The organism is Paenibacillus sp. J22P143 (assembly GCF_059692035.1).
The window spans coordinates 1-94,142 of the sequence record NZ_JCAUAQ010000024.1; the positions used below are offsets into that span (position 1 = coordinate 1).

The window sequence follows — 94,142 nt, forward strand, 5'->3', positions numbered from 1 at the left end:
GTTCGAGTCCCCTACGGGTCACCATTTTCAAATCCCATGGAGGCTTAGCTCAGCTGGGAGAGCATCTGCCTTACAAGCAGAGGGTCGGCGGTTCGATCCCGTCAGCCTCCACCATTAACTTCATATGCCGTTGTAGCTCAACTGGTAGAGCAACTGACTTGTAATCAGTAGGTTGGGGGTTCAAGTCCTCTCGACGGCATGTTATTATTGGGGATTAGCCAAGCGGTAAGGCAACGGACTTTGACTCCGTCATGCCAAGGTTCAAATCCTTGATCCCCAGCCATTTTAATCTTGAGTCATTAGCTCAGTTGGTAGAGCACCTGACTTTTAATCAGGGTGTCGTAGGTTCGAATCCTACATGACTCACCATTTGCCTTTTTTACAATGTGCGCGTATGGCGGAATTGGCAGACGCACTAGACTTAGGATCTAGCGGGTGACCGTGGGGGTTCAAGTCCCTCTACGCGCATTAAATCCTCAAATATATTCATATACTTGAGGTACCCTGCGGAAGTGGCTCAGCGGTAGAGCATCGCCTTGCCAAGGCGAGGGTCGCGGGTTCGATCCCCGTCTTCCGCTCCAAATTAATATGCGCCCTTAGCTCAGCTGGATAGAGTATTTGACTACGAATCAAAAGGTCGGGAGTTCGAATCTCTCAGGGCGCGCCATTCTTCATTATAAGTTATAACGTATCGGGACGTAGCTCAGCTTGGTAGAGCACCTGCTTTGGGAGCAGGGGGTCGCATGTTCAAATCGTGTCGTCCCGATCATTTTTCAAAACTACGCGGGCGTAGTTTAATGGTAGAACTTCAGCCTTCCAAGCTGATCGCGCGGGTTCGATTCCCGCCGCCCGCTTAAAAGAGAGAGCCACCTTCGGGTGGCTTTTTCTTTTGTATAGGGAGAATTAAACCAATGGTTCAACCGAAAGAGAGAGCCATCCAAAGGGTGGTTCTTTCGATATATCCAATTGAAAGTTATCAGGGGACGTAAAGCGGAGCGTTTTAGAAGAATGAGAAGAACGTAGAATCTTACCAATACATTAATTACCACCGGAAAACGTACGGTTTTTTTTATTTAATACTATGTGTAGCGGTCAGATTGTGGTAAAATATTCTGAAATGAGTTTTTATAGCGACTAGCTTTTGCAGAGAGAAGCATTAATGCATCATAGTGAATAGATGGGGTGGAGAGTAATGGTAGAGAGTGAGATCGTCCTACAAAAACAAAGTGCGAATAATCTGCTACGCAGAGATGTTCGGTTTCTTGGACACATACTAGGCGAAGTTCTTGTACATCAGGGCGGAAGTGGTCTGCTGGATGTCGTTGAAAGAATTCGTGAAATGAGCAAGTCGTTAAGAGCACATTATGTCATAGAGATCTATGATGAATTTAAGAAAACGATATCTTCACTAGATCCGGAAATTCGCCATCAAGTGATACGAGCTTTCGCTATATACTTCCAACTAGTTAATATTGCTGAACAAAACCATCGTATTCGTCGTAAGCGTGACTATGAGCGCTCTTCTGGTGAATCTGTACAACCAGGTTCGATTGAGAGCATCGTACAAGAGCTGAAGAATACGCATATTCCTTATTCCGAGGTGCAAGAAATTCTTAAAGCGATCTCTTTGGAGCTCGTTATGACAGCACATCCAACTGAAGCTATGCGTCGTGCAGTGCTCGATATTAACCTGCGCATTTCTGAAGATATGATGAAGCTGGACAACCCTAATCTAACCTACCGTGAACGCGAGCAATTGCGTGAGAAGTTGCTAGGTGAAGTGCTTAATTTGTGGCAAACGGACGAGCTGCGTGACCGTAAACCGACGGTAATCGACGAAGTGCGTAACGGACTGTACTATTTTGACGAGACGCTATTCGATGTACTGCCAGAGGTTTATCATGAGCTTGAGCGTTGTTTAAATAAATATTACCCAGAAGACAAGTGGCATGTGCCATCCTTCTTGAAATTCGGTTCATGGATCGGTGGAGACCGTGACGGAAATCCATCTGTGAGAGCGAATGTGACGTGGGAAACACTTGGTTTGCACCGTCAATTGGCTTTGCAAAAGTATGAGGAAATTCTGAAAGAATCCCTTGCGCATATGAGCTTCAGCAAGAACATTGTGAATGTGAGCGATGCGCTAATCAACTCCATCCAAAGTGATCGTGATGCGATGGGGAATGTTCAGGATGTTTGGCGCAATGAGAAAGAGCCGTACCGAATTAAAACGACGTATATGATCGAAAAGGTTCATAATACGGGCAATACTAATGTATCTGCTGCACAGAAGTACAATACCCCTGAAGAGTTCATTCAAGATTTGCAAATCATGGAGGCTAGTTTGCGTGCGCATTTCGCAGATTATGTCGCTGATAAATATATTAAGAAGCTGATTCGCCAGGTGGAGCTATTCGGCTTCCACTTAGCTGCTCTGGACATTAGACAGCACAGTAAAGACCATGAGAATGCGATGACTGAAATTTTGGCGAAAATGGGTATTACACCGGATTACAGCAAGCTTTCCGAAGATGAGAAGATTTCATTGCTCACGAATGTGCTAAATGATCCGCGTCCAATCACGTCAACGTATTTGGATTATACGGATGGTACGCAGGAATGCTTAGATGTCTATCGTACCGTAGGTAAAGCGCAGAAGGAATTCGGACGCAACTGTATTAACAGTTACCTGATCTCGATGACGCAAGGTGCGAGTGATCTGCTTGAAGTTGTTGTTTTTGCCAAAGAGGCCGGCCTATACCGCAGAGAGAGCGATGGAACTGTAACGAGTACGGTTCAGTCTGTTCCGCTTTTTGAAACGATTGACGACCTTCATGCGGCACCTGGTATTATGAGCACGTTGTTAGCGATCCCTGCTTACCGAGCTAGCCTTGATCCTGAAACACAGCTGCATGAAATTATGTTGGGCTATTCCGACAGTAATAAAGACGGCGGTGTGATTACAGCGAACTGGGAGCTTCGCATGGCGCTTCAGGATATCACAGAGGCAGCGAAGAAATTCGGCGTGAAGTTGAAGTTCTTCCATGGTCGTGGTGGTGCATTGGGTCGCGGCGGCATGCCGTTGAACCGAAGCATTCTGGCACAACCGGTTGAAACGCTGGGTGGCGGTATCAAGATTACGGAGCAAGGTGAAGTTCTATCTTCCCGTTATTCCCTACAAGGGATTGCTTACCGTAGTTTGGAACAGGCGACTTTCGCGTTGATTACAGCATCCAAGCTGTCCCGTTCCCCGCAAAGACACCCACTAGAAGACAAGTGGGAGAACATTATGCGCGGCATTTCGGAGCAAGCACAAACGAAGTATCAAGATCTTATTTTCAGAGACGAAGACTTCTTAACATTCTTCAAAGAATCCACACCGCTTCCGGAGATTGGTGAGCTGAATATCGGTTCCCGTCCATCCAAGCGTAAAAATAGCGATAAGTTCGAAGATTTGCGTGCGATTCCATGGGTATTCTCTTGGACGCAAACGAGATACCTGCTACCGGCATGGTATGCGGCAGGCACAGGCTTGCAAAGCTTCGCTCAAGGTAATGAAAACAACCTATCGGTTCTTAAAGAGATGTATGAGGACTGGTCATTCTTCCGCACCATGATTGATAATCTGCAAATGGCGTTAGCAAAAGCAGATCTTCTGATTGCGAAGGAATACGGCAGCTTGGTGAAGGAATCCGCGATTGCAGAGCGCATTTTCAACCTAATCAAGGACGAGTACGAGTTGACGTCCTCTATTATTTTGCAAATTACAGGTCAGCAAGAGATTCTGGATAATGTTCCTGTGATTCAAGAATCCATCAAATTGCGTAACCCTTACGTGGATCCGCTCAGCTACATGCAAGTTGAACTGCTTACTGAGCTTCGCGCACTAAGAGAAAACAATGAAGATGATGCGATTCTGCTTCGTGAAGTACTACTTACAATCAATGGGATTGCCGCGGGACTTCGGAATACGGGCTGATCCTTTACGACAAAATAAGAAAAGCAACAGGATGATAAAGTCGGGGGCCTTGCAGCAATGCAGGCAGCTCGGCTTTTCCTGTGATTACGGGAATTGCCCAAAGACAGGAGGTGCGCGGCAGCATGGGGCGATGGTTGGCAATAGTCCTTGTTCTAATTGGAGCTGCAAGCTATGGCTTGCTTTCCTCTTTTATAAAAATGGCTTATGATCAGGGCTTCTCAGACGGACAGATTACACCTGCTCAAATGACGTTGGGAACATTATTCGTATGGATATTAATTCTTTTTCATAAAAAATCTTGGGTGAATCCCTTCAAAGGTCCGTGGATCAAGCTTGGGTTGATTGGGATTTTTGGATTGTCATTAACGACGGTCGTTTACAATATTGCGCTGCAGGAGCTTGATGCTTCCCTATGTATTATTCTTCTTTTTCAATTTACGTGGATGACGATCGCAATGGATTGTATCGTAAAACGTAAATGGCCTAAACGAATGGAAGGCATTGCGATTGCACTCATTTTGACAGGGACGACCCTTGCTGTGAATGTGTTTGATACCAACTGGGGCGAACTCAGCATGCTGGGCATAGTATATGGACTGCTATCAGCGTTAACTTATAGTATTTTTCTATTTTTCACGGGACAAGTGGTAAGTACCCTGCCTCCGCTCATGAATTCAGCGATTATGCTGACGGCTGCATTGCCGGTTATGTATATGTTGTATCCACCGACAGTTTTTGTTCATGAAAATGGTGACATGCTTATGCTATGGGGATTACTGTTAGGCTTCTTAGGACAAGCTGTACCGACAGTTGCATTTAACATCGGCATACCTAAGATCGGCAGTACACTTGCTGCTTTATTGGGCTCTGTAGAGCTTCCTGTGGCTATTGTCGCTGCATATCTGCTTATCGGAGAGCCGATTAGCGGATTACAATGGGGTGGAATGGCCCTGATTCTTGGAGGCATTATAATTTCTGAAAACAAATCGTGATTTCTGCGTATATATTAGTTGAGGGAAATTTTTTATACAAATGGTAGTTGAATTGTCGAGAAGCCGGAGGAAAACCAATTGAACTTTGTTGAAGCACGACTGGCTAAGCTGGCCAGAAATGGGGATCGGAATGCTTTTGCGGAGCTCGTGGAGCTCTATAAAGACAAGATCTTTCATTTGGCTTACCGCATGCTGAATAACAAGCAAGAAGCCGAAGATGCCGTGCAAGAAACATTCTTGCGCGTGTATACGAATTTGCATCGCTACGATGAGAATCAGAAGTTTTCTACGTGGATTTTCCGGATAGGGACAAACTTATGCATTGATAAACTGCGACGAAGAAAGCCAACGTACTCGTTGGATGCAGAAATGACTGATGGAGAGGGCAATGATTATTATGCCATGCTGCCAAGTGATGATGACACGCCGGAGAAGCAGTTGATTGTATCGGAGACGCAGGCACAAATTCACCGAGCGATTGAGACGCTACCAGAGAAATATAAATCGGTTGTGGTGCTCAGGTATCTGCATGATATGTCCCTGCAAGAAATAAGCGATGTGCTCGACATGCCTGTGACAACGATCAAGACGCGTGTTCACAGAGGGCGTGAGTACTTACGAAAAAGGTTGGAGCAGGAGGAACAAGTTGTTAGTACAAATCCTGTTCGAATTTGAAACATATTTGAAATCGAAACGTATGGTATATCACAACATGCATAAGTAATTCTAACATTTGAAGAAAGGGGTGGCTGTATCATGCATTGTAAAGAAGCCCTCCCGCTCATACATGAATATCTCGACGGTGATTTACCAAAGACGGAAGCTCTAAGGTTGAAAGAGCACTTGATAGCCTGCCAGGCGTGTCATAATACTTTCAAACAATTGGAGAAAACGGATGCTTTGGTTAGAATGCTGCCCTCCATCAAAGTACCTCATACGTTAACTGCACAGATTATGAGCGGCTTACCACCGACGAAAAAGAAGAACACCTGGACGGAGTGGATTCGCAGACACCCTGCTGTATCGGTTGCTGTTGTTTTCGGAACGGTCATGTTCGGAAGCTTCGTATCGATGTGGGATGACGATCAGAATCTCATGGTGCAGGGAAGTAATCTTCAGGATGTCGTTATTCAAGGGGATACGGTGATTGTACCGCAAGGGCATACCGTGAATGGGGATCTTGTTGTTAAACGCGGGAAACTGAAGGTTGAAGGCGATGTAACGGGGAATGTCGTCGTCATCGATGGTTCGGTCAATCTGGCCTCAACAGCGCATATATCTGGAGAAGTCAAACAAGTCGATGAAGCATTGAGCTGGGTCTGGTATAAATTAGGTGAATTCGCAGGTAAAATCACGCCATAACGGAAAGTCCCCTTATAGCTGAGACTATAGGGGACTTTTTTTGTTTTTCAGATGGGAAAAATGAACCAATTCTCGCGCGAGGAGTCTAGATAAATAGAAGTATACCTAGGTTTATGTTATGATTCTTAAATAGAGAGAACTTTGTTAAGTCGCCTGGGGGAGAATACAATGGATTTGCTCACGAGCATTTCGGCTAAGGATATCGTCGATATACTCATCGTTAGCTATGTGATTTATAAATTGATCCTATTGGTGCGCGGAACAAGGGCCATTCAACTGATGAAAGGTATCCTCGTAGTCGTCATTATCTGGGTTATTAGTATTTGGTTCCAGTTAAGTACACTCCAATGGATGGTGAATCAAGCATTTACGTTTGGGGTGCTTGGGGTCATTATTATTTTCCAACCAGAGCTAAGAAGAGCCTTGGAGCAATTAGGTCGAGGAAAACTATTCGGCGGCAGATCTTCATCAGAAGAGGATCAAGATGTAAACAAACGAATCAGCGAAGTGATTCGAGCTGCGAATTATTTGGCCAAGCGAAAGATTGGGGCTTTAATTGTGTTTGAGAAAGAGACTGGACTTACCGACTATGTCGAATCCGGTATTGCGATAGAGAGCAAGATCAGCGGAGAGCTGTTAATTAATATTTTTATCCCCAATACGCCTCTTCATGATGGTGCAGTCATTATTCGGCAAGGTCAGCTGATGGCGGCGGGTTGTTATTTGCCCCTGTCTGAAAATCCTTTCATTTCGAAGGAGCTTGGGACGCGGCATCGTGCAGCGATCGGTATGAGTGAGGTTTCGGATGCGATGTGTGTGATCGTCTCAGAGGAGACGGGCCAAATTTCATTGACGATGAATGGTCATATCGTGCGGGATATTAAAGAGGAATCGTTGATAGCTAAGCTCTTTGAAGAGCTGAAGCCGAAAACAAAAGCTAAAGAAAAGAACCCTTTCTTGAAATGGAGGGGGCGTTCGAATGGATAAATGGTTACGTAATACGAATGTGGTACGGATTGTCGCGCTTGTTATCGGGATTCTGCTGTGGGTTGTCGTGCATATGGAAGAGACGAATATCGCCGGGAATACACCTCTGCGCGAGCGAGTAGAGACCATTAATAATGTATCGATCACAACGAAATACGATGAAACGCATTATTACATTTCGTCGATGTCTCCTGCGAATGTACAGGTGATTCTGAAAGGCAAGGAATCTTCCGTTAAAAAAGTGACGGCCAGTAATTCGTATCAGATTCAACTCGATTTGACGCAGGTCGGCAAAGGCGACCATCAGGTTACACTTTCACCTTTAGGGATACCTTCGGATGTAGATGTGGAGATCGTTCCTAGAACGGTCCACGTTGTCATAGAGGAGCTACAGATGAAAGAAGTACCTGTGGTTATTAATGTCAAAGGAACGCCAGCAGCAGGCCTCAAAGCGGGACAACCTATTGTGAAGCCAGGCAAGGTGTATATTACGGCACAGACCAGTAAGCTTGATCAGATTGAGAATGTCCGCGGCGAGGTCTCCGTAGATAAAGCACAATCGGCGGTAACGAAACAGGTCAGACTCCAGGCCTTCGACAAAGAAGGTAAAGAAGTCACACTTAACATCAATCCTTCGGTTGTGGATGTTGAGGTGCCAATTACAAGTCCGTTCCAAACGATTCCGTTACAGCTCAAAATAAGCGGAGAACCGCCTAAAGGCTATGCGATCTCGATGGTCACGCAAACCCCTGATAAGGTAACGGTATACGGTGCGCAAGATGTCGTAGATCGTCTGGAATTCTATCAAGGGCCGATCCTTAGTCTGCAAGATCTGAAGGAAACGAAAGATTTTGCACTGGACATTCCTCTGAGGAATAAAGTAACTCAATTGGATCCTGCGAAGGTGACGGTCCATGTTGAGGTTGTGCCTTCGATCACGAAAGCCGTAGAAAATGTACCGATTACGATCATTGGGCAAAATGAGAATTATGTAACCAAAGTTACACAACCAGCGTCGGCTACCTTGAATATTACAGTAGAAGGTGCTCCTACCATTATTGATCAATTGAAAGTTCAAGATATTCAAGCGATACTAGATGTAAGTAATTTACCGCCAGGGAAGCATGAATTGAATGTTACTTTGAATATGCCTACCTTTGTGAAGCTCGGGCTTCCGCAAGAAGTGAAGGCGATCGTTGAAATCAGCGAGAAAAACGTAAAAGCTACAAATCCTTAAATGGGGAATAGAGAAAGAGGAGAATTCAAAAATGGGGAAATATTTCGGTACAGATGGTGTGCGCGGTGTCGCGAATGGCGAGCTCACGCCAGAATTAGCTTATAAAGTAGGACGTTGCGGCGGGTATGTATTAACAAGACAGGCAAAGCATCCGAAAGTCGTGATCGGGAGAGATACACGGATTTCGGGGCCGATGCTGGAAGCATCCCTCGTAGCAGGATTGTTGTCGATTGGTGTTGAGGTGATTCGAATTGGTGTGGTGAGCACGCCAGCGGTTGCTTATTTGACGAAAAAGCTAGGCGCTGACGCGGGCGTTATGATCTCCGCTTCACATAATCCGGTTGAGGATAACGGGATTAAATTCTTTGGGGGCGACGGCTTCAAGCTATTGGATGAGACGGAGCTTGAAATTGAACAGCTGCTGGATGCAGCTGTGGATGAACTGCCTCGCCCAGTCGGCGGCGAGATTGGGACGGTTTCGGATCAGCCAGATGCGAAGCACCTTTATCTGGCGTTCTTGAAGGAGACGGTGTCGAAGTCGTTCGACGGCGTGAAGGTTGTGTTGGATTGTGCTCATGGCTCGGCCTATGAGCTGGCTCCTTTGATTTTCCGCGAGCTAGGAGCGGAAGTGATCACCATCGGCGCAGAGCCGAATGGGCGCAACATCAACGATGATTGCGGCTCCACCCACCCGGAGACGCTTCGCGCCGAGGTGGTTAAGCATGGCGCAGCCATCGGGTTGGCTTTTGACGGCGACGCGGATCGTCTGATCGCGATCGATGAAAAGGGCGATGAAGTCGATGGCGACTTCATCTTGAGCATTCTTGGCGATGCGCTGAATCGCAAAGGGAAGCTGAACCACGGCACCATCGTGACGACGGTGATGGCGAACATTGGCTTTTTCAAAGGGATCGAAAAAGCGGGCTTGAAGGCTCTGCAAACGGCTGTAGGCGATCGCTACGTGATGGAAGAGATGCGTAAAGGCGGCTATAACCTAGGCGGGGAGCAGTCCGGTCATGTTATTTTCCTAGATTACATCTCGACTGGCGATGGCATTCTGACAGCATTGCAATTAGTGAATACCCTTGTTGAATCTGGGCGTAAGCTTAGCGATTTGAAAGGGATTATGCGTAAATTCCCGCAATTGCTCGTCAACATTCGAGTGGCTGATAAGAGCAAGTTGAAGGATAATGCTATTATCGAAGAGGCGATCCGTAAGGTGGAAGATGAGCTTGGCGATAACGGCCGCGTGTTGGTTCGTCCATCGGGAACTGAGTCTTTGATTCGAGTTATGGCCGAAGGTCCAGACAAAGAGCAAGTTGAAGCGTATGTACACGATATTGCGAAGGTCATTCAAGAGCAATTGGTATAATCATAGGTTGCTAGTCCCCCATTTTGCTAGAAAATAGCGGGGTGGGGGATGAGGCATGCCAAAAACAAGTTGCATTGCCAGGATAAAATGCATATGATGAAGTTACTCAAGAAGGAAAGGCAGGGCAGAGGTTATTCGCAACAAATAGCGCCAGAACTTACAAGCGGGACGGAAATGTAGCCGATAGGCTGCTACTACGCGGTGAGTTGACGAGGTGAAGGTGTTCGAAACATTCGGCGGGGACCTTCCGGCACGAGGAGTGCCGTTAAGTTGGAGAGCAAAATCGTTCGGGCGACCGGGCAGACAAGTATCCAACATCTATTATTTTTTGACATGTACACGTAATGAACGCCCTTATAGATGGTTTATTTAGTTATGGTTGGTATTGAATTGAGATCCTTGACAAACAGCCCTTGTAGAAGAGGCTTATAAAAATTTGGAGGTTGTAACTATGTGCGGTATCGTTGGTTATATTGGAAAGCGTAATTCTCAGGAGATTTTATTGGAAGGCCTCAAAAAGCTCGAGTATCGAGGCTATGATTCTGCTGGGGTTGCGGTGTATACGGCGGATGGTTTGCAAATTAAGAAGGCCAAAGGCCGTATTGCGAACTTAGAGTCGAAGCTGGGTGAAACGCCTTTGAACGGAAGCGTTGGCATCGGGCATACACGTTGGGCGACACATGGTAAGCCTTCAGACGTGAACTCACATCCTCACACCGATAATTCACTGAAATTCTCCGTTGTGCATAACGGCATTATTGAGAATTATATTACGCTGAAAGAAGAATTGATCGCGAAGGGCCATGTTTTCGTATCGGAGACGGATACAGAGGTTATTTCGCATTTGATCGCGAGTTTGTACGAGGGTGATATCCTCAAAGCGGTTCAGAAAGCCGTGAAGCACATGACAGGTGCGTTTGCGCTTGGTGTTTTGACAGAGTTCGAACCGGACCGCCTCGTTGCTGTGCGTCAAGCGAGCCCGTTGATTATCGGGATTGGCGAAGGCGAGAATTTCATTGGTTCCGACATTCCAGCGATTCTAGAGTATACACGCAATGTGTTCATTCTAAATGATGGCGAAATGGCGCTATTAACGCGGGATGCTGTCGAACTAATGACTTTAGAGGGGAATTTTATTTCCAGGGAAATGTTCCATGTCGATTGGGATATTGTTACGGCGGAAAAAGCCGGATTCGATCATTTCATGTTGAAAGAAATCTATGACCAACCGAAGGCGTACCGCGATACGATGGGAAGTCGTATTTCACCTGACGGTAAGAGCGTTACGTTGAATGAGCTTTCGATTACGCCAGAGGCGATTCGCAACATTAGCCGTGTGCATATCGTGGCTTGTGGAACGGCGTTCCACGCTGGAATGGTTGGGAAATATGTCATTGAGAAAATGGCGCGTATTCCGGTCGAAACGGATGTAGCGTCTGAATATCGTTATCGTTCCCCGATTATCACAAAGGATACGCTCGTGATTGTCGTGAGCCAATCCGGTGAAACGGCGGATACGTTAGCAGCATTGCGTGAAGCGAAGCGTTGCGGAGCGCACGTTTTGGCGATTACGAATGTTGTAGGAAGTTCGGTTGCTCGTGAAGCGAACGATATCATTACAACATGGGCAGGACCGGAAATTGCGGTAGCTTCGACGAAAGCGTACACGTCGCAATTGATTGCGTTCTACCTGCTTGGTCTGCATTTGGCACAAACACTAGGCACGCAAACGGCTGAGGAAATTGCTGATGTCATTGCAGCAATGAAGGAGCTGCCTGCGCAGGTTAGTGAAATCTTGGAGCAAGCGGAAGCATTGAAGGTTGTTGCTGAAGAGATGGCGAAGCATGATAATCTGTTCTTTATCGGCAGAGGCTTGGATTATGCAGTAGCGCTTGAAGGCTCCTTGAAGCTGAAAGAGATCTCTTACATTCACTCCGAGGCATATGCAGCGGGTGAGTTGAAGCACGGCACACTTGCGCTGATCGAGGATGATATTCCAGTGATCGCGTTAGCGACACAGCACGAGCTGCTCGAGAAAACCGTGAGCAACATTAAAGAAGTGAAGGCGCGCGGCGCGAATGTACTGGGTATTGCCGTGGAAGGTGAAACCGAGCTGCAGAAGTCGGTAGACAGCACGTTCATTATTCCGAAAACGTTGGATGTGTTAACTCCTGCGTTGTCTGTGATTCCTTTGCAGTTGCTGTCTTACTACGCGTCGTTGGCGCGTGGGAATGATGTGGATAAGCCGAGGAATTTGGCGAAGAGTGTGACGGTGGAGTAGGGTTAAAAACTCAGTCCCTCCTGTCCTGTGTTCAGTGAAAATAAAGTATTAGACTGTGAAAATAAAGTTGTAGACTACATGGCGTTTATGCAGATAACTAACACAAGAATTAGACATCATGAACAAAGCTCAAACCCTGCAATTATGTTACATAATTGCAGGGTATTTTTTTATAGTTTGGAGTGGATACCATTGAATCTTGGAGAAAAAGTCAGATATATACAAAGGACAAATGAACTAAACCAGAAGGATTTCCCAATCAGAATTGGCGCCTCACAAGGAACGTTAAGCGATATCGAACGCTGCGTATGCCTTCCTTCGTGTGAGACCATTAGTGCACTTTAGAAGCAGATTCAATTGTGATCTGAATTGGCTTCTTTCAGATACCGCCGCAGATAGCTCGCCCTGTCTCTGCTCACCGCTCCCTTAATATTGATTGGTGATATAAACTATTATAAAGGCTGCATCGTCTAATTAATGATTCCAAATGAACGGAGTGCTGCTATTGTTGAACAAAAGAGATATGCTTATATTCATATCCTTTGCATTCATGCTTGTTTCCTGTCAAGGAAATCCGGCTCAAGGACCGGAGGATGGCGATTCTCTTGTGTCTGCCGTTAAGCCGTTAAAGGCCGATCTGATTCAACCAAATGGGACAAATGTGGCAGAACGCATTGCAGTTCCCAAAGGTTTCGAACGGATAACTGTTGAGACTGGATCATATGAAGAATATATACGTCAAATTCCTCTTAAGCCTCATGGCTCCAAGGTTCATTTATTTAACGGTGAGTTAAAAGCTAAAGAGGTTTACGAAGCGGTATTGGATGTAGATGTGGGGGATCGGGATCTCCAACAATGTGCCGATTCGGTGATGAGATTGCGAGCGGAATATTTGTACGGTAAGGGATTGTATGACAAGATACATTTTAACTTTACCAATGGCTTCAAAGCTGATTATGCAACCTGGACGAAAGGAAATAAAATTGAGGTTTCAGGGAATAAGGTTACCTGGGTGAAACGTGGAGTCAGATCCACTAGCTATGAGGGGTTCCGCAGCTATCTGAATATGGTGTTTGCGTATGCAGGCACTCTATCCTTGGCAAAGGAGATGAAGCATATAACGCTATCGGATATGCGACCCGGAGATGTTTTCCTTGAAGGCGGATCACCAGGACATGCGATTGTAGTAATGGATATGGTCCAGAATCCCAAAAACGGCGAGAAGCTCTTTCTCCTGGCTCAGGGATATACGCCTGCACAAGAGATGCACATTTTGGAGAACCCTGCTAATGGAAAGGGAAATCCCTGGTACAATATCTCCTTTGGAGATAAATTGCAAACACCGGAGTGGAAATTTACGAATGAGCAGCTGTTTCGATTCTATAATTGAGGCCTCAAGGGTGAATAATGTAGTTAAATCCTACTGTTAAGTATGACATTGAACTCCAATGAAAATTAATTCCGCTAAAACCTCAAAAAGACAATAATAAAATAGACCTAGCCGAATGATTTTTAAAGTACGAAAGGCCTTTCAATCCTAAAAATAAAAATGAGGCTGGTGTAACAACCTGAGTAGGATTAATTCCCAAAAGGGAGCGACAATCTGTGATGCAGCGCTTGTGCTGCAGTATGATGGGTAACGTTAGTTCAATCAAACCCACAACAGTCTAAGACTTTATATTTCAATTCCTAGCCCGCCGCGGGCTTGATTTTTTGGCCAGTCTAAAACTTAAATTGAATAGGCTGGCGATTTTCAATGTCAGAAACCGCATTAGATCAAGCAGCCCAGTCTATGACTTTATTTTCAAAGAACATCCTGTCTAGTGATATAAAAGTTGTGAACCAGTAAAAAACTGTGGAACCAGTAAAGAATGTAAATTATCTAGGGCTGTCCTAATACCATAATTAGGATGGCCCTATTTTTTATAAACGGGGTAAATAAATGAATACTATTGGTAGTACTCAAAAAATACGTCTATTTGTATAACCTTCTAAATCTAGTTTCTGGCTAATCAACAGGCGTGATCATATTGTTCTAAGTTGTATTTTTCGATTTAACGAACAACTTTAATGTGATTTGATTGAAGTTGGTTGTAACAAGTGTTATTCTAACAACGGTAAACTCGAACGCTATACTCTTCCATACATCTAATAATAGTCACTATTTTAGTTATAAAGAAAGGTAATACTATGATAAAAGTTGAAAACTTATCCTTTTCATTTCCGCAAAAAGAACTATATACAAACATTTCATTCACGCTTGAAGAGGGACAACATTGCGCTTTTATAGGAACAAGTGGCAGTGGGAAAAGTACACTGATCGAAATACTGATGGATCCAGAAAGATATTTGTTTGATGGCAGGTTAGAGATGGACCCAACTTGCACAATCGGGTATGTAAGTCAGTTCTCACAACCAGAGAAAACGGAAGAAACAACTGTTTTCGAATATATAGGAGAAAGATTTATTAAGATTCAAAATGACATACAAACGATTTGCACGGAAATGGAAACCTCATCGGATATTGACTCGTTACTAGAAAAGTATCAATTCGCTTTAGATGCATTTGATTCAATTGGTGGGGAAGATTTTGAAAGCAACATGAATAAGAAACTAAATCTAGCAAACCTCATGAAGCTAAAAGATCTTAAGGTATCCGACCTGAGTGGTGGGGAATTCAAACTTATTCAAGTGATGAAGGAAATGCTGAGTAGTCCAGACTTGATGATTATGGATGAACCTGATGTATTTTTAGACTTTGAAAACCTAAATGCGCTTAAAAATCTTATTAATTCTCACAAAGGCATGGTGCTAGTTGTAACGCACAACCGATATCTCTTGAATCATTGTTTCAACAAAATTATACACCTTGAAAACACGGAGATCCAAGAGTTTGATGGGCGGTATATTGAGTATAATTTCTCCTTACTTCAGACAAAAATTGAGTTGCAAGAAATCGCAGTCGCTGAACAAGAAGAAATTGAGAGATACGATAACATTATTGATAATCTTAGAGCTATCGCAACGTATAATTCAGAAGCATCTAGAGGTAGAGCGTTAAAAGCTAGAGTTAGGTTTCAAGAGAGATTGGAAGCGCGTAGAATTAAAGCGCCATTTGTTGATATTAAGCAACCGAATATCCGTTTAGATATTGATAATGAAATTGAAGACAGCGTTGTTATAAATGTCAATAATTATCGTGTTGCCTTTGATGAGTTGCTTTTAGAAAATGTTAACTTTGAGATAAAATCTACGGATAAAGTAGCCATTATCGGTCCAAACGGTACCGGGAAAACGACGTTACTCCGAGATATCTTTAAAAATAATCAGGATTCAATTGAAATAAATCCCGATGTTAAAATGGCTTATTTATCTCAGATTCAAGGCGAAGTGCTAAAGGGTTCTAATACCATACTAGAAGAATTCATCGATGCTGGGTTTAAAACGTATGATGAGGTTAGATCGTATATTTCAAACTACGGCTTTGAAGGAGAAATCGTTAATCAAAAGATAGAATCTTTATCTGGTGGAGAAAAAAATATACTTCAATTGGCTAAAGTTTCTGCCAGTAAAGCAAACGTATTGCTTCTTGACGAACCGACAAGTCATTTGGACACTTATACACAAATAGCACTGGAGAAAGCCATTGAAGACTATAAAGGTGCGATTCTCATGATTTCGCATGATTTCTATTCTGTGGTAAATGGGATGGATTATGTTTTAATCATTGACGATAAGACGATTAGAAAAATGAGTATGCGAAAATTTAGACAGATGATTTATGCTAGTCATTTTGATAGAGACTATTTAGAAGCGGAACAAAATAAAAAATCAGTTGAAACGAAAATAGAATTGGCTTTAAAAGAAACTAATTTTGAACTTGCAAAAGTATTGGTTGATGAACTAGAAGAGCTGATTAAGTTGCTTTAAATCAGAACGCACTGATTGAAATGATTACAAGAATCAATTTAATTGTACTGGGATTTACGGCTACTCCGGATCGAATGGATGGTAAGAAGGCTTAAATCTTGGGGTGAATGGCAGCCATCCAATAAGAACGTGAAGTCAGTTACAGCTAACCATACTTTTAATTTTTCGCGTTTATCATATGCCGCGGTAAACCCAATGAAATCAATAAAAGTCGTGAACCAGTAAAAAATCATGAACCTCTAAGTCAGTCCCGGTGAGTATTATTATTCATCGGGACTATTTTTTTTAGGAGTGATACATATCGAAACAATAATCAAGTTGACTTCGCTAATGAAATTGGAATATCGCAGGCAACGCTTAGCGAGTTGAAGGAAGACCTTACTGCACGCTCAGAGTGGCTTGCCCCCTAGCAATAACCAATGGCATAGGATTGGCAATCAAAAATAACCTTTGACAAAACAGGCATTTCTATTTAATAATCAAATTGTGAAGTGTAACATGTTACAGATCACAGAATAAAAAAACAAAAGGAAAATACTCAATGACAACGTTTTCTCAAATCGAAAACATCTTGACGGTTGATAGAGTTTATAAAGAACTTAAAAATGCGATTTTTACGCGTAAGCTTTCACCTGGTCAAAAATTAGATATATTCGAGTTAGCCGAGCAATTTAACGTAAGCAGGACTCCCATTAAAGAGGCTTTTAACCGCCTGCATCTTGAAGGGTTACTTATGATTAAGCCGCGTAAAGGTACATATGTCACAGAAATCGATCTGCTTAAAATTACAGAAGTGTTTGACGCTCGTCTTTTATTTGAGACATGGGCTGCGAGAATTGCTGTTACAAAAGCAACGGAAGATGACTTTGTGGTACTGCGGAAGTTATGCCATGATATGGACGTTTATTACGAAATGAAGCCGTTCAATTCCATGAGTTTCAATGATTTGGATATTCAGTTTCATCTTCATATTATGAAGATGGGACAGAATGAATGCATATTGGAGTTGTATAAAGGACTTAACGCACATAGAATTACGGAACGAGCTTTTTTCGAAAATGCTTACTCGAAAGCGGAGTTAAGTCATCATCAACATCACGAAATCGTCGATGCCTTCGAAAAGAGAGATGAAGCTTTAGTGGTTGAGTTGGTAACGAACCACATTCTTTCTGGCAAAGAAGCATTGCTTCAAACTCGGTAATCATGCTGTTGAAAGACAGCTTGTTTTATACTTATTAACATGTAACATGTTACATGTTAATAACGCATACATATAATTTTGAGAGGATGATAGAGGATGCAAATAAATGAAAAGGTTTATGCGGCCAAATTGATGCTCAGTGATACGATTCCCTTATACACCTATCTCGTCAAGGGCAAGGATTTCTCGATATTAATCGATTCGGGCATATCTGCTATGTTCCCAGATATCGTTGGAATGGTAGAGGAATCCAAAACATCAGAATTACGCTTTCTCTTCAATACGCATCCACACGCAGACCATATTGGGAGCAACAAGCATTTAAAGGAAAAATATGATTTATTGGTTGCTGCGCCAGTTGGCTCCGAGCGATGGATCGAAGATATGGAATACCATTATGAGCAATTTTGCTTACCTTTTCCCGAGATATTACCTCATTCGGAGGAAACGAAACGAGACATTCTCGGATTAATGGACGGGGGCTCGAAAGTAGATCTTTCCGTAACAGAGGGTTTGACGATTAAGTTGGATGAAGAAACACAATTAACGACGTTGTCATTACCTGGCCATATGATGTTTGAAATCGGTTTCATCGAACACAGCACGAATACGCTCATCTTGGGCGATGCCATTACCCTCTATGAAGGCGGCCTTTTCCCAGGTCACTACAGTCCAAAGCAATACAGGGCAACGGTTAAAAAACTATCCGAGCTGAATCGTAAACATCGATTTAATCAAGTGCTTACAGCACATTTTGACCCGACAGATTCGGAAGGGCTGAACAATCACTTGATCGGGGTTCATCATATGATCGACCAGGTGGATTGGACAATTCATCAGATACTGGGGGAAGCAGCTGAACCGCTTTCTCTGGAACCAATTTGGAGAGAGGTGTGCAATCGGATGGGCCGTATCTACGAATTCCGGGGACTTGCCATGGTGCATGGGCATTTGACCGAAGCCGTTCAAGACGGAAAAATTGTTCAAGTCGGCGACACGTATAAAGTTCAACAAGTAACTAATATGAAGAGAGCGAAGGTGGAAGACATGAATAGAGAGGCAAGCTATTTTGACGAGTTGGCAAAAAATTTAAATTCCGCGGTTATTTCAGATATTTTAGATGATTTGGGCTATAGGAATCAATCCATGGATCGTTCGATCCGGCCGCTTGGGCGGAATATGAAAGCAGTAGGCCGTGCGTATCCCGTGCTTGCAAGTGATATTTATGAAATACCTGAGAAGTTCTACGACGGGCTGATTGATTCCTTAGACGCCATTATGCCCGGCGATATTTACATGGTAAGTCTGCCCTCGGGTAGAGCAGCCGTTTGGGGAGAATTAGTTTCCAATGCAGCTATAGCGCGTGGAGGAAGAGGCGCCATCGCAGATGGCAACATTCGGGATACGGAAAAAATCGAGGAGCTTGGCTTCCCCGTATTTTCTTCCGGCTATGCGCCCCGAGACACCAAAGGGCGTAACCTCATCCTGCAGCATAGAGTACCGATCGAGTGTGGCGGTGTTCTGGTACAGCCAAATGATTTCATTTTCGCTGATTTTGACGGTATTGTCGTTGTGCCTCATGCGCTCGAGGAAGAAGTGATTAGGCGCGCTTTGCAAAAAGTGTCCAGCGAAAATAAAGTTCGGGATGCAATCAAAAACGGCATGCTGGTTAGAGAAGCATTCGATACGTTCGGCGTGTTGTAGAAGGGGGAATCATTCGGTGAAATTAGGGCTTGGTTTATACCGCAGTATGCTGACGAAAGAATATTACCGCTTTGCTAAGCAAGCAGGCTGTACGCATATCATTGCACATCTTGTCGACTATTTTCCGAGCATGGCCAAAAACGGAATTCCAGCGACAGATGCCAAGAAAAATTGGGGAGTAACGACCGGAAACCTTGAGGATTGGTCCTTCGAGTCGCTCCAAAAACTGAAAGCCGAGATCAACGAAGAAGGCTTGGAATTGTATGCGATCGAAAACTTCGATCCTGCCCACTGGCATGATGTGCTGCTGGACGGGCCGCGCAGGGATGAACAAATCGAGCTGTTGAAGTCGTTCGTTCGCAATGTCGGCAGAGCTGGTATTCCTGTGATTGGTTACAATTTCAGCTTAGCTGGCGTATGGGGCCATACGAAAGGCGAGTTTGCCAGAGGCGGAGCGGTTTCCGTCGGATTCACGCCAAGCAAAGCAAGCGAGCATGCCCCGTTAACGTTGGGAGAGGTCTGGAATATGACTTACAATCCGAGCGCACTGGAAGGCACACTACCTGAAGTGTCCGCAGAACAACTTTGGGAGCGTCTTGCCGGCTTTCTTAAAGAAATAGTGCCCGTAGCTGAGGCGTCAGGCGTGCGCTTGGCCGCTCATCCCGACGATCCTCCTATGCCATCAATTCGTGAAACGCCTCGGTTGGTTTATCAGCCGCAGTTGTTTCAGAAGTTAGTGGATTTGGTGCCAAGTCATTCGAATGCGATCGATTTGTGTATGGGGACCGTTCAGGAAATGACAGAAGGAAATTTATATGAAGCGATAGATTGTTATACGCAGCAAAATAAAGTGTGTTATGTGCATTTTCGGAATGTGAAAGGCAAAGTGCCGGACTACAAGGAAGTGTTTGTCGACGAAGGCGACATCGATATGATTAAGGCGCTTCGCATTTACAAAAAGAACGGCTTCGACGGCGTGCTTATTCCGGATCATACGCCGCAGATGACCTGCGATGCCCCGTGGCATGCAGGAATGGCTTACGCCCTCGGTTATATGAAGGCAGCTATTAACATCGTAAACAATGAATAAGGTAATCGTTCAAAAGAGGACCGCGTAGCCGTTTTTTTCAGGAGGTACACCCATTGGAACTAAACTCAGAAGAACAAGTGGAACGATACGTAGAGTCTCTTGAAGGAGTAAATCTAGCGAAAGCCGAACGGTTGAGCGGCGGTGTCTCTTGTCTGGTATGGAAAGTGATATCTGGGGAACAGAGATGGGTGCTAAAACAAGCGCTCGGAAAGTTGAATGTAGACGAGGATTGGTTTGCCGACGTCGCCCGTATTGAAAGGGAGCAGCAAGCCATGCAGTTTTTGGAGCCTCTAATGCCCAAAGGAACTGTCCCTCATATTGTGCATTCAGATGCTGTCGATCACTTATATATCATGACATGTGCGCCTGATGAAGCTGTTCCATGGAAAGACAAGTTGATGGAAGGCGAATTTCATACCGAGGCCTCCCGACATGCAGGACTGCTGCTTCGCGCGATGCATGAAAACAGCAGACGGTTTGCAGAAAGCAGTCAGCAAGAGAGCTTCAGCGATATGACCTTTTTTCGCGAGCTGCGAATTGAACCGTTTCATCGGCATTTACTCCTCAAATATCCTGAGCTCAGGACAGAGATGGAAGCTCTTATAGGTGATTTGGAGGAGCATCGTATTTGTCTGGTGCATGGCGATTTTTCACCGAAAAATATGCTCGTCGATCGGGAGCAGCGACTCGTCTTACTGGATTACGAGGTTGCACATTGGGGGAATCCCGTATTCGATCTTGCCTTTATGCTTACGCATCTACTGCTTAAAGGCTGGGCGATGAATCAACAGGAAGATGCCTTGAGATTAATGGAGCAGTTTCTGGAGGCTTACGGATTCCGCGATGACACTTATGCTCGCCTAATTGGTCATACGGGTGTGCTACTACTGGCAAGAATCGACGGGAAATCTACGATCGGTTATGTCAAAGATCAAACACTGAAGGATTTGGTCAGACAGACAGCGATCAGTTGGATACAGCAACCGGATAAAGAGGTTCAAAGCAGCTTGAAAGAAGCAATGGAAGGATGAAGGCAGATTCATGAGTAAAATCGTACATGTTCAAGGACGGGAAATATTGGATTCAAGAGGCAATCCTACGGTAGAGGTTGATGTAGAGCTGTCAAGCGGTCATATTGGACGAATGATGGTGCCTTCAGGCGCATCGACAGGGCGGTTCGAGGCATGGGAGCTTCGAGACGGAGACAAGAGCCGGTACCGGGGCAAAGGAGTAAGCAAGGCTGTTGAACATGTAAATACAGTTCTTGCCGAAGCGATAATTGGACGAAATGTTTTCGAGCAAGAGCAAATCGATCAAGCGATGATCGACCTGGACGGGACAGACAATAAGTCGCGTTTAGGCGCTAATGCCATCCTAGGGATTTCGTTCGCAGCGGCTCATGCAGCGGCGAAGGCCGAGGGGAAACCGTTTTATCGCTATTTGGCGGACCGTTATTTGCCTGGAGGCACACCGTTGTCCATTCCTCTTCCGATGGTGAATATCATTAGCGGTGGGCTACATGCAGGAAAAAAACTTGACGTGCAGGACTTTCTGGCTGTGCCTGTCGGCGCTGGGTCGTATCCGCAAGCGCTAGAAATGCTCTCATCCGTTTATTGGAAAACGCAGGAGATCATCAATGAACGTGGTTATGTCGGATGGCTGCTCGCCGATGAGGGGGGCTTTGGTCCATCCTTGCAATCCAATGAGGAAGCGCTTGAGCTGCTCGTATCCGCCATTGAACGCGCAGGTCTGCGTCCGGGCGAAGATATGGCGATCGCTCTGGATATCGCATCTTCCCACTTTTACAATCAAGATAAGGATAACTACGAATTGCAATCCGAAAGTCGAATTTTGGGCGCGAATGAAATGATTGATGTTCTGGAACGTTGGTGTGATCGATATCCAATTGTATCCATTGAAGATGGCTTGGCCGAGGATGATTGGCAAGGCTGGATCGAGCTGACGAAGCGGCTTGGAAGTAAGATTCAGCTCGTAGGCGACGATCTGTTTACGACAAATCCGAATCGCATTCGGAAAGGTATTGCAGAGAAGGCTGCCAATTCGGTTCTCATCAAGATGAATCAGATTGGAACATTGACAGAAACGGTTGAAGCAGTAAATATCGCCAAGGCGGCAGGCTTCAGCACAGTTATTTCGGCGCGCTCCGGCGAGACAGAGGACGCGACATTGGCTGACTTGGCCGTAGGCCTTGCAGGCGGTCAAATTAAGATAGGCTCATTGGCACGCTCTTCTAGATTGTCGAAATATAACCAGCTCTTACGTATCGGAGAACAACTCGGCGGAGCTTATATCGGCCGTGCGGCGCTCGAACGCTAGAATCATTCATAACGGGGGATTACGTATGCGACTACTCAATAAAGTTGCTCTAATAACTGGATCGGGATCTGGGATCGGACGGGAAACGGCGCTCCGGTTTGCTGCCGAAGGAGCTAAATTGATTGTCAACGATTTGAAAGCATCAGATGGAGAAGAAACGGTTCGTTTGATCCGGGAACAAGGCGGCGAAGCGACGTTCATACAGGCGGATGTGACGAAGGCAGACGACGTGGAACAGATGGTAAACCAGTCGTTGCAAACCTACGGAAATATCGATATCTTGTTTAATAATGCGGGTATTTCCGGAGTCGGTGCGATTCATGAGCTGTCGGAGGAACTGTGGGATCGCGTTGTAAATGTGAATATGAAAGGCGTCTTTTTGCCTTGCAAATACATTGTCCCTCACATGATGGAGCGAGGATCAGGCAACATCATCAACATGTCGTCGGCGATTGCAGAAATTGGGTTGATGAGGCGAGCGGTTTACGCTGCAACCAAAGGCGCCGTGCTGACGCTGACCAAATGTATGCAGGTGGATTACGCCCCGTACAATATTCGGGTTAATGCGCTGCTGCCCGGTACTATATTGACGCCATTCGTGGAGAAATATTTAAAAGATTCGTATGCGGATCCAGAGGAAGGGCTGAATACGATTCGCAAGCGTCAGCTGACCGGAGATCTTGGAAGACCGGAGGATGTTGCGAATGCGGCCGTTTTCCTGGCGTCTGACGAGTCAAAGTTCATGATGGGCTCGCCGCTCTATATTGACGGGGGCTGTACGTTCGGCAAGATGGCTTGAAGAAGCAATAGCAACTATATATCGGTGGAGGAGTTAGACGTATGAAACTGGTTGTCGTTAACCAAGACGGGGCAACACACGTTGGGATTCAACAAGATGAGGGCGTGCGCTTGTTGAATGTTTCGCTGCAGGAGATTCTGGATCTAGGGCTCGAGGGGCTGTCTGGTCTTGAACCAACAGGTGAACTGCTGCATGAGGAGACGCTTGATTTCGCGCCGTGTGTCCCGCTGAACCGCAAAGTTATTTGTGTCGGTTTGAATTACCGCAATCACGCGAAAGAAGCTGGTTTGCCGGTGCCTTCCACTCCCGTGTTGTTCAATAAATTTTCGAACGCGCTGACAGGTCACGGGAAAGAGGTAAAACTGCCTGAAGTGACTTCACAGGTCGATTATGAAGCGGAACTAGGCATCGTCATCGGGAAGCGGGCGAAGGATGTATCCCGCGAAGAGGCGCTCAAGTACGTCTTTGGCTATTGCTGTATTAATGATTTGTCCGCGCGGGATTTGCAAGCCCGTACGAGCCAATGGCTGCTCGGCAAAAGCTTGGACGGTTTCTGTCCGGTCGGTCCTTATATTGTCACTTCTGACGAGGTAGGCAATCCGAATGAGCTCGGCATCCGATGCTTCGTGAATGGGGAACAGCGCCAAAACTCCAATACACGGGATATGATATTCTATGTCGATGAAATAGTCAGCTATATTTCTCACCATATTTCGCTAGAGCCGGGGGATTTGATTTTGACGGGAACGCCAGAAGGCGTCATGTTCGGTTATCCAGATGATCAGAAAGCGTGGCTGAAACCGGGAGACACGGTAACGGTGGAAGTCGATAAATTAGGCCGTTTAAGCAACGTGTTAATATAATAGAAAACAAGGGGCAGGATTTGCTGATAACTTGAGATTATGCTTACGAAGTCAGTTTTCTGACGAAAACTTTTAGGAGGTAGCGGATATGGATTTTCAAGGTAAAGTGGTAATTGTTACTGGTGGATCCAAAGGGATCGGACTAGGAGCTGTGCGAAGGTTTGCCCAAGGCGGGGCATCCGTTGTCCTTATTTCGCGAGGAGCTGCCAAAGAAGCCGCTGAGGCAATTCGCCAGGAGACGGGAAATGCCAACGTAATCGGGATAGAAGCGGACGTTGCCAACAGCGTTCAAGTCCAGTCTGCAGTTCAGCAAACTGTAGAAGCCTTCAATGGCGTTGATATTCTTGTCAACAGCGCCGGGGTACAGCGTTATGGTAATGTCGTTGATACGGAAGAATCTGTTTGGGACGAAGTGTTTGACATCAATGTGAAGGGCATGTACTTGACTGCCAAATACGCCATTCCAGAAATGCGCAAACGCGGGGGTGGCGCCATCGTGAATGTCTCCTCTATGCAAGCGTACGTGGCTCTAACAGGCTCAGCCGCCTACGTCGCATCTAAAGGCGCAATAAACTCGCTTACGCGGGCTTTGGCGCTTGACCATGCTTCTGAAGGAATCAGGGCCAATGTTATCTGTCCGGGTTCGATTGATACACCGATGCTGCGCTGGGCAGCGGATCAGTTCAAGGGAGAGCTGACCCAGGAAGAAATGATTCAAAATTTTGGTAAAATGCACCCGATCGGCCGTGTAGGCACGATGGAGGAAGTAGCGGAGCTTATCGCTTTCTTATGTGGAGACAAAGCAGGTTTCATTACCGGCGGAGATTATAAAATTGACGGCGGCCTGCTCGCATCGGCTGCTATTGCGCTGCCTAAATAGAATCGGAGGATGCCGAATATGAAAATTGTAGACATCCGAGCGACAACTGTCACCGTTCCGCTTGAAGCGACGATTCGCCATGCCATCGGTGCACATTGGGGACGCTTCGTTCGTACAATTGTGGAGGTAGAAACCGACGAGGGCTTAATTGGTTACGGGGAGATGGGAGGCGGCGGGGAGAGCGCCGAGCAGGCGATCACCGGGCTCAAATCGTATCTGGTCGGACATGATCCGTTTCAGTTAGAGGAGCTGCGGTTCAAAATTTGCAATCCGACAGCAAGTCTATATAATAACCGTACGCAGATTCATGCAGCTTTAGAGTTTGCTTGCCTGGATGTGATGGGCAAGAAACTCGGCATCCCGGTCTATCAGCTGCTAGGAGGCAAAGTCCGCGACCAGGTGCCTTTTGCCAGCTACCTTTTCTTCCGTGCACCGAATGATCAGACTGGCAAAGAAGAGGTGCGCACGCCAGAGCAGCTTGTCCAGCATTGCCGCGAGCTGAAAGAAAAGCACGGCTTTACGGTACACAAGCTGAAGGGCGGCGTATTCCATCCCGATGCAGAGCTTGAATGCTATCGCGCTCTGGCCGCAGCCTTTCCGCAGGATCGCTTGCGCTACGATCCGAACGGCGTGCTGAGCGTCGAGGAATCGATCCGTTTCGGTCATGCGATCGAAGGCTTGAACAACGATTATTACGAGGACCCGACATGGGGCTTGAACGGCATGCGTCGGGTTCGGCAGATGGTGCGCATTCCGCTGGCAACGAACCAGGTCGTCGTCAATTTCGAGCAGTTAGCCGCCAATGTGCTGGATCTTGCAGTGGATATGATCCTGCTCGATACCACCTTCTGGGGCGGCATTCGACCTTGCGTGAAGGCGGCTGGTGTCTGCGAGACGTTCCAGCTCGGCATCGCTGTGCATTCTTCCGGCGAGCTTGGCATTCAGCTAGCCACCATGCTTCATATGGGAGCAGCCGTACCTAATCTGTCTTTCTCGGCCGATGCGCATTACCATCACTTGACCGATGATATCTTAGTCGGCGGGAAGATGAAATACGAGAACGGCGCCATTCGCGTTCCTGAAGGACCAGGTCTTGGAATCGAAGTAGACCGAGATAAAATCAAGCAATACGCAGAGCTATACAAGGAGCTTGGCGGCTACACCTATGACCGGGATCCGTTGAGACCGGGCTGGTTTCCAATCGTCCCTAACGAACGATGGGCAAAAATTTGAGATCCTGGAGGTCTTACGAATGAAAATGCGATATAGGCCGCAGCGCAATTACGGTTGCCGAATACATGACCGTTATACCTACTTGGGTCTCGATACCGTCGTATTGGAGAACGACTTGGTTCGAATCTCCATCCTTGCCGGCAAAGGGACTGAAGTTTTTGAATATACGTATAAACCTGCGGGATTGGACTACATGTGGCTCTCTTCCGGAGGCGTTCAAAACCCATCTGAATATTTGCCGACTTCTCCAGATCCCATATCCACGATGGTTGACTATTATCCTGGCGGTTGGCAAGTCGTATTTCCAAATGGCGGGCCGAGCTCTGTGTATAAAGGAGCACAATTCGGCCAACATGGGGAAGTATCCCATATGCCGTGGGATTGGGAGATTGTCGAAGATACGGAAGAACGTATTTCCGTTCGCTTCAGCATTCGAACGAAAAAGGTGCCTTTCAGTCTTACCCGCACGTTCACGTTGGAACGAAACTCTCCGGCGCTAACGATCAACGAGGAAATCGAGAATTTAAGCGCGTTCTCGCAGCAGTACATGTGGGGCCAGCATCTCGCCTATGGTCAGCCATTCGCCGAACCAGGGTGCTTGATACGGCTGCCAGATGAGATCGATGTGATAACAGAGTCGAATAACGCCCCTGATAGCTCATCTGTTCAAATAAACAGCGATGGGGCTCAGCGTTGGCCGCACAACCGGGCGTCGGACGGCTCGTTAAAGGATTTGTCTGTTCTTCCTGAACGAGGAACTCCTTCAGACATTTGCTATTTGACTGGCTTCAAGGGCACGGCTTGGTATGAAATCGAGAATCCGCGACTTGGCATCGGATTCCGCGTCGAATGGGATGCTGCAACACTCCCTTATTTATGGTACTGGCAGGAGTTCGGAGCATCCGACGGGTACCCTTGGTACGGACGAAATTATAATATCGGTTTGGAGCCATTCGCCGGTTATCCGACCAAGGGTTTGTCAGAAGCCATCCGCAATGGCAGCGCAGGCGAAATCGGGCCATACGAGAAAAAGCAACTGCATCTTCGAACACAGCCGGTTATGTATAAAGCTAAGCTCGAGCAGTCGTAGGTTGTTACAAAAGTGAGTATTTGAAACTATGAAATAAAGTGGTGCCCCTCAATTTAATGAGGGGCACCACTTTTTGTTTATTCCAATGCCTTCAACAAGGCTGCAATGGCGAGTGCACATTCTGCGCGCGTCGCCTGCTCTGCAGGAGCGAAGTTGTTGTCTGCCCTCGGGCCCATTAATTTGCGTTCAGATGCTAAGGCAACGGAAGCTGCGGCCCAACTGGTGTGTGATCCAAACGTATCCCAAGATTAAAGTTGCGATCTGGTGGAATAGCATAGATTGGGACGGGGAAAATCCGGCTCGGATATATGAGATTGATAGAAACGAATCCGTAATGAATGCCATGCAAAGTGGATTAAACGCATTGCTGAATGAACATTATTAAAGTCTCACGGCTTTCTGCAAAATGGATGTTGCATCGTAATAATCAACGATTTAATATCGTTTGCATAGGGTAGGGGGCTATGATAAAATGCAATCAGTAAGGAGTGATTGTGATGACAGAAGAGAGCAACACACACGAGATGTGTGCAACTTCAAGTGAACGAAAGAGCCATCATTCCGACAAAGCCAAGGGTAATCTGATTACCCGACTGAACCGCATCGAGGGGCAAATTCGAGGGGTTAAGGGGCTCATTGAGAAGGATACGTATTGTGACGATGTGCTAAATCAGATTTCTTCCATCCAGTCCGCGCTGAATGGGGTCAGCAAGCAATTGCTTGAGCATCATATGAAAAGCTGCGTCATTGATCGCATTCAAGAAGGCGATGAAGAAGTGATTACCGAATTATTGACAACGATTAATAAGCTCATGAAATGAGGATCTGGAGGGCGGTATGAACTCCGGATTCTTTCGCATATTACCCTTGACTTTATATAGGGTAGGGGGGTATTCTAATTTTATCATATCAAACACATAAAGGAGAATGAACGATGCAAAATGTCACGTTAAAAGTAACAGGTATGTCTTGTAACCACTGTGTGAATTCAGTTGAAGGCGCTTTGAAAACGCTGGGTGCTGTAGGGAAAGTTGACTTAGCAAGCGGAACGGTCCAAGTGGAATTCGATGAAAATAGGCTAACGCAAGATGCCATTAAAGAAGCGATTGAAGATCAAGGATACGACGTCAAATAAAAGAGGTGTAGATGATGGAGACTGCTAAATCAGCAGCTGAGACTAAACAAACCTCACTACAGATTCCCGGGATGACGTGCGCCGCCTGTGCGAATCGCATTGAAAAAGGGTTAAACAAGCTTGAAGGGATCACGGAAGCGAATGTAAACTTCGCGCTGGAACGAGCAACGGTCACTTATGATCCTAATCGAATTGATGTTGCCAAGATGGAACAAAGCATTCAAAGGCTTGGCTATGATACAGCGAAGGAAGCCGTTGATTTACAGCTTGAAGGCATGACTTGTGCGGCATGTGCCCAGCGGATTGAGCAGGTCTTGAATAAATTACCTGGCGTAAGCGTAGCAACGGTTAATTTTGCGATAGAAACTGCACATGTGGTGTACAATCCAGCAGAACTCACGGTATCTGAAATGCAGAAGCGGGTGGAGAAGCTCGGCTACAAAGCAGTCTCCAAACAGGAGCAAGGCGACCCATCCGAACATCGCCAACAAGAGGTTAAAAAGCAACAACGTAAGCTGCTGCTATCTGCGATTTTATCACTGCCGTTGCTATGGGCGATGGTGAGCCACTTTTCGTTTACATCATGGATTTGGATACCGGAATTGTTCATGAATCCGTGGTTTCAATTGATCATGGCGACGCCGGTTCAGTTCTACATCGGAAGACAGTTCTATGAAGGTGCTTATAAAGCGCTGCGAAATGGCTCTGCCAACATGGATGTACTGGTATCACTGGGGACCTCGGCGGCTTATTTCTATAGTCTGTATTTGACGATCGATTGGTTGATTGGTGGCGCTAGCGTGCATCATGGGCCGTCTTTGTATTATGAAACAAGTGCTGTACTTATTACTTTAGTCATCATGGGGAAACTGTTTGAATCACTGGCAAAAGGACGGACATCGGAGGCGATTAAGTCTTTGATGGGGCTGCAGGCCAAGACGGCGTTGGTCATCCGTGAAGGCATAGAGCTCAACATACCAATTGATGAAGTGATGGCAGGGGATATCGTCCTTGTCCGTCCTGGAGATAAAGTGCCCGTTGATGGAGATGTGCTAGAAGGATTATCCGCTGTGGATGAATCGATGCTCACGGGAGAGAGTCTTCCTGTAGAGAAGAAGCCAGGTGATGCTGTTATTGGGGCAACGATCAACAAAAACGGAATGCTTCGCATTCAAGCGACGAAAGTCGGGAAAGAAACCGCGCTGGCACAAATTATTAAAGTTGTCGAAGATGCGCAAGGCTCTAAAGCACCGATTCAACGGGTAGCCGACGTCATTTCTGGGATTTTTGTCCCTATTGTTGTGGGTATTTCTCTTGTGGCCTTCCTAGTCTGGTATTTCGTGGTGACACCGGGCGATTTTGCAGGAGCTTTGGAAAAAGCTATCGCCATCTTGGTTATCGCTTGTCCTTGTGCACTGGGTCTGGCGACGCCGACTTCGATTATGGCGGGATCCGGACGCGCAGCCGAACTGGGCATCTTGTTCAAAGGCGGCGATCATCTGGAGCAGACCCATCACATTGATGTGATTATTTTAGATAAAACAGGCACTGTCACCAAAGGGAAGCCGGAGCTTACTGATGTTCATGCAATTGGCGACGAAGCGGAATTCCTAAGACTTGTGGGCGCCGCGGAGAAAAATTCGGAGCATCCCCTTGCTGAAGCGATTGTGGCAGGCATTAGAGCGGAAACCATTGAAATCCCACAGACAGAAATGTTCGAAGCGATCCCTGGATATGGCATTAGAGCTGTCGTAGAAGGGAAAGAGCTATTGATCGGGACGCGACGTCTCATGGAGATCAACAATGTAGATGCGCAGGGTGCTTATGACACGATGTCGAAGCTGGAGGAGTCCGGTAAAACAGCTATGCTCGTCGCCATCGATAAACGGTACGGGGGTATAGTAGCTGTTGCGGATACCATCAAAGAATCTTCACAGGCCGCAGTTAGCCGACTGAAGGAGATGGGGATTCAGGTTATTATGATTACGGGCGATAACGAACGGACGGCAAAGGCAATTGCTGCTCAAGCGGGTATCGATCATGTGCTTGCCGAGGTTTTGCCTGAAGGAAAAGCAGATGAAGTGAAGAAGCTGCAAGCCCAAGGAAAGAAAGTAGCCATGGTTGGGGATGGTATTAACGATGCCCCAGCGCTGGCGACGGCTGATATCGGGATGGCCATCGGAACAGGCACGGATGTGGCGATGGAAGCCGCAGATGTGACGCTGATGCGCGGTGACTTAGCGAGTATCCCGGATGCGATCTACATGAGTCGTAAAACGATGAGCAACATCAAGCAAAACTTAGTCTGGGCGCTTGGTTACAACACGTTAGGCATTCCAATTGCTGCGCTAGGCTTGTTGGCACCTTGGGTAGCAGGTTTGGCAATGGCATTAAGCTCGGTCTCTGTCGTTCTTAATGCACTTCGACTTCAGCGTGTTAGGATTCGTAACTAATTTCCTTAGATATAGGAGAGATTGACGCGTGTATATTCAGAAAATAGGGCTTATAGCAGTCGTGCTCGCGCTTGGACTCTTAAGTGCATGCTCATCTCACAAAGATGCAGCAGGAAAGAGTGAGCATGCCAGTCATATGGCAACTTCTAGCCCAACAAGTGCAGATGAACACAGTGGACACAGTGCAGAACAGCCGAAAGTATCTACCAACATTAAAGCCTTGTTTACGTTCCCATCGACAAGTCTGAAGGCAAATGATAAGTCGGAATTAACGATCCAAATCACGGACAATGCCGGCAAATCCATTACTGATTTTCAAGTTAATCACGAGAAATTAATGCATCTCATTATTATCGATCATCAATTATCGTTCTTTCATCACATCCATCCGGAATATCAAGGGAATGGCAAGTTTACGATCAACACGAGTTTCCCGACTGGCGGGGATTATAAGCTCATTGCTGATTTTGTTCCAAGTGGCGGAACCAGCACAACGCTTAGTCAATGGGTGAAAGTAGAAGGTAAAGAGGCAGAGCATGCCGCGATTACAGCCGACAGTAAACGTATGAAAGAGGTTAGCGGCAAAACAGTTGAGCTTTCCTGGAACAGTATGAAGGCTAAAGAAGAAGTAACGCTAACTTTTACGATTCGTGATGCTCAGACGAACAAGGATATTACGAATCTACAACCATACTTAGGCGCTGTAGGCCATGTTGTGATTCTGTCGGCTGATGCGGAGCAGTATATTCATGTACACCCGCTAGATGAGAAGGCGACTGGCCCTGTTGCAAGGTTCGCGACTTCGTTCCCGGAAGCGGGTACCTATAAGATTTGGGGGCAGTTCCAGCATAACGGAGAAGTGTTTACGGTCCCCTTCGTCGTTGATGTGAAGTAAGCCCATAATAAACCCAAGAGCCCTTGATTCCTCCACCAGGAGGGACCAAGGGCTTCTTCGGTCATTTAAAAGAAATTATGGCTTGGGATTTACCGTAGATCCTGGTTGACGCAGATGGAGCAGTTCTGAAAGCTGTGTAGCCAAGAAAATAGGCGTATAGGGTAAATCATTGCGAAGCCAGTAGACAATCGTACCAATGATGGCCGAGGAGCCGTACCAAATTGCGATATCTTTTTGAACTTTCAGGGTTGAGGATCCCTCTAGCTTGTCTATTCGACTGGTGATAAAATCAGCGATTAGCTTCATAAGTCGCTCCGTAAATATGGGTATACGCTTGGAAGCGAGCAGTACCTTATAGAAATTTGAATTGTCCGCGATATGCTCAAGCATTTGGATTAGGATGTGAATGTTAAAACCTGGCGGGTCAGGAATTTTATTTAAGATGGCTTGGATTTCGTTAACCATTTCTTCGGATAACTTATCTAACATATCTGGAATATCTTTGTAATGAAGATAGAAGGTAACACGATTAATCGTCGCTCGCTCCGCGATGCGATTCACGGTTATTTTCTCAAGCTCAAGCTCCTGAAGTAATTCGATAAAGGCATCTCGAATCAATTGGCGCGTACGAAGTACACGCGGATCTATTCGTTGTGATTTTGTTGACATGAGCAATCACTTCCTTCTCCGCTAATGTGATATGCGACAAATTCTGCAAGATCTGTAGATTATGTAATAGATAGACTACAAATATTGTGAAACTGTAAACTAATAAACATTTATAAGAAAGCTGTTGCTTGTGAACATTAAACTAGATGACTATAATACTATTTACATCAAGTTTATTATACAACACTATGTCAATTAGTTGTGGAATTGAAACTGAAAGGAATATGTGAGTATGAGTAAAATTGCAGCATTTGATCCTAGTTCTATTAAGAAAGGTCCTCTTCTATTTGTTATGATACTGGGGGCGTTCATTGCCGTTCTGAATCAAACGATAATGGGCGTTGCCTTACCGCCACTCATGGTCGAATTCAATATTGCCGCATCAACTGGACAATGGCTGACCACGGGTTATATGCTAGTGAACGGTGTTTTGATTCCAATAACGGCATTCCTGATGCAACGCTTTACGACGCGTGAGCTGTTCCAAGCGTCAATGATTATTTTCCTCATCGGTACGATTGTTTCAGCAACGGCGCCAGGCTTTGAGTTGTTGTTGACTGGTCGTTTGATTCAAGCAGCTGGGGCTGGTATTATCATGCCGCTGCTTATGAATGTTATTTTGACGATCTTTCCACCAGATAAGCGTGGAGCAGCTATGGGAATGGTTGGTTTGGCAATCATTTTTGCTCCTGCCGTCGGTCCTGCTCTAGCTGGTTATATTTTGGAACATTATTCATGGCGTACTCTTTTCTATGGCATCATACCAATTGTTGTTGTTGTAATTGGCGTTGCTTTTATCTATCTGAAAAATGTCTCAGAACGTACGTATCCTAAAGTTGATATCTGGGGTGCTGTTCTCTCGACAATCGGATTCGGTTTCCTTCTTTACGGCTTCAGCAGCGCTGGCGGCAAGGGTTGGTCCAGTGCGGAAGTTATCGTATCTATCATTGTCGGTGTCGTCGCTTTGATTTTGTTTACTTGGCGTCAACTGGTTATTAAAGATCCGCTTCTGGATCTTAGGGCATTCAAACACAACATGTTTACCCTGACCACAATAATCAACATCGCGGTTACAATGGTTATGTATGCGGATATGATGCTGCTTCCATTGTATTTGCAGAATGCTCGCGGTTATACCGCGTTGGAGTCTGGTCTTCTTATGCTCCCTGGAGCGCTGCTTATGGGCCTCATGATGCCAATAGCTGGTAAATTGTTTGATAAGTTCGGAGCGAAGTGGTTGTCCATTATTGGAATGGCCATTACCATCGTAACCACAATCGGATTCATCAATTTGACGGATTCGACAAGTTATACGTATTTAGTTCTTATGTCCACAGGACGACGTTTCGGGATGGCACTATTCTTAATGCCAATCACCACGGCGGGTCTCAATCAATTGCCTTCCAGACTCAATGCGCACGGTACGGCTATTTCCAATACCATCAAGCAAGTGGCGGGTGGCGTAGGTACGGCGCTACTGATCACCGTTATGACGACGAGAACCAAATCTCATCTCATAGAAATAATGACGGCAGGCAAAACAGCGACTGCTACGAAAGAAATGATCAAAGAAGCATCTATTCAAGGGATTAATGATTCCTATCTGGTCATTATTGGCATCGGAGTCGTTGGCTTGCTGCTTTCCTTCTTCATTAAACGTGTAGGTCAAGCGGAGGAAGAAGAAACAGAAGTCACTGTAAAAAGGAAACCTGTTAGTGCAACGTAGTAAGGATGAAGAGCTTTTCCCTTGTAATGAGGGAGAAGCTCTTTTGTGTTTTCACAAATAAGTCCTTGGAAAATACTCACTTATGATCTAGAATTTTCTTATCTGAGATGCAGTTTGGCGGAGAAGCGACACATCCCACATTCCCGATTACTTTTATCGGGTATTTTAGCAGTCATTCTATTGTTCATTAACGTATCGGATCTTTCGGATTTCCCAGGGTTTAACGAATAGCTAGAAGAAGCGAGATCGAGTACAGCATTCTCTTGATGGGAGTGTGCTGTGCTCTTTCTTTTTGAGTCTAGAGGGATGCCTGCGATTTGTGTATAATGAGACAAGTTGACGAATGGACTCGGTTTTTCTGAGAACTGAAAGGTCTGGATGCAAGATGAAGGAGTGGAATTGTTTTGTTGGTTCAAAAGTTTAAAAATGCCTGGTTCTCGAACGTCCGTAAGGATGTACTCGCGGGCATAACGGTAGCCTTAGCGCTAATTCCCGAAGCTATCGCCTTTTCCATCCTAGCGGGTGTAGACCCGATGGTGGGGTTGTATGCTTCTTTTTGTATTGCTGTGACGATATCCATTGTAGGCGGGCGCAGAGGGATGATTTCTGCCGCTACAGGGGCTATGGCCTCGTTGATGGGACCTGTTGTGGCGAAATACGGGATTGAGTATTTATTCGCCGCGACGATACTTACAGGCGTCCTCCAGTATGTGATGGGGGCTTTGAAATTTGGCAGGTTCATTACATTTATCCCTCATTCGGTGATGACGGGGTTCGTGAATGCGCTGGCGATTATTATTTTTATGGCGCAGTTCCCAAGCTTTGAAGGGGCAAACTGGCAGATGCCGTTAATGATTGCGGGAACGCTGGCGATTATTTATGTGCTGCCGAGGTTCACGAAGGCGGTGCCTTCTCCGCTCGTAGCGATTATTGTCATGACCATTATATCCATGAGCTTGCATCTGGATCTTCGGACAGTTGGGGATATGGGCAAAATCACGCAAGATCTGCCATTTTTTCATATTCCACAAATAGATTTGTCTTTCGAGCTGATCTGGCGCATGCTGCCATTCTCGTTGGCACTCGCGGTTGTTGGCATGACGGAATCCCTGATGACGGCAACGATTGTGGATGAGATGACGGAAACGAAAAGCGACAAAAACAAAGAGGTTAAAGGCCAAGGGATCGCGAATGTGGTCTCAGGGTTGTTTGGCGGGATGGCAGGCTGTGCCATGATCGGACAAACGGTTATCAATGTGAAATCCGGTGGCAGAGCACGTTTATCGACTTTCGTTTCTGGTGTATTTCTCCTCTTCCTTATTCTCGTTCTTGGCGATGTGGTGAAACAAATCCCCATGGGTGCGCTGGTTGGCGTGATGTTCATGGTATCCATCGGGACCTTCGATTGGAACTCGTTACGAACATTAGCTAGAATTCCACGGAGCGATGCGCTTGTCATGGTCGTGACGGTTGCCATCGTTTTGGCCACTTCAAATTTGGCGATTGGTGTTGTAGCTGGTGTTATGTTAAGCGCATTGGTATACGGTTGGCGATCAGCAAGGATTAAGGCTCATGGGACGATCGAGAAGAATGGGACTAAGGTTTATCGTATAACGGGACAGCTGTTCTTCGGTACGATGGCGCATTTCGTGGAGCTTTTCGATTATAAAAATGACCCAGAAGCGATCATCATCGATTTCACCGCTTCTCACGTATGGGATCATTCAGCCGTGACGGCGATTGCCAAAACCATGCAAAAATACGAACAAATCCATAAAACCGTAACGATCATCGGCTTGAATACGGAAAGTAAGCATCTGATGGATCGTGTCGGATCGCTGCAACACTAGGCCTTTCAATGAGGGGTGAGGTTTACGTTGAAATTTCGTCCTAAGGCATTCGAACATGCCGCTAAATTCATGCATGTTGCGCTTATAGGTTCATTCATTAAGTGGATTTTTTATGGAAGCATTGTGGGGATCCTGACGGGGTCCGCTTCTGCGCTATTTCTAGCCAGCTTAGACCTTGTTACGGAGAAAAGATTGAACCATCCGTGGTTGTTGTTTCTTTTACCCGTAGGTGGGGCGTTAATGGCTTATGTCTATCTGAAAATCGGCAGAAATTCGGGCAGGGGGAATAACCTGATCCTCGAACAGTTGCATGAAGGTAAGGATACGATTCCTTTGCGTATGGCACCTTTGGTGCTTATAGGGACGCTAGTAACCCATCTATTGGGGGGATCGGCGGGTCGCGAAGGGACTGCTGTTCAAATGGGTGGAAGCTTTGCCGAATGGATCGGGCGAATATTCAAAGTGGGCGAGGCAGATCGGAAAATCCTGCTCATATGCGGTATCAGCAGCGGGTTTGGCTCTGTTTTTGGAACACCGCTTGCGGGAACCATCTTCGGCTTGGAAGTGGTCGCTATTGGGATGATGAGGTACCAGGCGCTGATTCCATGCTTTATCGCCAGCTTGGTAGCGCATCTCGTCACCACAGCGTGGGGGATACAGCATATTCACTATGCCATGGGGGCCGTCCCAATGTTATCCACAGGGGTTGTACTCAAGGTAGTTTTTGCTTCTATCCTTTTTGGGTTAGCCAGTATCTTATTTAGCGAGCTTACCCATGGGATGAAAAAACTGTACACGCGGCTATTTGCGAACCCTGTGTGGAGAGCCTTCGTTGGCGGTTTCGCCATTATCGCGCTAGTTGCGGTTTTCAGAACTAGGGATTACCTCGGGTTGGGCATACCCTTACTGCAGCAATCCTTCGAAGAGCCAGTTGCCCGCTTAGCCTTCTTATGGAAAACCGTCTTTACCGCATTTACGCTCGGAGCGGGTTATCTAGGCGGGGAAGTGACTCCTTTGTTCGTCATTGGTGCCACTATGGGCAATTCACTTGCCGATCTGTTAGGTCTTTCCGCGCCATTCTTGGCTGCTCTTGGGCTTATCGCGGTATTCAGTGGCGCGACGAACACACCCCTTGCGTGCTTCATTATGGGCATTGAGCTGTTCGGTTCAGAGGGGATCATCTACATGTTCATGGCATGTATCGTGAGCTATCTGTTCTCCGGCCACTCAGGGATTTACACGTCACAACGAATCGGTGTGTCCAAATCGAGGGGGCATACTGTTCCTGAGGGCGCGACACTGGGCTCGAGTAAGGTGAAGGAGAAGGAAAGTAAGAGGGAATGAAGGAATAATGGGAAACGGGCTGTCCTATAAAGTAGATATGTCTACTTCAGGACGGCCTGTGCAGAGGAGATAGTCGAAATAATCGACTATCTCAGGTACGTCCGAGGCAAAAGGAGGGGAGATAGTCGAAATAATCGACTATCTCAGGTACGTCCGAGGCAAAAGCAGGGGAGATAGTCGAAATAATCGACTAACTCAGGTACGTCCGAGGCAAAAGCAGAGGAGATAGTCGAAATAATCGACTATCTCAGGTACGTCCGAGGCAAAAGCAGAGGAGATAGTCGAAATAATCGACTATCTCAGGTACGTCCGAGGCAAAAAGAGAGGAGATAGTCGAAATAATCGACTATCTCAGGTACGACCGAGGCAAAAGCAGTGGAGATAGTCGAAATAATTGACTATCTCAGGTACGTCCGAGGCAAAAAGAGAGGAGATAGTCGAAATAATCGACTATCTCCTCTGAATCGGTGCCGATGATGAGTAGTTTTGCTACGACCATTTACTCTGAAACGTCTGCGAAGCCTTCTCCAGCAAAGGCTTGCCATGGCCGAAGCAGGCCACATTGAAATCCGCTTTCCCTAAGCGGATCAAATCTTGCTTCGCTTGCGAGAAGTTCTCGTGGCCGATGCTCCAGCCAAGGCCCATCATATTGGCTGCTGCATCGGCAGCGAACATCACGCCCCCTTGCTTCGGCAGAAGCAAGGCGATTTGGCCTGCGCTATGAGCAGGCGCAGGGATTGATTGTAAACCTTCAGCGAAATCAAGCGTATCATTCGCTTTCAAATAGCCGTCGATAGGAAAGGTCTCTATCGGCGTTTCTTTGATGAATAAACGGAACAGCAGTTTATTCATCAGGCCAGGCGTCGCCGTCAGCGGCCGCTGCGGCAGCCCTTTCTCTACGATCGGCGCATCGACTTCGCTGATGTAGATCTTCACATGCGGCACCGCTCGCTTCAGTGCCGCAGTACCGCCTACATGGTCAGGATGACCATGCGTGAGTAGTATGGTCTTCAGGTCCGATGGCTTGTGGCCGATAGCATGGATCCCTTCCAAGATGGCGGGGGCGCTTTCTGGCGTACCAGTGTCAATCAGAATGAGGCCGTCTTCCGCTTCGATGAGATATGCGTTGACTGTTCCTATGGGCAGCAAATAAACCCCTTTAACAAGCTGTTTAACCTTCATGCTCATGTCCCCACTCCACGAATAAGATTCATTTCATCCTAGTAATCGTACTAATCCTAAGTAAATATTTAGTCTACCTAAATATCGAAACAGTAAAATACCTAGTTAACGAATGAATTACCCTTCGGGAGATGCGAATGGATCTTCTTCATCCAAACAAGCAGGAGGGATGCTTCCTCGGGGGCTAATCCTTGCCGAAGATGTTGCTCAAGCTCGGTGATCATCGCAATACAGATGGCGCGATGCGCATGCCCTGATTCCGTTAGATAAATGCGTTTCACGCGTGCATCCTGGTCATCGAACTTACGCACAACCCAACCGCCAGCAACGAGTGCGTCGATTAAATTGGTTAATGATGCAGGCCGGATATGAAGCTTCTCATGCAGTGCTTTCTGCGTGAGGCCATCCCCGAATGTCCATAACTGCTCTAGGACATTCACCTGTGAAGCTGTCAGCCCATAAACCGCTAACTTCTGATCATATAGAAGGTTGAAATCTCGATATATTTGCTTGATCCAATGGCCTAAGTGGCCTTGTAATGGATGTGTCATTTATTTAGTCACCCTAAATAAATGTACGTAATAAAAGTCGCCGTGTCAAGCGACTTTATTGCGCTTTTTAGCATTAGAAGGTATAGGGCATGAATTTAGAAGCACCTGATTTGAACAAGCCAGCTAGAATAACGCAGTGCAGGGCAACGACCTCATGTACCCAATCGGGCTTAGAGGGGGAATCGGGAGCAAGGGTTTGAACATCTTGGAGGGCGGTTTGCTGCGCAAAGAGAATGAAATCATCCCTTAGGCAATAGAGATCCTGCTCAAGCTCAATTGACGACTGGCGCAGGGCAGATAGCCCAGTTCCGATACAAGCGAAAGTCTGTAAGGTCGGTGGCAAGCGACATGAGAGCCATTTGATACACAGTGAAATCTGTCTTTGGTTTGGAGTTTTCTGCAAGTTGAACTGTTGATTCAGATCGAGGATACCGTTTGGAATGCAATAAGGAGTTTCACTTGTGGAGGTGAAGATATAGATATGACTCTCCCCCACATGAATGACATCGAGATGACTAGGGATTTCCGTTCCTGATATAGCCTGCTTCAGAGCTTCTATCGATTCTTCTTTCCTAGCTCCCGCTTGCTCTGGGGTGTCAGTAAACATACTGGATAATTCGTTTGTTTCATGACTTAACTTCTTCATGTACTTATCATTGTGCATGCGAATACCTCACCCATAAGTTACATAGTATCGTTACCGCGGCAGCGGTGTTCAGAACCCTAATAATAATGGATGGAATATGGAAGGTCAACCCAATTTTGGGATTTTAAATAAAAAATAAGACCCTATCCAATAACGGATCAGGTCAATGTGAAGTTGAATTAGATAACAAATTTATAGCCTACGCCCCATACGGTCTTTATATATTTTGGCTCTTTAGGATTGACCTCAATTTTCCTGCGCAAATTCGTAATATGTACATCAATCGCACGCTCATTTATGTAGGAATCGAATCCGCGTAAAGCATTAATCAGGTCTTCGCGACGGTAAACCCGTTCAGGATGTTCGACTAACAATCGAATGAGCTCAAACTCAGAGAAAGTCATTTCGATAGATTCGCCTCGGACGTGCAAGGTTCGTTTCTCTAAATTAATTTGGAGCTCCATAGCGGGAACGGTAATCCGTTGGCGAATCGAGGTAGGTACAGCAGGCTGCTGCTCAGCGGGCGTTTCCTTCTTGAAGCGACGTAGTAAGACCTGGATACGTGCCTTCATTTCATGCATACTGAACGGTTTGCATAAATAATCATCGGCACCAACGGTAAAGGCTTCGATTTTCTCACTGACTTTGGAATTAGAAGAGATGATAATAATCGGAACAGGTGTTAGTCCTCGCAAGGAATTACATAGCTCTGTACCTTCGAAGTCTGGGAGAATAAGATCAAGTAAAATTAGATCTGGTTGGAATTTGTGCAGGGCCGTTAGACCCTCCTGTCCATTGTGGCACCTGAGAACTAAGAAGTCTTCTTCTTTCAGATACATGCAGATCATCTCACCGATAATATCATCGTCCTCAATTAATAGAACTCTGTCCATTAGAAGTCCCCCCTAACGCATAGTTTTCTAATTTGAAATTCTTAAAAAGTGAAGAGGTGAGTGATGTTGCTAATATTTAGCTAATAATTCTATTATACAATGTCGAATTTTAAGAGTAAACCGTTTTCATTAATGAAATCTAAAAAAATGTTAGTAAAATATTAGCAAAAATAAGGGGTAAAATTCATAGGATTTAAGTAAGTAACCTAATAAGTGGAAAGTATAATGAGGTTATAAGTGAGCATGGCTTGAAGAGGTGGCGGGAAAATGAGTCTGACAGGCAGGTACGGAGTGCTAGTGGTAAGCATATCCGAGCATACGCAGGAGGTCGTTACGACCATATTGAAGCAGGATAAACAGCTCATACTGACAGGGATTGCAGCACATGGCAGTGATGCATTGGCTTCTATGTTACATGATAAGCCAGATCTGGTCCTTATCGATATGGACTTACCTGATTTATTAGGACTTACGGCACTCCAACTCATTATGGACCATAGTCCTATTCCAGTGATTATGCTTAGCACACATACCTCAGAAGGTTCGGTTCAAACGATCCAAGCGATGCGTTTCGGCGCAGTCGATTATTTCCATAAAGAAATGTTAGTAGCGGGTTTGGAAGGTGAGGGGGTTATTACCTATTTCCTGGAGCGATGTAAGGTCGCTATTCAAAATGGGGTCAAAGGTGTGTATCCCGCAGCCGCGCATTCAGACGGATCTGTAGACAACTTGCAGGCTGGCGTTCCTTTGATTAATGGCGTCTTGCTGCAGAGACGGATGGATATCGAGTTTCACCTGGGCAAGGCGCTCACTAAGCAAGAATTTAAGCTCGTCTATCAGCCTGTTGTTGATATCGATACGAACTGTGTTGTCGGATTGGAGTGTCTGCTTCGTTGGGATCATCCCTATTTCGGTTATGTACCTCCATCGGAATTCATTGCCATCGCAGAAGAAAGTGGGCTCATCCACGAGATCGGGGAATGGGTGCTGCGCGAAGCTTGTAGACAGAGTCAGAAATGGCAGTTGGCAGGTCTTCCACCGATGTTTGTGGCCGTAAATTTATCTAGAAAACAGTTCAATGATTGCCGGCTAAGCAGGACGATTGCAGCGATTCTGGAGGAAACTGGCTTGGATCCCAAGTACCTAGAACTCGAAATTACGGAGAGCTTAAGTGTCGATGCCAGACTAGCCGCAGATACGCTTGGGAAGCTTAAGGAGCTAGGTATCCAGATTGCAATGGATGATTTCGGTACAGGGTATAACTCGCTCGGTTATCTACGTGATTTCCCTGTGGATAAAATGAAAATTGATCAATCCTTTATCAAAGGATTAAAGCACGGGCAAGTGAACGCGGTTATCGTGAGTACCATGCTTACAATGGCGAAGCAATTGAATCTTCTCGTTGTGGCGGAAGGCGTTGAGACCGAAGAAGAGCTCCAGGTATTACGCGAGTATGGCTGCCGCTTCGTCCAAGGATATTATTATAGCAAACCAGTTGAAACCCAGCTTATTGAACAAATGTTATATCAACTAGCCTAAACATAATGATAGAATGATGAAGGAAAAGATAAATGGTTTCCTCACGAGAGTCAGAAACGGGTGGTGATTGCTCTGTTACATGATTTGATTATTAATTTTGCGTTAATAACCGTCTTCGTTGTAGTTGTGGAACATTTCTTTATTCTCATGAAGCTTGATCAGAGGCCAACTTGGTTAAATAAAGTCTATATCGGATTGGCGCATGGGGCGCTTGTAGTCGTTCTGATGAATTTCAGTGTTCAAATTGATACACATGTCACTGTTAGTTTTATAGGTGTCGGATTGTTGCTTTCTGTCTATATGGGGGGATTTATTTCGTTATTAATTGCCTTTGCTTGCTTAGGGGGGGCTAGTTTTTTGATGGGTTCCGTGATCCCGTTGCCACAACTGTTTATTGGTCTAGCTGCAATAATAGGAATGGGCATTATTTTTACAAGATCAGGTCCCTATTGGCAGAAATGGTTGTATGGCGCGTCATTCTTTTTTCTTCTGTGTGATATCATAAATGGGCTTGTTTACGGGATTTCATTCGAGGTGATTCGAATAACGTTGACATATCAATTGCTATGTACCTTTGTGATCGCTTGTTTCTTACGATATCTGGTTCGAAATCGGGAATATAAGCATCAGATTCGGCAAGTAGAGGAAGAACTGATTGATATGCTGCGTTCTCAGCCGGGGTTTACATTTAAGCTAATTAAACATCGTGATGAATACGTTTACATCGTGATCGAAGGACAGCTGCTGCAGATGCTTGGCTTACATCCTAGTCAATTTATTGGCAAAAAAATAAGCGAAGTGAATGTGTTTGGCGAATCCTTTCAGGCTCGTATCCAACAATACTACGAGACAGCATGGCAGGGGGAACGCGTCAATTACGAGTATGACTATAATGGCTTTACGATTCTAGTAAGTCTACAGCCAATCTATAAATCCGGTTTTGTGACGGAGTTAATTGGGTCTGCTTGTGATGTCACGGAGCATCGTGCAGCTTTACTTAAAGCAAGGGTTAGGGATGAGCAGTACCGGACCTTGGTCGAAAATTCAGAAGATTTCATTTTCCGGTTTCAACTAGATGGTACGATAGCCTCGTCCAACAGTAAGATGTATCTTACGTACCAGATGGATGCCGACCAAGTGAAAGGTAAGTTGCTAACAGAATTGGTCCAGATGGACGAGCCTGAGACGTGGGAGATGGAGTTCGAACAGACGATTTTGGAGCGAAAAACACAACAGTTCGGTATCCACTTTATGCATCCGGACGGGTCGGAGCATGCCTATAATGTCACGTTATCCCCCCTATTCACAGAGGGGGAAACGGAGATTGATGGCGTAACGGGAACCGTTCACGATATCACGGATCTGAGGAAGCGGGAAGAAGCGGATCAATCCAACAGGGCCAAGAGTCAGTTCTTGGCTAGAATGAGTCATGAAATACGCACTCCGCTGAATGGGATCATCGGTCTGTCACTCCTTTTACAACGAACAGAGCTATCCACGATTCAACAGGATTATTTGAGCAAAATTGATGCGTCCTCTAATGTACTTCTTGCTACAATTAACGATATTCTCGATTTCTCGAAGCTTGAGGCGGGTAAAATGTCACTCGAGTCGATAGAGTTCTCCCTAGAGGCATCGCTTCAAAAGGTAGCCGATTTAGCGAGTGTATCGCTAGGCAAGAAGCGAATCGAGATTATGCTCGACACGTCGGAGAATCTCCCTGATCTTGTCAGCGGCGATCCGTTTCGTTTGGAGCAGGTGCTCATTAATTTAACGAATAATGCGATTAAGTTTACCAAGAGGGGTTATTTGAGGTTGAAAGTGGCTCTGGCGGAAACGTCAGATGAGGGTTACGCCATCTCGTTTATTATGGAGGATACTGGCATCGGAATCTCCAAGGAACAGCTCTCGAAGCTCTTTGTCCCGTTCTCACAAGCAGATACGTCGATGAGTCGGCGATATGGGGGGACCGGTTTAGGGCTCGTCATATGCCAGCATTTAGTACAGTCGATGGGCGGTGTCTTGCAGGTGGATTCCACACTTGGCCAAGGCAGCCGATTCTATTTCAACTTATTGCTAGGGAAATCTCGTACTGATGACGAGGATGCGAAGCCTGAAGGTCATCAGTATGCGCAGCCTAGTTCTATTCAGAATCAGCGAATTCGGATCGCCGAGGATCATCCTCTTGTTGCTGGGCATATCGCTGAACTGCTCGGAGCTATGCACTTACAAACAGATTGCGTAACGACAGCGTCGGAATTAGTAACCGCATTGGAGCAAGATGCTTGGAATGCCGCACCGGTTGATTATATACTTCTTGATATGCAAATGGAGGATCTCCAGCATCAAGATGGATTAGAGCGAGTGATGGCACCCATCGACCGCTCACGTACGAAGATAATCGCCTATACGACACTCGATGGCAGGGAGCTGATGTCGGAGCTGCCAGAGGCCTTACAGGCAGATAGCGTGCTCGTGAAGCCAGTGAGCAGAGCCAATCTGAAGATGGCCGTCGAAGGGTTAGCTCAGCGGGAGACACGATCCGTAGTAACGGAACCTAGTCTGGTGACTCACACGATGGCGAAGCAGGTAACCGCGTCCAAAGGGAATATTCTCGTGGTAGAGGACAATGAAATCAATCAACTTGTCATCTCTGAGCAATTAAGGCAATTAGGCTATCACACGGTGATCGCACAGAATGGCCTTGAAGCATTAGAATTGGCTGACAGTCAGGCGTGGAAGCTGATTCTGATGGACATTCATATGCCGGAGATGGATGGCTATGAGGCGACACAGAAACTGAGACAGCATAAGAGCTTGAATCTTGTACCTATCGTAGCGCTCACCGCGAATATGCTTATGCAGGATCGTATGCAGCTGCTGAAGCTGGGAATGAATGATCTGCTCATCAAGCCTATCTCGGAACAGCAGTTGACAGATATGCTGGGAAAATGGGATCAATTGAGCTATTTAAACCAATATCAAGGTGTCGGTACGGAAAAATTGATGAGGAATATCGATCATAAGCTGCATATTTTCCAATATATGATGGAGAAATTCAGGCAAGATTACAGCAACTTCTATGACCAACTCACCCCGTATATTATCGGCAGGGAACAGGTCGTGGTTAAAAGGAAGATCCATACGCTGAGAGGGATTGCCGTGAATTTCTACGCGGAAGTGTTAGTGGCGGAGGTGCTCGCTATGGAGAAGGAGCTGGAAAATGGCATCCATCCACAGGGAATCTTCCCCATCTTGAAGCGTATACAGCAAGAGATCGACGGGATTTTTGGAAAGCACAGCGACGCAGAGGCGGTAAGTGAGGATCATTTGAGATAGCGATGGATGTTGAAAGCTTGGCAGACCGAGAGGCCTGATGCAACGTGGATACCGAGAGAGTCGGTTGGCGTACATCAGGCCTCTATGATTTCTACGATGAGTAGCGAAGAGCACTAAGCGTTGCCAGCGAGGTACGTTAGTCCATAAGATAACCAGACGAAATGGTATACGTTAACGGCAGCATAAACAATGACGGTAACGGTTATGCAGGGTTGCACCCAGTATTTCTGGCGGATATAGGGATACATCAACATGAAAGCGACAGGGAATATGAGCTTCACGAGATAGTAAGCGATGACATGCCATTCGTATAGTCTGCGGATGAACGGATTTGCTTCTTGGATGAAGGCTAGCTGCAGGCCGATATCGGTAAATAACGCGTCGAAAAAACAGAGAATGAGCAGCAATACCAGCATTTTGCTCTTAAACAAGAATCGAAAAACAAGCATACGGTTCCTCGCTTTCCGTGGCTTCATTCGGATGTGTTCCAGAGATTTGCGTAGGGGTGCAGGGGCAGGAGTGTTACATAAGTTGTTTCGCTTGATACATAATGTATCATTTTATGGCGGAGTTGTCCAGTTCACTGCCGCGAATGAAGAAATCCCCCTGCGATCGAATTGAGATCGAGGGGGATTTCTTAGATAGGCCCGGTGGGGGTCGAACCCACAACCTACCGGTTAAGAGCCGGTTGCTCTGCCATTGAGCTACGGACCTGAGTATTTGTAATTCTAACATGCAGCGTAAGAAAGGGTCAATCTTTTTCCAAAAGCTGGTTCATAAAAGACGAAGAGCCTACCTCATCGCTTAGATGGGTACGCTCCTCAGGACTCGCGTGGCTTAGAATACTTTCGTCGTCCAGGACTCACAGTTCCACGTTTCCGTCACGACATCGCGATAGAAATCAGGTTCATGGGAGATCAGGATGATGCTGCCTTTGTAAGCGCGAAGTGCACGCTTCAGCTCTTCTTTCGCATCGACGTCCAAATGGTTCGTCGGCTCATCGAGTACGAGCAGGTTCGTTTCACGGTTGATCAGCTTGCATAAGCGAACCTTGGCTTTCTCGCCACCGCTGAGCACGACAATCTTGCTCTCGATATGTTTCGTTGTTAGTCCACAGCGGGCAAGCGCCGCGCGCACTTCGAATTGGTTGAGCGAAGGGAACTCGTTCCAAACCTCATCGATACACGTATTGTTATTGGATTCTTTAATTTCTTGTTGGAAGTAGCCGACTTGCTGGTTCTCGCCCTTATGCACGGAACCCGCTAAAGCCGGGATTTCGCCTAAAATACTGCGAAGTAACGTCGTCTTACCAATACCATTGGCACCGACGAGCGCGATTTTCTGTCCACGTTCCATGCGCAGGTTAAGCGGACGGGATAATGGTGTGTCGTAACCGATGACCAGATCTGTCGCTTCAAAAATGAGCTTACCTGCCGTGCGCCCTTCTTTGAAGTTGAACTGTGGCTTCGGCTTTTCTTTGGCAAGCTCAATGACATCCATCTTGTCGAGCTTTTTCTGTCTGGACATCGCCATATTACGTGTTGCCACACTCGCTTTGTTACGTTGAACGAAGTCTTTCAACTCAGAAATTTCCTGCTGTTGGCGTTTATACGCGGATTCCAGCTGGGATTTTCTCATTTCGTGAACTTCTAGGAAATGGTCGTAGTCGCCGACATAGCGGTTCAATGCTTGATTTTCCATGTGGTAGATCAAGTTGATAACGCTGTTCAGGAACGGAATATCATGAGAGATGAGGATGAAGGCATTCTCGTACTCATTCAGATAGCGTTTCAACCACTCGATATGCTGCTCATCCAAATAGTTCGTAGGCTCATCGAGGAGCAGGATGTCTGGCTTCTCCAGCAACAGCTTCGCAAGCAAAACCTTCGTCCGCTGCCCACCGCTCAAGTCATTTACGTCCTTATCTAAGCCGATATCTGTCAGACCCAGACCGCGGGCCGTTTCTTCGATTTTGGCATCGATCATGTAGAAATCTTGATTCGTTAGTGTATCTTGAATCGTTCCTACATCTTCGAGCAAACGCTCCAACTCTTCAGGCGTAACATCGCCCATACGACCGTACATATCATTCATTTCTTGTTCCATATCGAAAAGATATTGGAAAGCGCCCTTGAGGACATCGCGCATCGTCATCCCTTTGCTCAGCACCGCATGCTGATCTAGGTAACCAACGCGCATGCGCTTGGACCATTCGACTTTCCCGTCGTCTGGCTGAAGCTTTCCGGTAATGATGTTCATGAAGGTGGATTTCCCTTCACCGTTTGCGCCAATAAGTCCGATGTGCTCGCCTTTCAACAGGCGGAAGGATACATCGTTGAAGATCGCGCGATCCCCAAAGCCGTGACTAAGTCGTTCTACATTTAATATGCTCATGTAATGACACCTTTTCTATTGAACTTTTTTTGTTGATATGAATTTATATGTAATAGTCACATATAGCTTCGCATCAACCTTGGTAAACGGATACCGTCTTGTGAAAGACGGCGCAGCCGTTTATCCCTGGCTTCTTACATTTTATTATAAACAATAGGAAGCAAACAACTCCCCCAGGTGAATAAAAAAAGGAAATTAGGCTTCATCCATCAGGATATGCCCATAGCCTAGCTCAGTTTCGACGAAGCCAGCCATATGGCGCATATGGCAAGTAATCGGCTTATTTTGACCCATCAGAATGAAATTCTGCAGATCGCGGCGTCCCTCGGACGGAAGTTTATAAGCTTTGACGGAAGTGAACACCTCGCTAAGTGTGGTATGAATCGCTGCGAGGAGCGGGTCATTGTCACCTTTGCCCATGAGGTTCAGGAGGATGGCGCCTTCGGCGTCGAGCTTTTGCGCAGCCATTTGGAAAAAGGTTAATGACGTTAAGGGCAGGGGTGTGCCCTTTTCGGTAAATGCATCGACAAGGATGTAGTCATAGGTGCACGGGGGCTCGCTATGTAGGAGCTGTCTGCCGTCACCGATAAGGACGTTATCTTGGCTGTAGCCAAAGTAGCGCCTGCTTAGATCCACGACAAGCTCGTCCAGCTCGGCAATGGTAAAGTGTTTCTCTTTGAGGTGGGAAGCGATGGTGCCGATACCGTGACCGATTAGGAAAACACGCTGGAAGCTGGGATTGTTAGCTTGCATGAGATGAATCATGGCTCTTGGATATTCGAATAGAATGCGATCCGGATGCTCCAAATCCATCGCGCCTTGCATGGCATGATTGGAAAACTCAAGGATGCGGAAGCGCCCTTTTACACCCGAAAAGGTGTTGGTGTCGTAGATGGAGATGTCATGATGGGCGGTTAGTTCCTTGTATAGCACGTTCAACGATCGTATCTCCTTCGATAATGGGGTATGTGGACAAGTATACCATAGCTTAGCAAGCTGCAATGCCATGTTCAGCGTTAGCTGTAAATCTACCCTATGAGTCTATTAATACACTATTTTCTGGTATATAATACTACGTATTACCTAGTAGTTGTATAGATTTTACAGGAGGCTGAACATGAACATTTTTTTCCGAAAAGGAGTCGCTTCAATTTTGGCTGCGGTATGGATTGCCGTCGTAGTCGTTCCAATCAGCGCACAGGCTAGCAGCGATATTGTCGCCTATCCAGATGTACCAACTACGCACTATGCGAGTCAAGAAATTGCTTTACTGAAGAAGCAAGGCATGATCGAGGCCCAAGCGGACGGTGACTTTCATCCAGATGAGGCCGTTACGCGAGGAGATGCTGCAGTATGGCTCAGTAAATCACTCAAGCTGAACAAACCGAAAGCGTTGAATGCTTTTACAGACGTAACGGAAACGAGCCCCTATGCGGAAGCTGTTAATGCTTTGAAAGAGCTGAACATCGTGCAGGGCAATGAGGGGATGTACCAACCGGATGCTTTTCTTACGCGCGAACAGATGGCGAGCTTGCTTGTGCGTGCTTTTCAGCTCAAAGATAATGGCATCCAGGCATGGCTTAAGGATGAATCTACGATCGGTAAGGCGCATCACGATGATGTGATGAAGCTGAAGCAGCATTTTATTACCGAGCAAGTGGCTTTTATGCCACAGGATCAGGTGACGCGTGCGCAGCTTGTCTTATTTTTATATCGGACAATAGCTCAAAAAGAAGAAACCACCCAAGGGCCCGTTTCACTAGAGGACTTAGTGAAAATGCCAGATAAGGCGATGGTGCGGCTATCCCCTGACTCCAAATCGTTGGCGTTCTTGCAACCATGGGAAAATCGAATGAATATCTACATCCAGAAGGTTGGAGAAACACAGAGTACACGGATTACAAGCGCGAAGGATGAAAATATTGAGCGTATATATTGGATTACGGATGACCTGATCGTCTATGTGATTGATAGTGGCGGTACGGAAAATACACATCTTCGGGTTGTGCGTGTGGATGGTTCGGATGATCGCGACCTGACGCCGTATCCGAATGTAAAAGCTGAGTTGCTGTATGCTTTACCTGATGCGTTGTTAGTTACCATGAATAAACGAGATCCGCAAGTGATGGATGTATACCTTGTGGGTTTGAGTAAGGGCGAGACGTTCATGAACGTACAGAATCCAGGTAATGTGGATTATTGGCTAACAGACAACTGGGGAATCGTTCGTGCTGGTATCGCCAGAGATGGTGAGAAGACAAGTCTAATTTACCGAGGAAGTGGCTATTCCCCTTTTGAGAAAATAGACGAGTTTGATGCGCAGGACTCCTTTATTCCTGTTATGTTTGATTTCGATAATAAACAACTCTATGCTGCTTCCAACGTCGGGCGTGACAAGCAGGCATTGGTGAAATACGATCCTGACACGAAGAAAGAGACGGAAGTCATCTATGTGAATGATGAAGTGGATATTGATAATTTCATCGTGTCATACAAGAAGAAGTCGATTCTAGCTGTATCCTATGAGACTGATAATGTACAGATGCATTATTTAGACAATGAATTCGAAGCAATGTCACACAGAATCGAAGAGAAGCTGCAAACCCGTCATTGGGGGCTCATTGGGTCGCCGGACAAGGACGTGTTGCTCTTATATACGGAAAGCGATAAATCGTACGGCAGCTATTATTTATACGATCGCATTGGGGACAAGTTAGACAAAATTGCTGATATCCAGCCGAAATTTGAAGAGAAGACGATGGCGGACATGCAGCCGATTTCTTTTAAAAGTAGAGATGGATTAACCATTCACGGCTACTTGACGCTTCCTAAAGGTGTTGCTCCCAAGCAGCTGCCTGTCGTTGTTAATCCGCATGGAGGGCCGTGGGCCCGCGATTCCTGGGGCTACAATATGGAAGTCCAGCTATTGGCTAGCCAAGGGTATGCTGTCTTGCAGTTGAACTTCCGAGGTTCAACCGGCTATGGCAAGGCCTTCGAGCACGCTGGCGATAAGCAGTGGGGGCTCTCGATGCAGAATGATATTACCGACGGTGTGAACTGGTTGATCGGTCGGGGAACTGCAGATCCGGAGCGTGTGGCGATCTTTGGAACCTCTTACGGCGGATATGCAACCCTTGCAGGGATGACGTTTACGCCGGATTTATATGCAGCTGGCGTTGATTTCGTTGGACCGTCCAACCTCCTCACCTTCTTGAAAACGATTCCCCCTTACTGGGAGAACGCTCGTCCACGGATGTATCTACAGGTTGGCGACCCTTTCATGGATAAGAGGCTGCTTGAATCCGTCTCACCACTGCTCCATATCGACCGAATCAAATCACCGCTAATGATTGCACAAGGCGCGAATGATCCTAGGGTCAATCGAGCGGAGTCGGATCAAATGGTCGCAGCATTGCATAAGTTAGATGTTGACGTTGCTTACATGCTGAAGAAAAATGAGGGGCATGGTTATCAAAAGGTAGAAAATGTTCGCGATTTTTATCAGGCACTTATCCATTTTCTAAATAAGAATGTGAAGAACAAGAAGAAGGCGGCCTAAGAAGGAGCATCAAGAAAAACCATCAAGTCCACGGTAGTGGATTTGATGGTTTTTCTGTCATTGTACATTACATCGATCGTCCATGCTCTACCTTCCGATACTCCTTCGGCACGATCCCCTTACTCTCTCGGAAAATCCGCGAAAAGGTTTTGTACGAGCCATAGCCAACCTCTAATGCGATCTCCGTGACACTCATGTCGGTGGAGACTAGCAGGCTGCAGGCATGACGCAGGCGGAGGTCGTGAAGGAAGTGAACGAAGGTCTGCCCCGTCGTTTGCTTAATAACCTCGCTGATGCGTGAAACGCTCATCGAGAAGCGCGAAGCCAAGTCGGAAAGCGCCAAATTCTCCTGATAATTCCGATGGATATAGTGAATGATCGGCCACACGGCTTGGCTGGATCTTGAAGGGGATTTGACTATCATTGTAGCTGCTTCCTCCTGACCTGCAAGCCCAAACCGTCTCCGATCGAATCGGATCAGAATCTCCTTCAATTTGGCCTTCAGCAGGGTCTGCCTGTAACGCTCATCCCCGTGATACTCTTTCATCATATCTTCGATGATTACGGTCATCTGCTCCTGCTCCGCCCCTTCGAACTGCACATAAGCAGGCAGTCCATTCGAGTCATTAAACAGACCAGATAATCCCAGATCGTTCCCCGGCTCCATGAGGAGATCCATGCTGAACATGCTGTTGAAGAGAACTAGCTTGTGACCTGGATCCGTAAAAATCTCATGCACCTGATAGGGCAGCACAAAGGTAAAAGTGCCTGGCACCATCGTGTGTTTCACATCATTTATCGTTTCTGCGCCGCGTCCTTCCACCACATAAGAGAACTCTAGGAAATCATGACGGTGTGCGCGAAAGCCACGCTCCAACGTATTTCGACTGAGGTGAAAAGGGAAGGAGGAGTGCATATTAGGGTATGTTTTAAAATAATCCGGAAAATAAGTCATGCTCTGCAGGTCTCCTTCGAAAAAATGGGACGTTTTCCGAATATACGGTACGACTTCTTAGTGATCTTATTTTATCATAAAAGCAGGTCAACAGCGTGTACTTATGAGGAGGAACGAATCGTGGAAAGCGTTAACAAAATTAGAATTGGGATTATTGGTGCAGGAAATATTGGCGGCGTTCATATTCGGCAGTTTTCGAAGTTGGCCGATCTCTGTGAAATTACTGTGATTACAGACGCGTACTTGCCTTTAGCAGAAGCGAAGGCGCGAGAGCACGGCATTGCCTATGTGGCAGCCACACCTGAGGAGCTTATTCAAAGTTCGAATGTCGACGCAGTCATTATTGGCGTACCGAATCAATACCATGCTTCCCTTGCTGTACAAGCGATTGAAGCGGGTAAACATGTACTTATCGAGAAGCCAATGGGTATTCATGCTGCAGCGGCTAAACACATATATGAAGCGAGTAAGGCAGCCAACACGATCGTGATGATCGGTCACCAAATGCGCTGGGAATCCGTTCCTATGCAAATTAAAGAGCAGGTTGATGCTGGCGAGCTAGGTAAAATTTACACAGCCAAAACGGGCTGGTTCCGTCGCAAAGGTATCCCAGGTTGGGGAACTTGGTTTACGAAAATGGACGAGTCTGGCGGCGGTCCTTTGATCGATATCGGCGTTCATATGTTGGATCTGGCCCTCTATTTGATGGGGAATCCGAAACCCGTTTCTGTTGTTGGTGCAACGTATGCGGAATTCGGACCGCGCCGCAAAGGGATTGGCACATGGGGCAAACCGAACTGGAACGGTTATTACGATGTAGAGGACTTGGCTACAGCGTTGATTCGTATGGAAGACGGCAGCACGTTGACGCTTGAAGTAAGCTGGGCGGTGCACATGGATACGGACAACACGCCATTCGTGCACCTCATGGGTTCTGACGGCGGGGCTAGCTACAAGGGAGCTACAGGGAAGTTGTTGACGGAGAAATTCAACCGTGCAATCGAAACGGAGCTGAAGAAGCCTGAGAATGATGAAGGCGAGCGTGAACGTCTCACCGCCCATTTCTTGGCGTGTATTCGTGAAGGCAAGCAGCCGATTACATCCGCACTTTCTGGATATACGAACAATTTGATTCTCGATGCGATCTATGAATCTTCACGTACAGGAAGTGAAGTTAAGTTGAACTGGAATTAATTGTGGAAACGGGATCGTAACGGGCAAACGTAGAACAGCCGAAGAACTAGCAACCATTTGGAGGGATGATCGATGCTTAGAGGGTTAACGAGAGCAGGGCTTGGCAAGATTGAGAGCAACGAGCAATTCATAGCGTTAGCGGCAAAATATGGCTTCCAAGCGGTCGATATCGACGCTTTGAGCTTGGTGGAAGCTCACACCATTGCTGGTGCTCGTGAGTTATTAGAGAAGAATGGACTCGTTGTCGGGTCCATTGGGTTGCCCGTGGAATGGCGGACCACGGAAGAGGCGTTCCTGAGCGGCCTGCCGAAGCTAGCGCAGGCCGCGGAAGCGGCAGCAGCGCTCGGCTGCACGAGCTGCTGCACGTATGTGCTGCCCTCGACGGATCTCGGGGCAGCGCACTTCATGGCGCTCGCGACGCGCAGACTGCGCACGTGCGCCCAAATCCTAGGCGCCTACGGCGTCCGCCTAGGGCTGGAGTTCGTCGGTCCGCATCATTTGCGGACACGGTGGAAGCATCCGTTCATCTGGACGATGGATGAAACGTTGGATTGGATCGCTGCGATCGGAGAGCCGGGCGTGGGCTTGCTGTTCGATTCGTTCCATTGGTACACGAATGGCGGGACCGTCGCGGATATCGAGAAGCTCCGCGTCGATCAGATCGTGCACGTTCACATCAACGATGCGCCGGACGTGCCGGTGGAGGAAGTGCTCGACAACGGACGCGTGTACCCGGGGGAAGGCGTCATTGATCTGGCGGGCTTCCTGCAAGGCCTGCAGCGTATTGGCTATACCGGCGCTGTGGCGCAGGAGATCCTGACAGCGGAGCCTCCGACGGACTCTCCAGAGAGTCTGGCGGAACGGTCAAAAGCTGGCTTCGACAAGGTCTATGCCGCGGCGGGGATTAAGTAGTGTGTGTGGAGCGAATTCCCCTTGATGGGAATTCGCTCTATTTTTCGTACGGCAGCTTAGACAGGATGGATCGCAAGATGCAAAAGTGCATGATTTCCTGAGTTTATCGGCTGAAAATGACGAAAAAGCTGCGAAAATACATCAATTTGGGGCGGAAAGTTGAATAAAGCTACCGTAGAGGAGGAAAAGATGCACATTTGCATCTCTTTCCGTCCTATCCGCTTTTCGATTTAAAAATGATGCACTTTCGCATGAGTATCTACCTAACTCATCCCCTTCGACAAAAATTCCTATAATTCGTCCCTAAAGTGTGACAAACTTTTCACGGAAACTCGGGTACGATTTTAAAAAAGCGAAAAGGAGATAAGATCATGCAAATTAAGAATAAACAGGACATCAGCTTGATTTTGGACAACTTTTCTGATTTCGCGGAGTGGGATGCAGCAGGGAAGAAGCTTTACCTTGTTTTTGCTGATAAAAAACGAGGAGGTCAATGGACCTTAATGAATTATGAAGGTGAACGCTTTAGTGTTCATGGTGTAGGGAAAGATTATGAGGACGCGGAAGAGTTGTTTTTCGAGGAGCGCAATCAAGTTCTCTCGTTCCTGTGGGACAACCGTGCTGCGCTGAAAACAGCGGTTGAAGCCAGCCAAGTCGTTTCCGCTTAATAGCGTAGAAACGGAGATCATGTGGACAAGCCCCCTCAAGGCTGCCCATTACAGCAAGACGAACAACAGCCTGCGAAACCACCAACAACAATGTGGTGGCTTCGCAGGCTGTTTGCTTGTGTGCATGCAGTGGTACGCAGGCTGTTGCTCTTGAACACTACCTACGTACTAGGCGGCAAACCCTCTTTCTGTTTATCCCGGTACTGACCGGGAGTAAGGCCTTCCTGTTTGCGGAAGGAGCGGATGAAATTCTGCGAGTTGTTATAGCGCAGTTTCGAGGAGATATCCTTGATCGGCATATCGGTCTCGGAGAGCCACTTTTTCGCCATATTAAAGCGGTAGTTCGATAAGTAATCACTAAAGGAGCAGTTCGTCTCTTTGCGGAAAATGCTGCTCAAATAGTTAGCATTGTAATGCAGACGAGAAGCACATTCCTCGAGCGTCAGATCGGTATCGTAATAATGCTGCACGAGATCGATGATTTTCTCGGAAATGTTGTGGTACTGCGCATCCTGCCGGTCGCGATAAATACGGATCAGCGGATGGATGACCTCGGTCCAGAACCAATCCTCGATCTCGGCGGTCGTGTGCAGGCCGAGAACTTCTTCGAACAAAGAGCCTTTGTTCGGATGAATCTGATTCAAGGCGATGCCGGATTCCTGCATCATCATCAACAGGTTGTTGAGCAGCCGCGCCAGCGGGATCTGGTACTCCTGCGGGGAAAGCGGCGCCGCGAACACAGCATGCAGCAGCTGCTTCAGCAGCTCGCGGGATTTATCCTTTTCGGCTAGCTTAATGCTATCGATCAGATCGTTCTCCAAAGGCTTCGGATAGTTCAAATTCAAGTAATGCTTCCCTGAGTTGATGTTCTCATACTGAATAATGATGCCCTCACCGAGCTTGATGCGATGCTTCAGGGCCTCAAGCCCTTCTTTATAGGCTAGCGACATCTGGGTGAACGCATGAATCGGCAGGGAGATCCCGATGGAAATATGCAGCTTCAGGAAGTTATAAATATGCTGCTGGACCTGTTCGGTTAGGCCGTACACCATCGAGCGGAAATCACTGTCAACCGAGTCCGCGCTTCCGATCATGGTAACGATCGTCTGATCAATGAGGATCGGCGCTAAACGCTGTTCCGAAGGGATAAGCTCCTCCATCATGTTGTGTACGGCAAAGAGCAGCAGCTCCATGTCCTTTTTCTCATAGCGGGTATGGTCGATGGCGTCGATTTGGATCGTGATGACCGACATCGTTTTCCACGCGGCAATATGTTCGGTGTAGCCGAATTGAGCAAGTTTTTCTAACAACTCCGCCGATTTAATATGTCCCTGAAAAGCCTTGATGAGGAAGAAGGTCCGCACTTGCCCGATGTGCTGATGGACTTCTTTTTCAAGCTGTGATTTCGATTGGAACAAGGTATGCACATGCTCGCTGATCATCTGAAACTCATTCGCTTTGCGCTGCTGATTTCCGGTAACCAAGCCCCCAATTTGATTCAGGAGGAGCTGAATAGGTGAGTACATTTTACGCGAAATTAGCCATGCGAGCAGTAAAGCGAGAATTAACATCAGGACGCAAATGTAGATGGTATAAGTTCCGATTTTGCTGGATTCCTTGGTCAAGCTGTCGATCGAAGTCAAGGATAAATAGGTCCAGTTGTTCAGGTTAGAACGCAGGTAGGTAACGGAATAAGGTTTATCATGGATGCTGGCTCGGAACTGACCGCTAGCTTCATCTTCAAGCGGTTTCAGGTCGGTCAGACCGGCCGCGGTGATTGCTTTTCCGATTAGACTCGGATCACGATTCATCACAATCCGCTGTTGTTCATCGATGATGACAATGTCATCGGGGTGTTCGGAATCACTTTGAATCATATCCTGCAGGGAGCAGGCGGGAATATTAGCTAAGGCCAACCCGTATTTGTCCAGGCCGGTGGTCGGCAGCTTTTTGACAAGCGAAATACTATAGTCACAGGTCACACTACGCGCATTTTCTTCGGTGTAAAACCACTCGGAAGGATTCAGGGTCCACATACTGTTATCTTGGGTGTTCATCAGCGAAATCAATTTATCGGCAAACGGGTAGTTGTCAAAACGGTAAAGCCCTGAATTTTTGATCATCCAATTCTGCTTCGCGTTAATCAAGAGCACATCTTCGAGCCTCGTGTCAAAAGATTGCATATACCGGATTTCACTGCGCAGATCATCGTACATCATGAAATCGGTTACAGTCAGCGGCATTTCCATTGCCTTTTTGAGAACGGTGGAATTGATGACCTGATTGAGTGTATGGTTGACAGTGGTTAATTTCTGCTCTACATTGGAGTTGATTTGGGTGATTAACTGCATTTTTCCTTCGTTTACATTTTTTTGGATTTCACTAGAAGATGTCACGAAGGCAAAAGCACCGATGAAAATCACAGGCAGCGTGCTGAGCAGGAAGCTGAATATCGTCATTTTGCTAAGAAAACTTAAAGAGCGCATCGCATCCAACACCTTATCTATTCGAAGAATCGTTCGTCAGACTATCTATGTATTGTAGTCAAGAGTGCAGTTCAGATCAATAATCATCTGCGAATGGGATAATCATTATCTCATATTTGCCGCCAAAACACAGCAGTTGCAAGGGGGAGTTAGCATGAGAAGTAGTTTGTTTGGCCAGCGGTTCAAATGGACGGGACGAATGAGTATAGCTCTAATTATCCTTATGATGATGAGCGCTTGTCAGAAGGACAACACGCCCAAAGCGAAAGATGACCAAAGTACAAGACCTGTTATTTCTATTATGGCACCTCTTCATTTTCCGCATCCGCCGATAGACGAGCTTGTAACGGAGATCGAGAATCGGACGCAAACGAAGCTGGACTTGAACTGGGTTCCAGACGGTATTTATACGGATAAAATGAATACAGCCCTTACGACGAACTCGTTGAAAAAGGCGACCTACGTTAAATATACGGATTACATGCTGATGAAAAATTCGATCCGTTCCGGCGCATTTTGGGATATTGGACCGTATTTGGCCGCGTATCCGAACTTGAAAAAGCTGAATAAAGAGATTTTGGGGCAGTCGGCTGTTGATGGCAAAATATATGGCTTATACACCGAGCGCCCGTCCTCTCGGCAGGGAATTATTATTCGTGAGGATTGGCTGAATAATCTTAAGTTGAAAAAACCCGCAAATCTGGATGAACTATATGAAGTGTTAAAAGCGTTCACTTACGGCGATCCTGATCGCGACGGTAAGGACGATACGATCGGGCTAACGGACCGCAATGATTTGGTGTTCGGTTCCTTTAAGACAATCAGCTCCTACTTTGGGTCACCGAATAATTGGGGTGTTTCAGGTGGGAAGCTCGTACCCGAATTCGAAACGAAGTCGTATGTAGACGCGATGAATTTCATGAAGAAGCTGTATGACGAGAAGCTGATTAATTCAGATTTTGCCGTGACGAGTAAAGAAGTGCAGCGGGATAAGTTGATTCAGGGCACAGCTGGCGTGTACATCGGCAGTATGCAGGACGTGCAGCGCCTATCGGATGAGGTGCAGTTAGTGGATCCCGCGGCAAGATTAACGCTAGTGAATCATATTGAAGGACCGCAAGGGTTTCATATTTGGTCCATTCCTAATTTTAGTGCTTTATATTTGTTTTCTAAAAAGGCAATACGGACCGAGGCGGAACTTAAGCAGATGCTGCAGTTTTTTGATCGGACGATGGATAAGGATGTCGCCAATCTCATGAAATATGGCTTGGAGGGACGTCATTATACGGCCAAAAATGGGCAGATCCAGCTCTCCGAGGAGACGTCGAAGATTCGTGTCAATGAGGTCAATGCGCTGTACGCGTTGATGATTGCTGATCTGAACAACCCGAACGTGATTCCCGTTGTCGAGAGCGAATCGTTGTCTCAGCTGGCGGATACGCTTAGCTTGGATAATGAGAACTATGCGGTCAAGGACCCGACATTGGGTATTGAGTCGAAGACCTATGATGAGCGCGGTGTCGAATTGTACAAAATCATCTCCGATGCGACGTACAATTATATATTAGGCAAGCTGGATAAAGTGGCTTTCCAGCAAGAGATCGATCGTTGGAAGCGCGGCGGCGGGAACCAGATGATACAAGAGTATAATGAGGCGTATGCGAAGAAGTGAAGCAGTTAAGCGTTATTAGAGTAGAACAAGTAAGTTGCGCGTATAAATCAGGCGTGATAAGATTATAAATAACAAAAGAGACGTGCTAGTCACACGTCTCCTGTACAATCATTTGGTGGGCAACCTCCAAGGTAGTTGCAAGGTGTAACCCACTAGCTAGGCTGTCAACCTGAGTGGGTTACTTTCGTTTTTCGATATATGTCAGAAGCGCCAGTATAAACGTACCGAACGCGAGCATAACGATTATCGTTTGGAAAGTTTCCATGGCATCAACCTCCTTTCCGGAGGGAGCCGCACACAAGTTGAGATGTACCAACTAAATATATCAGAGAGAGTCTACCAATTGGTAGACTCTCTCTTTTTTTCCTTTTAATGTGTGCGATTAGTTATTGCCTAAAAGCAAATGAAAATGGAATTAGAGTAGAACAAGTGAGTTGCGCGTATAAAACAGGCGTGATAAGATTATAAATAATAAAAGAGACGTGCGGCTAACACGTCTCCTGTACAATTATTTGGTGGGCAACCTCCAAGGTAGTTGCAAGGTGTAACCCACTGGTTAAGCCGTCAGCTTGAGTGGGTTACTTTCGTTTTTCGATATAGGTCAGAAGCGCCAGTATGAACGTACCGAACGCAAGCATAACGATTATCGTTTGGAAAGTTTCCATGGCATCAACCTCCTTTCCGGAGGGAGCCGCACACAAGTTGAGATGTACCAACTAAATATATCATAACGGGTCTGCCAATTGGCAGACTCTTTCTTTTTTTCCTTTTAATGTGTGCGAGTTGTTATTGCGATATATCCCCCAAGTAATCATCTCCCCTCCCGATAATCATCATCTCACATCCCGCACCACATAAGGCTTATATGAGTAAATGATTGTTTCGGTACCCCTTTCAAGCCGTGTAATGTGTGAGTTGTAGCACACCACATTTTCACGGAGGTCAACCCGATATGAAGAGAAAATTAGTCACGATTCCACTTAGCGTACTACTCGTTTCTAGCTTTGCTTTGGCAGCATGCGGAGAGAAAGAAACGCCTGCATCGTCATCGGTAGCAGCAACAACAACAGCATCTACAGCAGCAACACCGAAACCTACAGATAACACGCCGACAGCGATTACGATCATGGCACCACTTAATACGGCACAAACACCGCCAGATACCATAATTAAAGAACTTGAGAAATTAACGAACACGAAGCTGACGTATCAATTCTTCCCGGCAGACACGTATGAAGAGAAGCTGAATACGACTTTCGCAACTGGCGCTCTGCCACAAGCAACGTATTTGAAAAACCAAGCGACATTCATTCAAATGAAAACCGCAATCCGTGACGGACAGTTCTGGGAAATCGGGCCTCTATTGAAGGACTTCCCGAACCTTAGCAAGTTGAAATCCACAACGAATGATAATACGAAAGTGGATGGCAAATTGTACTCCTTGTACCGCGGTGTAGACATTGCTCGTCAAGGTCTAATCTACCGTAAGGACTGGGCGGATAAGCTTGGCTTGAAACCTCCTGCAAATCTAGATGAGTTGTTCGCAATGGCGAAAGCGTTTACGGAAAACGATCCTGACGGAAATGGCAAGAAAGACACCATCGGACTTACGGATCGTAACGATTTGATCTACGGCGCATTCAAAACGATTGCTGCTTGGCAGGGCACACCGAATAACTGGGGCGTTAAGGACGGCAAGTTAGCTCCTGAATTCATGTTCCCACAATATGTAGCGACGATGGATTATTTCAAGAAAATGCGTGACGGCGGATACATCAACAAAGATTTCGCGGCAACAAGTAAAACAGATCAACAAAAGCTGTTCACTAGCGGCCAAGCCGGCATGTACATTGGTGCAATGACAGACGTTTCTACGCTGAACAAAGATCTGGTCAAAAACGTACCAACAGCAGTCGTAGATGTTCACAGTATGGTTGCTGGACCTGACGGCAAATTCGCAGCATGGGCGCTACCTGGTTATGCAAACGTAGTTCTATTCCCTAAATCTGCGAATAAAACGGAAGCTGATCTTCGTAAAGTATTAGCTTACTTCGACAAAATGATGACACCAGAAGTAGCCAACATGGCGAACTGGGGCATTAAAGATGCGAACTACAGCGTAACAGATAACAAAGCGAAGAAGCTGGATGAAGAAAAATGGACACGTGAAGTGAAACCGTTCACAGATACAGCGATTGGTGATGAAGATACTTCTGGCAGATTCTTGGGTATTCCAACAATCCCTGCGCAAGGGAAAGCGGATGAACTAAAAATCGCGAACCTGAAGTTCGCTGTGCAAGATCCAGTAGCAGCACTTGATTCCAAAACAAACCTTGAAAAAGGTGTTCAAGCGCAAGCCGTTATTATTGATGCAACGAACAAGTACATTTACGGAACAATTGATAAAGCAGGCTTTGAGAAAGCGATTGAAGATTGGAAAACGCGTGGCGGCAGCAAAATCATCGAGGAATACAACGCAGCTAAAAAGTAATTCACCAACAAAGTGTTTGACAAGTCAAGGCGAGAGGGCTGCTGAAACCGCGGCAGTCTTCTCCTTTTAAGGAAAGGAAGAAGTCCAATGCAAGAAGTGAAAGTAGCACAAAGCGTGGTCGCTAGGAAGTCAAGCAGTGAGCTGAGCAGACGCCTTTGGAAAAATAAATGGATTTATGTTATGTTGCTGCCGGGAGTTTTGTATTTTATCGTTTTCAAATACATTCCGATGTATGGGCTGATCATTTCCTTCCAGAACTACAAGCCATTCAAAGGTGTTACCGGAAGTGAATGGGTCGGTTTGGAGCATTTCAAGCGCTTGTTTACAGAGCCGGATTTTCTAAATATTTTGAGCAATACGTTAATCTTGTTCGTCATGAATCTCTTGTTCTACTTCCCGATTCCGATTATCTTGGCGCTCATGCTGAATGAAGTCAGAGGGGATCTGTTTAAGAAAGTGTTTCAAACGATCGTTTACCTGCCTCACTTTATGTCTTGGGTTATTATCGTATCCATCAGTTTCGTTATGCTAACCATGGACGGCGGTATTATTAATGAGTTGATTTCCTATTTCGGCTTAGAAAAAGTGAACTTCTTACTGGCTCCAGAATGGTTCAGACCGATTTATATTTTGCAAGTGATTTGGCGTGAAGCAGGTTGGGGAACAATCATCTATTTAGCGGCGATTGCGTCCATTGATCCTGGTTTATATGAAGCTGCTCGCATGGATGGTGCAGGACGGCTTAGACAAGTGTGGCACATTACGCTGCCCGCGATTCGAAGTGTCATTATTGTTTTATTAATTTTGAAAATTGGTGCGGTTCTCGAGCTCGGTTTTGAACATGTGTACTTGCTTCTTAACTCCATGAACCGAGAAGTTGCTGAGATCATTGATACTTATGTATATACAGCAGGTCTGAAACAAGGGCAATTCAGCTACAGCGCAGCGATTGGTTTATTCAAATCATTCATTGGACTTGCGCTCGTGATGATTGTGAATCGAATCTCGAAGAAAATGGGCGAAGAAGGCGTTTACTAAGCTTGAGTAGAGCGTAAAGCAGCTAGGAGGTTGAAGTCGTGGTAGAAGATAAAACATTAGCCGGCAGAATGTTCGGTATCATCAACTATTTGTTATTAACCATCATCGGATTGATTACGATCATCCCGTTCGTGCACGTGGTGGCAGGTTCCTTCACGACGAGTGCGGAAATGGCGTCGAAGAAATTCGTCCTCATTCCGACGGATTGGAGTATCGAGGCCTATCGATTTATTTTTTCAACGAATACCATATTTAAAGCGATGGCCGTATCGATAGGGACGACGGTTATCGGCACAGTGATCAGTATGTTCATCACAGCGTTGATGGCTTATGGTTTGGCACGCAGAGATGTGGATGGACGTAAAATCATTATGTTCCTCGTCGTGTTCACCATGTTGTTTCATGGCGGCTTGATTCCGACGTTTCTCGTTGTGAAGGAGCTTGGTATGATCGACACCTACGCGGCGTTGATTCTTCCGACAGCAGTCAGTGCGTTTAACTTAATTATTTTGAAAAATTTCTTCCAGAACATCCCTGAGGGGCTTGAGGAGTCGGCGAAAATCGACGGCTGCAGCGACTTTGGAATTCTATTCCGTATCGTCCTGCCATTATCGATGCCTGCGATTGCGACGATTTCATTGTTCTATGCGGTAACGTATTGGAACACGTACTTGAGTGCGATTCTTTACATCAATGAAAGCGCCAAATGGCCAATTCAAGTATTGCTTCGCCAAATTGTCGTCCTTGCCAGCGGTTTGGACGTGAGTTCGGACTTGGACAGCGCGACACCGCCACCAGCACAGTCGATCAAAATGGCTGTTATCGTCGTAGCTACGGTTCCGATTCTGATCGTGTATCCATTCTTGCAGAAGCATTTTGCTAAGGGTGCAATGATTGGCTCCATTAAGGGTTAATGATGAGAGAAGGACAAGGGCACGATTCAAACAAGGAAATCAGTGAACTTTTAACCGAGATGGATGGATTGTTTGATGGTTTTGGAACGTGGCTCGGCGGGCAAATGGATGCGGAAAGCGGCGGGTTCTATTACGCCGCAAGCTCCAGACGGATGCTGGGCGGCGTTCCTGACATTGAATCCACGGCACAGGCATTGAACATTCTGGAACGCTGCGGTTGGCTGGCCGAAGTGCCAGTGGCCATGAAAGACAGCTGCATGCGTTTCTTTCAAAGCAAACAGGAATCATCGTCGGGCTACTTCTATGACGAGAATCCGCTCATGCGTGAAGATGAAGTGATGGTTGCCCGCGCAATCAGCTACAGCTTGAATGCGTTGCGCAAGCTTGGCGGGCAGCCGCTTCACGCGCTGCCTTACGAGGCACAGCAAGCTCCGGACTATATGTCTTCGCCAGAAGACTATCTCGCTTGGCTAAACGCGGTCGAACTAACGAACAGCTGGCGAGGCTGTGATCGCCTTTCCACCTCCAGCGTATATGTGAAGCAAGTGGAACTGGCGAGCCGCAGAGCTGAGTTTGCGCAAACAGCTTTCCGTTTTTTCGCCAATAAACAGGATCCCTTTACCGGTTTATGGGGAGAAGGCTCCTACTATGTGCGAATCTCAGGTACGTTCAAGCTGCACATTTTCTACGATCATTTTGATGTGCCGTTGCCGAGAGAGGACCGGATTTATCAAAGTATCCTCTACGCATTGCGGCATGAGGAAGCGGTTGATATGTGCTATATTCGCAATCCGATTCATTTATTATCCTACATGAAATTGTCCATTCCAGCAGAAGATTTGCGCGAGATCATCGCCATTACGCTTGCGAATATGAAACGCCTTCTTCGTGCGGATGGCGGGTTTTCCCGCGAGCTTGCGCATTCGGTGGCAGCACCTAATGTAGCGCAAGTGAAGCCAGGGGAGTTTTACCCCGGCATGCCGAAGGCTGTCCACATTGGGGGCGGCGAAGTGGAAGGCGATATGAACGCTGGCACACAAGCCTTGTTGATACGTTCGGTTTGCTACCAGTTAGCTGGAAGGAAGGCGCCCGCTCTCACGAAACGGCCTATTTTCCACGTCATGAATTGAAATTGAAGCGTTTAAATTTACCATTTTCTTAATTAGGAAGGGGATGCCCATCATGGCTACTGTTCAAACGAAAACACCACAGGAGTGGGCACAAGCTGCCTGCGACTCGATCATGGACATGCATACACCGATGGAGCTTCCGCCAGCAGGGCGTTGGCATTACCATCAAGGTGTATTCCTTTGCGGCATGGAAATGCTCGCGAAAGCGGGGCAGGATGACCGCTATGACACGTATATTCAGGCCTATGTCGATGGTCTAGTCGACGACTATGGCAATCTCTACTTCGCTCGTGATGAGCTCGATGCGATGCAAGCAGGGCTGCTGCTGTTCCGCTTGGAGCAACGCACAGGCCACTCTAAATACCGCGCTGCGGCGGATAAGCTGCGCAACCTGCTCAAAACCCTGAACCTCACCTCCGAAGGCGGGTTCTGGCACAAAGACAAATACGCCAACCAAATGTGGTTGGACGGTTTATACATGGCCGGCGTATTCTCGCTGAAATACGCGAACGCCTTCGGCGAAACGAGCTTGCGCCAAACCGTGCTGCATCAAGAGCAGCTTATGCGGGGGCACATGAAAGACGAGCGCACGGGTCTGCTGTACCACGCGTGGGACGAAAGCCGCCGCATGCCGTGGGCGAACCCCGAAACCGGCTGCTCGCCGGAATTCTGGGGACGTTCGCTGGGCTGGTACGGCTTAGCGATTTCGCAATTCCTTGACGAATTGCCTGCGGATGAGCCAGGGCGCGAAGCGCTAGTCAGCTCGCTGCACGATTTCGTGCATGCCTTAATCCGCTACCAGGATGCGGAGAGCGGCCTCTGGTACCAAGTGATCGATAAAGGCGATCAGCCGGATAACTGGCTCGAAAGCTCCTGTACAAGTCTGTTCGTATACACGATTGCCAAAGCCGTGAATCTAGGCGTCGTTGGCCGTGAATGTGCGAAAGCAGCGGTAAAGGGGTATGAAGGCTTGCTGCGGACGTTGAAATTTGACGAGCAAGGCAGAGTTATTATGCCGCTAATCTGTATTGGAACTTCTGCGGGAGACTATGAGAATTACGTAACGCGTCCAACGAGTGAGAATGATCTGCATGGTGTGGGAGCTTTTGTCATGGCGTGCGTTGAAGTTCAGGCATTGAATAAGTAAGGATTCGAAGGAGCGAAGTAGACGATGGCGATCTATGATATAACGACATTCGGCGCTATCGGAGATGGCGAAACGGATAATACGCAGGCTATCGCGGCGGCGATTGAAGCCTGCTCCCTGCAAGGGGGCGGAACGGTGTACGTTCCAGCTGGCACCTATTTGACAGGGCGAATCGAGCTGCGAAGCCACATGACGTTGGAGCTTGAGTCTGGATCGGAATTGATGTTTACGCAGGATTTCGACAAGTATCCTCTTGTTCCAACGCGCTGGTCGGGCTACGAATGCTACGGGTACTCCCCGCTCATTTATGGCAGAGGCTTGAAGAAGGTGTCTATCAAAGGCGACGGCATCATCGATGGTCAAGGCAGCGCTTGGTGGCAGGCTTATCGTGAGATTCGCAAAGGCGGCACATTGGACTCCGCTCAGATGCAAGAGCTCAAGGTGAAGAATAAGGCTTTGCTGGAAACGGTGAAGAGCAATATTGTGGAGTGGTCCGCCCAATTTCTAAGACCGCCGCTGCTGCAATTGATCGATTGTGAAGGTGTCAGGCTCGAAGGCATCACCTTGCAAAATTCTCCGTTCTGGAATACACATCTGGTTTATTGCACGGATGTTCAGCTTCATGGGGTATCGATCAAGAACCCGAATGATACGCCTAATGGCGATGGACTAGATATCGACTCTTGCCAAAATGTACGTATATCCGATTGCTTCTTCGATGTAGGCGATGATTGCTTATGCATTAAATCCGGCATCGATGAAGATGGCAGGCGGGTAGGCAAGCCTTCAGAAAATATCGTGATTACCAACTGTACGATGCTGAGAGGGCATGGCGGTGTCGTGCTCGGCAGTGAGATGGCTGGCGGTATTCGTAATGTGGTTATTTCCAATTGTATCTTCACAGGGACCGATCGTGGGATACGGATGAAAACAAACCGCGCCCGCGGTGGGTATATCAAGAATATTTTGATCAGCAATATTTACATGGAAGATGTGTTCTGCCCGATAACGATCAACTCGTTCTATCGACATGGTGTTGACGAAAGCAATCCATTGATCAGCAGCCCCGATGCGGTTCCCGTAACCGAACGTACACCTGTGATTGAACACATTCGGATACATCAAGTAACGGCGAAGCGCACTCGCGCTGCTGCTGGTTTCCTCTACGGTTTGCCGGAAATGCCGATTCGGGACGTGCAGTTATCACATGTCCACATCGAAATGACGACAGATCCTGCGGAGCAGGGGGATGAACCTGATATGGTGAGGGAGAAAATCATCATGGCTGGCGACGGCATGCTCTGTAAGCATGTAGCGGATTTGGAGCTTCACCATGTGCGTATTGAAACGCGGCAGGGCCCTGCTCTTCGTTTGGAAGATGTGAAGGGTGTCGAAGTTGATTCGCTCGCGATGAAGGGGCAACATCCCGCGACACCAGTCGTACGGGTTGCTCGTTCGGAGGATGTGTACTTCTCAGGAAGGCAGTCGACAGAACTTGGCTATCTGGAGGAAACGAAAGAGCCGATTGGCTCGCTGGACGGATTGTAATTAGAAGAATAAGGACGCCATCGGGCGTCCTTCTATCCGAGTTACTGCAGAAAGCAGCAACACTTCTTATTAAATGAAAACGCATACAAGTCCAATATAAAGGAGATATGTGACTTGAGGAAAAAGAATCGATTGATCGCATTTATAATGGCTGTATGTTTAATGGCAGCTATGCTGCCGACTGCTGCATGGGCTGCAGATCCGCCAGCAGGGATGATTAGCATTCCCAATACGAGTGCTTGGCAAGGTAGTGTTTTTGGTGATATTGGTGGGAATCCATCGGCGGCTAATTTTAAAATTGAGGAGAAGGAAGATTCATCTGTTTTCATGAGTGCTGCTGGAGGTAAGGGGAAGATTGGAAGTACAGAAGGAATGGCCTATTATTTTCAACCTGTTCTGGCCAATGAGAATTTCGAATTAACCGCAACAGCCACTGTGAATACATGGACATCGAGTGCCGATCTCCAACAATCCTTTGGTCTGATGTTGAGAACTAATATTTTAATGAATGTGAATCAAGGAGCAAGTCCGGGCCCTGCATTTACTGGGGAATATCTGGCTGTTGGTGCGCTAGATCAATCATTGAAGGGATTTTACAAAAGTGGGATTCCTTTAGCTCAAGTCAAAACGGGGTATGAATTCACAAACGCTACTTCCCCTAAAGTAGGGGTGAGCTACACAATGAGCATCAAAAAATCAGGAAATGCCTACATGCTGAAAATAGGAGATCAAACACAAGTTATTGATACCATTACAGGCAACATGGCTTACGCTGGACTTTATGTTGCCAGAAATTCAGCCGTAACTTTCTCCAACATCTCTTTCACCAAAGACACGAGAACTCCTAATGAACTGAAATTGGATTCATCTTCTTTTAAAAAGGACTATTTCGTTAGTGACAGCTTGGATCTAACTGGTTTAAAAGTCACAGCGGTATTTCCTGACCTCCACGAGGAAGTGCTTTCTGCCAACGATTATATCGTTACGGGGTTCAATAACCGAACAGATGGTGATCGCCCAATTACGATTAATTATAATGGGCTGACCGCAACAATTCCGCTACACTTCAAGCCACTTGTTGTAACAGGCATGGGTATCACCTATTTACCAGCCAAAACGTCTTATTACATCGGCGAGTATCTGGATCCCCAGGGGCTTATTGTACGAGGACAATATAATGGGGGCGAAGATTGGGCGGAGCTGACAAGCAGCCAATATGCACTTTCGGTTCCTCAAGGAGACGCCGAGTCGGTTACGAATGTAACCTATAAGTTCCTGACTGCAGGTACGAAAACAGTAACGGTTCGCTCAACGGTTACATCCGCTACGTATACAACGTTCGATATTACAGTGAAAAATGCGCAAATGACTGATCTTGAGATTCGTCAATTACCGCAAAAGACGACGTATTTCATCGGTCAAGCCTTCGAAAAAGCAGGGTTAGCTGTGTATGCGAAGTATAGCGATCATTCGGAAGAGAAGCTGCTGAGGAACGAATACACACTTTCCTCACCCAACATGAGCACGGCAGGCGAGAAAACAATTACGGTATCGTCCTACAAAGGCGCAGTAATAACGAAAACATTTCCTATTATCGTTAAGCAGCAGTCTGTCGTAGGGATCGAGGTCTCTGACTATCCGAGGACAACGTATGAGATTGGTCAAGATCTGGATCTGACAGGCTTGGGCGTATCTAGGGTTTATGACAGTGTCTACAAAGAAATGCTGACGGCGGACCAATATGATGTCGTGTACAGCGAATATGACAAGACGAAAGCTGGCGTTTACAATCTTCAGATTCATTTAAAAGGAACAGCGTTTTCGACAGTCCTTCCAATAACGGTCACAGAGCCTAGAACCTTTGAATGGAAGTCGATCCGATTCGGACAATCCTCATCGACTGCCAGTAATAAAGTGAATGTCATTACGCCAGGTAGTGCCGCTCAATTAATCGCGTTAGAAGGCGGCGGCAAGGTGACAGGCGATCATGACGGGATCAGCTTCTATTATGTTGAGCTAGATCCGACGAAAGATAATTTCGAGTTATCCGCTAATATCCAAGTTACCGCTTATGCGAAGGATCCTCATGACGGCCAGGAATCTTTCGGAATTATGGCGAGAGATGCGATTGGAACGGCTGGTGATTCCACCGTATTTGCTTCCAATATCGCAGCAATCGGTGGCTACAGTGGAGCGACAACGAAGCAGAACGGGACACAGTTATTCGTAAGAACAGGGATTACCTCACCAGATGGCGCTGGCAGCCAAGGGGTTCAAAGCAAGATGCTGGAGCCTGTGAAACCGACATCAAGCACAACGGCTTCTAACTATAAACTTAAGTTAATCAAAACGAATAGTGGCTTCACAGGTATGCTAGATAAGGGAACGAGCGGGGTGGCGGCGAGCTTCTTCGTACCTGACATTATGAAGGTCCAAGACCAAGATAACATGTATGTGGGCTTCTATGTGGCACGGTTAGCAACGATTGATGTTAGTGATATCAACTTAAAGGTTAGTGCAGCAGAAACGGATAAACCTCTGGTAGAGCCTGATCCATTACCTGTGCCCCCGGAGGTTAGTGTTACAGGGCTTACACAAACATCGGATACTGCGTACTCCTTAGGGGTGAAATCCAATGTGAACGGTACGGTTACGGTTAAGCAGGGAGAGAGCGTACTTCTCCAAAACGCAAGTGTGGTGAAAGGCTCGCCAATTACCTTGAGCACGACAGTAACGGCAAATACGTATACCAATTTTAGCGCGGCTTTTGTACCAGACGATACCCAGTACCTCACTTCTTATGATAAAATCGTCAAAAATTTCACGGTTGATATGAAAACATATAGGGACGGCGAGGACATCTATGTATCACCGACAGCACAGAAAAATGATGGCGGTGATGGGTCGTTAGCCCATCCATTAGATCTGGATACGGCTGTGGCTTATGTCAAACCTGGCCAAAAGGTCATTCTACTCGATGGTACGTATGTACGCTCAGCCAAAATCGACATTCCCAAAGGTCATGATGGCACGGCTGACGCTAGAAAGTACCTGATCGCGGCACCAGGCGCGAAGCCGATTATCGATTTTGACAAGAAATCGGAAGGTGTTGTGCTAAGCGGCAGTTACTGGCATGTGATAGGGATAGATTTCACGCGTTCTGCTGCAAATACCAAAGGCTTCACCGTCGGCGGAAGCAACAATACGGTGGAAGGTAGTCGATTCTACGCCAACGGCGACACGGGGCTGCAAATTAGCCGCACGGATGAAGCTGCAAGCAGAGAGCTATGGCCTTCCAACAATCTCATTCTCAATTGTGAATCTTTCGATAATGCTGATCCATCGAACAACAATGCGGATGGCTTTGCAGCTAAGCTGACCTCGGGCACGGGGAACATCTTCCGGGGTGATATTGCGCATAACAATATCGACGATGGTTGGGATCTCTATACGAAGGCAGGCACAGGTGCGATCGGTGCTGTACTCATTGAAGATAGTATCGCCTACAACAATGGTACATTGACTTCAGGAGCTGTAGGAGCCGGTGACAAAAACGGCTTTAAGCTCGGGGGCGAAGGTATCCATGTGCCGCACATCATCCGTAACAGCATCGCTTTTGGTAATGGCGCGTATGGGTTCGCTAGCAATAGCAACCCTGGCGTAAGAGCAGAAAGCACCAATATTGGCTATAACAATGCCAAAGGGAACCTGAATTTCACTTCTTACACGGGGATCGAATTGGATTTTAGTATCGATGGCTTCATTTCGTATCAAAAGGATTACACAGCTAAGGATGCTTATCCAGCAGAGCTAGGCTCCGATACGAATTATATGTGGAATGGCACAAAATCAGTGAATAAAGCAGGTATCCAGCTAACGGCTGCCAATTTTGAAAGCTTGGTGCCTGTGTTACCTTTCGAGCGAGATGAAGCAGGAAAGATTCTTAAGGGAAGCTTCCTGAAGTTCTTGCCTACGGTAGCAACTGGTGGACCTACAGTCGTGATTCCTGCGGAGACGGTTAAGTCGATACCGGAAGGTGTGCAAATTACAAGTAATCCGACGAATGAGACAGTCGATGGTAGAACGGTTTCTACTGTTACGGTCACAGAAAAGGATCTAGTAAAGGCTATGGACCTGCTTGAATCTCAGAACGCCGATACACAAACGATTGTTATAGATGTAAATAGCACGGAGTCTGCTGCACAGGTTGTGCTTCCTGCAGGTGCTCTGCAACAGGGGACTAAGTTATCCACAGATATTAAGTTATTAATGAGAGCTAATGACATTACGTATGAGTTGCCGCTACATGCTTTACATCTGTTGGAATTGGCGCAATCATTGGCGACAGATGTGGCAGAGATGACGATTCGGATTATGATTATGCAGAGCTCAGCGGAGAATGAAGAGCTTTTACGTGCAAACATGGAAGAGCGTGGTGTGTCCTTGGTCAGCCACCCTATTGAATTTACTGTCGTTGCTGAAGCTAACGGTAAGCATGTTGCCGTGAATGATTTCGGCAGCACGTATGTGACACGAAGCTTGATCGTGGATGGTGAACTTGACGCTAACCAGTCAACGGCGATCTGGATTCATCCAGAGACAGGTGGATTTACCTTTGTGCCTGCTACATTTACTCGGAGTAATGGGCAAACGACGGTGACAATGAAGCGTCCAGGCAATAGCTTGTATGCGGTTGTACAAACTTCCCCAACTTTCGATGATGTACAAACGCATTGGTCGAAGTCCGACGTTGAATTGCTCGCATCCAAAGGCGTCATTCAAGGTATGACGGCGCACACGTTCGCACCAGATCTCTCCATTGCTCGTGCTGAATTTGCTACACTTCTGATCAGAGCGCTGGGCTTGAATGAAGATGGAGCTTCGGGTGCCGCCAAATTCAAAGATGTATCTGCAAGCAGCTGGTATGCAGGAAGTGTGGGCGCCGCTGCTAAAGCCGGCCTCATTAACGGCTATGAGGATGGGTCCTTCCGACCGAATGAACGAATTACTCGTGAGCAGATGGCTGTGATGATGACAAGAGCCATGGCTTTTGCAGGCACAACGGTTGACGTAGATCTGAAAGGATTGGCGGCATTTGCGGATGCGTCGCAGGTAAGCGCGTGGGCGCAAGAAGCAGTATCCCAAGCCATTCATGCTGGGATTGTGAAAGGTGCTACGGAAACGAGCTTCCTTCCTAAGGCGGATGCGACTAGAGCAGAAGCAGCCGTCATGCTGAAACGATTCTTGCAAGCTGTTCATTTTATCAATGAATAAATGAGAATAGATTGAGAGAAGGACGTCCGCCCAGGGCGTCCTTTTTGTTGTTCCTATGCTAGTTTCCATAATTAAGGAAGCTCGAATGCGCCTAAATATGCTAAAATAGCTACATATACATGGGAGTTCGACAAGTTATCATCAGGGGGAACGGCTATGAAACGACTACTAGCAGTCAGTGATATCCACGGCTGTGTGGATGAGTTTAAGGAATTACTAGATCAAGTAAAGTTCAATGCGGAAGAGGATCAGCTTGTTTTGCTAGGAGACTATGTAGATCGAGGACCTGCCAGCCGGGAGGTTGTGGAGCATGTGATGTTCTTGGTGCGTGAAAAGGGTGCGATTGCTCTCAAAGGGAACCATGATCAACGCTTTTTGGAAGTGATGGGCGAGACGGATGCCTTAACGGAAATGAAGTTTTTTGAGCATGGCGGCATTCAGACGTTTCAAAGCTTTAGCGGTGTCAGAGACTTTGATTTGAAAGCAGCGAAAGAGCGCATTCGGGCGAATTGCAGCCAGCATCTTGCATTTTTACGGGAGCTGCCGCTGTATTACGAGAATGACACGCATATTTTTGTCCATGCAGGGCTAAATCCGGCTTATGCAGACTGGAAAACACAGCCGGAGCGTGACTTTATTTGGATTCGCGCGCCATTCGTACAGCAGAGAACAGTTGTGAAGAAGCATGTCGTATTCGGGCATACGACGACCAAGGATATTCATGGGAAAGCAGATGTGTGGTTTGATACGGACAAAATCGGGATCGATGGCGGCTGTGCTTATGGTCTACAGCTGAATCTTCTGGAAATTAAGGGGAAGAATCAATACAAAACGTATTCCGTTGCTTCGAAGGGCAGTTGGAAATAAGGAGCAAGAAATATCAAGAAGCGTAGTTCTGGATGGCGTAAACTGTGATTATCAAGCTGAAGGGGGCAAACGATGGACACCAATTATGAGACGCGGATTCAGATGACGCTGGATCATATTGAGGAACATCTATCGGGACCGCTGTCCGTTGAGTGCTTAGCCGAGGTAGCCTGCTTCTCAGCCTTCCATTTCCATCGCGTTTTTCAAACCATGGTGGGGGACGCGGTGATGGAATATGTTCGCAAACGAAGATTAGCGAGAGCGGCTTATCAAATCGCACATACGGAGCAGAAGTTGATCGATATCGCCCTTGACAATGGCTTCCAATCCCCTGAGAATTTCACACGGGCATTCAAAAAGGTGTTTGAACGTACCCCGCTTGCCTATCGCAAGCAAGGCATACGGCCACCTAGCTATCTCAAAGTGAATGTGCTGGATCGGAAATTTAATCCCTATTTAGGAGGAATACGTATGGACTACGCATTGAAAACGAAGCCTGGGTTTAAGTTGATTGGGTATGAATTGAAGACCTCGTGCAAAGAGGGTCAAAATCACCGCGATATCCCGGCTTTCTGGCAGAAGTATCTCGGGGAGAGTATGGGGGAACAGATCCCTAATCGCGTCTATACGGAGTCGTGTGTTGAACTGGGGATCTGTGCGGATTTTGACTTGGGGAGCGGGGACTTAACCTACATCATTGGGATGGAGGCTACGGACTTTGAGAACGTACCTGCGAATATGGTATGCCGCGAGTTTCCTGGAGCGGAGTATGCTGTCTTTACGACACCGAAGGTGACGATGGATCAGTTCTCGGCATCGATTCAAAGCACGTGGCATACGATTTTCACCGAGTGGTTCCCTCATTCGGGGTATGAGCATGCGGGAAGCGCGGAGTTCGAATACTATGATGAGCGCTGTCATGCCAACCTGCATGAGCTGGTTGAGATGGATATTTATATTCCGATCAAGGCGAAGTAGGCTTTGTAATAAATGAGGTATCATTTGTCACGCAAATGACATCTGAATTTCATCTCGCTTTAAGGTTCGGAGCCTATAATGAAATTCGACCCCCTTTTAAATATATATACCTTAAGACCCGCGGCCCGTTGCTGTGGGTCTCTTTTTTTGAAGAGTGGGAAGGTGAGTTAAAAAAAGGATAAAGCGCCGAGTAGTATTGACTGACATTTTAATGATATAATATTGTCAGAATAATGTCATTTCGAAAGGGGTTGTAAAGTATGAATATCAAGCCCTCCACTACAATACGGCAGGATTACAATGGGTTTTCAAAATACTGCCATGAGCTAGACGAGCCAGTGGTTATAACACGTAACGGGGAAGCCGATTTAGTGGTTATGAGTCATGAGGCATATCGGCGAATGGAAGCTCGCATTAAACTACAGTCAAAGCTTCTGATTGCTGAAAAGCAGGTAGCCGAAGGGGCAGAATTACTTAATCATGACCAAGTAATAGCAAGGATGCGGAGGAAGATTAATGCCGCTAAAGGATAAGATCAAATATTCTCCTGTAGCCGTAGATGATATGGATGAAATATTTTCGTATATTTCCCAAGATCATATTTCCGCTGCGGAAAGCATGCTGGAGAATTTAGATCGTCATATAGCTGGATTAGTAGATTTCCCTAATATGGGCTCTGTATTGTCAGATGAGGAATACACACTCATAGAGCGTGGCTATCGATTTATCGTCGTGAATCCGTATTTGGTCTTCTATCGGATCTTTGACGACACTGTAGTCATCCATCGTATTTTGCATGGACGTAGAGATTATCTTCGTGAATTGTTTGGCTCGTTTGAATAGAGTAGGGTTTGCCTAACTAAAAAAGCGTGAGGGCCTTTTGGCTCTCACGCTTTTTATTTAAACCCATTCCCGTTCTCGTACACGCGAGCTTCTCACAACCACGAATATCGCCATCACGAGGAAGATAAGCGGCAAGATCGAGGTGCGCATACCTTCGTAAGAACGGATGTGGGTAAGCATAGCGCCAGCCATAATCATGGCGATGACACCCGCGGAGAGGAGCGCAATCCGCGGGTGCCACAGGCCGATGATGAGCCCGATGCCGGCAATAAATTCGACGGCACCGATGATGTACATGACACTTACGCTGTACCCGTAGGTCGACGTGAAGATGGCCTTTTGTAGATCATGGGTAGACAGTTTCAAAATCCCGAACATGACATACGCTGCCGCCAACAAGATTTGAATGATGCGAGTCGTCCATGTCACTGCCAGAGCACCTCTGTTTGTTGAAATTGGTTACGTTATCTTGTGCAACTTCACCAATTTCATTCAGACGCGCCGTTACTTAAAAAGAAACCGCCAGATAGCTCAATGAGCCGACCTCATAGCTGCGGTGAATGATCTCGACAGGTCGCTGCGGGTCGCCGCTGCCCATCGCGATGTAAAGCGGGATGAAATGCTCGGGGCGCGGCACGGCCATCTTCGCATTGGGGGCTTCCGCGGCGTAGTTGAACAACGCCTCCAGGTTCTGAGCTTGCATATTCGCAGCAAGCCAATCGTCAAAAGCTATCGCCCAAGCATCCGGCTCGGTGGCGTTCCAGTTCAACGCGCGCAGGTTGTGTACGGTAGCGCCGCTGCCGACGATCAGGATATCTTCCTGATCCAGTCCGCGCAGAGCTTCGCCGATCCGATATTGCTCCGCAGGCGGAAGGTAAGGATTCACGGACACCTGAATGACGGGACATTCAGGTGTAGGAAACATCCTTAACAGCGGCACCCACGAGCCGTGGTCTAGACCGCGCGTGCTATCCAGCTGAACCGGGATACCTTTCGCTTGAAAGCGCTCTGCGATAGATTGAGCCAGTGCAACGTCACCTTTGGCGGGATATTTCAGTTGAAACAGCTCATCGGGAAAGCCGCGGAAATCGTAAATTGTTTCGTATACGTCATTCGTGGATGAGATGGTGAGCACTTCTGTTTCCCAATGAGCGGTGAAGATGACAATGGCTTTGGGTGACAGCTTCGAACCGTAATCGAGCAGAAATTGCGTACAAGCGGTATCCTGAAGAGCCATCATCGGTGAACCGTGCCCAACAAAAATCGGTGAAATCATATCGCACAACTCCTTATTTATCACAACTGTTTACTTAAATATATTTAATTACTTTATGTAACCAATAATACGATTATGAAGTGTCTCCGTCAAGTAAGTAAATTACTTTTTGTAAGTTTTAGCAGTTCTTGAAACTAATTATATCTTGAAATCTGATTGGGCAAATTTTCAAACTACATTTAAAGTCCTCATAAGCCACTACATGGACTTGGGTCCTAGTCGTTAGGTACGGATGCGGTTAGAGCCTAGCTCGAGAAAAGGTGATGGCATCATCTTATTTCGGGCTTTTTGATATTCTTGCTATAAATAAAGTGATGGCGTACCGCTATTGTGATAAAACCTGAGGAAACATCAACTTTTAGCGTTGTTAGCGTTATCGCGTAACGCTAATTTGCAAATGGGTGTCCCTTGGTGACGAATAGCGTTATCTTGTAATGTTATCTAAAGCCACTATATAGCATTGGGTCCTAGTCGATAGGTATGGATGCGTTTCTAGCCAATCCAGCTAAATTAAATACATTTTTTCAGCGGTGTTAGTCCCTTCGCATGGGCTTCGCTACTAGTCAAAAAGCCGCCAAACGGCGGCTAAATGAAAAGAGCCTCCCCATGGAGGCTCCATATCAGCAACAGCGAGGAACCAGCGCACCTCCAGAAACGGGGGACAAATGGCAAACACACAACCTTAGTTATCAGGATCCACAACCTCAAGACGAGAAAACGTAAGATCAGTTGCATCATCATCCTGCTCGACGAATCGTTTGAGCACATTGAGCTTGTTTTCCCAATAGCGCTCGTAATATGCTAGCCACCGTTTAAGCTCCATGAGCGGCTCGGCCTCCAATCGGTATCGAGTCTCGCGGCCAACCTTGCGTTCCTTCACGAGGCCGGCATCGGCAAGAATGCGAAGGTGCTTTGACACCGCTGTGCGGCTCATCGGAAAATGACTGGAGATAACAGTGACAGGCATTTCCTCTTCACCGAGCAGCTGAAGCACTTGGCGACGCGTGGGATCGGCGATGGCCTGAAAGACGTCATGCTTCTGCGAGGGAATAGCCATCTTAGGCCTCGATGTAAGCAGTGAGTCGTTGGACGATGCCTGCCCAGCCTTGTGCCATCGTTTCACGAACTGTATCATGCGGTTGCCCGAATTCGGTAACCTTATCAATATCCCATCCACCGTGGGTGAGGGTGAATTCTGTTTTGCCATCTAGATCCGACAATTCGAAGGATAAGAACCAATCTTTCCCCCAGGAAAAAGATAAACGATTCGGGGGATCAAGCTCCGTAACTTTACACGGTGATTTGCCGAAAGGGCCAGCTTCCAAATGAAATTCATAGCCGATTTCCGGCATGAAATTATTCGGCATGAACCACACAGCGATACCTTCAGAAGTCGCTACGGCATTCCAAACTTTTTGAATAGGCGCATTAAAAACGAGTGTTTGTTTAATATCGGGCAGGGATTGGATTTGATTTTCCATAGTAAAAGGCCTCCAGTTGGTTAGTTATTTACTTTTTACAATACTCCACTTAGTTTTCCCGCAAAACTACTTTTCCATCGGCCCCTTTAACGCGGAACCATTTGGTTACATGTTCTATTATATGAAACCATTTGGTTTCGTGTCAAGGTGGACGTCAAAGCGTAACTTTTGGGCAATATGGAATATTTTAAGCGGAACTGCTCAGAATAAAGGAAAGCTCTAGGTGGAGGGAATCGCGCATGGCCATATGGGATCGTTTATTATTTTCCTTTTCACGAAAAATGGACAGAGGACCTAAACGGTTTGAGATACCTGCTCTAGATGACCTGACCGACAGCAACGAGCCGTTGTCATTAGCTCATATCCTATACCAATTTGAAGATTGCATCGATGTGTTCCATCGAAACATTCCGAATATCCAAGTTGATTTTGTCTATTTCCCGCATCTCATTGATCACACACAATTGTCTCGGGAAGTGATAGATCCATTATCTAATTTACAAACAGATGATCTGAGCTCCATTTTGGAGCAGTCTCAATTTGAAGAAGCGGATGACCCTAAAAAGATTGTCATCGGAATCTTGTCGGGGCAAGTTGCTATTTTTCATGATGAGAAGGTGTACCTCGTTTTTGTGTATGGACCTCAAGCGAGGGGGGTGGAGCAGTCCGAAACCGAGAGCGTTATCACGGGGCCGCATGATTCATTTACAGAAACAGCGGGCACGAATCTCTCCTTAGTTCGAAGACGGGTAATAAGCTCTCATTTGAAGGTTGTCAAGCTAGAAGTTGGTGAAATTACCAAAACTGTGGTATTCATCCTGTACCTCAAAGGCATTGTGAACATGGACCTGGTAGACGAGTTTGTTCGCCGTGTTCGAGGGATCGAAGTGGATGCGATCTATGATGGCAATATGTTTACACAGCATATCGATGATTTTCCGAATTCGCTATTTCCACAATTCTTACTTACGGAGCGCCCGGATACCGCAGTTTCCAAATTAATTTCAGGCAAGATTCTTGCCATCATCGATGGAAGTCCGGCAGTGGTGAGCGGTCCGACGAGTTTCTTCGACTTTTTCTCCTCGGCGGATGATTATTATCAGAGATGGACGATTGGAACCGCGACAAGGCTGCTTCGATTTATGGCATTCGTGATGGCGATATCTTTCACGGCTATTTATGTGTCGGTAACCACGTTTCATTATGAAATGATCCCAGAGGCTTTGCTCTTAACTTTGAGGGAGTCGCGAAGCAGGGTGCCCTTTCCTCCTGTGTATGAAGCGATGCTGATGGAAGTTACGATTGAGCTATTGAGAGAAGCTGGGGCGCGTCTGCCGACCAAAATTGGGCAAACGATCGGTATCGTAGGCGGTATTGTGATCGGCCAAGCAGCCGTACAAGCCGGCCTCACGAGTAACATACTCATTATTGCTGTCGCCTCTTCCGCGATATCTTCCTTCGTCATTCCTAGTTATGTGATGAGTGCTTCCATTCGTCTTATTCGTTTTTGTTTAATTTTGCTGGCAGGCATTTGGGGGAATTTCGGGCTCATGATGGGGATTGGCTTCATTGTGATCCATTTATGCGGGTTAACCAGTTTGGGTACTTCTTATATCACGCCAATTGCACCAGTGAATTGGCGTGATTGGAAGGATGTGTTCATCCGCGGTCCCTTCTCGATACTGACATCACGTCCTAATCAAGTGAAAACGGAAAATTCGACGAAGAACAAAATGAGAAAATAAGGATGATCCGAGCGTGAAAGAGAAGCTGAACAGTTTCCATATCTTCATTTTGATTCCTATGATACAGATAGGAGTTGGGATCTTTTCCCTGCCTCGGGTTGCTGCCGATTATTTTGGCTATAACGGTTGGCTCATGCTCTTCATCATAGCTGGTGTAGTTGCGTTTAATATTTATTTGATGTGGATCGTTTGGAAGATGGGGAAGGGTGAAAGTGTATACGCGATCTTTGAGAGATATCTACCGAAGTGGATCGTATATCCGATGTATGTCATTATGTCGCTTTCGTGGTCCATGTCAGCTAGTTTAGTTACTAAAATATATGTGCTGATTTTCCAAGTCACGTCATTCCCTAGTGCGAATCCAATGGTTTTCATGTTTGCGATGAGTGTCCTAGCCTATGTGTTAGTTATCAAAGGCATCTATACGATTACGAAGGCAAGTACGGTCTTCTTCTTTTTAGTGTTTTGGATGATGTTCCTGGAGCTCTTCTTTTTTAATGATCTGAAATTAGCAAGATACACGCATTATGTTTTCAAGGAGGGGAAAGAATTCTGGAAAGGCTCCGTGAACTTGTACAGCTCTTTCCAGGGGTATGAGTTTTGTTTACTGTTGTTTCCCTTTATTCAGCCTAAGACGAGATTTTTCACGGCGGTACAGTTAGGTAATGTGTTTACCTTCGCAGTTTATCTGAGCGTTACCGTCATTTGTTTCGGATTTTATAGCTTGCAGCAACTCAAGCTCATTATGTTTCCCTTCCTCGATCTGCTCGCTTACATTAAATTTCCTTTTATGGAGAGAGTGGAAAATGTCCTTTTTAGTTTTTTTGTATTCACGGTTATCATTACAATTGTGATGTATCATTGGGCTGCGAGCTTGAACATGCAACAGATTTTCAAGCATACGAAGGCAAATAAGATAACCTTGTATGTGATGGGGACGACCTATCTCATCTCGTTTATTCCTAGTGTGCTGGATCAGGCGGGCAAGTGGTTATTTTACATCGGGTATGTCAATATTGCTCTGTCTTTCTGCTTACCGATCAGCTTAATTGTTATTCTTTCTATTCAAAGGTGGCGAAAACAGCTTGCTTAAACTTCGGTTCGGATGGCTGATCATTAGTATGTTGCTCCTACTGTCAGGTTGTGGCAATGACCAACGCATTCTGGAGAAAATCGGGTTAACGGATACGACTGCTTTCGATATAATGCCTGGGGAAATGCTCAGGGTAACCAATAGCATCCCGTTGTCTGCGACTGCCTCCAAAGGAGGGCGAGAAGTGTTGACTTCTATTTCCCATAGCAGTAAAAGTGCAAAGGTCGACCTATCTAGACAAACACAGCTCATTCTGGTCAGCGGACAGTTGCGTAATGCTTTGTTCGGATTAACACTAGCTCAGCGAGGCTTCTGGGACGATATCGACACCTTAGTGAGAGATCCTTCGATTTCACCGCGGGTCAAAGTCACGGTTGTGGACGGGGAAGCACACACGATATTGCAGAAAAACTACATCAATTCCATGCTAACAGGACAGTATATTGACCGTTTGTTGGAAAGTGAGACGAAGGTACAGACGATACCTAAGGTCACTTTGTATGATTTCACAAGAGATTATTACGACGACGGTATTGATCCGGTTGCCCCCATTATTAAGGATGGCGGAGATCATGTTGAGGTCGAGGGGATTGCCCTTTTTCGGGACGATCGTTATCGTATGAAGATCGCTGCGAAAGAATCGATTTATTTTGCCATGCTGCGCGGGGACTTCAAATTAGGCTCGTTACCCCTTCTTCTCAATAAAGAAAATGAGGCTAAAGAGCTTGCATTGTTGGACTCTATCATTAGCAAAAGGCATGTTAAAGCATCTCGATCGGGAACTGGCTCTTTTGAAGTAGATTTTGATATCTCGGTTAGCGGCGCTATTCTGGAGTACATCGGAGATTTGAAAATCAGTAAGGAAGAGGAGCTTGATGCACTCGAGTCCAAAATTTCAGAGAAAATTAGCGCGCAGATGGAAAAGCTGCTGAAGGATATGCAGAAGCATAAGGTGGATAGCATCGGGTTGGGGGGCGTTATCAAGAATATTGTTCCCTATAAGGAATGGAAAGCTATGGACTGGCGCGAGGTGTACCCCGAAGTAGAAATTCATTGTACAGCGAAAGTGAAAATCAAGCATTATGGGAAGCTTCAGTGAATTCATAGAGAAAGCGGGGGAGAGATGACAATTGAATTCGGAGATTGAATTTGGTAGGGTATAAGTCATAGAAACTAGCAAGCTGAAGGAGTCATGGGGAAAAATGATACGATTTGCAGTTATTGGTACGAACTGGATCACAGAGGAATTCATACATGCGGCGTTCGAAACAGGAGAGTTCGATTTGACCGCAGTGTACTCCCGTACGGAAGAGAAGGCTGCGGAATTCGCGGGGAAGTTCGATGTTGTTCATCGATTCACCGATTTGAACGCATTTGCGGAAAGTGATACGTTCGATGCTGTTTATATCGCGAGTCCGAATTCCTTGCATGCGGAGTATGCCGTTCATTGTATGAAGCATGGGAAGCATGTAATTTGCGAAAAGCCTGCGGCTTCCAATAGTGCTGAACTGGCGGCAATGATTGACGCCGCGCGCAGCCATCAGGTTGTGTTCATGGAGGCGCTGTTATCCACATTGACGCCGAATTTCAAAGCTGTTCAAGCTAATGTTCATAAGCTAGGTAAAATTCGGCGATACTTCGCGAGTTACTGTCAATACTCATCTAGGTACGATGCCTATAAGCAGGGAACTGTGCTAAATGCGTTTAATCCAGCCTTCTCGAATGGCTCATTGATGGACCTGGGTGTGTATTGCATCTATCCGTTGGCAGTCCTATTCGGTGCGCCGGATCGCGTTCAAGCGAACGCGGTTATGCTTGAATCTGGGGTCGATGGCGAGGGCAGTCTTTTGCTCAGTTATGGCGAGATGGATGCGGTAATCCAGCATTCCAAAATCTCCAGTTCCTACCTGCCCACTGAAATTCAAGGTGAGCTGGCGACCATGGTGATTGATAAGATCAATCAGCCAGGGCAAGTGCAAATCCGTTACCGCGACGGTTCCGTCGAGGATCTGACGCAGGAGCAGAGTGTAAGAACGATGCGCTACGAAGCGGAGGAGTTTAGCCGACTGATCAAGCAGGGCGAGCTGGAATCTCCGACGAACTCGCATGCGAATTCGAGCGCTGCTATGGCGATCATGGATGAGGCGCGGAGACAGATTGGACTGGTGTTTCCGGCCGACCGGAAATAGGGATTATGAAGGTGACATTCGGTACATTCTTAGGCGAGGAGATATATTGAATCTACTGATCTTAAGATTGGAGTATGGTATTATGTTAATCATAAGGAGCTTAGCTCCTTTATTAAACGGATAGATGGGATTTTCTATAAGATTTCTATAAGTTTAATAAGAGAGCTAGAATCGGGGTGGGCATGGGAATGTCTCTACTGGAAAATAACAAAATAGTATTAATGTGTAAAGATGTAGAAGTATTTAATGTTAGAACGGAAGAAGTGTTAGCTAGAGAATTACTTCCTGGCATGTTTGGGAATCATCCAACCAAAGAGATATTTCTTAAGTGGATGCAAATGAGGTATTCTCAGAATACGAATACTTTTGCTAGATCTCTTAGAGCATTTACATTTGGTCAAGGGAATAGAAGGAGTATAGATTTAACCACTCACTCATTTAGTTTGTCTGATTGTTATTGGATTAAAAGAGAAGAAGATAGTCTTAGATTTGAAGATCTATCTCCCTATCATTCTAAATTCTGGACAGGTGAACCTGAATATAATGGAGAAGCAGTACCTACTTTATATGTTAATGGATTTTTGCCTAAGTATTGGAAGGATAAAGATACTTTAGTAAAGTCTAAAGATATTAAGGAAGTTTATTGCTATCGGTTAGCTGATCAATTAGGAATCCCTTGTGCATTCGTAGAGAAGTCTGAAGATGGAATAGCTGTTAGGAATTTTACGAATACGAATGTCATGTTTGAGCCTGCTAATTGTTCTGGAAGAATTCATCCGGAGGATTTTACAGATCAGGACGTTGTAAGAGAGTTGGGTTACTTCGGATTTAAAATGCTATTTTTCGATGCTCTAGTAGCTAATGGGGATAGACATGCTGGTAATTTTGGATTTCTAAGAGATACAAATACTGGGGCATATTTAGGTTCAGCACCTATGTTTGATTTCGATCATGCTTTTGAGAGTACGAATAGGGATGATATTCTTATCAGGTCTATTAGAGATCTTCAGAAAGTGATAGATGTATATCAGATTAAGGGGAACGAGATCCTGTCTTCTTTAGATCATATTTCAGATTTAGAGATAACTTTGTATATACAAGAAAGAGCTAAGAATTTACGTTATCCAGTTTAAAGTATAAATGTTGAACACAAATCAAAAACCAGTTGGGGTGCCTTCACTCCAACTGGTTTTTGAGATTGTAGGATGCTGGTATCGATCAACTATTTCAATATTTTCACAGGCCGCGCACTGCCTGACAAACGCTCAGGAGCAACAACTGAGCTCTTCAACTGCGTAGAGCGAATTTGCACCAGAAGATGGTACACAATGCCCACAATAAGCCACGTCGTACCCATCCATAAAGCATCCTTATCCAGCAGCGACAGCAGATAGCCGATGAATCCGGCACCAAGCAGCGGAAGCACAAGATATAATATTGTTTGCATCGGGGAGCGTTGGCGTTCTTTCATATACTTTTGGGCGATAACCGAGACGTTCACGAAGAAGAAGGCGGTTAATGCGCCGAAATTGACGAATTTTACGGCATTATCTAACGAGATAACGAGAGCGAGCAGCGAGACGAAGCTGACGATCACGATGTTGATAACAGGTGTGCCCAACTTCGGATGAAGGAAGGCGAACACACGCTTAGGCAGTACGTTATCGCGCCCCAACACGAAGAGGAGACGGGAAACGCTGGTAACTGACGATAGACCTTGTGTGAAGATCGCAAGAATTAAGACGGTGAGGAATACGGAGCATAGCGCTGCGCCGCCCACCATTTTCACAATTTCAAAGCCTGCAGAATCGATATGGACGAATGTCAGATGCGGATACACGAGCTGTGTTAGAAAAGACGGCACGATGTAAAGAATGCTGGCGGTGATGATGATGATCATGATGGCTCGCGGGATGGTTTTCTCGGAGTTAACCGTTTCCTCTGCCATTGTCGTCACTGTATCAAATCCTAAGAAAGAGAAGCATATAATGGAGGCGCCAGCAAGGATGGTGGAGAAAGGTACATCCGTTTGCAGAAAAGGCTGAAGCGGGTGAATATCACCAACACCGGATAAGTTACGGAAAAGGAAGAAGCAGAACACTGCGATGAAAATGATTTGAATCCAGACGAACAATTTGCTGATATTCGCAGAGAATTTGATGCCAACGATATTAATGAGACCAAGGACGATGTTAAGTCCGATGATCCACACATAAGCGGGAATGGACGGGAATTGAGCATGCAGGTAAATGCCGAAGGTTAGGCACGCGATGATGGGAGAGAAGAAGTAGTCTAGGAGCAGGGCCCATCCAACGAGAAAGCCTAGATAGGGGTGAATGCTTTTCTTGGTATAGGTGTAGGCGGAGCCAGAAGTCGGAAAAACCTTAGACATCACACGATAGCTATATGCCGTAAAAATAATGGCGATAAAAGCGAGCAAATAGGCTTGCGTCAGCATCCCACGTGCATTCTCATATGCGATCCCATATATGGAGAAATAGATCATCGGGGTCATCCAAGCGAGCCCCATGTAGACGACTTGGTACAGGCTCAGGGACCTGCGTAGTGTGACTTCTTTGGTCATAGCGGTAACACTCCCTCATCAGTGGTTATGTTGTGAACACAGAAGAGGTTTGTATGCAAAAAAGCCAAGGTGATATCTAGGTTACAGATATCTCCCGGGCTTTTATCCCTCCGTGAACACAGTCTTTAACTGTGCGTCTCCTCTTGGTCCAGACCGGGGCGGCAAGCCTTCCCGCGGAACCCTAGGGAACTTTGTATGTGATGTTTCGTTACTTATAATTAAGATGGTTAAGAATTTAATTGATGATGTTAGATATTAGCTTATCATGTAAGTTAATATAACACATTATTAGAAATGTGAGAAGTATTTTAAGTGAATTAACTAAAATCCTTAGAAGTTATTGACACGTATCATCAACGATGTTATGTTTAATAACACAAATGAATACGATTGTTTACTAGGGTTCCGCCGGTACTAACCGGGCTGGTCCGAGAGTAAACCACTCTTAAGAGAGTGACACGGAAGGATAAAAACCTGGGAGATATCACCAAGACAATGGTCTTGTGATGTCTCCCTTTTTGTTTAACCAAACAGCGAAGGAGATCGATAGCATGGGGAACATTTGGAGCAAGGACATAGGGCCAGGGGGCAAATGGTCAGGGGTAATTGGCAAAGGGAAGTTGATTCGTTTGACTGCGTTAGAAGCGGGCGCGAATGTGTCGATCCAGTTGTTCCACGCGAAGGATCTGACGGAGCGCTACAATATGCCGGATACGTTGAAGGCGCAGCATACCGCACATTTGACCCGAGGGAATGTGCTCATGAGCGATAATGGTCGTGCGATGGTGAGTATCGTGGAAGACAGCTTAGGCTGGCATGATCCGCTTAGCGGATACACGAGCCGTGCGGCAACGGATGCGAAGTACGGGGCGACGAACTATCAGGAGTTGCGCAACGATTGGTTGCGGAGCGGTCAAGAAAATTTTGCTGTTGAGCTGGTTCGCAATGGCCTGAGCATGCGGGATATGATGCCGGTTGTGAATCTATTTTCCAAAGTGGTCGTGGATGACAACGGGGATATGCGCCTCAGTCTAGATCACTGCTCAGCAGGGGCAACGGTTACGCTCCGTACTGAGCTAGATACACTAGTAGTTTTGTCCAACACGCCGAATCCACTAGATCCACGAGAGAGCTACCCTTCGGTACCAGTCAAAATCGAAGTGCTAGCCGCATCACCAGTGAATGAAGATGATTATTGCTTGAATTATCGCCCGGAGAATCGCCGAGCTTTTGAAAATACATGGGAATATCACACACTGTTAGGTTCTTAATTGAAATGACTAAACAGAGGAGGCAGGGAATATGGCTGTTTTTAATCGAGTAGAGAGCCCTCGTCAAGTGGAGGATGCGATATATAGGGAAGTGATTCAGGCAGGAGATGGCTGGATGCGCGTCCTGAAGCCAGGGCAAGTGATGCGGATCGTGGATCTGGAAGGCAATCAGGCGGCAGACACGTTGTTCTATGATGCTGAGAATCCGGAGGATCACTACAGTGCGGTTGCGACGATCACGGGGCAAAGCAACATTTACTTGAGCACAGGTTCTATTTTAAGAGCGGAATCAGGTAAGGAGTTATTGAAAATCGTAGCAGACACCTGTGGACGTCACGATACGGTCGGTGGCTCGTGCTCAGCGCAAAGCAATACAGTACGTTACTCGCACGATAAGCTGTCGATGCACAATTGTCGCGATACGTTCATGCTTCAGTTAGCTGGGCAAGACGGTGTGTATACGAAGCGCGATTTGGCGCCTAACATTAATTTCTTCATGAATGTACCTGTGACACCGGAAGGTGGTCTGAAGTTCGATGATGGCGTATCTGCACCAGGCTGTTATGTCGAAATGCAATCCATCGGTAGTTCAATGGCGCTGATCAGCAACTGTCCACAGCTCAACAACCCATGTAATGCCTATAACCCGACGCCGATTCAGGTGCTCATCTGGGATAAATAACCAAAATAAAAGGCTACGTCGTCCTCTTAGGACGATTGCTTTTATGGAGAAATATAGCCAATTTATCATGTGAAACATATACTTTCTACTATTTGAAGATAAACGCGAAGGAGTGTGGCTACGATGTTTACAAAAGTGCTGATTGCGAATCGTGGAGCGATTGCTGTACGTATCGAGCGTACATTGCGCAAATTGGGAGTTCAATCCGTGGCGGTTTATACGGCTGCTGATCAAGATAGCTTACATGTGGATGGAGCCGACGAAGCGGTTCTGATCGGTGAGGGACCGGCGAAGTCGAGTTATTTGAATACGGAGCTGATCTTGCAGACAGCGCTCGAAACCGGTGCGCAAGCGATCCATCCTGGGTACGGCTTCTTGAGTGAGAATGCGGATTTCGCCCGCGCTTGTCGCGAACATGGCATTGTATTTATCGGACCTACTCCGGAGCAGATGGAGATGTTTGGACTTAAGCATTCTGCGCGTGAAATTGCCGAAAGAGCCGGTGTGCCTATGTTGCCGGGTACTCCGCTGATCACGGAGTTGGAAGAGGCTTTAACGGAAGCTGCACGTATTGGCTACCCCGTTATTCTGAAAAGTACAGCAGGCGGCGGCGGTATCGGGATGCGTGTTTGCGCCGACGAAGCGACGCTACGTTCAGCGTATGATGGCGTACGCCATTTGGCAGAAACGAATTTCAAAAACGGAGGCATGTTCCTCGAAAAATATATCGCACGTGCTCGTCACGTGGAAGTACAAATATTCGGTAACTCCTTAGGTGAGGTAGTAACGCTCGGTGAGCGCGATTGCTCGATCCAACGCCGTAACCAGAAGGTTATTGAAGAAAGTCCAGCTCCGAACCTGTCGGATGAGGTGCGCGAGGCGATGTTTGCTTCGGCCAAACGATTGGCTGCAGAAGTTGGCTACCGCAGTGCAGGTACAGTTGAGTATCTCTACGATCCGGAAACGTGTGAGTTTTACTTCTTGGAAGTGAATACGCGTCTTCAAGTAGAGCATGGTGTGACGGAGGAAGTGCTGGGGATTGACCTCGTGGAGTGGATGGTGCGCGAAGCGGCATTGGAACTTGAGGACATTCAATCCCTAATCCGCAAGCCTGAGGGACACAGCATCCAAGCGCGGATTTACGCCGAGGATTGCCTCCAACAGTTCCGTCCGAGCGCGGGTCAGCTAGACCGTGCCGTTTTCTCAAGCGATGCGCGTAATGAGACGTGGGTGCGAGATGGTCTAACCGTAACGACACTCTATGATCCGATGCTGGCTAAAATCATAGTTCATGGCAAGGACCGCCTAGACGCGATTCATAAATTAGTAGATGCGCTGGCCGAAACGCGCATGTATGGTTTGACGACGAACCTGCAGTATGTACGTGTGCTTCTGCAAGAAGAAGCCTGCCTAAGGGGCAATGTGTACACGCAATTGCTGAATACGTTCGAGCCCACAGAGCGTGCGCTTGAAGTCGTCGATGGCGGTATTCAAACGACTGTGCAAGACTTCCCAGGCCGTATCCGCCATTGGGATGTTGGTGTGCCGCCTTGCGGACCGATGGATCCTTTATCGTTCCGTATCGGGAATAAATTGCTTGGCAATGTGGATGATGCTCCTGGTCTTGAAATGACACTGCGTGGCGGCTCCTACAAGTTCCGCAGCGATATGTGGTTCTGCGTAACAGGTGCGGATATGCAAGCGGAGCTTGACGGGGAGATGGTTGCGACGTATCGACCTGTGTTTGCGGCGAAAGGGCAAGTGCTGAGCTTCGGCGAGGCCAAAGAAGGCATGCGCACATATTTGCTGATCGGCGGCGGACTCGATATGCCGAAGATTCTGGGCAGCTCGTCCACGTTTACGTTGGGCGGCTTCGGGGGTCATGGCGGACGGGCGCTGCGCACAGGAGATGTGCTGGGTGTGAATGAAGGCGGCGCGCTTGTAAGCGGTGAGCCGACTGAGCTTGCCCCAGATCATCGCCCAGGGATGACGCGCGAATGGACGATTGGGGTCGTGCCTGGACCGCATTGTACAGGGGAATTTTTACGCACGGAGTATCTGGATCAACTGACCGAAACGAGCTGGGAAGTCCATTTCAACTCCTCGCGGACGGGGGTTCGGTTGAAAGGACCAGCTCCATTGTGGACACGTGAAGATGGCGGGGAAGCGGGACTTCACCCTTCCAATATTCACGATAACGCCTATGCGATAGGTACGCTAGATTTGACTGGGGATATGCCAATTCTGCTTGGACCAGATGGACCGAGTCTTGGCGGGTTCGTGTGTCCAGTCACGACGGCGTCAGCCGAGTTCTGGAAGCTAGGCCAATTGCACCCTGGCGATACGATCCGTTTCCACCTGCTGACACTTCCAGAAGCCGAAGCACTTCGTGATCTGCAAGAGAGCAACCTGCGTGCGATTGGCAAGGGAGATTTTGACCAATTGGTGCATGTGCAGCTGCCTGCAGTAAATGAGGAGATTACACCGGAATATCCGCGACTTTTCCATGAAGTGGAGAACCGCCGATTCCCAATTACGATCCGCTGCTGCGGGGACCAAAACTTGCTCGTTGAATACGGCGAGTTAGAGCTGGATTTGCTTCTTCGCTTCCAAGTGCAAGCTTTGATGCAGGCGATTGTCGAGAGTGGCTCGATTCCTGTGCTCGATCTAACACCAGGCATTCGCTCCTTGCAAATTCATATCGATCCATCCCAAATCACGGTGACGGAGGCGTGTCAAAAGGTCGTGGAGATCGACGCTGCTCTTCCTCCATTAGAACAGTTCCGAGTGCCTTCGCGTATTGTGCGCTTGCCTTTATCTTGGGATGACCCAGCTACACAGCTGGCGATTCAGCGTTATCAACAAGGGGTGCGTCCGGATGCACCTTGGTGCCCGAGCAACCTTGAGTTCATTGGGCGGATTAACGGATTAGACACGATAGATGAGGTTAAAAAGATTGTTTTTGAAGCCAACTACCTCGTACTGGGGTTGGGTGATGTGTATTTGGGAGCTCCTGTGGCAACACCAGTTGATCCTCGTCATCGTCTAGTAACTACGAAATACAACCCAGCGCGTACATGGACACCAGAAAATGCCGTCGGCATCGGCGGAGCTTACATGTGTGTGTATGGGATGGAAGGTCCAGGCGGATACCAGTTCGTAGGACGTACCATTCAAATGTGGAATCGTCTGCGCTCAACGGAGAGCTTTCAGGCGGGTAAACCGTGGTTGTTGAGATTTTTTGATCAAATTCAATTCTATGAAGTGAGTGCGGAAGAGCTGCTTCAGCTGCGTGAGGATTTCCCTCGTGGCCGTTATGAGGCTGACATTCAAGAGACGACTTTTGATCTAGGGGAATATCTCCAATTCCTTAGTACAATAGAAGAAAGTACGGAAACATTCCGTACCCATCAGCGGATTGCTTTTAATGAAGAGCGTGAGAGCTGGAAGGCGAAAGGATTAGCGGAATATGTCTCCGAGCAGGAGACAGGTGATGCTGCGCCGGAAGATGAGTTGCCTGCGGGAACAGTGGCTGTTCGTGGTATTATGCCAGGAAGTGTTTGGAAAGTTTTGGTGTCCGAAGGTGAGCAAGTGAAGAAGGGTGACCAACTGGCGATTCTTGAAAGTATGAAAATGGAGTTCCCGCAGCATGCGCCATGTGACGGCTTTGTTTCGATGATTGGTGTGAAGCCAGGGGATCAGGTACACGCCGGACAACTCATTCTGGGTATTGCACAATCTGCGTAAGGGAGAGGTGAAGAGGTTATGGGAGATCAAGTGGACGAGAAGCGGATTATAAGCGTTGAATTGGCAAAAGAGTTAACCATTCCTTACTTACGTGAAAAGTATGAAGCGGGTGCATGGACGCCTCAGGAAGTTATGGCGACTATTGTAGAGCGTTCCGTCGCGGACGCTGATATGAACATTTGGATTACGCCGCCGACGATGGATGCGATTCAGCCGTATTTGGATCGTTTGACATCTCTCTCTATGGCGGATGCGCCTCTATGGGGTGTACCCTTTGCGATCAAAGATAACATTGATCTAGCTGGTGTTCCGACGACGGCAGGCTGCGCGGAGTATGCCTTTACCCCGGATGAGCATGCGGGTGTCGTAGAGAGATTGATTGCGGCAGGCGCCATTCCTGTAGGCAAAACAAACCTAGATCAGTTCGCGACGGGCCTTGTTGGCGCGCGAAGCCCTTACGGCGACGCGCATAACGCGCTGCGTCCCGAGCTGATCAGCGGCGGCTCGAGCTCAGGCTCAGCCGTCAGCGTGGCCCGTGGCCAAGCGGTATTCTCGCTTGGCACGGATACAGCAGGCTCCGGCCGTGTGCCGGCAGCGCTGAATCGCCTGGTCGGCTATAAGCCGAGTCTCGGCGCATGGCCGACCAAAGGGGTCGTACCTGCCTGTGCGAGCCTCGACTGTGTCACGGTCTTTGCGCATACCCTAGCGGATGCGCTAGTCGTGGACAGCGTGGCACGTGGTGTCCACGCGGAAGATCCTTGGTCCCGCCATGTGGTGCGGAAGCCGGCTGGGTTGCCTGCTCGCGTTTGCCTGCCTCAAGGTGAACTCGGCTTTTACGGACCCTATGCGGCAGAGTATCGCGCGGCGTGGGAAGAGGCTGTTAGTCGCCTGCGGGAAGTAAGCAGTCGTGAGGGGATTCCGATTGTTGAGGCTGATGTGACTTTATTCGCGCAAGCTGCGGCGATTTTATATGAAGGTCCATGGGTAGCGGAGCGTTGGGCAGATGTAGGGCCGTTTATCGAAGCGAATCCTGGTGTGGCTTACCCTGTTACTGAGAAGATATTGCGCTCAGGCTCAGCTAGCGAGTACGATGCGGCATCGGTGTTCGTGGCGATGCATAAGCTTCAAAAGTATAAGTTAGAAGCTAGGAAGCTGCTACAGGATGCCGTGCTTGTGATGCCGACCTGCGGTGGCACTTGGACGCGTGAGCAAGTTTTAGCAGATCCGATCAGCACGAATCGCGACATGGGTCGTTACACGAACCATTGCAACCTGCTGGATCTGAGCGCGGTTGCTGTGCCTGCTGGGGATGCGGCGCCGGAGACGCCTTTTGGGATTACACTCTTTGCGTTAGCGGAAGAGGAAGGGTTGATTTGCGGGGCAGCGGAGTTGTTTGTTGCGGGCACGAGTGATGAAGTGAAGGCAGAGGTTGCTGCGGCGAGCGCCAGTGCAAGTGCAAGTTCAAGTGCGGATAGCGCCATTGCTGCGCAAACGACGCTGGTGGCGGTGTGTGGGCTGCATATGCGTGGCTACCCGCTGGAGAAACAGATGCAAGGCTGTGGAGCACGGTTCATCCGTGAGGATGAATCCGCTGCGAAGTACAGCCTTGTGAAGCTGCCAACATCCCCTGCGAAGCCGGGGATGATCAAGCAACAGCAGGGCGGCGCCGCCATTCTGCTGGAGATCTGGGAGATGCCGCTCGAGGCATTCGGCGGCTTTGCGGCAGCGATCCCGGCTCCGCTCGGGATCGGTAAGGTTGAGCTCCGGGACGGCACGGAAGTCCCGGGCTTTGTGTGTGAAGCTTACGCGGCCGTAGGCGCGGAAGATGTCACGGCGTTGCGCAGCTGGCGCAACGTGGTGCCTTTGTAAGTAGTTGTGATAGGAGCTTAAAAGAGACGACATTTCTCTAATCTTGTAGGGCGGTCGTCTTCTTTCTAGTTTTTCAAATGAGGGTTGTAATGCATGTAGATCCATGGTATATTGCTAGTCCACCATTCTTCCAGGGGGAATTCTTGTGAAATGGGGATACAGTTTAACTGTAAAAAAGAATTTCAAAAAAACACTTGCAATTAAAAAATGAACATGATATATTATCCCTCGCTGCTTCGGTAACACGGCAGTGAGCGAAAGAAATTGATCTTTGAAAACTGAACAACGAGTGAGTAAACACGAACGAGAAATCGTTCAAAAAAGAGATTGCAAAATCTCGCTAGCAACGCAAATGAGCAATTAAGCTTTCAGATATAGACAAGCAATTGTCTAGTCCCTTATGGGGCCCCTGGAAAGTAATCGGAATTCTCTTCGGAGCTTTCGCTTCACTTTGTGGGGAGATCTTTATGGAGAGTTTGATCCTGGCTCAGGACGAACGCTGGCGGCGTGCCTAATACATGCAAGTCGAGCGGGTTTATCCTTCGGGGTAAGCTAGCGGCGGACGGGTGAGTAACA

Annotated in this window: 72 protein-coding genes, 10 tRNA genes, 1 rRNA gene and 2 riboswitches; of the genes, 65 read left to right on the forward strand and 18 right to left on the reverse strand. The window is 46.9% G+C overall.

What is annotated here, in order from left to right:
- The first annotated feature begins 38 nt into the window (after positions 1–38).
- The 34 genes from AC58PQ_RS23480 (at position 39) to AC58PQ_RS23645 (ending at position 31,820) form a co-directional block, all read left to right on the forward strand.
- Positions 39–114 (forward strand) — tRNA-Val (locus AC58PQ_RS23480).
- A gap of 12 nt (positions 115–126) precedes the next feature.
- A tRNA-Thr gene (locus AC58PQ_RS23485) sits at positions 127–199 on the forward strand.
- Positions 200–208: 9 nt separating this feature from the next.
- Positions 209–283: transfer RNA gene (locus AC58PQ_RS23490), tRNA-Gln, on the forward strand.
- Between the two features lie 10 nt (positions 284–293).
- Positions 294–369, forward strand: a tRNA-Lys gene (locus AC58PQ_RS23495).
- Positions 370–388: 19 nt separating this feature from the next.
- Positions 389–468: transfer RNA gene (locus AC58PQ_RS23500), tRNA-Leu, on the forward strand.
- 38 nt (positions 469–506) lie between these two features.
- Positions 507–581, forward strand: a tRNA-Gly gene (locus AC58PQ_RS23505).
- Positions 582–590: 9 nt separating this feature from the next.
- Positions 591–667 (forward strand) — tRNA-Arg (locus tag AC58PQ_RS23510).
- Between the two features lie 25 nt (positions 668–692).
- A tRNA-Pro gene (locus AC58PQ_RS23515) sits at positions 693–766 on the forward strand.
- A gap of 17 nt (positions 767–783) precedes the next feature.
- A tRNA-Gly gene (locus AC58PQ_RS23520) sits at positions 784–854 on the forward strand.
- Between the two features lie 338 nt (positions 855–1,192).
- Positions 1,193–3,979 carry a phosphoenolpyruvate carboxylase gene (gene ppc / locus AC58PQ_RS23525; RefSeq protein ID WP_497245900.1) on the forward strand — a complete coding sequence of 929 codons (2,787 nt, stop codon included), beginning with the start codon at positions 1,193–1,195 and terminating at the stop codon, positions 3,977–3,979.
- A gap of 122 nt (positions 3,980–4,101) precedes the next feature.
- Positions 4,102–4,971, forward strand: a complete 870-nt coding sequence (locus AC58PQ_RS23530; protein WP_497245902.1) for a DMT family transporter — start codon at positions 4,102–4,104, stop codon at positions 4,969–4,971.
- Positions 4,972–5,049: 78 nt separating this feature from the next.
- Complete coding sequence (gene sigW, locus AC58PQ_RS23535; RefSeq protein WP_497245904.1) at positions 5,050–5,646, forward strand: RNA polymerase sigma factor SigW; 597 nt, start codon at positions 5,050–5,052, stop codon at positions 5,644–5,646.
- An 81-nt stretch (positions 5,647–5,727) separates the two neighbouring features.
- A complete protein-coding gene (locus tag AC58PQ_RS23540; RefSeq protein ID WP_497245906.1) occupies positions 5,728–6,333 on the forward strand; it encodes a zf-HC2 domain-containing protein in 606 nt (201 codons plus the stop codon).
- Between the two features lie 168 nt (positions 6,334–6,501).
- Complete coding sequence (cdaA, locus tag AC58PQ_RS23545; RefSeq protein WP_497245908.1) at positions 6,502–7,320, forward strand: diadenylate cyclase CdaA; 819 nt, start codon at positions 6,502–6,504, stop codon at positions 7,318–7,320.
- Positions 7,313–8,557, forward strand: coding sequence for a CdaR family protein (locus AC58PQ_RS23550; protein ID WP_497245910.1), 1,245 nt, complete (start codon positions 7,313–7,315; stop codon positions 8,555–8,557). The genes cdaA and AC58PQ_RS23550 overlap by 8 nt, the downstream gene beginning before the upstream one ends.
- A gap of 31 nt (positions 8,558–8,588) precedes the next feature.
- Positions 8,589–9,929 (forward strand): phosphoglucosamine mutase, encoded by a 1,341-nt coding sequence (gene glmM / locus AC58PQ_RS23555; RefSeq protein ID WP_497245912.1) that lies wholly within the window; start codon positions 8,589–8,591, stop codon positions 9,927–9,929.
- Between the two features lie 451 nt (positions 9,930–10,380).
- Complete coding sequence (glmS, locus tag AC58PQ_RS23560) at positions 10,381–12,210, forward strand: glutamine--fructose-6-phosphate transaminase (isomerizing) (RefSeq protein ID WP_497245914.1); 1,830 nt, start codon at positions 10,381–10,383, stop codon at positions 12,208–12,210.
- A 505-nt stretch (positions 12,211–12,715) separates the two neighbouring features.
- A complete protein-coding gene (locus tag AC58PQ_RS23565; protein ID WP_497245916.1) occupies positions 12,716–13,600 on the forward strand; it encodes a DUF4846 domain-containing protein in 885 nt (294 codons plus the stop codon).
- Between the two features lie 800 nt (positions 13,601–14,400).
- Positions 14,401–16,140 carry an ABC-F family ATP-binding cassette domain-containing protein gene (locus tag AC58PQ_RS23570; RefSeq protein ID WP_497245918.1) on the forward strand — a complete coding sequence of 580 codons (1,740 nt, stop codon included), beginning with the start codon at positions 14,401–14,403 and terminating at the stop codon, positions 16,138–16,140.
- Between the two features lie 541 nt (positions 16,141–16,681).
- Positions 16,682–17,341 (forward strand): GntR family transcriptional regulator, encoded by a 660-nt coding sequence (locus tag AC58PQ_RS23575; RefSeq protein ID WP_497245920.1) that lies wholly within the window; start codon positions 16,682–16,684, stop codon positions 17,339–17,341.
- A 96-nt stretch (positions 17,342–17,437) separates the two neighbouring features.
- Positions 17,438–19,045, forward strand: a complete 1,608-nt coding sequence (locus AC58PQ_RS23580; RefSeq protein WP_497245922.1) for an RraA family protein — start codon at positions 17,438–17,440, stop codon at positions 19,043–19,045.
- 16 nt (positions 19,046–19,061) lie between these two features.
- Positions 19,062–20,135: a mannonate dehydratase gene (locus AC58PQ_RS23585; RefSeq protein WP_497245924.1), complete on the forward strand. Its 1,074-nt coding sequence runs from the start codon at positions 19,062–19,064 to the stop codon at positions 20,133–20,135.
- Between the two features lie 53 nt (positions 20,136–20,188).
- On the forward strand, positions 20,189–21,166 hold the full coding sequence (locus AC58PQ_RS23590; RefSeq protein ID WP_497245926.1) for a phosphotransferase family protein: 978 nt from the start codon (positions 20,189–20,191) through the stop codon (positions 21,164–21,166).
- A 10-nt stretch (positions 21,167–21,176) separates the two neighbouring features.
- Positions 21,177–22,472 carry a phosphopyruvate hydratase gene (gene eno / locus AC58PQ_RS23595; protein WP_497245928.1) on the forward strand — a complete coding sequence of 432 codons (1,296 nt, stop codon included), beginning with the start codon at positions 21,177–21,179 and terminating at the stop codon, positions 22,470–22,472.
- Positions 22,473–22,497: 25 nt separating this feature from the next.
- Entirely contained in the window at positions 22,498–23,271 is a 774-nt protein-coding gene (locus AC58PQ_RS23600; RefSeq protein WP_497245930.1) for an SDR family NAD(P)-dependent oxidoreductase, read from the forward strand.
- 41 nt (positions 23,272–23,312) lie between these two features.
- On the forward strand, positions 23,313–24,134 hold the full coding sequence (locus AC58PQ_RS23605; RefSeq protein WP_497245932.1) for a fumarylacetoacetate hydrolase family protein: 822 nt from the start codon (positions 23,313–23,315) through the stop codon (positions 24,132–24,134).
- A gap of 88 nt (positions 24,135–24,222) precedes the next feature.
- Positions 24,223–25,014: an SDR family NAD(P)-dependent oxidoreductase gene (locus tag AC58PQ_RS23610; RefSeq protein WP_497245934.1), complete on the forward strand. Its 792-nt coding sequence runs from the start codon at positions 24,223–24,225 to the stop codon at positions 25,012–25,014.
- 18 nt (positions 25,015–25,032) lie between these two features.
- Positions 25,033–26,247: an enolase C-terminal domain-like protein gene (locus AC58PQ_RS23615; protein ID WP_497245936.1), complete on the forward strand. Its 1,215-nt coding sequence runs from the start codon at positions 25,033–25,035 to the stop codon at positions 26,245–26,247.
- A gap of 19 nt (positions 26,248–26,266) precedes the next feature.
- On the forward strand, positions 26,267–27,337 hold the full coding sequence (locus AC58PQ_RS23620) for a DUF4432 family protein (protein WP_497245938.1): 1,071 nt from the start codon (positions 26,267–26,269) through the stop codon (positions 27,335–27,337).
- Between the two features lie 73 nt (positions 27,338–27,410).
- Positions 27,411–27,722: a hypothetical protein gene (locus tag AC58PQ_RS23625; protein ID WP_497245940.1), complete on the forward strand. Its 312-nt coding sequence runs from the start codon at positions 27,411–27,413 to the stop codon at positions 27,720–27,722.
- Between the two features lie 112 nt (positions 27,723–27,834).
- Positions 27,835–28,158: a metal-sensitive transcriptional regulator gene (locus tag AC58PQ_RS23630; RefSeq protein ID WP_497245942.1), complete on the forward strand. Its 324-nt coding sequence runs from the start codon at positions 27,835–27,837 to the stop codon at positions 28,156–28,158.
- 113 nt (positions 28,159–28,271) lie between these two features.
- Positions 28,272–28,472 carry a copper chaperone CopZ gene (gene copZ / locus AC58PQ_RS23635; RefSeq protein WP_497245944.1) on the forward strand — a complete coding sequence of 67 codons (201 nt, stop codon included), beginning with the start codon at positions 28,272–28,274 and terminating at the stop codon, positions 28,470–28,472.
- 14 nt (positions 28,473–28,486) lie between these two features.
- Positions 28,487–30,925, forward strand: a complete 2,439-nt coding sequence (locus AC58PQ_RS23640; RefSeq protein ID WP_497245946.1) for a heavy metal translocating P-type ATPase — start codon at positions 28,487–28,489, stop codon at positions 30,923–30,925.
- 28 nt (positions 30,926–30,953) lie between these two features.
- The gene (locus AC58PQ_RS23645; protein WP_497245948.1) at positions 30,954–31,820 is read left to right on the forward strand and encodes a DUF8832 domain-containing protein; all 867 of its coding nucleotides are present in this window, start codon (positions 30,954–30,956) and stop codon (positions 31,818–31,820) included.
- Between the two features lie 75 nt (positions 31,821–31,895).
- Here the strand turns inward: AC58PQ_RS23645 and AC58PQ_RS23650 are convergent, their stop codons facing one another.
- Positions 31,896–32,489 carry a TetR/AcrR family transcriptional regulator gene (locus AC58PQ_RS23650; protein ID WP_497245950.1) on the reverse strand — a complete coding sequence of 198 codons (594 nt, stop codon included), beginning with the start codon at positions 32,487–32,489 and terminating at the stop codon, positions 31,896–31,898.
- 232 nt (positions 32,490–32,721) lie between these two features.
- Here AC58PQ_RS23650 and AC58PQ_RS23655 point away from each other — a divergent pair, with 232 nt between their 5' ends.
- The 3 genes from AC58PQ_RS23655 to AC58PQ_RS23665 all read left to right on the forward strand — a co-directional run bounded on the left by AC58PQ_RS23655 (position 32,722) and on the right by AC58PQ_RS23665 (position 37,409).
- Entirely contained in the window at positions 32,722–34,215 is a 1,494-nt protein-coding gene (locus AC58PQ_RS23655; protein ID WP_497245952.1) for a DHA2 family efflux MFS transporter permease subunit, read from the forward strand.
- Positions 34,216–34,622: 407 nt separating this feature from the next.
- Complete coding sequence (locus AC58PQ_RS23660; protein WP_497246034.1) at positions 34,623–36,065, forward strand: SulP family inorganic anion transporter; 1,443 nt, start codon at positions 34,623–34,625, stop codon at positions 36,063–36,065.
- Positions 36,066–36,134: 69 nt separating this feature from the next.
- Positions 36,135–37,409 carry a voltage-gated chloride channel family protein gene (locus AC58PQ_RS23665; RefSeq protein WP_497246036.1) on the forward strand — a complete coding sequence of 425 codons (1,275 nt, stop codon included), beginning with the start codon at positions 36,135–36,137 and terminating at the stop codon, positions 37,407–37,409.
- A gap of 489 nt (positions 37,410–37,898) precedes the next feature.
- Here the strand turns inward: AC58PQ_RS23665 and AC58PQ_RS23670 are convergent, their stop codons facing one another.
- The 4 genes from AC58PQ_RS23670 to AC58PQ_RS23685 all read right to left on the reverse strand — a co-directional run bounded on the left by AC58PQ_RS23670 (position 37,899) and on the right by AC58PQ_RS23685 (position 40,681).
- Positions 37,899–38,597 (reverse strand): MBL fold metallo-hydrolase, encoded by a 699-nt coding sequence (locus tag AC58PQ_RS23670; protein WP_497245954.1) that lies wholly within the window; start codon positions 38,595–38,597, stop codon positions 37,899–37,901.
- A gap of 95 nt (positions 38,598–38,692) precedes the next feature.
- Positions 38,693–39,142, reverse strand: a complete 450-nt coding sequence (locus tag AC58PQ_RS23675; RefSeq protein ID WP_497245956.1) for a MarR family winged helix-turn-helix transcriptional regulator — start codon at positions 39,140–39,142, stop codon at positions 38,693–38,695.
- 73 nt (positions 39,143–39,215) lie between these two features.
- On the reverse strand, positions 39,216–39,806 hold the full coding sequence (locus AC58PQ_RS23680; RefSeq protein WP_497245958.1) for a hypothetical protein: 591 nt from the start codon (positions 39,804–39,806) through the stop codon (positions 39,216–39,218).
- Positions 39,807–39,967: 161 nt separating this feature from the next.
- Positions 39,968–40,681 carry a response regulator transcription factor gene (locus tag AC58PQ_RS23685; RefSeq protein WP_497245960.1) on the reverse strand — a complete coding sequence of 238 codons (714 nt, stop codon included), beginning with the start codon at positions 40,679–40,681 and terminating at the stop codon, positions 39,968–39,970.
- 267 nt (positions 40,682–40,948) lie between these two features.
- On the opposite strand from AC58PQ_RS23685, the gene AC58PQ_RS23690 reads away from it, so the two are divergent.
- Both AC58PQ_RS23690 and AC58PQ_RS23695 read left to right on the forward strand, forming a co-directional pair.
- Positions 40,949–42,220 carry an EAL domain-containing protein gene (locus AC58PQ_RS23690; protein WP_497245962.1) on the forward strand — a complete coding sequence of 424 codons (1,272 nt, stop codon included), beginning with the start codon at positions 40,949–40,951 and terminating at the stop codon, positions 42,218–42,220.
- Positions 42,221–42,280: 60 nt separating this feature from the next.
- On the forward strand, positions 42,281–45,559 hold the full coding sequence (locus AC58PQ_RS23695; protein ID WP_497245964.1) for a response regulator: 3,279 nt from the start codon (positions 42,281–42,283) through the stop codon (positions 45,557–45,559).
- 113 nt (positions 45,560–45,672) lie between these two features.
- Here AC58PQ_RS23695 and AC58PQ_RS23700 read toward each other — a convergent pair whose 3' ends face one another.
- The 4 genes from AC58PQ_RS23700 to AC58PQ_RS23715 all read right to left on the reverse strand — a co-directional run bounded on the left by AC58PQ_RS23700 (position 45,673) and on the right by AC58PQ_RS23715 (position 48,892).
- Positions 45,673–46,008, reverse strand: coding sequence for a DUF5658 family protein (locus AC58PQ_RS23700; protein WP_497245966.1), 336 nt, complete (start codon positions 46,006–46,008; stop codon positions 45,673–45,675).
- A 193-nt stretch (positions 46,009–46,201) separates the two neighbouring features.
- Positions 46,202–46,273, reverse strand: a tRNA-Lys gene (locus AC58PQ_RS23705).
- A gap of 123 nt (positions 46,274–46,396) precedes the next feature.
- Positions 46,397–47,953: an ABC-F family ATP-binding cassette domain-containing protein gene (locus AC58PQ_RS23710; RefSeq protein WP_497245968.1), complete on the reverse strand. Its 1,557-nt coding sequence runs from the start codon at positions 47,951–47,953 to the stop codon at positions 46,397–46,399.
- Between the two features lie 195 nt (positions 47,954–48,148).
- Complete coding sequence (locus tag AC58PQ_RS23715; RefSeq protein WP_497245970.1) at positions 48,149–48,892, reverse strand: spermidine synthase; 744 nt, start codon at positions 48,890–48,892, stop codon at positions 48,149–48,151.
- 178 nt (positions 48,893–49,070) lie between these two features.
- On the opposite strand from AC58PQ_RS23715, the gene AC58PQ_RS23720 reads away from it, so the two are divergent.
- Positions 49,071–51,512: a S9 family peptidase gene (locus AC58PQ_RS23720; protein WP_497245972.1), complete on the forward strand. Its 2,442-nt coding sequence runs from the start codon at positions 49,071–49,073 to the stop codon at positions 51,510–51,512.
- 67 nt (positions 51,513–51,579) lie between these two features.
- Here AC58PQ_RS23720 and AC58PQ_RS23725 read toward each other — a convergent pair whose 3' ends face one another.
- Complete coding sequence (locus tag AC58PQ_RS23725; protein ID WP_497245974.1) at positions 51,580–52,467, reverse strand: helix-turn-helix domain-containing protein; 888 nt, start codon at positions 52,465–52,467, stop codon at positions 51,580–51,582.
- Positions 52,468–52,587: 120 nt separating this feature from the next.
- Between AC58PQ_RS23725 and AC58PQ_RS23730 the strand changes: the two genes are divergently transcribed.
- The 3 genes from AC58PQ_RS23730 (at position 52,588) to AC58PQ_RS23740 (ending at position 55,241) form a co-directional block, all read left to right on the forward strand.
- Complete coding sequence (locus AC58PQ_RS23730; protein WP_497245976.1) at positions 52,588–53,661, forward strand: Gfo/Idh/MocA family protein; 1,074 nt, start codon at positions 52,588–52,590, stop codon at positions 53,659–53,661.
- 72 nt (positions 53,662–53,733) lie between these two features.
- Positions 53,734–54,573: a sugar phosphate isomerase/epimerase family protein gene (locus AC58PQ_RS23735; protein WP_497245978.1), complete on the forward strand. Its 840-nt coding sequence runs from the start codon at positions 53,734–53,736 to the stop codon at positions 54,571–54,573.
- A 371-nt stretch (positions 54,574–54,944) separates the two neighbouring features.
- Positions 54,945–55,241 (forward strand): hypothetical protein, encoded by a 297-nt coding sequence (locus tag AC58PQ_RS23740; protein WP_497245980.1) that lies wholly within the window; start codon positions 54,945–54,947, stop codon positions 55,239–55,241.
- A 161-nt stretch (positions 55,242–55,402) separates the two neighbouring features.
- Here the strand turns inward: AC58PQ_RS23740 and AC58PQ_RS23745 are convergent, their stop codons facing one another.
- Positions 55,403–57,727, reverse strand: a complete 2,325-nt coding sequence (locus tag AC58PQ_RS23745; protein WP_497245982.1) for a helix-turn-helix domain-containing protein — start codon at positions 57,725–57,727, stop codon at positions 55,403–55,405.
- Between the two features lie 154 nt (positions 57,728–57,881).
- Between AC58PQ_RS23745 and AC58PQ_RS23750 the strand changes: the two genes are divergently transcribed.
- Positions 57,882–59,399: an extracellular solute-binding protein gene (locus tag AC58PQ_RS23750; protein ID WP_497245984.1), complete on the forward strand. Its 1,518-nt coding sequence runs from the start codon at positions 57,882–57,884 to the stop codon at positions 59,397–59,399.
- 178 nt (positions 59,400–59,577) lie between these two features.
- Here AC58PQ_RS23750 and AC58PQ_RS23755 read toward each other — a convergent pair whose 3' ends face one another.
- Together AC58PQ_RS23755 and AC58PQ_RS23760 are read right to left on the reverse strand one after the other, a co-directional pair.
- Positions 59,578–59,664 (reverse strand): putative holin-like toxin, encoded by an 87-nt coding sequence (locus AC58PQ_RS23755; RefSeq protein ID WP_081787580.1) that lies wholly within the window; start codon positions 59,662–59,664, stop codon positions 59,578–59,580.
- A gap of 313 nt (positions 59,665–59,977) precedes the next feature.
- On the reverse strand, positions 59,978–60,064 hold the full coding sequence (locus tag AC58PQ_RS23760) for a putative holin-like toxin (RefSeq protein ID WP_081787580.1): 87 nt from the start codon (positions 60,062–60,064) through the stop codon (positions 59,978–59,980).
- 287 nt (positions 60,065–60,351) lie between these two features.
- Here AC58PQ_RS23760 and AC58PQ_RS23765 point away from each other — a divergent pair, with 287 nt between their 5' ends.
- The 11 genes from AC58PQ_RS23765 (at position 60,352) to AC58PQ_RS23815 (ending at position 75,629) form a co-directional block, all read left to right on the forward strand.
- Positions 60,352–61,890: an extracellular solute-binding protein gene (locus AC58PQ_RS23765; RefSeq protein WP_497245986.1), complete on the forward strand. Its 1,539-nt coding sequence runs from the start codon at positions 60,352–60,354 to the stop codon at positions 61,888–61,890.
- A gap of 87 nt (positions 61,891–61,977) precedes the next feature.
- Positions 61,978–62,928: an ABC transporter permease gene (locus tag AC58PQ_RS23770; protein ID WP_497245988.1), complete on the forward strand. Its 951-nt coding sequence runs from the start codon at positions 61,978–61,980 to the stop codon at positions 62,926–62,928.
- A gap of 38 nt (positions 62,929–62,966) precedes the next feature.
- On the forward strand, positions 62,967–63,842 hold the full coding sequence (locus AC58PQ_RS23775; RefSeq protein ID WP_497245990.1) for a carbohydrate ABC transporter permease: 876 nt from the start codon (positions 62,967–62,969) through the stop codon (positions 63,840–63,842).
- A 2-nt stretch (positions 63,843–63,844) separates the two neighbouring features.
- Positions 63,845–64,972, forward strand: coding sequence for a hypothetical protein (locus tag AC58PQ_RS23780; RefSeq protein WP_497245992.1), 1,128 nt, complete (start codon positions 63,845–63,847; stop codon positions 64,970–64,972).
- A gap of 52 nt (positions 64,973–65,024) precedes the next feature.
- Complete coding sequence (locus AC58PQ_RS23785; RefSeq protein ID WP_497245994.1) at positions 65,025–66,119, forward strand: glycoside hydrolase family 88/105 protein; 1,095 nt, start codon at positions 65,025–65,027, stop codon at positions 66,117–66,119.
- A 24-nt stretch (positions 66,120–66,143) separates the two neighbouring features.
- Positions 66,144–67,667, forward strand: a complete 1,524-nt coding sequence (locus AC58PQ_RS23790) for a glycoside hydrolase family 28 protein (protein ID WP_497245996.1) — start codon at positions 66,144–66,146, stop codon at positions 67,665–67,667.
- Positions 67,668–67,781: 114 nt separating this feature from the next.
- On the forward strand, positions 67,782–72,941 hold the full coding sequence (locus AC58PQ_RS23795; RefSeq protein WP_497245998.1) for a right-handed parallel beta-helix repeat-containing protein: 5,160 nt from the start codon (positions 67,782–67,784) through the stop codon (positions 72,939–72,941).
- 156 nt (positions 72,942–73,097) lie between these two features.
- Positions 73,098–73,808, forward strand: a complete 711-nt coding sequence (locus AC58PQ_RS23800) for a metallophosphoesterase family protein (protein WP_497246000.1) — start codon at positions 73,098–73,100, stop codon at positions 73,806–73,808.
- Between the two features lie 72 nt (positions 73,809–73,880).
- Positions 73,881–74,786: an effector binding domain-containing protein gene (locus tag AC58PQ_RS23805; protein WP_497246002.1), complete on the forward strand. Its 906-nt coding sequence runs from the start codon at positions 73,881–73,883 to the stop codon at positions 74,784–74,786.
- A 260-nt stretch (positions 74,787–75,046) separates the two neighbouring features.
- The gene (locus AC58PQ_RS23810; protein WP_497246004.1) at positions 75,047–75,319 is read left to right on the forward strand and encodes a type II toxin-antitoxin system prevent-host-death family antitoxin; all 273 of its coding nucleotides are present in this window, start codon (positions 75,047–75,049) and stop codon (positions 75,317–75,319) included.
- A complete protein-coding gene (locus AC58PQ_RS23815) occupies positions 75,303–75,629 on the forward strand; it encodes a type II toxin-antitoxin system RelE/ParE family toxin (protein WP_497246006.1) in 327 nt (108 codons plus the stop codon). Before AC58PQ_RS23810 ends, AC58PQ_RS23815 begins: the two co-directional genes overlap by 17 nt.
- 57 nt (positions 75,630–75,686) lie before the next feature.
- Here AC58PQ_RS23815 and AC58PQ_RS23820 read toward each other — a convergent pair whose 3' ends face one another.
- The 4 genes from AC58PQ_RS23820 to AC58PQ_RS23835 all read right to left on the reverse strand — a co-directional run bounded on the left by AC58PQ_RS23820 (position 75,687) and on the right by AC58PQ_RS23835 (position 78,386).
- Positions 75,687–76,058, reverse strand: coding sequence for a DoxX family protein (locus AC58PQ_RS23820; protein WP_497246008.1), 372 nt, complete (start codon positions 76,056–76,058; stop codon positions 75,687–75,689).
- Positions 76,059–76,137: 79 nt separating this feature from the next.
- Positions 76,138–76,905, reverse strand: a complete 768-nt coding sequence (locus tag AC58PQ_RS23825) for a DODA-type extradiol aromatic ring-opening family dioxygenase (RefSeq protein WP_497246010.1) — start codon at positions 76,903–76,905, stop codon at positions 76,138–76,140.
- A gap of 682 nt (positions 76,906–77,587) precedes the next feature.
- Positions 77,588–77,962: an ArsR/SmtB family transcription factor gene (locus AC58PQ_RS23830; RefSeq protein WP_497246038.1), complete on the reverse strand. Its 375-nt coding sequence runs from the start codon at positions 77,960–77,962 to the stop codon at positions 77,588–77,590.
- 1 nt (position 77,963) lies between these two features.
- The gene (locus AC58PQ_RS23835; RefSeq protein WP_497246012.1) at positions 77,964–78,386 is read right to left on the reverse strand and encodes an SRPBCC family protein; all 423 of its coding nucleotides are present in this window, start codon (positions 78,384–78,386) and stop codon (positions 77,964–77,966) included.
- 239 nt (positions 78,387–78,625) lie between these two features.
- On the opposite strand from AC58PQ_RS23835, the gene AC58PQ_RS23840 reads away from it, so the two are divergent.
- The 5 genes from AC58PQ_RS23840 (at position 78,626) to AC58PQ_RS23860 (ending at position 84,546) form a co-directional block, all read left to right on the forward strand.
- The gene (locus AC58PQ_RS23840; protein WP_497246014.1) at positions 78,626–80,131 is read left to right on the forward strand and encodes a spore germination protein; all 1,506 of its coding nucleotides are present in this window, start codon (positions 78,626–78,628) and stop codon (positions 80,129–80,131) included.
- Positions 80,132–80,144: 13 nt separating this feature from the next.
- A complete protein-coding gene (locus AC58PQ_RS23845; RefSeq protein ID WP_497246016.1) occupies positions 80,145–81,224 on the forward strand; it encodes a GerAB/ArcD/ProY family transporter in 1,080 nt (359 codons plus the stop codon).
- Positions 81,217–82,323, forward strand: a complete 1,107-nt coding sequence (locus AC58PQ_RS23850; protein WP_497246018.1) for a Ger(x)C family spore germination protein — start codon at positions 81,217–81,219, stop codon at positions 82,321–82,323. Before AC58PQ_RS23845 ends, AC58PQ_RS23850 begins: the two co-directional genes overlap by 8 nt.
- Before the next feature lie 103 nt (positions 82,324–82,426).
- Positions 82,427–83,413, forward strand: a complete 987-nt coding sequence (locus tag AC58PQ_RS23855) for a Gfo/Idh/MocA family protein (protein ID WP_497246020.1) — start codon at positions 82,427–82,429, stop codon at positions 83,411–83,413.
- 188 nt (positions 83,414–83,601) lie between these two features.
- On the forward strand, positions 83,602–84,546 hold the full coding sequence (locus AC58PQ_RS23860) for a hypothetical protein (protein WP_497246022.1): 945 nt from the start codon (positions 83,602–83,604) through the stop codon (positions 84,544–84,546).
- 89 nt (positions 84,547–84,635) lie between these two features.
- On the opposite strand, the gene AC58PQ_RS23865 is transcribed toward AC58PQ_RS23860, so the two are convergent.
- Positions 84,636–85,997, reverse strand: coding sequence for an APC family permease (locus AC58PQ_RS23865; protein ID WP_497246024.1), 1,362 nt, complete (start codon positions 85,995–85,997; stop codon positions 84,636–84,638).
- Between the two features lie 89 nt (positions 85,998–86,086).
- A riboswitch (guanidine-I (ykkC/yxkD leader) is annotated at positions 86,087–86,193 on the reverse strand.
- Between the two features lie 190 nt (positions 86,194–86,383).
- Positions 86,384–86,480: riboswitch (guanidine-I (ykkC/yxkD leader) on the forward strand.
- 68 nt (positions 86,481–86,548) lie between these two features.
- Here AC58PQ_RS23865 and AC58PQ_RS23870 point away from each other — a divergent pair.
- The 5 genes from AC58PQ_RS23870 to AC58PQ_RS23890 form a co-directional block, all read left to right on the forward strand.
- Entirely contained in the window at positions 86,549–87,268 is a 720-nt protein-coding gene (locus tag AC58PQ_RS23870; protein ID WP_497246026.1) for an urea amidolyase associated protein UAAP1, read from the forward strand.
- Positions 87,269–87,299: 31 nt separating this feature from the next.
- Positions 87,300–87,950, forward strand: coding sequence for an urea amidolyase associated protein UAAP2 (locus AC58PQ_RS23875; RefSeq protein ID WP_497246028.1), 651 nt, complete (start codon positions 87,300–87,302; stop codon positions 87,948–87,950).
- 123 nt (positions 87,951–88,073) lie between these two features.
- Positions 88,074–91,697, forward strand: coding sequence for an urea carboxylase (gene uca, locus AC58PQ_RS23880; protein WP_497246030.1), 3,624 nt, complete (start codon positions 88,074–88,076; stop codon positions 91,695–91,697).
- An 18-nt stretch (positions 91,698–91,715) separates the two neighbouring features.
- The gene (atzF, locus tag AC58PQ_RS23885; RefSeq protein WP_497246032.1) at positions 91,716–93,566 is read left to right on the forward strand and encodes an allophanate hydrolase; all 1,851 of its coding nucleotides are present in this window, start codon (positions 91,716–91,718) and stop codon (positions 93,564–93,566) included.
- Between the two features lie 464 nt (positions 93,567–94,030).
- Positions 94,031–94,142, forward strand: a 16S ribosomal RNA gene (locus tag AC58PQ_RS23890); the annotation flags it as partial.

What these genes read in the sequence shown, in the direction of transcription:
- ppc (WP_497245900.1), top strand. Translation starts at nt 1,193, where the DNA reads ATGGTAGAGAGTGAGATCGTCCTACAAAAACAAAGTGCGAATAATCTG.
- AC58PQ_RS23530 (WP_497245902.1), top strand. Translation starts at nt 4,102, where the DNA reads ATGGGGCGATGGTTGGCAATAGTCCTTGTTCTAATTGGAGCTGCAAGC.
- AC58PQ_RS23540 (WP_497245906.1), top strand. Translation starts at nt 5,728, where the DNA reads ATGCATTGTAAAGAAGCCCTCCCGCTCATACATGAATATCTCGACGGT.
- cdaA (WP_497245908.1), top strand. Translation starts at nt 6,502, where the DNA reads ATGGATTTGCTCACGAGCATTTCGGCTAAGGATATCGTCGATATACTC.
- AC58PQ_RS23550 (WP_497245910.1), top strand. Translation starts at nt 7,313, where the DNA reads ATGGATAAATGGTTACGTAATACGAATGTGGTACGGATTGTCGCGCTT.
- glmM (WP_497245912.1), top strand. Translation starts at nt 8,589, where the DNA reads ATGGGGAAATATTTCGGTACAGATGGTGTGCGCGGTGTCGCGAATGGC.
- glmS (WP_497245914.1), top strand. Translation starts at nt 10,381, where the DNA reads ATGTGCGGTATCGTTGGTTATATTGGAAAGCGTAATTCTCAGGAGATT.
- AC58PQ_RS23570 (WP_497245918.1), top strand. Translation starts at nt 14,401, where the DNA reads ATGATAAAAGTTGAAAACTTATCCTTTTCATTTCCGCAAAAAGAACTA.
- AC58PQ_RS23575 (WP_497245920.1), top strand. Translation starts at nt 16,682, where the DNA reads ATGACAACGTTTTCTCAAATCGAAAACATCTTGACGGTTGATAGAGTT.
- AC58PQ_RS23580 (WP_497245922.1), top strand. Translation starts at nt 17,438, where the DNA reads ATGCAAATAAATGAAAAGGTTTATGCGGCCAAATTGATGCTCAGTGAT.
- eno (WP_497245928.1), top strand. Translation starts at nt 21,177, where the DNA reads ATGAGTAAAATCGTACATGTTCAAGGACGGGAAATATTGGATTCAAGA.
- AC58PQ_RS23600 (WP_497245930.1), top strand. Translation starts at nt 22,498, where the DNA reads ATGCGACTACTCAATAAAGTTGCTCTAATAACTGGATCGGGATCTGGG.
- AC58PQ_RS23605 (WP_497245932.1), top strand. Translation starts at nt 23,313, where the DNA reads ATGAAACTGGTTGTCGTTAACCAAGACGGGGCAACACACGTTGGGATT.
- AC58PQ_RS23610 (WP_497245934.1), top strand. Translation starts at nt 24,223, where the DNA reads ATGGATTTTCAAGGTAAAGTGGTAATTGTTACTGGTGGATCCAAAGGG.
- AC58PQ_RS23615 (WP_497245936.1), top strand. Translation starts at nt 25,033, where the DNA reads ATGAAAATTGTAGACATCCGAGCGACAACTGTCACCGTTCCGCTTGAA.
- AC58PQ_RS23620 (WP_497245938.1), top strand. Translation starts at nt 26,267, where the DNA reads ATGAAAATGCGATATAGGCCGCAGCGCAATTACGGTTGCCGAATACAT.
- AC58PQ_RS23630 (WP_497245942.1), top strand. Translation starts at nt 27,835, where the DNA reads ATGACAGAAGAGAGCAACACACACGAGATGTGTGCAACTTCAAGTGAA.
- copZ (WP_497245944.1), top strand. Translation starts at nt 28,272, where the DNA reads ATGCAAAATGTCACGTTAAAAGTAACAGGTATGTCTTGTAACCACTGT.
- AC58PQ_RS23640 (WP_497245946.1), top strand. Translation starts at nt 28,487, where the DNA reads ATGGAGACTGCTAAATCAGCAGCTGAGACTAAACAAACCTCACTACAG.
- AC58PQ_RS23650 (WP_497245950.1), bottom strand. Translation starts at nt 32,489, where the DNA reads ATGTCAACAAAATCACAACGAATAGATCCGCGTGTACTTCGTACGCGC.
- AC58PQ_RS23655 (WP_497245952.1), top strand. Translation starts at nt 32,722, where the DNA reads ATGAGTAAAATTGCAGCATTTGATCCTAGTTCTATTAAGAAAGGTCCT.
- AC58PQ_RS23665 (WP_497246036.1), top strand. Translation starts at nt 36,135, where the DNA reads ATGCATGTTGCGCTTATAGGTTCATTCATTAAGTGGATTTTTTATGGA.
- AC58PQ_RS23670 (WP_497245954.1), bottom strand. Translation starts at nt 38,597, where the DNA reads ATGAGCATGAAGGTTAAACAGCTTGTTAAAGGGGTTTATTTGCTGCCC.
- AC58PQ_RS23675 (WP_497245956.1), bottom strand. Translation starts at nt 39,142, where the DNA reads ATGACACATCCATTACAAGGCCACTTAGGCCATTGGATCAAGCAAATA.
- AC58PQ_RS23680 (WP_497245958.1), bottom strand. Translation starts at nt 39,806, where the DNA reads ATGCACAATGATAAGTACATGAAGAAGTTAAGTCATGAAACAAACGAA.
- AC58PQ_RS23685 (WP_497245960.1), bottom strand. Translation starts at nt 40,681, where the DNA reads ATGGACAGAGTTCTATTAATTGAGGACGATGATATTATCGGTGAGATG.
- AC58PQ_RS23690 (WP_497245962.1), top strand. Translation starts at nt 40,949, where the DNA reads ATGAGTCTGACAGGCAGGTACGGAGTGCTAGTGGTAAGCATATCCGAG.
- AC58PQ_RS23700 (WP_497245966.1), bottom strand. Translation starts at nt 46,008, where the DNA reads ATGCTTGTTTTTCGATTCTTGTTTAAGAGCAAAATGCTGGTATTGCTG.
- AC58PQ_RS23710 (WP_497245968.1), bottom strand. Translation starts at nt 47,953, where the DNA reads ATGAGCATATTAAATGTAGAACGACTTAGTCACGGCTTTGGGGATCGC.
- AC58PQ_RS23720 (WP_497245972.1), top strand. Translation starts at nt 49,071, where the DNA reads ATGAACATTTTTTTCCGAAAAGGAGTCGCTTCAATTTTGGCTGCGGTA.
- AC58PQ_RS23725 (WP_497245974.1), bottom strand. Translation starts at nt 52,467, where the DNA reads ATGACTTATTTTCCGGATTATTTTAAAACATACCCTAATATGCACTCC.
- AC58PQ_RS23735 (WP_497245978.1), top strand. Translation starts at nt 53,734, where the DNA reads ATGCTTAGAGGGTTAACGAGAGCAGGGCTTGGCAAGATTGAGAGCAAC.
- AC58PQ_RS23740 (WP_497245980.1), top strand. Translation starts at nt 54,945, where the DNA reads ATGCAAATTAAGAATAAACAGGACATCAGCTTGATTTTGGACAACTTT.
- AC58PQ_RS23745 (WP_497245982.1), bottom strand. Translation starts at nt 57,727, where the DNA reads ATGCGCTCTTTAAGTTTTCTTAGCAAAATGACGATATTCAGCTTCCTG.
- AC58PQ_RS23750 (WP_497245984.1), top strand. Translation starts at nt 57,882, where the DNA reads ATGAGAAGTAGTTTGTTTGGCCAGCGGTTCAAATGGACGGGACGAATG.
- AC58PQ_RS23755 (WP_081787580.1), bottom strand. Translation starts at nt 59,664, where the DNA reads ATGGAAACTTTCCAAACGATAATCGTTATGCTCGCGTTCGGTACGTTT.
- AC58PQ_RS23760 (WP_081787580.1), bottom strand. Translation starts at nt 60,064, where the DNA reads ATGGAAACTTTCCAAACGATAATCGTTATGCTTGCGTTCGGTACGTTC.
- AC58PQ_RS23765 (WP_497245986.1), top strand. Translation starts at nt 60,352, where the DNA reads ATGAAGAGAAAATTAGTCACGATTCCACTTAGCGTACTACTCGTTTCT.
- AC58PQ_RS23770 (WP_497245988.1), top strand. Translation starts at nt 61,978, where the DNA reads ATGCAAGAAGTGAAAGTAGCACAAAGCGTGGTCGCTAGGAAGTCAAGC.
- AC58PQ_RS23780 (WP_497245992.1), top strand. Translation starts at nt 63,845, where the DNA reads ATGAGAGAAGGACAAGGGCACGATTCAAACAAGGAAATCAGTGAACTT.
- AC58PQ_RS23785 (WP_497245994.1), top strand. Translation starts at nt 65,025, where the DNA reads ATGGCTACTGTTCAAACGAAAACACCACAGGAGTGGGCACAAGCTGCC.
- AC58PQ_RS23790 (WP_497245996.1), top strand. Translation starts at nt 66,144, where the DNA reads ATGGCGATCTATGATATAACGACATTCGGCGCTATCGGAGATGGCGAA.
- AC58PQ_RS23800 (WP_497246000.1), top strand. Translation starts at nt 73,098, where the DNA reads ATGAAACGACTACTAGCAGTCAGTGATATCCACGGCTGTGTGGATGAG.
- AC58PQ_RS23805 (WP_497246002.1), top strand. Translation starts at nt 73,881, where the DNA reads ATGGACACCAATTATGAGACGCGGATTCAGATGACGCTGGATCATATT.
- AC58PQ_RS23810 (WP_497246004.1), top strand. Translation starts at nt 75,047, where the DNA reads ATGAATATCAAGCCCTCCACTACAATACGGCAGGATTACAATGGGTTT.
- AC58PQ_RS23815 (WP_497246006.1), top strand. Translation starts at nt 75,303, where the DNA reads ATGCCGCTAAAGGATAAGATCAAATATTCTCCTGTAGCCGTAGATGAT.
- AC58PQ_RS23825 (WP_497246010.1), bottom strand. Translation starts at nt 76,905, where the DNA reads ATGATTTCACCGATTTTTGTTGGGCACGGTTCACCGATGATGGCTCTT.
- AC58PQ_RS23830 (WP_497246038.1), bottom strand. Translation starts at nt 77,962, where the DNA reads ATGGCTATTCCCTCGCAGAAGCATGACGTCTTTCAGGCCATCGCCGAT.
- AC58PQ_RS23835 (WP_497246012.1), bottom strand. Translation starts at nt 78,386, where the DNA reads ATGGAAAATCAAATCCAATCCCTGCCCGATATTAAACAAACACTCGTT.
- AC58PQ_RS23840 (WP_497246014.1), top strand. Translation starts at nt 78,626, where the DNA reads ATGGCCATATGGGATCGTTTATTATTTTCCTTTTCACGAAAAATGGAC.
- AC58PQ_RS23855 (WP_497246020.1), top strand. Translation starts at nt 82,427, where the DNA reads ATGATACGATTTGCAGTTATTGGTACGAACTGGATCACAGAGGAATTC.
- AC58PQ_RS23860 (WP_497246022.1), top strand. Translation starts at nt 83,602, where the DNA reads ATGTCTCTACTGGAAAATAACAAAATAGTATTAATGTGTAAAGATGTA.
- AC58PQ_RS23865 (WP_497246024.1), bottom strand. Translation starts at nt 85,997, where the DNA reads ATGACCAAAGAAGTCACACTACGCAGGTCCCTGAGCCTGTACCAAGTC.
- AC58PQ_RS23870 (WP_497246026.1), top strand. Translation starts at nt 86,549, where the DNA reads ATGGGGAACATTTGGAGCAAGGACATAGGGCCAGGGGGCAAATGGTCA.
- AC58PQ_RS23875 (WP_497246028.1), top strand. Translation starts at nt 87,300, where the DNA reads ATGGCTGTTTTTAATCGAGTAGAGAGCCCTCGTCAAGTGGAGGATGCG.
- uca (WP_497246030.1), top strand. Translation starts at nt 88,074, where the DNA reads ATGTTTACAAAAGTGCTGATTGCGAATCGTGGAGCGATTGCTGTACGT.
- atzF (WP_497246032.1), top strand. Translation starts at nt 91,716, where the DNA reads ATGGGAGATCAAGTGGACGAGAAGCGGATTATAAGCGTTGAATTGGCA.